The organism is Endozoicomonas sp. G2_2, assembly GCF_017744135.1.
Taxonomy (GTDB): Bacteria; Pseudomonadota; Gammaproteobacteria; order Nevskiales; family Salinisphaeraceae; genus Salinisphaera.
The window spans coordinates 1-115343 of sequence record NZ_JAGHQU010000004.1 but is presented as its reverse complement, the minus strand read 5'-3'; the positions used below and the strand labels follow the sequence as shown (position 1 = coordinate 115343).

Annotated in this window: 103 protein-coding genes and 1 tRNA gene (1 of these 104 running past the window's edge); 73 read left to right on the top strand and 31 right to left on the bottom strand. The window is 62.9% G+C overall.

Annotated elements, in window-relative coordinates; translation table 11 throughout:
- The 3 genes in view from J7355_RS06285 to J7355_RS06275 are tightly spaced (at most 36 nt apart) and all read right to left on the bottom strand, a layout consistent with a single transcriptional unit that may run on beyond the window.
- Positions 1-437: the 5' portion of a DHA2 family efflux MFS transporter permease subunit gene (locus J7355_RS06285; protein WP_209060978.1), read on the bottom strand. Its footprint begins 1033 nt before the window's first position; only the first 437 of its 1470 coding nucleotides appear in the window; its start codon is at positions 435-437; the stop codon falls past the left edge of the window.
- Entirely contained in the window at positions 415-1050 is a 636-nt protein-coding gene (locus tag J7355_RS06280) for a hypothetical protein (RefSeq protein WP_209060973.1), read from the bottom strand. Before J7355_RS06280 ends, J7355_RS06285 begins: the two co-directional genes overlap by 23 nt.
- Before the next feature lie 36 nt (positions 1051-1086).
- Positions 1087-3465, bottom strand: a complete 2379-nt coding sequence (locus J7355_RS06275) for a penicillin-binding protein 1A (RefSeq protein WP_247739812.1) — start codon at positions 3463-3465, stop codon at positions 1087-1089.
- A 290-nt stretch (positions 3466-3755) separates the two neighbouring features.
- Here J7355_RS06275 and pilM point away from each other — a divergent pair, with 290 nt between their 5' ends.
- The 18 genes from pilM to J7355_RS06185 all read left to right on the top strand — a co-directional run bounded on the left by pilM (position 3756) and on the right by J7355_RS06185 (position 24643).
- Positions 3756-4835 carry a type IV pilus assembly protein PilM gene (gene pilM, locus J7355_RS06270; RefSeq protein ID WP_209060971.1) on the top strand — a complete coding sequence of 360 codons (1080 nt, stop codon included), beginning with the start codon at positions 3756-3758 and terminating at the stop codon, positions 4833-4835.
- Positions 4832-5446: a PilN domain-containing protein gene (locus J7355_RS06265; RefSeq protein ID WP_209060967.1), complete on the top strand. Its 615-nt coding sequence runs from the start codon at positions 4832-4834 to the stop codon at positions 5444-5446. Before pilM ends, J7355_RS06265 begins: the two co-directional genes overlap by 4 nt.
- Entirely contained in the window at positions 5443-6084 is a 642-nt protein-coding gene (locus J7355_RS06260; protein WP_209060965.1) for a type 4a pilus biogenesis protein PilO, read from the top strand. Before J7355_RS06265 ends, J7355_RS06260 begins: the two co-directional genes overlap by 4 nt.
- Positions 6081-6590, top strand: a complete 510-nt coding sequence (locus J7355_RS06255; protein WP_209060963.1) for a pilus assembly protein PilP — start codon at positions 6081-6083, stop codon at positions 6588-6590. Before J7355_RS06260 ends, J7355_RS06255 begins: the two co-directional genes overlap by 4 nt.
- A 14-nt stretch (positions 6591-6604) precedes the next feature.
- Positions 6605-8728, top strand: a complete 2124-nt coding sequence (locus J7355_RS06250; RefSeq protein ID WP_209060961.1) for a type IV pilus secretin PilQ — start codon at positions 6605-6607, stop codon at positions 8726-8728.
- Positions 8729-8788: 60 nt separating this feature from the next.
- Complete coding sequence (locus J7355_RS06245; RefSeq protein ID WP_209060959.1) at positions 8789-10489, top strand: Ig-like domain-containing protein; 1701 nt, start codon at positions 8789-8791, stop codon at positions 10487-10489.
- A 34-nt stretch (positions 10490-10523) separates the two neighbouring features.
- Positions 10524-11054, top strand: coding sequence for a shikimate kinase AroK (aroK, locus tag J7355_RS06240; RefSeq protein WP_209060958.1), 531 nt, complete (start codon positions 10524-10526; stop codon positions 11052-11054).
- Complete coding sequence (locus tag J7355_RS06235; protein WP_209060957.1) at positions 11051-11575, top strand: RDD family protein; 525 nt, start codon at positions 11051-11053, stop codon at positions 11573-11575. The genes aroK and J7355_RS06235 overlap by 4 nt, the downstream gene beginning before the upstream one ends.
- On the top strand, positions 11572-12675 hold the full coding sequence (gene aroB, locus J7355_RS06230) for a 3-dehydroquinate synthase (RefSeq protein WP_209060956.1): 1104 nt from the start codon (positions 11572-11574) through the stop codon (positions 12673-12675). The genes J7355_RS06235 and aroB overlap by 4 nt, the downstream gene beginning before the upstream one ends.
- A gap of 255 nt (positions 12676-12930) precedes the next feature.
- Entirely contained in the window at positions 12931-17388 is a 4458-nt protein-coding gene (gene gltB / locus J7355_RS06225) for a glutamate synthase large subunit (RefSeq protein WP_247739810.1), read from the top strand.
- An 84-nt stretch (positions 17389-17472) separates the two neighbouring features.
- Positions 17473-18909, top strand: coding sequence for an FAD-dependent oxidoreductase (locus J7355_RS06220; RefSeq protein ID WP_209060954.1), 1437 nt, complete (start codon positions 17473-17475; stop codon positions 18907-18909).
- A 72-nt stretch (positions 18910-18981) separates the two neighbouring features.
- Positions 18982-19701 carry an orotidine-5'-phosphate decarboxylase gene (gene pyrF / locus J7355_RS06215; RefSeq protein WP_209060952.1) on the top strand — a complete coding sequence of 240 codons (720 nt, stop codon included), beginning with the start codon at positions 18982-18984 and terminating at the stop codon, positions 19699-19701.
- Positions 19702-19941: 240 nt separating this feature from the next.
- Positions 19942-20988, top strand: a complete 1047-nt coding sequence (hemE, locus tag J7355_RS06210) for a uroporphyrinogen decarboxylase (protein ID WP_209060950.1) — start codon at positions 19942-19944, stop codon at positions 20986-20988.
- A 165-nt stretch (positions 20989-21153) separates the two neighbouring features.
- The gene (locus tag J7355_RS06205) at positions 21154-22089 is read left to right on the top strand and encodes an acyltransferase (RefSeq protein WP_209060949.1); all 936 of its coding nucleotides are present in this window, start codon (positions 21154-21156) and stop codon (positions 22087-22089) included.
- Positions 22086-22838 (top strand): SDR family NAD(P)-dependent oxidoreductase, encoded by a 753-nt coding sequence (locus J7355_RS06200; RefSeq protein ID WP_209060947.1) that lies wholly within the window; start codon positions 22086-22088, stop codon positions 22836-22838. The genes J7355_RS06205 and J7355_RS06200 overlap by 4 nt, the downstream gene beginning before the upstream one ends.
- A 3-nt stretch (positions 22839-22841) precedes the next feature.
- The gene (locus J7355_RS06195) at positions 22842-23033 is read left to right on the top strand and encodes a hypothetical protein (protein WP_209060946.1); all 192 of its coding nucleotides are present in this window, start codon (positions 22842-22844) and stop codon (positions 23031-23033) included.
- 150 nt (positions 23034-23183) lie between these two features.
- Positions 23184-24041, top strand: coding sequence for a cytochrome c oxidase assembly protein (locus J7355_RS06190; RefSeq protein WP_209060945.1), 858 nt, complete (start codon positions 23184-23186; stop codon positions 24039-24041).
- Complete coding sequence (locus tag J7355_RS06185; protein WP_209060944.1) at positions 24038-24643, top strand: SCO family protein; 606 nt, start codon at positions 24038-24040, stop codon at positions 24641-24643. Before J7355_RS06190 ends, J7355_RS06185 begins: the two co-directional genes overlap by 4 nt.
- Before the next feature lie 248 nt (positions 24644-24891).
- Here J7355_RS06185 and J7355_RS06180 read toward each other — a convergent pair whose 3' ends face one another.
- From J7355_RS06180 to J7355_RS06165, 4 genes are read right to left on the bottom strand one after another with little or no spacing between them, the layout of a single operon-like run.
- Positions 24892-26235: an MFS transporter gene (locus J7355_RS06180; RefSeq protein WP_209060943.1), complete on the bottom strand. Its 1344-nt coding sequence runs from the start codon at positions 26233-26235 to the stop codon at positions 24892-24894.
- Between the two features lie 39 nt (positions 26236-26274).
- Positions 26275-27510, bottom strand: a complete 1236-nt coding sequence (locus J7355_RS06175) for a cyclopropane-fatty-acyl-phospholipid synthase family protein (RefSeq protein ID WP_209060941.1) — start codon at positions 27508-27510, stop codon at positions 26275-26277.
- On the bottom strand, positions 27500-28285 hold the full coding sequence (locus J7355_RS06170) for a DUF1365 domain-containing protein (protein WP_209060936.1): 786 nt from the start codon (positions 28283-28285) through the stop codon (positions 27500-27502). Before J7355_RS06170 ends, J7355_RS06175 begins: the two co-directional genes overlap by 11 nt.
- Positions 28278-29543 carry an FAD-dependent oxidoreductase gene (locus J7355_RS06165; RefSeq protein ID WP_209060933.1) on the bottom strand — a complete coding sequence of 422 codons (1266 nt, stop codon included), beginning with the start codon at positions 29541-29543 and terminating at the stop codon, positions 28278-28280. Before J7355_RS06165 ends, J7355_RS06170 begins: the two co-directional genes overlap by 8 nt.
- 249 nt (positions 29544-29792) lie before the next feature.
- Here J7355_RS06165 and J7355_RS06160 point away from each other — a divergent pair, with 249 nt between their 5' ends.
- From J7355_RS06160 to J7355_RS06150, 3 genes are all read left to right on the top strand, one after another.
- Positions 29793-30764 carry a malate dehydrogenase gene (locus tag J7355_RS06160; RefSeq protein ID WP_209060926.1) on the top strand — a complete coding sequence of 324 codons (972 nt, stop codon included), beginning with the start codon at positions 29793-29795 and terminating at the stop codon, positions 30762-30764.
- 109 nt (positions 30765-30873) lie between these two features.
- Positions 30874-32661, top strand: coding sequence for an asparagine synthase-related protein (locus tag J7355_RS06155; RefSeq protein ID WP_209060924.1), 1788 nt, complete (start codon positions 30874-30876; stop codon positions 32659-32661).
- 72 nt (positions 32662-32733) lie between these two features.
- Positions 32734-33612, top strand: coding sequence for an FkbM family methyltransferase (locus tag J7355_RS06150; protein WP_209060922.1), 879 nt, complete (start codon positions 32734-32736; stop codon positions 33610-33612).
- 19 nt (positions 33613-33631) lie between these two features.
- Here J7355_RS06150 and J7355_RS18010 read toward each other — a convergent pair whose 3' ends face one another.
- From J7355_RS18010 to glpK, 4 genes are all read right to left on the bottom strand, one after another.
- Positions 33632-34810 carry a glycosyltransferase family 4 protein gene (locus J7355_RS18010; protein WP_209060921.1) on the bottom strand — a complete coding sequence of 393 codons (1179 nt, stop codon included), beginning with the start codon at positions 34808-34810 and terminating at the stop codon, positions 33632-33634.
- An 85-nt stretch (positions 34811-34895) separates the two neighbouring features.
- Complete coding sequence (locus J7355_RS06140) at positions 34896-35723, bottom strand: hypothetical protein (protein ID WP_209060920.1); 828 nt, start codon at positions 35721-35723, stop codon at positions 34896-34898.
- Positions 35720-36622, bottom strand: a complete 903-nt coding sequence (locus J7355_RS06135) for a hypothetical protein (RefSeq protein WP_209060919.1) — start codon at positions 36620-36622, stop codon at positions 35720-35722. Before J7355_RS06135 ends, J7355_RS06140 begins: the two co-directional genes overlap by 4 nt.
- Positions 36623-36838: 216 nt before the next feature.
- Positions 36839-38326 (bottom strand): glycerol kinase GlpK, encoded by a 1488-nt coding sequence (gene glpK, locus J7355_RS06130; RefSeq protein ID WP_209060918.1) that lies wholly within the window; start codon positions 38324-38326, stop codon positions 36839-36841.
- A gap of 63 nt (positions 38327-38389) precedes the next feature.
- Here glpK and J7355_RS06125 point away from each other — a divergent pair, with 63 nt between their 5' ends.
- Both J7355_RS06125 and J7355_RS06120 read left to right on the top strand, forming a co-directional pair.
- Positions 38390-39340 carry an alpha/beta hydrolase gene (locus J7355_RS06125; RefSeq protein ID WP_209060916.1) on the top strand — a complete coding sequence of 317 codons (951 nt, stop codon included), beginning with the start codon at positions 38390-38392 and terminating at the stop codon, positions 39338-39340.
- 27 nt (positions 39341-39367) lie between these two features.
- Positions 39368-40198: a DUF547 domain-containing protein gene (locus J7355_RS06120; protein WP_209060915.1), complete on the top strand. Its 831-nt coding sequence runs from the start codon at positions 39368-39370 to the stop codon at positions 40196-40198.
- A 42-nt stretch (positions 40199-40240) separates the two neighbouring features.
- Here J7355_RS06120 and J7355_RS06115 read toward each other — a convergent pair whose 3' ends face one another.
- The 3 genes from J7355_RS06115 to arsS all read right to left on the bottom strand — a co-directional run bounded on the left by J7355_RS06115 (position 40241) and on the right by arsS (position 42722).
- Positions 40241-41005 carry an anti-sigma factor gene (locus J7355_RS06115; protein ID WP_209060913.1) on the bottom strand — a complete coding sequence of 255 codons (765 nt, stop codon included), beginning with the start codon at positions 41003-41005 and terminating at the stop codon, positions 40241-40243.
- Entirely contained in the window at positions 41005-41568 is a 564-nt protein-coding gene (locus tag J7355_RS06110) for a sigma-70 family RNA polymerase sigma factor (RefSeq protein ID WP_209060909.1), read from the bottom strand. Before J7355_RS06110 ends, J7355_RS06115 begins: the two co-directional genes overlap by 1 nt.
- A 194-nt stretch (positions 41569-41762) precedes the next feature.
- A complete protein-coding gene (gene arsS, locus J7355_RS06105) occupies positions 41763-42722 on the bottom strand; it encodes an arsenosugar biosynthesis radical SAM (seleno)protein ArsS (RefSeq protein WP_209060907.1) in 960 nt (319 codons plus the stop codon).
- 106 nt (positions 42723-42828) lie between these two features.
- Here arsS and hemB point away from each other — a divergent pair, with 106 nt between their 5' ends.
- The 11 genes from hemB (at position 42829) to J7355_RS06045 (ending at position 54472) form a co-directional block, all read left to right on the top strand.
- The gene (gene hemB, locus J7355_RS06100; RefSeq protein WP_209060905.1) at positions 42829-43830 is read left to right on the top strand and encodes a porphobilinogen synthase; all 1002 of its coding nucleotides are present in this window, start codon (positions 42829-42831) and stop codon (positions 43828-43830) included.
- 117 nt (positions 43831-43947) lie between these two features.
- Positions 43948-44616, top strand: a complete 669-nt coding sequence (locus J7355_RS06095; RefSeq protein ID WP_209060903.1) for a lipopolysaccharide kinase InaA family protein — start codon at positions 43948-43950, stop codon at positions 44614-44616.
- Positions 44603-45340, top strand: coding sequence for a class I SAM-dependent methyltransferase (locus J7355_RS06090; RefSeq protein WP_209060901.1), 738 nt, complete (start codon positions 44603-44605; stop codon positions 45338-45340). Before J7355_RS06095 ends, J7355_RS06090 begins: the two co-directional genes overlap by 14 nt.
- 126 nt (positions 45341-45466) lie before the next feature.
- The gene (pseB, locus tag J7355_RS06085) at positions 45467-46468 is read left to right on the top strand and encodes a UDP-N-acetylglucosamine 4,6-dehydratase (inverting) (RefSeq protein ID WP_209060899.1); all 1002 of its coding nucleotides are present in this window, start codon (positions 45467-45469) and stop codon (positions 46466-46468) included.
- Complete coding sequence (gene pseC, locus J7355_RS06080; protein WP_209060898.1) at positions 46468-47619, top strand: UDP-4-amino-4,6-dideoxy-N-acetyl-beta-L-altrosamine transaminase; 1152 nt, start codon at positions 46468-46470, stop codon at positions 47617-47619. The genes pseB and pseC overlap by 1 nt, the downstream gene beginning before the upstream one ends.
- Positions 47616-48323: a pseudaminic acid cytidylyltransferase gene (pseF, locus tag J7355_RS06075; RefSeq protein WP_209060897.1), complete on the top strand. Its 708-nt coding sequence runs from the start codon at positions 47616-47618 to the stop codon at positions 48321-48323. The genes pseC and pseF overlap by 4 nt, the downstream gene beginning before the upstream one ends.
- Complete coding sequence (gene pseG / locus J7355_RS06070; RefSeq protein ID WP_280637576.1) at positions 48320-49432, top strand: UDP-2,4-diacetamido-2,4,6-trideoxy-beta-L-altropyranose hydrolase; 1113 nt, start codon at positions 48320-48322, stop codon at positions 49430-49432. The genes pseF and pseG overlap by 4 nt, the downstream gene beginning before the upstream one ends.
- Before the next feature lie 446 nt (positions 49433-49878).
- Positions 49879-50682, top strand: a complete 804-nt coding sequence (locus J7355_RS06060; RefSeq protein WP_209061256.1) for a hypothetical protein — start codon at positions 49879-49881, stop codon at positions 50680-50682.
- A 3-nt stretch (positions 50683-50685) separates the two neighbouring features.
- On the top strand, positions 50686-51732 hold the full coding sequence (gene pseI, locus J7355_RS06055; RefSeq protein ID WP_209060889.1) for a pseudaminic acid synthase: 1047 nt from the start codon (positions 50686-50688) through the stop codon (positions 51730-51732).
- On the top strand, positions 51725-52396 hold the full coding sequence (locus J7355_RS06050) for a PIG-L deacetylase family protein (protein ID WP_209060888.1): 672 nt from the start codon (positions 51725-51727) through the stop codon (positions 52394-52396). Before pseI ends, J7355_RS06050 begins: the two co-directional genes overlap by 8 nt.
- A 702-nt stretch (positions 52397-53098) precedes the next feature.
- Positions 53099-54472, top strand: coding sequence for a hypothetical protein (locus tag J7355_RS06045; RefSeq protein WP_209060887.1), 1374 nt, complete (start codon positions 53099-53101; stop codon positions 54470-54472).
- 18 nt (positions 54473-54490) lie between these two features.
- On the opposite strand, the gene J7355_RS06040 is transcribed toward J7355_RS06045, so the two are convergent.
- Genes J7355_RS06040 through J7355_RS06030 form a run of 3 tightly spaced genes read right to left on the bottom strand, consistent with a single transcriptional unit; the run spans position 54491 to position 58052 of the window.
- Positions 54491-55627: a glycosyltransferase family 4 protein gene (locus J7355_RS06040; RefSeq protein WP_209060886.1), complete on the bottom strand. Its 1137-nt coding sequence runs from the start codon at positions 55625-55627 to the stop codon at positions 54491-54493.
- Entirely contained in the window at positions 55624-56865 is a 1242-nt protein-coding gene (locus J7355_RS18005; RefSeq protein WP_209060884.1) for a glycosyltransferase, read from the bottom strand. Before J7355_RS18005 ends, J7355_RS06040 begins: the two co-directional genes overlap by 4 nt.
- The gene (locus J7355_RS06030; RefSeq protein WP_209060883.1) at positions 56862-58052 is read right to left on the bottom strand and encodes a glycosyltransferase; all 1191 of its coding nucleotides are present in this window, start codon (positions 58050-58052) and stop codon (positions 56862-56864) included. Before J7355_RS06030 ends, J7355_RS18005 begins: the two co-directional genes overlap by 4 nt.
- Before the next feature lie 302 nt (positions 58053-58354).
- Here J7355_RS06030 and waaF point away from each other — a divergent pair, with 302 nt between their 5' ends.
- The 5 genes from waaF (at position 58355) to J7355_RS06005 (ending at position 62185) form a co-directional block, all read left to right on the top strand.
- Positions 58355-59452, top strand: coding sequence for a lipopolysaccharide heptosyltransferase II (gene waaF, locus J7355_RS06025; protein WP_209060881.1), 1098 nt, complete (start codon positions 58355-58357; stop codon positions 59450-59452).
- Positions 59449-60288, top strand: coding sequence for a shikimate dehydrogenase (gene aroE / locus J7355_RS06020; protein WP_209060880.1), 840 nt, complete (start codon positions 59449-59451; stop codon positions 60286-60288). The genes waaF and aroE overlap by 4 nt, the downstream gene beginning before the upstream one ends.
- A gap of 19 nt (positions 60289-60307) precedes the next feature.
- Entirely contained in the window at positions 60308-60802 is a 495-nt protein-coding gene (mntR, locus tag J7355_RS06015; protein WP_209060877.1) for a manganese-binding transcriptional regulator MntR, read from the top strand.
- Between the two features lie 96 nt (positions 60803-60898).
- Positions 60899-61507 carry a deoxyribonuclease V gene (gene nfi / locus J7355_RS06010; RefSeq protein ID WP_209061241.1) on the top strand — a complete coding sequence of 203 codons (609 nt, stop codon included), beginning with the start codon at positions 60899-60901 and terminating at the stop codon, positions 61505-61507.
- 108 nt (positions 61508-61615) lie between these two features.
- Positions 61616-62185, top strand: coding sequence for a hypothetical protein (locus tag J7355_RS06005; RefSeq protein WP_209060875.1), 570 nt, complete (start codon positions 61616-61618; stop codon positions 62183-62185).
- 446 nt (positions 62186-62631) lie between these two features.
- Here the strand turns inward: J7355_RS06005 and J7355_RS06000 are convergent, their stop codons facing one another.
- The 6 genes from J7355_RS06000 to hisI form a co-directional block, all read right to left on the bottom strand.
- Positions 62632-63504 (bottom strand): hypothetical protein, encoded by an 873-nt coding sequence (locus tag J7355_RS06000; RefSeq protein ID WP_209060870.1) that lies wholly within the window; start codon positions 63502-63504, stop codon positions 62632-62634.
- A gap of 81 nt (positions 63505-63585) precedes the next feature.
- Complete coding sequence (tatC, locus tag J7355_RS05995; protein WP_209060868.1) at positions 63586-64362, bottom strand: twin-arginine translocase subunit TatC; 777 nt, start codon at positions 64360-64362, stop codon at positions 63586-63588.
- Positions 64359-64748, bottom strand: a complete 390-nt coding sequence (gene tatB, locus J7355_RS05990) for a Sec-independent protein translocase protein TatB (protein ID WP_209060866.1) — start codon at positions 64746-64748, stop codon at positions 64359-64361. The genes tatC and tatB overlap by 4 nt, the downstream gene beginning before the upstream one ends.
- A 16-nt stretch (positions 64749-64764) precedes the next feature.
- On the bottom strand, positions 64765-65073 hold the full coding sequence (gene tatA / locus J7355_RS05985; RefSeq protein WP_209060865.1) for a twin-arginine translocase TatA/TatE family subunit: 309 nt from the start codon (positions 65071-65073) through the stop codon (positions 64765-64767).
- Positions 65074-65102: 29 nt separating this feature from the next.
- Positions 65103-65444 carry a phosphoribosyl-ATP diphosphatase gene (locus J7355_RS05980; protein ID WP_209060863.1) on the bottom strand — a complete coding sequence of 114 codons (342 nt, stop codon included), beginning with the start codon at positions 65442-65444 and terminating at the stop codon, positions 65103-65105.
- Positions 65437-65868 (bottom strand): phosphoribosyl-AMP cyclohydrolase, encoded by a 432-nt coding sequence (gene hisI / locus J7355_RS05975; RefSeq protein ID WP_209060861.1) that lies wholly within the window; start codon positions 65866-65868, stop codon positions 65437-65439. The genes J7355_RS05980 and hisI overlap by 8 nt, the downstream gene beginning before the upstream one ends.
- A gap of 110 nt (positions 65869-65978) precedes the next feature.
- Between hisI and trkA the strand changes: the two genes are divergently transcribed.
- The 10 genes from trkA to J7355_RS05925 all read left to right on the top strand — a co-directional run bounded on the left by trkA (position 65979) and on the right by J7355_RS05925 (position 74686).
- Positions 65979-67358 carry a Trk system potassium transporter TrkA gene (gene trkA / locus J7355_RS05970; protein ID WP_209060857.1) on the top strand — a complete coding sequence of 460 codons (1380 nt, stop codon included), beginning with the start codon at positions 65979-65981 and terminating at the stop codon, positions 67356-67358.
- A gap of 15 nt (positions 67359-67373) precedes the next feature.
- Positions 67374-68843: a TrkH family potassium uptake protein gene (locus J7355_RS05965; RefSeq protein WP_209060856.1), complete on the top strand. Its 1470-nt coding sequence runs from the start codon at positions 67374-67376 to the stop codon at positions 68841-68843.
- A gap of 51 nt (positions 68844-68894) precedes the next feature.
- Positions 68895-69221, top strand: coding sequence for a tetratricopeptide repeat protein (locus tag J7355_RS05960; RefSeq protein WP_209060854.1), 327 nt, complete (start codon positions 68895-68897; stop codon positions 69219-69221).
- Positions 69221-70192: a homoserine kinase gene (locus J7355_RS05955; protein ID WP_209060852.1), complete on the top strand. Its 972-nt coding sequence runs from the start codon at positions 69221-69223 to the stop codon at positions 70190-70192. The genes J7355_RS05960 and J7355_RS05955 overlap by 1 nt, the downstream gene beginning before the upstream one ends.
- Entirely contained in the window at positions 70189-70626 is a 438-nt protein-coding gene (dtd, locus tag J7355_RS05950; protein ID WP_209060850.1) for a D-aminoacyl-tRNA deacylase, read from the top strand. Before J7355_RS05955 ends, dtd begins: the two co-directional genes overlap by 4 nt.
- Positions 70627-70713: 87 nt before the next feature.
- Entirely contained in the window at positions 70714-71307 is a 594-nt protein-coding gene (hisB, locus tag J7355_RS05945) for an imidazoleglycerol-phosphate dehydratase HisB (protein WP_209060848.1), read from the top strand.
- A gap of 54 nt (positions 71308-71361) precedes the next feature.
- Positions 71362-72006 carry an imidazole glycerol phosphate synthase subunit HisH gene (gene hisH, locus J7355_RS05940; RefSeq protein WP_209060845.1) on the top strand — a complete coding sequence of 215 codons (645 nt, stop codon included), beginning with the start codon at positions 71362-71364 and terminating at the stop codon, positions 72004-72006.
- A gap of 64 nt (positions 72007-72070) precedes the next feature.
- Entirely contained in the window at positions 72071-72814 is a 744-nt protein-coding gene (hisA, locus tag J7355_RS05935; protein ID WP_209060840.1) for a 1-(5-phosphoribosyl)-5-[(5-phosphoribosylamino)methylideneamino]imidazole-4-carboxamide isomerase, read from the top strand.
- 279 nt (positions 72815-73093) lie between these two features.
- Positions 73094-73879 carry an imidazole glycerol phosphate synthase subunit HisF gene (gene hisF / locus J7355_RS05930; RefSeq protein ID WP_209060838.1) on the top strand — a complete coding sequence of 262 codons (786 nt, stop codon included), beginning with the start codon at positions 73094-73096 and terminating at the stop codon, positions 73877-73879.
- A gap of 96 nt (positions 73880-73975) precedes the next feature.
- Entirely contained in the window at positions 73976-74686 is a 711-nt protein-coding gene (locus J7355_RS05925; protein ID WP_209060836.1) for an SIMPL domain-containing protein, read from the top strand.
- A 57-nt stretch (positions 74687-74743) separates the two neighbouring features.
- On the opposite strand, the gene J7355_RS05920 is transcribed toward J7355_RS05925, so the two are convergent.
- From J7355_RS05920 to def, 4 genes are all read right to left on the bottom strand, one after another.
- Positions 74744-75310, bottom strand: a complete 567-nt coding sequence (locus J7355_RS05920; RefSeq protein ID WP_209060834.1) for a type 1 glutamine amidotransferase domain-containing protein — start codon at positions 75308-75310, stop codon at positions 74744-74746.
- Positions 75311-75405: 95 nt separating this feature from the next.
- A complete protein-coding gene (gene rsmB / locus J7355_RS05915; RefSeq protein ID WP_209060832.1) occupies positions 75406-76731 on the bottom strand; it encodes a 16S rRNA (cytosine(967)-C(5))-methyltransferase RsmB in 1326 nt (441 codons plus the stop codon).
- Entirely contained in the window at positions 76724-77662 is a 939-nt protein-coding gene (gene fmt, locus J7355_RS05910) for a methionyl-tRNA formyltransferase (RefSeq protein WP_209060830.1), read from the bottom strand. The genes rsmB and fmt overlap by 8 nt, the downstream gene beginning before the upstream one ends.
- A gap of 26 nt (positions 77663-77688) precedes the next feature.
- On the bottom strand, positions 77689-78210 hold the full coding sequence (gene def / locus J7355_RS05905) for a peptide deformylase (protein ID WP_209060828.1): 522 nt from the start codon (positions 78208-78210) through the stop codon (positions 77689-77691).
- A gap of 138 nt (positions 78211-78348) precedes the next feature.
- Between def and J7355_RS05900 the strand changes: the two genes are divergently transcribed.
- From J7355_RS05900 to J7355_RS05860, 9 genes are all read left to right on the top strand, one after another.
- The gene (locus tag J7355_RS05900) at positions 78349-79476 is read left to right on the top strand and encodes a LysM peptidoglycan-binding domain-containing protein (protein WP_209060826.1); all 1128 of its coding nucleotides are present in this window, start codon (positions 78349-78351) and stop codon (positions 79474-79476) included.
- Positions 79477-79486: 10 nt separating this feature from the next.
- Positions 79487-80608, top strand: coding sequence for a DNA-processing protein DprA (gene dprA, locus J7355_RS05895; protein ID WP_209060825.1), 1122 nt, complete (start codon positions 79487-79489; stop codon positions 80606-80608).
- A gap of 51 nt (positions 80609-80659) precedes the next feature.
- Positions 80660-81130, top strand: coding sequence for a DUF494 domain-containing protein (locus tag J7355_RS05890; RefSeq protein ID WP_209060823.1), 471 nt, complete (start codon positions 80660-80662; stop codon positions 81128-81130).
- A gap of 147 nt (positions 81131-81277) precedes the next feature.
- The gene (locus J7355_RS05885) at positions 81278-83785 is read left to right on the top strand and encodes a DNA topoisomerase I (RefSeq protein WP_209060822.1); all 2508 of its coding nucleotides are present in this window, start codon (positions 81278-81280) and stop codon (positions 83783-83785) included.
- A 67-nt stretch (positions 83786-83852) separates the two neighbouring features.
- A complete protein-coding gene (locus J7355_RS05880; RefSeq protein ID WP_209060819.1) occupies positions 83853-84437 on the top strand; it encodes an L-threonylcarbamoyladenylate synthase in 585 nt (194 codons plus the stop codon).
- 7 nt (positions 84438-84444) lie between these two features.
- Positions 84445-85386, top strand: coding sequence for an oxygen-dependent coproporphyrinogen oxidase (hemF, locus tag J7355_RS05875; RefSeq protein ID WP_209060818.1), 942 nt, complete (start codon positions 84445-84447; stop codon positions 85384-85386).
- A complete protein-coding gene (locus J7355_RS05870; protein WP_247739809.1) occupies positions 85386-86351 on the top strand; it encodes a hydrogen peroxide-inducible genes activator in 966 nt (321 codons plus the stop codon). The genes hemF and J7355_RS05870 overlap by 1 nt, the downstream gene beginning before the upstream one ends.
- Before the next feature lie 46 nt (positions 86352-86397).
- A complete protein-coding gene (locus J7355_RS18000; RefSeq protein WP_209060817.1) occupies positions 86398-88347 on the top strand; it encodes a transglycosylase SLT domain-containing protein in 1950 nt (649 codons plus the stop codon).
- Positions 88348-88356: 9 nt separating this feature from the next.
- Positions 88357-89580, top strand: a complete 1224-nt coding sequence (locus tag J7355_RS05860; RefSeq protein ID WP_209060816.1) for a multifunctional CCA addition/repair protein — start codon at positions 88357-88359, stop codon at positions 89578-89580.
- 10 nt (positions 89581-89590) lie between these two features.
- On the opposite strand, the gene J7355_RS05855 is transcribed toward J7355_RS05860, so the two are convergent.
- From J7355_RS05855 to folB, 3 genes are all read right to left on the bottom strand, one after another.
- A complete protein-coding gene (locus J7355_RS05855; protein ID WP_209060814.1) occupies positions 89591-90397 on the bottom strand; it encodes an undecaprenyl-diphosphate phosphatase in 807 nt (268 codons plus the stop codon).
- A gap of 184 nt (positions 90398-90581) precedes the next feature.
- Entirely contained in the window at positions 90582-91085 is a 504-nt protein-coding gene (gene folK / locus J7355_RS05850) for a 2-amino-4-hydroxy-6-hydroxymethyldihydropteridine diphosphokinase (RefSeq protein WP_209060812.1), read from the bottom strand.
- The gene (gene folB / locus J7355_RS05845; protein WP_209060811.1) at positions 91082-91438 is read right to left on the bottom strand and encodes a dihydroneopterin aldolase; all 357 of its coding nucleotides are present in this window, start codon (positions 91436-91438) and stop codon (positions 91082-91084) included. The genes folK and folB overlap by 4 nt, the downstream gene beginning before the upstream one ends.
- A gap of 173 nt (positions 91439-91611) precedes the next feature.
- Here folB and J7355_RS05840 point away from each other — a divergent pair, with 173 nt between their 5' ends.
- On the top strand, positions 91612-92526 hold the full coding sequence (locus J7355_RS05840) for an AEC family transporter (RefSeq protein ID WP_209060809.1): 915 nt from the start codon (positions 91612-91614) through the stop codon (positions 92524-92526).
- On the opposite strand, the gene tsaD is transcribed toward J7355_RS05840, so the two are convergent.
- Entirely contained in the window at positions 92523-93566 is a 1044-nt protein-coding gene (tsaD, locus tag J7355_RS05835; protein WP_348523002.1) for a tRNA (adenosine(37)-N6)-threonylcarbamoyltransferase complex transferase subunit TsaD, read from the bottom strand. The two genes, J7355_RS05840 and tsaD, sit on opposite strands and share 4 nt — an antisense overlap.
- Before the next feature lie 107 nt (positions 93567-93673).
- On the opposite strand from tsaD, the gene rpsU reads away from it, so the two are divergent.
- The 14 genes from rpsU to J7355_RS05765 all read left to right on the top strand — a co-directional run bounded on the left by rpsU (position 93674) and on the right by J7355_RS05765 (position 114745).
- Positions 93674-93889, top strand: coding sequence for a 30S ribosomal protein S21 (gene rpsU / locus J7355_RS05830; protein WP_006915178.1), 216 nt, complete (start codon positions 93674-93676; stop codon positions 93887-93889).
- Between the two features lie 88 nt (positions 93890-93977).
- Positions 93978-94421 carry a GatB/YqeY domain-containing protein gene (locus J7355_RS05825; RefSeq protein WP_209060805.1) on the top strand — a complete coding sequence of 148 codons (444 nt, stop codon included), beginning with the start codon at positions 93978-93980 and terminating at the stop codon, positions 94419-94421.
- A gap of 152 nt (positions 94422-94573) precedes the next feature.
- Complete coding sequence (dnaG, locus tag J7355_RS05820) at positions 94574-96337, top strand: DNA primase (RefSeq protein WP_209060804.1); 1764 nt, start codon at positions 94574-94576, stop codon at positions 96335-96337.
- Positions 96338-96451: 114 nt separating this feature from the next.
- Entirely contained in the window at positions 96452-98254 is a 1803-nt protein-coding gene (rpoD, locus tag J7355_RS05815) for an RNA polymerase sigma factor RpoD (protein ID WP_209060802.1), read from the top strand.
- A 210-nt stretch (positions 98255-98464) separates the two neighbouring features.
- The gene (locus J7355_RS05810; RefSeq protein ID WP_209060800.1) at positions 98465-99154 is read left to right on the top strand and encodes a methylamine utilization protein; all 690 of its coding nucleotides are present in this window, start codon (positions 98465-98467) and stop codon (positions 99152-99154) included.
- Positions 99151-101481, top strand: coding sequence for an EAL domain-containing protein (locus J7355_RS05805; protein WP_209060798.1), 2331 nt, complete (start codon positions 99151-99153; stop codon positions 101479-101481). Before J7355_RS05810 ends, J7355_RS05805 begins: the two co-directional genes overlap by 4 nt.
- Positions 101478-102329: a DUF3034 family protein gene (locus J7355_RS05800; protein WP_209060796.1), complete on the top strand. Its 852-nt coding sequence runs from the start codon at positions 101478-101480 to the stop codon at positions 102327-102329. The genes J7355_RS05805 and J7355_RS05800 overlap by 4 nt, the downstream gene beginning before the upstream one ends.
- Positions 102330-102389: 60 nt before the next feature.
- Positions 102390-102893, top strand: a complete 504-nt coding sequence (locus J7355_RS05795; RefSeq protein ID WP_209060794.1) for a group 1 truncated hemoglobin — start codon at positions 102390-102392, stop codon at positions 102891-102893.
- A tRNA-Ile gene (locus tag J7355_RS05790) sits at positions 102884-102960 on the top strand. Before J7355_RS05795 ends, J7355_RS05790 begins: the two co-directional genes overlap by 10 nt.
- Before the next feature lie 86 nt (positions 102961-103046).
- Positions 103047-104084 carry a site-specific integrase gene (locus tag J7355_RS05785; protein ID WP_123591452.1) on the top strand — a complete coding sequence of 346 codons (1038 nt, stop codon included), beginning with the start codon at positions 103047-103049 and terminating at the stop codon, positions 104082-104084.
- 94 nt (positions 104085-104178) lie between these two features.
- Positions 104179-107121 (top strand): SNF2-related protein, encoded by a 2943-nt coding sequence (locus J7355_RS05780; protein WP_123591453.1) that lies wholly within the window; start codon positions 104179-104181, stop codon positions 107119-107121.
- Positions 107122-107166: 45 nt separating this feature from the next.
- Positions 107167-110283, top strand: a complete 3117-nt coding sequence (locus J7355_RS05775; RefSeq protein WP_123591454.1) for a DNA methyltransferase — start codon at positions 107167-107169, stop codon at positions 110281-110283.
- Positions 110283-111395 carry a virulence RhuM family protein gene (locus J7355_RS05770; protein ID WP_209060792.1) on the top strand — a complete coding sequence of 371 codons (1113 nt, stop codon included), beginning with the start codon at positions 110283-110285 and terminating at the stop codon, positions 111393-111395. The genes J7355_RS05775 and J7355_RS05770 overlap by 1 nt, the downstream gene beginning before the upstream one ends.
- Entirely contained in the window at positions 111392-114745 is a 3354-nt protein-coding gene (locus J7355_RS05765; protein WP_221177930.1) for a DEAD/DEAH box helicase family protein, read from the top strand. Before J7355_RS05770 ends, J7355_RS05765 begins: the two co-directional genes overlap by 4 nt.
- Positions 114746-115343: the final 598 nt, after the last annotated feature.

The window sequence follows — 115343 nt, the reverse complement described above, 5'->3', positions numbered from 1 at the left end:
AGACCGAGCGCCTTGCCCCGCTCGCGGTCGTCGAAGACCTGGAAGATGAGCACCAGCGCCAGCGGCTGAACCATGCCGGCGGTCGCGCCCTGCAGCACCCGCGCCGCGATCATCACGCCGCTGTTCGGGCTGGCCGCTGCCAGCAGGCTGGCGGCAAGAAACGCCCAGAGCGAATACTCGAAGGTGCGCCGCTGGCCGATACGCTCCATCACCCGCGCGCTGGCGAGCATGGTCGCGGTCATCGCGGCGAGAAAGCCGGTGGACAACCACTGGGCCGCGATCTGCCCCATGCCGAAATCGGCCATGATCGGCGGAATCGCGACGTTGACCACGGTCGCGTTGAGTACGACCGCCACGGTGCCCATGAGCACCGTGAGCGTCACCGGCCACTTGCGCGGTTTATCGGCGCCAGCGTCAGAGGCTGGCGAGTCGCTCATTGAGGTCTTCTTCGGCCATCAAGCGTTCGACCTGTGCGGCCGTGGCGCGCGTCATGGGCCGGCCGTCGACCAGGCTGCGTGGCGCTTCGCGGATTTCGGTCGTGCCGAAAAGCGTCGCCTCGAATGCGTGATCGCCGGCGACGAAACGAAAGGCCGGATAAAACCGATGCTCGTCGCGCCCGACGCGATAGCGCCGTTCGACGATTTCGTAGGGAATACCCTGTCCCTGCAGAAAGAAATCGAAGGCTTCGGACTGCTCCGCGAACACATGCAGCTGAATATCGGAATTGGCATCCGCCAGGCCCGACACCACGTCGCCGACCAGCCGCGGCTTGAAATCCGCGAACAACGCCATCGCTTTCAGCGCCGCTTCGCGCATGGCGCGCAGCTGCGCGGGCTGCTCGTGACCGGCGAACAGGCGCTGATGCTCGGCAAGCGCGGCCTCGATCTCGCTGTTTTTGGGCAGGATGCTGTTGCGCACGTCGATACCCAAGTGCTGGGCCGCTTTCTGCTTGGCGATCCTGAAATCGCGAATGCCCTGCTCGGCCATCAGACGCGCCGCGAGTTGCGCCATGTGCTGACGCTGGGCCGCCTGTTTACGTGCGCTCGCCATGCCAAGACCTCATCTGAAGCGTCTCCCGAAAGACGATTAGAACAGTTGCTCGACCTCGTTCGACGGCGCGTTTTCGCCGGATCGCCGCGCCTCTTCGAGCGACGGCACATTGTCGGGACGGAAGCTTTCGGCGATGCCGTCCCCGTTCAAGGCCCGCTGCCCGGTCTTGGGGTCGATGCTGACGGTCACCAGATCGGCCGGTCGCGGCGGAATGGCCTCGGGCGTGCCGTCGAGCGCGACGCGCATGAAGTCGATCCACATCGGCAACGCGGCATGGCCGCCGGTTTCGCTGTTGCCCATCGGCGTGAGCTTGTCGAAGCCCACCCAGCTGATACCCACGAGATCGGCATTGAAACCGACGAACCAGGCGTCGATCTGATCGTTCGTGGTACCCGTCTTGCCGGACAGGTCGTTGCGCCCGAGCGTGGTGGCCCGGCGACCGGTGCCGCGCTTGATCACGTCGCGCATCATGTCGCCCACCAGCCAGGCGTTGTCGGCATCGATCACGCGTTCCGCCAGGCGCGATGCATCCTGTGCCCCACCGGTTGCCCGCAGCGCCGGGCAATTGCTCGTGCTCGCGCAGGCCACCTTGGGCTCGGCCTCGAAACGTACTTCGCCGCGGCCATCCTCGATCTTGGCGATGTAGTACGGCTTGACCTGAAAACCGTCGTTGGCGAACACGGCATAGGCCTGCGCCATCTGCAGCGGCGAGAACGATGCGCTGCCCAGCGCCATCGACAGATTGCGCGGGATCTGATCTTCGGGCAGGCCGAACTTGGCAATATGATCGACCGCGTTATTGATGCCGATACTGCGCAGCAGTCGGATCGAAACCAGATTGCGCGAATGAACCAGGCCTTCGCGCAGCCGGGTCGGGCCATAGATGCGCCCGCTGTAGTTCCGCGGCCGCCAGGCGTCGCTGAGGTCCGGGCTGTCGTAGACCACCGGCGCATCGTTGATCAGTGACGCCGGCGTGAAGCCATTGGCCAGCGCCGCGGAGTAGAGAAACGGCTTGAACGAGGAACCGGGCTGGCGCTGGGCCTGCACTGCGCGGTTGTATTTCGACAACGAGAAATCGAAGCCGCCCGCCAGCGCCTCGATCCCGCCGGTGTGGGGGTCGAGCGCCACCATCGCGCCCTGCACATCGGGAATCGAAGCCAGTGTCCACGCCTTGGCCTTGTCCTTGCTGCCGGTATAGGCCAGCCGGACCACATCACCGCGCGACACCAGCTTGCTGGCGGGATCATTGCCGCCCAACCACGGCATCTGACCCGCATCGAGCGAGATTTCACCGTAGCGTTCGGTCATGAGCGTGGCGCTGCGGCGCACCACGTTCGTCACCACCGCCGGCACCAGGCCGCCGGCGACCCGCATTTCCTCCAGCGCGGCCTTGAGCGCCTTGGCGTCGTCCACGGTGGCGCCGTCGAGGGTGTCCTCCGGACCATGCCAGGCATGGCGCTCGTCGTAGGCGAGTAGTGCGCGACGCAACGCGCGGTTGGCGCCGCGCTGGCGTTCGCTATCGATGGTGGTCGTGACATAAAAGCCCGACGTGTACGCCGCGTCGCCGAATCGCGCGACCATGTCCTGGCGCACCATTTCGGCCACATAGTCGGCTTCGTAGCGGTCGTCGGCAACCTTGGCGGTCGCGGTCACCGGCGCTGCGGTGGCTTCTTCGTAGGCGGCATCGTCGATCTCGCCAAGCGCATGCATGCGCGACAGCACGTAGTTGCGGCGCTCGGTCGCCCGTTCCGGGTTGGCCATCGGGTTGTAGCGCGACGGCGCCTTGGGCAGGCCGGCGATCATCGCCATCTGCGCGAGCGTGAGCTCGTCGAGCGGCTTGTGATAATAGACTTCGGAAGCCGCGCCGACGCCATACGAGCGATTACCCAGATAGATCTTGTTCAGATAGATCTCGAGGATCTGCTCCTTGGTCAGCTTGGACTCCAGCCGCAGCGCGAGAATGATCTCCTTGATCTTGCGCACGTAAGTGCGATCACGCGTGAGATACAGGTTGCGCGCGAGCTGCATGGTGATGGTGCTGCCGCCCTGGGTCTTGCGGCCGGTCGTGGCCAGCACCCACGCGGCACGCGCGATGCCCTGGTAATCCACCCCCGGGTGTTCGAAGAAGCGATCGTCCTCGGCGGCCACGAAGGCCTGCACCAGCTGCGGCGGTATCTCGTCGTAGGTGCGCGGCAGCCGCCGCTCGAGGCCGAACTCGCCGATGATCTTGCGATCCGCGGTATACACCCGAAGCGGCTCGTTGAGCTCCGGATCGCCGATGTCGCCTGCGCTGGGCAGCTGCGGCCCGAAATAGAGATAGACGCCACCGACGACGCATACGGCGAGGGTGGCGGCGGACAGCAGTCCGGCGAGCAGGAACACAACAATACGCAGGGCGCGAGGCATCGCTTTCATCAGGAATCCGCGGCTCGCGGGCCGCTGGCCGGAAAAACTGCGGTCATGATACCGGCGGAAACTTTTTTTTGCCCGCAGGCATTGTGGATTCCAAGACTTCTGCCGATAAACATTAGACGCGCGGATTCAAATGCTTAAACGGCACAACAGCATTGCCTAGTAACGCGCCAGGAGTATAGTTGTACCCGGTATTTCGCGCCGCGGTCCGCACGATGGGCTGGGGGAACGGTACACGGGGGTGTATCGCAAGCCCGGACGGCGGCGAGAGATAGCCGATCAGGGGGAGTCGGATGGGGCTATTCGAGCAATTCTTTAAGTCGAGAACTCGGCCATTTCTGGGCGTGGACATCAGCTCCACGCGTATCAAGCTGCTCGAACTCGATGGCAAGCCCGGCGCCTATCGTGTGCTCAGCTATGCCAGCGAGGCACTGCCCGCCGAGGCGGTTGCCGACGATCAGGTCATCAACCCGGAAGCGGTGGCGGCCACCATGAGCCGCGCGCTGGAACGCGCCGGCACGCGCACCCGTGACGCTGCGATCGCGGTGTCGGGCCCCACGGTGATCAGCAAGATCATCGACATGCCCGCCGACCTGTCCGACGAGGACATGGAGCAGCAGATCGGCTTCGACGCGGAACAGTACATCCCGCACGCCATCGAGGAGGTCAACCTCGATTTTCAGGCGCTCGAGAGAGACCCCAACAACCCCGACGTCAACCGCGTGCTGCTGGTCGCCTGCCGCCGCGAAAACATCGAGACGCGTGTCGGCGCGCTCGAGATGGCCGGCGTCACCGTGCGCACGGTCGATGTCGAGGAATACGCACTACAGAACGCCTCCACCCTGCTCGTCGAACAGACACCGGCCCTGGCCGGCGACGTCAGCGTCGCGGTGTTCGACATCGGCGCGCATCAGACGCGTCTGAGCGTCCAGCACAGCGGCCGGCACGTCTATTCACGCGAACTGTCGTTTGGCGGCCATGCGCTGGCCAGCCGGCTGATCGACCGCCACGATCTCAAGGACGCGGATCAGCTGCGCGCGCGTCTGCGCACGGGCGAGCTGGACGGCGCCGCGATTGCCGGCGATGTCACCGACTTTGCCGAACGCCTGGCCGGGCAGATCGATCGCGCCCTGCAGTTCTATATTTCTGCCGCCTCGCGTGATGAGGAGGTCAACCAGGTGGTGCTGGTCGGCGGTGCGACGCTGTACCCCGGGCTCGAAGCCGCCATCAGCCGCCATCTGTCGCGGCCGGTGAGTATCGGCAATCCGCTGGCCGGCATGCTCGCCAGCAGCCGGGCACGGCGCAACCACGTGGATCAGGAAGCGCCGGCGCTGATGGTGGCCGCCGGCCTGGCGTTGAGGTCGATTCGATGAGCACGTTGATCCGCATCAATCTGCTGGACTGGCGCGCCGCCGCTCGCGAACGCAAGCGCAAGCGCTTTCTCACGCTGCTGGTGCTCGCCGCGCTGGCCAGCGTCGTCGTGGTCGGCGTCATTCCGATGCTCTACTACAACCACCTGATCGATGTGCAGGAGTCGCGCAACCGTTATCTCGAAAGCCAGATCGCGATCGCCGATCGGCAACTGGTCGAGATCCGGGCCCTGCAGAAGACCCGCGAGAGCCTGATCACGCGCATGCGCATCATCGAGGAATTGCAGCAATCGCGCTCGGGCATCGTTCACTATTTCGATCAGCTGGTGGATACGCTGCCCAACGGCGTCTATCTGTCGTCGCTCGTGCAGAAGGGCAATACCACCACGCTCGACGGTGTCGCCGAATCGAATGCCCGTGTTTCCGATTACATGGTCAATCTTGACGACGCCGCCTGGTTCGCCGACCCGCGCCTGATCGTGATCAAGTCGAGCGAGAACGGGCCGCAGCGCTTCGCGGACTTCACGCTCACGGTCAAGGGCGACAGCCCCAATGCCAAGCCGGCGGACGATCAATCCGGTCCCGCCAACAACCCGACGGCGCCGCGCTCATGAGAAGTCTCAGAGAATATATCGAGGAGCTGCGTAGCCTCGATCAGAACAACATCGGCAGCTGGCCCACCTGGGCCTACGGCTTCGCGATCCTGCTGGTCTCGGCGACCATTATCGGTATCGGCACCTGGTATTTCGTGCTGCCCAAGCAGGACGCCTTGGAGCGTGTCGCCCGCAAGGAGCCGGAACTCAAGCAGACCTTCGAAAGCAAGCAGCGACTGGTCGCGAACCTCGATGCCTATCGCACGCAGCTCGAGGCGATGGAACTGCAGTTCGGCGCCCTGCTCCAGCAACTGCCGAGCAAGACCGAGGTGCCCAGCCTGCTCAACGACATCTCGCAGACCCGCATTGCCAGCGGTCTCGAAGAAGAGCTGTTCAAGCCGCGCCCGGAGAATCCGCAGGATTTCTATGCCGTGCTGCCAAACGATCTGATCGTGACCGGCACCTATCACGAACTCGGCCGGTTCGTCTCCGGCGTGGCGGCCCTGTCGCGGATCGTCACCATCCAGGATATCCAGATCGAGCCGATCAACGAAGGCGAGGATAGCGGCGAACTGCGCATGAGCATGACCGCCAACACCTATCGCTATCTCGAGGACGCAGGCGCCACGGCGTCGGGCAGCGGGAGCCAGAAGCGATGAGGCGTATCAAGCAAGCCACGATCGCGAGCCTTTGCCTGCTCGCAGCCGGCTGCGGCGCGGACAACAGCGATCTCCCGGATTTCGTTGCACAGGTCAAGGCACGCCCAGCCGCGCCCATCGAACCGATCCCCGAGATCGCGCCTTATACGCCTTACACCTATCGCGCCGACGATCGCCGCGCGCCCTTCACGCCCACAGCGCCGCGCCGCGACGTGAGCAGCAACAGCGATCTCGCGCCTGATCCGGATCGCGCCCGCGAACCGCTCGAGGCCTTCCCGCTCGACTCGCTTCGGCTGGTGGGCACGATTACGCGTTCGGGGGTGACCTACGCCCTCATCCAGGCGCCCGACGGCGTCATCCATCGCCTGAGACCCGGCAACCATATCGGCCAGAACTACGGTCGGATCGACGGCATTTCCGAAAACGGTGTCCTTTTGACCGAAATCGTGCCGGACGGACTCGGCGGCTATATCCGCCGGCCGGCCACGATCGCCCCCACGCGGTGAATGAGAAGCAGACTATGAGCAGACCGATTGCACGCATTTCCTCGTTCAAGCGCCGGGCCTGTCCGCGCTGGCTGGTCCTTGCCCTGCTGCTTGTCGGCACGTCGACGGCCCATGCCGCGACCAATACGCTGACCGCGGTCGACGCCACCGCGGCAAGCAACAGCGAAATCAATATTCGCCTGACGCTCGCGGGCGCCGCGCCCGTGCCGTCGGTGTTTACGGTCAACGAGCCGGCCCGGCTGTCGATCGACCTGCCCGGGACCGATCTGGCGGTCGCCGAACGCTATCGCCGGATCGACGAGGGGCCGGTCCAGGCCATTGCGCTCGCCGCAGGCGAGGATCGCACCCGGGTTGTGGTCGAACTCGACACCATGACCGACTATCGGATCAACCGTCAGGGCAACGAGATCACGATCGGCATCGGCGGCGGCATGAGCGCACCGGCGACGCCGCAAACGCCGGTGACCCAGGCTTCAGTGCGCCCGTCGACGCCGGTCCGGCCCATGACCGACACCGATTACCAGGCGCAGGCGGCCTCCGTTCGTGGGCCCCAGGTGCGCGATATCGATTTCCGTCGTGGCGAAAATGGCGCCGGCCGCATCGAGATCGTTCTCGACGGCGTCAACTCCGCCGTGGACGTCAGCGAACGCGATGGCCAGGTCATCGCCAATCTGCCCGGCGTCGCCCTCCCAGACGCGCTCGAACGCCGCCTGGACGTGCTCGACTTCGCCACACCGGTCAAGACCATCGACGCGCTGGCCCGCGACGGCGGCACGCGACTGGTCGTCACCTCGGTATCCGGCGCCGATTTCGAACAGATCGCCTACCAGACCGGCGACCGGTTCTATATCGAGCTCCAACCGCTGACGGCCTCGGAAAAGGCCGACCGGGAAGAAGAAAAACCCCGCTATACCGGCGAGCGCATCTCGCTGTCGTTCCAGAACATCGACGTACGCGCCGTGCTGCAGATCATCGCCGATGTGGCCGACGTCAACATGGTCGTCTCCGACAGCGTCACCGGCAACATGGCGCTGCGCCTGGAAGATGTCCCCTGGGATCAGGCCCTGGACATTATCATGCAGTCCAAGGGCCTGGGCATGCGCCGCGAGAACAACGTGATCACGGTTGCGCCGCTGGCCGAAATCGCGGCCCGCGAACAGGCCGAACTGGCCGCCCAGCAAGCCACCACGAATCTCGCGCCGCTGCGCTCCGAGATCGTCCAGATCAACTATGCCCGTGCCGGCGAGCTCGCCGCCCTGCTGCGCAGCACTACCGGCGAGCTTTCGCTGCTGTCCGAGCGCGGCCAGGTTACGGTCGACGAACGCACCAACAGCCTGCTCATCAACGAAACCCGTGAAAAACTCGACGAGATTCGACGGGTGATCAACCGGCTCGACATCCCGGTACGCCAGGTGCTGATCGAATCACGGATCGTGGTAGCGAACCGCGAGTTCCAGCGCGACCTAGGAGTGACTCAGGACTTGAACGATACAGGAGCTTTCGAGTCGCCCACTGACGGTAATTATATCGCCGATTCGGGATACTCCATTGGGCTCCCTGCTCCGAATCCGACTAGCGCAATATCAACATCTATTATTGGCGATACGTTCAACCTCACTCTCGCGCTGTCGGCAATGGAATCCGAGAATCGCGGCGAAATTATATCGGCACCGCGGGTAATCACGGCTAACGCCAAGGAAGCCAAGATTGAGCAAGGCGTGGAAATCCCTTACCTCGAAGCCGCCTCCAGTGGCGCGGCGACGGTGGAGTTCAAGGAAGCGGTACTCGGCCTTACAGTGACGCCGCAGATCACGCCCGACGAGCGCGTCATCATGGATCTCTACGTCACCCAGGATACCCAGGGCGACACAATCAACGTGCAAGGCGGTGGCAGCGTTCCTTCGATCAACACCCGAAGCCTGACGACGCAAGTGCTTGTAGACAATGGCGAAACGGTTGTACTCGGCGGTATATACGAGCAGGAAAACCGCGACATCTCAAATCGTGTACCGATCCTTGGCGAAATCCCGCTTGTGGGCATCCTGTTCCGCGGCACCCAGCGTCAGCGCGACAAACGCGAACTGCTGCTGTTCGTCACGCCGAAGATTCTCAAGGAAACCCTGTCGCTTCAGCGCTAAGCGCACGCGACCAAGGCACTTCACTATAAAGTTGAAAAAAGAAAGTTGGAGACTGAACTGATGACTGCACACACCCTACGCAATCTATTGCTTGCCATCGCGATTGCCACGCTCCTGGTCGCCTGCGGCGGCTCTACTTCGGGTGGCGACGATGACGACGGGTCGACCGGGAGCGGTGGCGGCGGTGGCAACTCTGGCGGTGACGATACGCCAGCCCAAACCTCAATCCGCTTCGGCGCATTCGACAATGGCGTTTTTCAAGAGGGTCAGATCAGCGCCAACCCAACTGAACTCGAAGCCGGCCAGAGTTCCTCGTTGCAGGTCGCTCTAGTGAATGCTGATGGCGCCCCCATTACTGACAGCGCCGATATTCGTTTTACATCACAGTGCATTAGTGACGGCACGTCCGAGGTTGACCCGGCCGTTCAGACCGTAACGGATGGCCGCGCGATGGTCACCTACACAGCCCGCGGCTGCGACGGCATCGATACGATCACCTCAGTAGCGGTTGTAGGCGATACCACTTTCCAAGCCAATATCTCGGTTCAAACGGAAGCAGCGCCGGCAGGCGCACTGACCTTTGATTCAGCCAGCGAGACCCAAATCGGAATCCAGGGATCGGGCGGCCCGCTGCCTGAACAATCAAATCTAGTCTTCAAGGCGACTAACGCGAGTGGCGGGCCGGCCCCAAATCAGTTGGTCAATTTTTCTCTTAACACTACGACCGGCGGCATCACACTAAGCAACACGCAAGATACGACCGACGGGAATGGCCTGGCCTCCACTACCGTTACCTCTGGTTCAGTGGCAACTACAGTCCGCGTTACCGCCCAAGCCACGAGCAGTTCGGGTGCGTCTTTAAATGCACAATCGAGTCAACTCGCCATAACTACCGGCGTGCCCGACAATGGCAGCATGACCATTGCGGCGGAGACGCTCAACCTCGAAGGGTACGACTTCGCAGGTGAACAAACGCAAATCACGGCATTCCTCGCCGACCGCTTTAATAATCCTGCACCGGACGGTACGGCAGTAAGCTTCACCTCAGAAGGCGGCTCGATAGAGGGCACATGTCTCACAGATAATGGTCAATGCTCAGTCACGTTCACGTCCCAGAACCCTCGTCCCTCCGATGGCCGCGCCACCATACTTGCAACCGCCACCGGCGAAGAAGACTTCACGGACAGCAATGGTAACGGGCGATTTGATGGCGGCGAGACCTTTGTCGATCTCGTAGAGGCATTTCGTGACGATAACGAGAACGGCACGCGTGACAACAACGAACTGTTCATCGACTTCAACGACGATGGCCAGTACAGCATGGGTAACAACGCCTTCGACGGCGTACTTTGTCAGCCAAGCGATTGTCCGGGGGCTGCATCGCTCAACGTGCGTGACGACCTTGTAATCGTGCTATCCGGCTCTACATTGAGCTTCGACGTCAGCCCAGCGCCGATCAATCTGGACTCGGGTCTGGTCGCGGTTACCGTTCGAATTGAGGATGGACGCGGCCAAGTGCCTCCAAGTGGCACGACGATCGAGGCAGAGGTAACGCAAGGGTCGCTCGTTGGCGAAGACAGCTTCGTACAGCCAAGCACGAACGGTCCGGTGCAGGCCGGCGGGAGCTCAGGGGTATATACTTTCCGGATCGAACCCGGCGACGATGCGGGTAATGGCCTGCTTCTGCTGACCGCGACCACACCGCGCGGCCAGATCAGCAGGCGCAGCGTTTCGATTCAACAGAGCAGCACCGCGCCTTAATACGGGCCGCTGTTTTTACTCATTTCGGGACTCTATGGCAGCCAATCCAAACATTTATCTCGTTGGCCCGATGGGGGCTGGTAAAACCACGATCGGTCGGCGCATTGCCGAGATCAAGGGGATGTCCTTCGTCGATTCCGACCATGAGGTCGAGAAGCGAACGGGCGTGGATATTTCCTTCATCTTCGACATGGAAGGTGAGGAAGGCTTTCGCAAGCGCGAGCGGGAGATGATTGCCGAGCTCAGCGAACAGCCCAATACCGTGATGGCTACCGGCGGTGGCGCGGTGCTGGATGAATCCACCCGCGATCTGCTTTCGGCCCGCGGCGTGGTGGTCTACCTGGAAACGTCGCTGGAACAGCAGCTGGCGCGTACGCGCAAGGCCAGCAACAGGCCCCTGCTTGAGGGCAGCGAGGACGTGGAAGCCACGCTCGCAGCGCTGATGGAAGAGCGTGATCCGTTGTACCGGTCGATCGCGGACATCGTGGTTGCGACCGGCGAACAGCAGGCACGTCGACTGGCCCGTGAAATCGTCGAACAGCTCGAGGCTATCGGCACGGCGTGACCCAGCGTGGCGAAAGCCCGGGCCTGGTCTACGCCGGCTTCTGGATTCGCGTATGGGCCACGATCATCGATTCGGTGCTCGTGATGCTCGTGGTGCTGCCGCTGCTACGCATGATCTATGGCCCCGCGGTGCTTGACCCCGCCGGACCCGTGATCATGGGGCCAGCGCATGTAGTAATCAGCTACGTGTTGCCGGCCTTCGCGGTGATCGCGTTCTGGATGTATCGCGAGGCCACACCCGGAAAAATGGCAATTCGCGCGCGCATCGTCGATGCGCGCACCGGCGCCCACCCACGCACGCGCCAGCTTGTCATTCGCTATCTGGCCTACTTCGCGGCTTCGTTACCGCTGGGTATCGGCCTGCTGTGGGTCGCATTCGACCGACGCAAGCAGGGTTGGCACGACAAGATCGCGAGCACGGTTGTGGTGCGTGAAGACAGCGGCGCATCACGCGCGCGTTTTGACGAAAACGCCTCATCGCCACCTTCACACACCACCAACGACGGACGCTGGCAGGCATGAGCACCCTTTCCTCCGAAAACGCGGCCCTGCGGGTCGAGCTCGGCGCGCGCAGTTACGATATCGAGATCGCGCCAGGCCTGGTCGGGGACCCGGCCGCCTACCGAGGCGCGATACGCGGCGAGCGCGTGCTCGTGGTTACGAACGAAACCGTGGGGCCTCTCTACGCCGGGCTGGTCGAAACGGCACTCGCGACCTCACACCGGGTGGACATACTCACGCTTGCCGACGGCGAGCAATACAAGACGCTGGCCACGCTCGAAAAAATCTATGACCGGCTGCTGGAAGGCGGCTACGGGCGCGATGCCACCATCGTCGCCCTGGGTGGCGGCGTGATCGGCGATATCGCCGGCTTTGCCGCCGCAAGCTATCAGCGGGGTATCGATTTCGTTCAGGTTCCGACGACACTGCTGGCGCAGGTGGACTCGTCCGTGGGCGGCAAGACCGGCGTGAACCATGCGCTGGGCAAGAACATGATCGGCGCATTTCACCAGCCGACCCGCGTGCTTGCCGACGTCGACGTGCTCAATTCATTGCCGGCCCGCGAGTTCGCCGCCGGCATGGCCGAAGTCATCAAGTACGGGCTGATCCGCGACACGCCCTTCTTCGACTGGCTCGAAGCCCACATGGCGGCGATCAATGCGCGCGAACCGGAACGGCTCGTGGAAGTCATACGTCGCTCCTGCGCCAACAAGGCCGAGGTCGTGGCCGCAGATGAACGCGAGGCGGGCCAGCGTGCCCTGCTCAACCTGGGCCACACCTACGGCCACGCCCTGGAGGCCGAACTCGGCTACGGTCGATGGCTGCATGGCGAGGCGGTCGCGGCCGGCATGTGCATGGCCGCCGACACGGCCTGTCGACTGGGCTGGCTCAACGACAGCCAGTGTGCCCGGATCGAACGGGTGATCGCGGCAGCCGGGCTGCCGGTCGCGCCCCCACCCGAACTCGAGGCCAGCCGCATCCGGGCCCTCATGGCGCGCGACAAGAAGGTCGAAGCCGGCGCCCTGCGGCTTGTTCTGATGCGCGATATCGGCCATGCCGTGGTCACGAGCGAGTACGGCGACGCGCTCGACGCAACGCTGCAACGCTATTGCGCGGGCTGAGGCGAACGAACGCGGGCAGGTGGCGCGAATCCTGCAGGTCGATTGATTGCGTTCGGGCCGCCTTTTATACTTCAAGTGAATATTGGTACGCCCCCGGCGTCCGATCCGGTCGCCCGCATCACGGCGACCCACTGCACCGTATAGTGTGACCATCCCGGCGGCACCGACCGCGGCACACGATTCCGATACGGCATTCGGCATAGGGAATCGCCCCCGAACGCGCCGAATCTGACCCGAGGCGAGGACAAAAAGACAATGCATCAGTTGAAAGGCGGACTCTATTCTCCGGAGTTCGAGAAAGACTCCTGCGGCTTTGGCCTGATCGCCAATATGGACAACCAGCCGAGCCACTGGCTGGTAGAGACCACGATCGGCGCGCTCGAGCGGCTGACCCATCGTGGTGCTGTCGCCGCCGACGGCAAGACCGGCGACGGCTGCGGCATTCTCATGAAAAAGCCGGACGCCTTCCTGCGTCTGGTCGCGGACGAAGCCGGTATTTCGCTGGCCGACCACTACGCCAGCGGCATCGTGTTCCTGAACCCGGATGCAGACCTGCGCGCCGCGTCGAAAGCCGAGCTCGCCCGACAGCTGGAAGCCGAGGGCCTGGAGATCGCCGGCTGGCGCGAGGTGCCCATCGACGCCGAGAACGCCTGCGGCAAGGAAGCCATCAACACCCTGCCCTGGCTCGAACAGATCTTCGTCAACGCGCCCGACGGTATGGACGACGCGCTGTTCGAATCCAAGCTGGTGTTCTCGCGGCGCCGAGCCGAAAACGCCCTGCCCGACGACGAGGTTTTCTACGTGCCTTCGCTGTCGGCGCACGTGCTCTCGTACAAGGGCATGGTCATGCCCAGCTACCTGCCGGTGTTCTACAAGGATCTGGCCGACGCGCGTCTGGAAACATCGCTCTGTGTCTTCCACCAGCGTTTTTCCACCAACACGCTGCCGCAATGGCGCCTGGCCCAGCCGTTTCGTTATCTCGCCCACAACGGCGAGATCAACACCGTCACCGGCAACCGCAACTGGTCGACGGCGCGGGCGAACAAGTTTGCCTCCGACAAGCTGCCCGATCTCGAATCCATCCTGCCGCTGGTTTCGACCACGGGCTCGGATTCGCAGAGCCTCGACAACATGCTCGAGGTCCTGCTGGCCGGCGGCATGGACATCTTCTACGCCATGCGGCTGCTGATGCCGCCCGCCTGGCAGAACGTCGATTACATGAGCGCCGACCTGCGCGCGTTCTACGAGTACAACTCCATGCATATGGAGCCGTGGGACGGCCCCGCGGGCATCGTACTCACCGACGGCCGCTATGCGGCCTGCTGCCTGGACCGCAACGGCCTGCGCCCGGCGCGCTACGTGATCACCAAGGATCGCCACATCACGCTGGCCTCCGAAATCGGTGTCTGGGACTACGACCCGGCCGACGTCGTTGCCAAGGGCCGGCTCAAGCCCGGCGACATGATCGCGGTGGACACCGAAAACGGTGAACTGATCAAGCCGCAGGAGATCGACCAGCGCCTGGCCAGCCGCGCGCCCTACAAGCAGTGGCTGAAAAAGAACGCGCGCATGCTCGAATCGCGCCTGGCCGACACCCGCGACGAAGCGTGGATGGAGCGCGATCAGGTCAAGACCTACGAAAAGCTGTTCCACGTCTCCTTCGAGGAGCGCGATCAGGTACTGCGCCCGCTTGCCGAGGCCGGCCAGGAAGCCACCGGCTCCATGGGCGACGACACGCCTTTCCCGGTGCTGTCGCGCGTGGACCGCGTGATCTACGATTATTTCCGGCAGAAGTTCGCACAGGTCACCAACCCGCCGATCGACTCGCTGCGCGAGCGCATCGTCATGTCGCTGGAGACCTGCTTCGGCCGCGAACGCAACGTATTCGACGAGAACGAAGAGCGTGCCAAGCGGCTGGTCGTCGACTCCCCCGTGCTGTCCACGGGCAAGTACCGTCGATTGCTGTCCATCGACGATCCGGACTACGCGCATACGATCATCGACCTGAACTACGACGCCGGCACCGCCCTCGGCGACGCCATTCAGGCGATCTGCGATCAGGCTGTGGCCGCAGTCAAGAACGGCACTACCGTGCTCGTGCTTTCCGATCGCGACATCGAACAGGGCAAGCTGCCGATCCAGGCACTGCTGGCTACCGGCGCCGTGCATCACCGGCTCACCCGCGAAAATCTGCGCTGTGATGCCAATCTGGTGATCGATACGGCGAGCGCGCGAGACGCGCACCACTTCGCGTGCCTGATCGGCTACGGCGCGAGCGCGATCCATCCCTATCTGGCCTACGAAAGCCTCAACGATCTGGTTCGCTGTGGTCAGGTCGACGGCCGCAATCCCGACGAGCTCTGCGCGACCTACCGCAAGGGCATCAACAAGGGGCTGTACAAGATCATGTCCAAGATGGGCATTTCCACGGTCACCAGCTACCGCGGCGCCCAGCTGTTCGAAATCGTCGGTCTCGACAGGGAAGTCACCGATACCTGCTTTACCGGCACCGTGAGCCGCATCGCCGGCGCCGGCTTCGCGCACCTGCAGTCCGACGTAGCGCGCCTGGCCCAGAACGCCTGGAACCCGCGCGTCGCCATCAATCAGGGCGGCCTGCTCAAGTTCGTGCACGGCCAGGAATACCACTGCTACAACCCGGACGTAATCGCCACGCTGCACGAGGCCGTGAGCACCGGTGAGTACGCCAAGTACCGCGAGTACGCCGATATCGTCCAGGGCCGGCCGGTTTCCGTGCTGCGCGACCTGTTCAAGCTGCGCGACGATATCGAGCCGATCGATATCGACGAGGTCGAGGACATCAAGGACATCACGCCGCGTTTCGACTCGGCCGGCATGTCCCTCGGCGCGCTGTCGCCGGAAGCGCACGAATCGCTGGCTACCGGCATGAATCGCATGGGCGGTCGGTCGAATTCCGGCGAAGGTGGCGAGGATGCCGCCCGCTTCGGCACCGAAAAGATGTCGAAGATCAAGCAGGTGGCATCGGGTCGTTTCGGCGTGACACCGCATTACCTGGTCAATGCCGAAGTGCTGCAGATCAAGATCGCCCAGGGCGCGAAGCCCGGCGAAGGCGGCCAGCTGCCCGGCCACAAGGTCAACGAGATGATCGCGCGGCTGCGCTATTCCAAGCCGGGCGTGGCGCTTATCTCGCCGCCACCGCATCACGACATCTACTCGATCGAAGACCTGGCACAGCTGATCTTCGACCTCAAGCAGGTCAATCCGCAGGCGCTTGTCTCGGTGAAGCTGGTATCGGGCCCTGGCGTGGGCACGATCGCCGCCGGTGTGGCCAAGGCCTATGCCGATCTCATCACCATATCCGGCTACGACGGCGGCACGGGCGCAAGCCCGCTGACCTCGGTGCGCTATGCCGGCACGCCGTGGGAGCTTGGTCTGTCGGAGACCCAGCAGACACTGCGCGCCAACGAACTGCGCGAAAAGGTCCGGGTGCAGACCGACGGCGGCCTGAAGACCGGTCTCGACGTGATCAAGGCCGCGATCCTGGGCGCCGAATCCTTCGGTTTCGGTACCGGGCCGATGGTCGCGCTCGGCTGCAAGTACCTGCGGGTCTGCCACCTCAACAACTGTGCGACGGGTGTGGCTACGCAGAACGAAGTACTGCGCGAGCGTCATTACATCGGCATCCCCGAGATGGTGCAGAACTTCTTCCACTTCATCGCACAGGAAACGCGCGAGCTGATGGCACAGATCGGCGTGCGCTCGCTGGGTGAGCTCATCGGCCGTACCGACCTGCTCGAAATCCTGCCGGGTGAGACCACCAAGCAGCAGGGCCTGGATCTCGAGCCGATCCTGTCCAAGGGCGGTCTCGCGGACGATGTCCCGACGCACTGCCTGGATCCGCACAACGAGCCGTTCGACAAGGGCGAGCTCGCCGAGCAGATGGTGGCAGACGCGCTCGACGCCATCGAAAACAAGGCCGGCGGCACGTTCGAGTACGAAGTGCACAACAACAACCGTTCGCTCGGCGCCCGTCTGTCGGGTGAAATCGCCCGTCGCCACGGCAATCTCGACATGGAAGACGCGCCGATCACGCTCAAGCTCACCGGCACCGCCGGCCAGAGCTTCGGCGTATTCAACGCCGGTGGTCTGCACCTCTATCTCGAGGGCGATGCCAACGACTATGTCGGCAAGGGCATGGCCGGCGGCCGGATCGTCATCCGTCCGCCGCGCACTGCCGGGTATGTGGCCCGCGAAGCCGCGATCATCGGCAACACCTGCCTGTACGGTGCGACCGGCGGCACGCTGTATGCTGCGGGGATGGCCGGCGAGCGCTTCGGCGTACGCAACTCCGGCGCCAACGCGGTCGTCGAGGGCATCGGCGATCACGGCTGCGAGTACATGACCGGCGGCTGTGTCGTCGTGCTCGGCCATACGGGCGTGAACTTCGGCGCCGGCATGACCGGCGGCCTGGCCTATGTGCTGGATGAAAAGCGTGAGTTCGTCGACCGCTACAACCACGAGCTGATCGATATCCATCGCATGGTCTCCGAAAACATGGAAGCCCATCGCCACTATCTGCGCGAGATGATCGAGGCCTATGTAGCCGAGACCGACAGCGCCTGGGGCAAGGAGATCCTCGAGGACTTCCGCGACTACATCGGCCAGTTCTGGCTGGTCAAGCCCAAGGCCGAGAGCGTGGAAACGATTCTGGATACGCTCAATCGCGCGGCCTGATCGCGCGAATCAGAAGGGGGCCGCGCGGCGCCGGACGACAATCGCCCGGCGCCGCGCGGGCTGCGTAACGACTAAAGGTTAGCAATGGCAAAGAATCATTTGCAGTTTCTCGACACGCCGCGCCAGGACCCGAAGAAGGTCGAGGTGCCGGTCCGGATTCATGAATTCGCCGAGATCTATGGTCAGTTCGACAAGGAAACCGCCAGCCAGCAGGCCGGGCGCTGTATTTCCTGCGGCAATCCGTACTGCGAATGGAAATGCCCGGTCCACAACTACATTCCGAACTGGCTGAAGCTGGTCAACGAGGGCAACCTGTTCGAGGCGGCCGAGCTGTCGCACGCCACCAACACCCTGCCCGAAATCTGTGGCCGTATCTGCCCGCAGGACCGTCTGTGCGAAGGCGCCTGCACGATGAACGACGGCTTCGGCGCGATCACCATCGGCTCGGTCGAGAAATACATCACCGACGAGGCCTTCAAGCAGGGCTGGCGTCCGGATGTATCCAACGTGGTCTGGACCGACAAGAAGGTCGCGGTCATCGGCGCCGGCCCGGCCGGCCTGGGCGCTGCCGACATTCTCGTGCGCAGTGGCGTTAAAGCCGTCGTGTTCGACAAGTATCCGCGTATCGGCGGCCTGCTGACCTTCGGCATCCCGCCGTTCAAACTCGAAAAGGACGTGGTCGAAACCCGTCGCGAGGTCATGGAAGGCATGGGCGTCGAATTCCGCCTCGGCTGCGAGGTCGGCAAGGACGTCCAGATCGAAGACCTCATGGAAGAATACGATGCCGTGTTTCTGGGCATGGGCACCTATACCTACATGAAGGGCGGTTTCCCCGGCGAGGATCTCGACGGCGTACATGAAGCGCTGCCGTTTCTCGTGGCCAACATCAACCGTGAACTCGGCCTGGAGAAAAGCCCGCGCGACTTCATCGACATGAAAGGCGAACGCGTGGTCGTCCTCGGCGGCGGCGATACCGCCATGGACTGCAACCGCACCTCGATTCGCCAGGGCGCCAAAAAAGTGGTCTGCGCGTACCGGCGCGACGAAGAGAACATGCCCGGCTCCGCGCGCGAGTTTCAGAACGCGCGCGAGGAAGGCGTCGAGTTCATGTTCAACCGCCAGCCGGTGGAAATCGTCGGCGATACCAAGGTCGAGGGCATCAAGGTCGTCACGACCAAGCTGGGCGCGCCCGACGAGCGCGGCCGCCGACGTCCGGAGCCGGTACCGGGCACGGAGGAAGTCATCGAGGCCGATCGGGTGATCATCGCCTTCGGCTTCCGCCCGAATCCGCAGCCCTGGTTCGACACCCATAGCGTCGATATCGACGACGGCGGCCGCGTGATCGCCCCCGAGAAGGGGCGCTTCAAGCACCAGACCACGAACCCGAAGATCTTTGCCGGCGGCGACATGGTGCGCGGCTCGGATCTCGTGGTCACCGCCGTGTTCGAGGGCCGCGAAGCCGCCAAGGGCATTCTCGACTACCTGCAGGTCGGTGTTGGCGAATCCGGCAACGCCGCCTGATCACCGTCTCCTGCGCGGCGCGCCGGCCGGCCCGGCGTGCCGCGGGTACCGATTACCGACCGGAGCACGTACGTGTCCGCCATCCCCGATAACGACCGCCTGATCTTCGCGCTCGACGTGCCCGACGCCGACGACGCGCGGGCGCTGGTGGAGACCCTCGGCGACGCCGTGACGTTCTACAAAGTCGGGCTCGAACTGGCGATGGCCCCCGGCTACTTCGAACTCGTCGACTGGCTCAAGGCGCGCGGCAAGAAAGTCTTCGTCGACGTCAAACTCTTCGACGTCCCGGCCACGGTCGCGGCTGCCGTGCGGCGCTTGTGCGCGCGCGATATCGATTTCATCACCGTGCACGGCAATCAACAGGTCATGGAAGCCGCGGCCGCCGCGCGCAGCGGCGCATCGCGCATTCTGGCCGTCACCGCTCTTACGAGCCTCGACCAGGGCGATCTCGACGACATGGGCTTTGCCTGCGATATCGAATCGCTGGTGCTGTCGCGCGCAAAACGGGCGCTGCAAGCCGGCTGTGACGGCGTGATCTCGTCGGGCATGGAAGTCGCCAACCTGCGCGCCCACGCACCGGACAAGCTGATCGCGATCACCCCCGGTATCCGCCCCGTCGCCAACGACGAGCGCCCGCCGGATGACCAGAAACGGGTGATGACCCCGGCCGCGGCGATCGCCGCCGGCGCGGATTATCTCGTGGTCGGCCGCCCGATCCGCGATGCGGCCGATCCGCGTGAAGTCGCACTCGCAATCCAGAACGAAATCGCCGAGGCGATCGCTGCACGCTGAATCGCCCTTGAGGCTTTTATCTGCCCTGGCCGGTCTCGCGCAAAGACACCAAGGCGCGAAGAGGCCAACCCTTGAGGTACGGCTTCATCTCGGCGGCTTGGCGTCTTTGCGTGAGCAATCCCCGGCCGTCGATGCCGTCGCACCCAGGGTCGCTATCGCCGTGGTCCGCCGAGCCGTTAAACTGCGCGCAATTCTTTTCACGGATGCCGCGATATCGCGGCGTCTCGGCACGAGTGCGTTATGTCTCACGATCGCCTGCTCCGCGCGCTAAGACGCGAACCCGTCGACGTCACCCCCGTCTGGCTCATGCGCCAGGCCGGGCGCTATCTGCCCGAGTACCGCAAGCTGCGTGAACAGGCCGGCAGTTTTCTCGACCTGTGCCAGAACCCCGAACTGGCCTGTGAGGTCACGCTGCAGCCCCTGCGCCGCTTCGAACTCGACGGCGCGATTCTGTTCTCCGACATCCTCACCATTCCGGAAGCGATGGGCCTCGGCCTGCACTTCGTGCCCGGCGAGGGCCCGAATTTTCATCATCCGGTGCGCACGCCGGACGACATCGCGAAGCTCACGATGCCGGACATGGAAGACAGCCTCGGCTACGTGCCGGCCGCGGTACGCCTTATCCGCCGCGAACTCGACGGCAAGACGCCGCTGATCGGCTTTGCCGGCAGCCCGTGGACACTGGCGACGTATATGGTCGAGGGCGGCCCGTCCAAGACCTATCAGCACATCAAGACGCTGATGTATAACGCGCCCGACGCGCTGCATCAGCTCATGTACCTGCTGGCCCGCTCGGTCGCGGCCTATCTGAATGCCCAGATCGCGGCCGGCGCGCAGGCGGTGCAGATCTTCGACACCTGGGGTGGCGTACTCACCCCTTCGGCCTATCGCGCGTTCTCGCTCACCTACATGCAGCGTATCGTCGAGCAGCTCGAACCGGCACCGGATGGCAGCACTGTCCCGGTGATCCTGTTCACCAAGGGCGGCGGTCCGTGGCTGGAATCCATGGCGGCCACCGGCTGTCATGCGCTCGGTCTGGACTGGACGATCGACATCGACGAGGCCCGCGAGCGGGTCGGCGACCGCGTCGCGCTCCAGGGCAATCTCGACCCGGCCATGCTGTACGCGCGGCCGGACGTCATCCGCGACAACGTGGGCGACGTGTTGCGACGCTTCGGGAATCACCCGGGCCACGTGTTCAATCTCGGCCACGGCGTAACGCCGCAGGTGAACCCGGATCACGTCGCCGCGCTCGTGGACGCCGTCCACGAACTCTCGGCGCGCTGACAAGAGAACGCCGCCGGCGGCCAGTCGCCTGGGTGACGCCGCCTGCGCGGCGTGCGCGGTCGGCGGTTCCGGTGCTATCGCGTGCCCGGATGCGGCTTGGCCTTGTCACCGGCAACCGTTACATTGCGCGCATCCACTTGCCGGGCGGGGTACGCACCGATTTCCATGAAACGCGCGCTAGAAAATATTCGCGGGGCCATCGCCATTCTGGGCATGGTTCTGGTGACCCTGATCGGGTTCATCCCGCTGCTACCGGCCTGCCTCGCCAAGCTGCTCTCGCCATGGCCGGCGGTTCGCAAGCCCGCGACGCGTGCCGTGCTCTGGGTCGCCGTCTGGTGGGCGCGCGGCATCAACGCGGTGATCCTGGGCATGGGTCGCTCGCGCGTAACGTACGACCAGCAGGTTCCCGACGACCCCAACGGGCGCTATGTGGTGATCGCCAATCACCAGTGTTGGGCCGACGTGATGCTGCTCTGCCACGTGATCGAGCCACAGCTGCCCTTCCCGCGCTATTTCATCAAGGAGCAGCTGCGCTGGCTGCCGGTGGTGGGCCTGGCCTGCTGGGCGCTCGACTTTCCGTTCATGAAGCGCCATAGCCGCGCGGAAATTGAAAAGAACCCAGCCCTGCGCACCCAGGATATGGAAACCGTGCGCCGCTCCTGCGCGGTGTTTCGCGACCAGCCGGTATCGGTCGTCAACTTCGCGGAAGGCACCCGCTCCACCGCCGCCAAGCGCAAGGCCGCGAACTCGCCCTATCGCGCGCTGCTGCCGCCCAAGGCCGGCGGCACCGCGTTCACGCTCAACGCCATGCACGACGTGCTCGACGGCGTGCTCGACATGACCTTTGCCTATGTGAATCAGCCCGAACCGACCTTCTGGGACGTGCTGTGCGGCCGGGTGCCGGAGATCGTGATCCGGGTGCGCAAACTCGACGTACCGCGCGATCTGCTGACCGGCGACTACATGGGCGATGCCGACTACCGGGCACGGTTCAAGCGCTGGCTCGAACAGCGCTGGGCGGAGAAGGATGTCGAGGTCACGGCACTTCAGGACCCGAGCCGCTCGGCGACTCGTTTCTCCGAGACCGAGGACACGCGATGAGTGCGAAACGCATCGTCTGGATCACCGGCGCCAGTTCCGGCATCGGCGCGGCCCTGGCCGAAGAAATGGCACGCCACGGCTGGCAGGTCGCCGCCAGCGGCCGCGATCAGGAGCGGCTGGAGGCCGTCTGTGCCCGCATGCCTGCGGCCATTCATGCGTTTCCCCTCGATGTGACGGACGCTGCGAAGTGCGAGGCCACGGCCGCGGACATCGTCGCGCGGCTGGGGCCGATCGATCTCGCCGTCTTCAATGCCGGCGTGGGCAGCAATTTCTCGGTCGATCGCTACGATGCGAACGACGTGTTCGACCGCATGCGGGTGAACTACGGCGGCGCGGTCAACGGCATCGGTGCAGTGTTGCCGGCCATGCTCGCGCGCGGTAGCGGCCATATCGCGCTGACCGCCAGCGTGGCGGGTTTTCGTGGCCTGCCGGGTGGCGGCCCCTACTCGGCTTCCAAGGCCGCGATGATCGCCCTGGCAGAAAGCCTCAAGCTCGACCTTACCGGGCGCGGCGTCGATGTGAGCGTGATCACGCCCGGTTTCGTGCGCACACCGCTAACCGAGAAGAACCGCTTTCCCATGCCCTTCATCATCGATGTGGACGAGGCCGCCCGCCGCACGCGCCTCGGCCTGGAAGCACGGCGTTTCGAGATCACGTTTCCGCGTCGGCTGTCCTATTTCCTCAAGCTGCTGCAACGGCTACCGTATGCGCTGTACTTTCCGATCATCCGCCGTATCGCGGGGCTGTAGCGCATGAACACCATCGTCTGGGTCATCATCGTCATCGCGCTCGTTGTGGCGGGCCTGGGCCTGCTGCAATGGGTACGCCGTCAGATTGCAGCCAGCCGCGAGGACCTCAAGCACGTCGATCGCAGCAAGCTGCGCGACCTCGACGAGGACGCCTGGGCCGAGGAAGAGCGCGAAAAGGACGACTGGAAGCGCTGATCACTGCGCGGCGTCCCGCGCCGTTCCATGACATCCCGCGCGCCCTGCGGCACGTATCAACGGCCGCGAGCCAATTAGCCGCCCGCACGACAGACATGTCGCGTTCGCACCGCCAGAAACCGACGGCTCACCGAGTGACGCCATTGCCGCATGACTGACGAGATCATCCGCTGGATCACGCCCTGGGAGCCACAGCCCTGGCTGATCGCTGTATTCGCCCTGGTCGCGGCCTGCTACCTGCGCGGTCTCGTGCGTCGCCGCCGGGCACGCGATGCCCTGCCCGCGCTGGCGTTCCTTCTCGGCCTGGTGTCGATGTATGTCGTCATGCAGACGCATGTCGACTACTACGCGCAATACATGTTCTTCATCCACCGTGCGCAGCATCTGATCCTGCATCATCTCGGCCCGTTCCTGATCGCCCTGTCGATGCCGACCGCGATCCTCGCAGCGGGCGCGCCCGCCTGGTTGAACCGCGGCATGCGCGGGCTCGGGGCGCTGCCGCCGATCAGCTGGAGCTATCGTTTCATCCAGCACCCGGTGATCAGCGCGGTGCTTTTCGTAGGCCTGATCTATTTCTGGCTCACGCCGTCGATCCATTTCACCGCCATGCTGTCCGCACGCGACTACTGGCTGATGAACCTGTCCATGGCTGTCGATGGCCTGCTGTTCTGGTGGTTCATGCTCGATCCGCGTCCGCCGGGCACCACCCGCACCACCTATTCCACCGGCCTGCGCATCATCGTGCTCTGGGCGGTCATGCCGCCACAGATCGCGCTCGGCGCCTATATCGCGCTCGCGCCGGATACCGTCTACGACGTCTACGCTGTCTGCGGGCGCGCGTTTCCGATCTCGCCTATCGTCGACCAGCAGCTCGGCGGCCTGATCACATGGATCCCCGCGGCGATGATGAGCGTTGTCGCCACCCTCATTCTGCTGCGCTTCGGCTTCGTGCACGACCGCAGTCCGGCCGTCGCCGCCGGCACGTCCACCAAGGAGTCTCCGACATGACCGCCCGATCCTTTCAGCGCCACGCGATCGCGGGCCTGCTGTGCGCCGTTCTGATGCTTGCCGGCTGTGGCGGCGAACCGGAATACACCGCGCACGACATCGCGGGCGTGATGCCCGATCTCGCCTTCGAGCTCACCGACGACCAGGGCGAGACGGTGACCGAGGCCGACTACGACGGCCGGCTCAAGCTGCTGTTCTTCGGCTACACCAATTGCCCGGATATCTGCCCGGCGACCATGTCGCGTATCCGCGCCGCGCTTGGCGGTCTGGATGACGACGTGCGCGACGACGTGGACGTGCTGTTTTTGAGTGTGGACCCCGAACGCGATACGCCGAAGCGCCTGGAACAGTACACATCGAGCTTTGGCGACGCGTTCGTCGGCCTGACCGGCAATCAGGACCAGCTCAAGACGCTGACCAAGCGCTACCGCGTGACCTACGGCTACGGCGAGCCGAACGACAACGGCTTTTATCTGGTTTCACACAGCAGCGCGATCTTCGTATTCGGGCCGGAGGGCCGCTCGCGGCTGCTCGTGAACCAGACCGAGACGGTGGATGAACTCACCGCCGATCTGAAAAAGCTGCTGGCGAGTCTCGAATAGCCGAAGGCGGCAGTTCGATCACGTCGCGATATCAATCAACGTGAGGCGCGATTTCGGCTGATGCGACCAGGCCCTGTTTTGCCTCACGCAAAGGCGCGAAGACGCAAAGTGACAGAGGGCACGCTTCGATCACTCACCTGCATCATTCTTGGCGCCTTGGCGGCTTTGCGTGAAACCATTCCATCTGTCGCCGTGAGTCGCGTGGCGATGACCGGCCACTGACCCACGCGCGCGGTCACGAGAGGTGATCAGGCGCTCGCCGAAGCGGCGCCACGTTCCCGGCCGATGCTGTCTTGCAGCTCGGCATGGCGACGCCGATCGAGCGGGAAATTCCACATCAACGCGACCACGCCCAGCTTGATGACCACCGGCAACAGACCGTAGAGCACGGCGAGTGTCCACAGCGCGGTGGCATCGTTGTCCTGCGCGGCATCGAAGCCGGCCAGCCATAGCACCGGGTAGGCGATGCCGAGCGCGATCGCGAACGCCAGCTTGGTGGCCATGCCCCAGAGGCCGAAGTACAGCCCGGCGCGGCCGTCACCGCCGGCGGCGGTGTCCTCGTCGATCACGTCGGCCTGGATGGATGCCGCGATCGCCTGATCGACGCCGAGGCAGGTGCCGCCGAGCACGCAGATGATCCCGTAGCCGATATAGCTGCCCTCACCCAGCGTGAGCGTGAAGACGAACACGAAGCTCACCCAGAGCATCGACGCACACCAGAGCCGGTGCTTGCTCCAGTTGCGCCCGATACGCAACCAGAGCGGCAGGCCGGCCACCGCAGACAGGAAATAGATAGCCAGAAAGATCCCGCCGGTGACTTCGCTGCCGCCGAGAATGGCGGTGACGAAGAACAGGAACAGCGCTGCCGGCAGACCGTTGGCCGCACCATTGAACAGGTAGGCGATCAGCAGCCGCCGGAACGGTGCGTTGAGCGCCAGCAGCTGCGCGCTCTCACGCCAGCGAATACGCGAGGCGTTCTCGCCGGCCGGCTCGGCCACGCGCCAAAGAAACAGCGCGGTGGCGATCGGCAGCGCCACCACAAGAAACACCGCGATCGCCGCAAGACCCGCCCCGGCGCCGCCAGCCAGCCGTTGGGTGAGCGCGGGCAGCATGATGGCGATGAGCGTGCCGAGCACGAAGAAGCCCTCGCGCCAGGCGGTGATGCGCGATCGCTCGTCGTAATCGCTCGACAACTCCGCACCCAGGGTCGTGTACGGCAGGTAGATCAGCGTCCAGCCGAGATAGGCGAGAATGCTCCAGACGAGCAGATAGGCCGCGCCGGCATTGTCCGGCGGCATGAACAGAAACCACGCGGCCAGCATGAGCAGTGGCGTGCCGGCCGCGATCCAGGGTCGGCGCCGGCCAAAGCGTGTCTGCAACCGGTCCGAGGCGCTGCCGATGATGGGATCGGACACCACGTCGAACAGGCGCGCGACGAAGATCAGAATGCCGACGATGCCGGTGTTCAGGCCTGGCATCTGTGAATAGAACGGCGGCAGATAGACTACAAGCGGCAGGCCGAGCGCGGCCAACGGCAAACCGAGAATGCCGTAGGCACCCAGCCGGTCCAGCGCCATGCGCGGGCCGCTCATGCCGCCGTCACATGCTGTCGTTCGCCGAACCGGTGCCGGTCAATCACGTTCGAGCGCAATCTGCATGAGATCGATATTCCCGGAGGTGAACCCCGCCGCACAATAGGCGAGATAATAGCGCCACATGCGAAAGAACGGCTCGCCGCGTTCGGCGACGATCGCTTCACGCGCTTCGCAGACCGCGTCATCCCAGCGCATGAGGGTGCGTGCGTAGTCCTTGCCGTAGAAATCGGCCTCGCGGGGGACCAGCCCCTGTGCCGCGGCCTTCGCCCGGAAAATCTCGGGCGAAGCCAGCATGCCGCCGGGGAAGACATATTCCTGGATGAAGTCGACGTTGGCGCGGTAATAGTCGAAGCGTTCGTCCTCGATCGTGATCGCCTGAATGGCGGCCCGACCGCCGGGCTTGAGCGCATCGCGAATGGCTTTGAAGTAGGTCGGCCAATAGGCTTCGCCGACGGCCTCGTACATCTCGATCGATACCACGTGGTCGTAGGTGTCGGTGACGTCGCGATAGTCGCGCAGTTCGAACTGCACGCGGTCGGCGAGACCCGCTTCGCGTGTTTTCGCCTCGGCAAAGCGCAGTTGCTCGGTCGACAGCGTCAGGCCGGTGACATGGCAGCCGCCCTGCTCGGCCGCATAGCGGGCGAACCCACCCCAGCCACAGCCGATCTCGAGAATATGATCGCCGGGCTTGGCGTTCAGCCGCGCGAGCAGCCGCGCATACTTGCGCCGCTGCGCGTCGGCCAGCGGCTCGTCGGGGCGGGCGAAAATCGCGCTGGAGTAGGTCCAGGTCTCGTCCAGCCACTGAGCGTAGAAATCGTTGCCCAGGTCGTAGTGGTACGCGATGTTGCGCCGCGAACCTGCCCTGGAGTTACGCCGCAGCCGATGGCGCACCGCGCTGATCAGGGTATAGAGATGCTGCAGGCGCGAGAAATCCGGCTCGAGCGCGTCCTCGTTGAGATGCAGCAGGTAGATGAGCGTGGCGAGGTCGTCGGTATCCCATTCGCCGGCCATATAGCCTTCCGCGAAACCGATCGAACCGGCCTTGAACAGGCGCGTGACCATCGCGGGCGTGCGGATACGCAGCGCCGCGGACGGCCCCGGCCGCTCGCCCGCGAAGATCGCCAGCGAATCGTTGGGCAGCGTGACTTCCAGACGGCCGGTATGCAGGCGATCCAGCCGCTTGACGACCTGCCGTTCGCGCCAGTTGGTCGGCTCGCCGGCTTGGCGGGTGGCGCCCGCCGTCCGGTTCAGTGCCGTGAATTCATGAGACATTCGGTTTGTTCTGGGTCGGTTTGCGGTGGAATACGGCGCCGCGCAGCCAGAGCTTGAGCGCCTGCCAATGGATCGCCGCCGTCACTTTCATCGTCATGAACGGTACGCGCGAAACCGCGAGAAAGATGTTGGCCGTGGTCAGCGCCCGCCGCTCGCCCGTGAGCGTGGTCGCGATTCGAAGCCGCCGCGCCTCGTCGGCCTCGGCCTTCTGGAACAGCCGGATGCCAACACCGAGGCGCGCGGCCGGCTCGGCGAAGTGGAAACGATAGGCCCCACTGCGATCGATGAACGGCGAGACGTGAAACGCCTTGGCCTTGTGCTGCGCCGCGCCCCAAGCCAGGCGCGCGCCGTGCTCGTGCAGCACGTAAAAATGATGCTCGCCAAAAGTGTTGTGAACCTCCACAACGATCGCCCGCAGCCCGCCATCGGCGTGTCGGCAATAGAACACGCTGATCGGGTGAAAGCCGTAGCCGAAAACGCGCGGCATGGTCAAAAGCTGGACGCGCCCGCCGTCAAGATCGACCCCATGCCGGTCGAGCAGCCCGTCGAGCCACGTCCGCAGACTTTGGTCGGCACGATGCGCGCCGTGATCCGCATCGTTGAACGACAGCACGTTGAAGCGATTGCGCGAGATCAGCGCAGACATCGCGCATGCGTCGTCGATCGCATCGATATCGAGCAGCAGATAAAAGCTGCGATAGGCGAACCGATAGCGCGGCCGGCCGGGCCGCCGGTGCATGACCCGGCACCGGTAGAGCGCGGCCGGGCTAGCCATCGCCACCGCTCCAAGGGACGGTCGCGCCCAGCGCCCGCGCCACGCGCACGCCCGAAGCCAGACCGTCCTCGTGAAAGCCGTAGGCCGTCCATGCACCACAGAACCAGGCACGATTCACGCCCTGAATCTCGTCGAGCCGTTTCTGTGCGGCGATCGCGTCGCCGTCGAAGACCGGATGATCGTATTCGATCTCGCGAATCACGTGCTGCGGGTCGGGCTCGGTCAACGGGTTGAGGCTGACGATGTACTGACGCTCGCCGGGGATCGACTGCAGGCGATTCATCCAGTAACTCACCGCCACGCGCTGGTCGTCGACGGCATCGCGATCGGCCAGGTAATTCCAGGACGCCCACACGCCCCGCCGCCGCGGCATCAGCGCCACGTCGCTATGCAGGATCGCGCGATTGGGCTGGAAGCCGAACGCGCTCAGCAGAGCACGCTCGCGCGTGCTTGCATCCGCGAGAATCCGGCGGGTCTGGTCGGCATGGCAGGCGAAGATGACGCTGTCGAAAGTCTCGGTCTCGCCCGAGCGCAGCGTGACGTGCGCGCCCGCATCGTCGCGGCGCACCCGCGCCACCGGGCAGGCCAGGCGCAGCCCCGCCCCCAGTCGACGCGCAATCGCCTGCACATAGCGCTGGCTGCCGCCGACGATAGTCTTCCACTGCGGCCGGTTGCTGAGTTCCAGCAGGCCGTGGTTGTTGAAGAAATGCATGAATGCGCCGACCGGAAAATCGCGCATGTTGGCGGTCGGCGTGGACCAGATCGCGGCGGCCATGGGCAGCAGATAGCGCGCAGCGAAGGCATCGCTGTAATCGTTTCGGTCGAGAAACTCGCCCAGCGACATCGAGGGCAGCGCGTCGGTGGCGATCAGCTGCCGCGCCTGACGATTGAAGCGCACGATATCCGCAATCATCCGCCAATGCCTGGGATCGAATGCACGACTTTTCTGCGCGAACAGTGTACGCCAGCTGTCGCCCGCCCATTCGACCGCACCCTGGCCTATGGACACAGCGAACGACATGTCGCTGTCGCGCGTGGGCACATCGAGAGCGGCCAGCAATCCTTCGAAATTCGGGTAGTTACGGTCGTTCAGAACGATGAAGCCGGTATCGACGGGCTGATCGCCCGCCATCACCGTATTGGCGTGCCCGCCGGCGCGGTTGGCCGCCTCGAACACCGTGACCTCGGCCACGCCGTCCAGCAGCCAGGCCGCACCCAGTCCGGCAATCCCGCTGCCCACGATCGCGATTCGCTGCATGTCATCCCTTCAAGCGCGCGCGCAAGCCAACGCCGTGATTACGGCGCCCGTGGCTGCACGGATGCTTTTTTACCCATTTTGGCGTTTCGGCTATGCTTTGCGGCGACTTTCGACAGGGTGTCGCCACTCACGGCCCAGCCGCGTTGCGACGGTCAGTCTAACGAAATTCGGCACGACCGCCCGCGCGAAGCGCCCGGGTCCGGCTTCAACATCCGTTCATCGTCAGAACATTTCCTCCAAGGAGCAGCCATGAAAGAACCCGTACGCGTAGCTATCACCGGCGGCGCCGGCAACATCAGCTATTCGCTTATCTTCCGTATCGCCGCCGGCGACATGCTGGGCCCGGACCAGCCGGTGATCCTGCAGCTGCTCGAGATTCCGCCGGCCATGGATGCGCTCAAGGGCGTGATCATGGAAATCAACGACTGCGCCTTCCCGCTGGTGCACGGCGTTTCCGGCACCGACAAGCCGGAGGAAGCGTTCAAGGACGCGGATATCGCCCTGCTGGTCGGCTCCAAGCCGCGCGGCAAGGGCATGGAACGCTCGGACCTGCTCAAGGCCAACGGCGACATCTTCTCGGTCCAGGGCAAGGCGCTCAACGACAACGCCTCGAAGGACGTCAAGGTGCTCGTGGTCGGCAACCCGGCCAACACCAACGCGCTGATCGCCGCAGCCAACGCGCCGGACCTGGACAACAAGCAGTTCACCGCCATGATGCGTCTGGACCATAACCGCGCCCTGTCGCAGCTGGCCCAGAAGACCGACAGCCAGGTCACCGACATCGACAAGATGATCGTCTGGGGCAACCACAGCGCGACCCAGTACCCGGATATCAGCCAGGCCACCGTGAACGGCAAGGCCGCGCTCGATCTGGTCGATCGCGACTGGTACGAAAACGACTTCATCCCCACCGTGCAGAAGCGCGGCGCAGCGATCATCGAAGCCCGCGGCGCCTCCAGCGCTGCCTCTGCCGCCTCCGCCGCCATCGATCACGTACGCGACTGGGTGATGGGCTCTGACGGCATCGTCTCCATGGGCATCCCGTCCGACGGCAGCTACGGCGTCGCCGAAGGCATCATGTTTTCCTATCCGGTCATCTGCAAGAACGGCCAGTACGAAATCGTCCAGGATCTCGAGATCGACGAATTCAGCCGCGGCCGCATGAAGACCACCGAGGACGAACTGCGCAGCGAGCGCGAGGCAGTCTCCGAGTTGCTGTGAGACTAAAGCCGTCGCCTCGATCGAGAGCGGCGGCGTCTCTTTCGAACGGGTCACTACGTTTTAAGGACCTCGACTTCCTATTCGTCAGAGAGCGAGCGAAAATCGCCACATGCCCGAATTCGCAAGCACACTGGACAGCGGAACCGCTCTCATGGAATCCGCTGACTGGTGTTATCTCGCCCCCGGCGCTGGCGCGGAAGACATCGCCGCAAAGGTCCGCGAGTTCTATGCCCCTTTCTTCGAACCTGCGATCGAGATCGTCAGCGGGACGTGGGGGCGTATCGTGCTCACGAGCGTTGTGGCCCGCTCGTTCCGATACTGGCGCGACGAACAGTTCCTATTATTCTGGGCCGGCACGCTTGAGCACCTGACCGACCCACAACGGTTATGCGCTGCCGTGACAGGTATGCTGGATGACGACCAGGTGCTGGCGAACCTGTCCGGCCAATTTGCCGGTGTCGCCATCCATACGCCGACCGGCCGCTACGGCGTATTCTCCGATCACTTGAGTACCATTCCCGTGTTCTGCGGCCCTTCCGTGGCCGGGGCACAGGTATGCGCGACGCATGCCGATCTGGCGGCACGGCTGAGCACGCCGGCAGCTACGATTGATGACGTAAGCTTGGTCGAGCTACTGGTAAAGCGCCGGCCGACTTTCCCATACACGCTCTATCGCGATGTCGAACAACTCGGCCCCGGCACCGTGGCCTACAGAACGACACCGCAGCAGAACATAGAGACACGTCGCTATTGGCGGTTGCCCAGCCGCTCCGGAACCCAGGAAACCGGCGATACCGCCATCGCCCTGCGTGAACGCTTCGTCGATGTAGTGGGTCGCCGGCTCGCGTCAGCACAACGAGTCGGCATCCTGCTTAGTGGCGGGGCCGATTCCCGTATGGTTCTCGCGGCCACGCCTGGCCCTGTCGAAAAGCATTGCTTTACCTTCGGCGAAGGCTCGAATATCGAGTCCGAAACGGCCGAGCGTATCGCCCGCTCTCAAGGCGTGCCCTGGCACTTCTGTCAACGCTCGCCTACGCATTACCTGGACCAGATCGAACCGGTCACCCGGCTGATCGGATACCAGTACGAGGCCCTGCAGCCACATACCTTCGGCATTGCCCAGCGGCATGGCTTTGCCGATTACGACTGGATCGCCGGCGGCTGGTTTGCAGATACTTATCTGCGTGCGTGGTATATGCCGAAACAGCATGCGCCGCTGGGCAAGTACGGACAGCCGCGTCGGCCGGAAGCAGACCCGGTAAGCGAGTTCTGGGCAGAGTTCACCGCGCCAGAATACCTCGCTCCCGAATATCGCCAGGCATTGGCCGAGCGCTGGGCGGAACATTTCCGTTGGATCGAAAGCGAGTTCGACGATAACCATGCGGAATGGGCGCAGATCTGGCCTGTCACGCAGCACCCCCACCTTGCCGGCCACCATGGCTCCCGCCGCATGTATCGGGCGTTCGAACCCTTTATGGACCATCAGCTACTGGCGATAGCGGCTCAAGCCCCCGCCCGCGCCCGTATCGACGGCAGCCTGTTTCGGCAGATGGCGCGGCCACTGCTCAAGCCGACCCGCGGCATACCGCACGCGGACGGCTCGATCCCCTATCACGGGCCTTGGGTCAACGTTCCGGTAAAGTTTGCGATGCGCAAGATACGTCGTGTCCAGCGCAAGCGCCGTAGCGATAGTGGCACACCCTCGGGCTCCTGGCCTTCGTGGCCGAGCCTCGTGGGTTCGCAGTCCATGGCCGATGCACTGGCTCGCCACCGGGCCTGCATGGATCGCCTGACGCCGTTATTCGACCCGTCGATCGAGACACCGCTCGAAGCACTCGGTACGAAGGAACGCTTTCGTCTACTCCAACTCGCGGTTCTGCAGAAGCATCTGAACTAACGCGTGCCGTTCGGTGCGATGCTACGATTTCGACGCCATATGCGCCTGTGCCTGCCAATGACTCTACTCTTCATGCGTTTTCTGCGTCGCCTGCCCCCGGGTATGCGCCGGATCGTACTCAAGCGCGTCGACGGTGAGGGGCTCGACCGCAGCCTCGCGAAACACGGCGAGATCGCCTACCGGCACGAAGGGCGTCTGGTTCATGTCGACCTTCGTGACCGGGTCGGTCGCCAGATGGTCAAGCATGGCTTCACCGAACAGCCATTCATCGCGCTGGTCAGACGGCACTTCACCGATGCGCAGGGCTGCTTTCTGGATATCGGGGCGAATCTGGGCAACTACGCGCTGACGCTCGCACCCTACTTCGCGAAGACGCTGGCTTTCGAGCCCAATCCTCCGGTATTCGCCAGGTTGCAGCGTAATGTCGAAGCCAACCCGAAGCTGCGCATAGAAGCGTTCAATATCGGCCTGTCTTCGACTTCAGGAACGCGGGCCTTCTTTCCCAATACCCAAGGTAATTCCGGCGCGTCGGGCTTTGAAACCAGACGAGAAGGGATCGAGCCGCTGAAGCTTGAAACCCTGACCGGCGACGAATTCGTCGAGAATCTGGAACAGCGTATCGCCGCGATCAAGATCGATGTCGAGGGGCACGAGTTCGAAGTCATCCGCGGGCTGAGCAGAACGATTGCCCGGGATGAGCCGGTTATCTTCATGGAATGGCTCGGCGAGACCATGGAGGCCAAAGGCGGCTTCGAAACGCTGCATGACCTGCTTCCCGGCTACACTTTTCTCGCCCCCGCCGCTCTCAGCAACGACGGCCGGCTCAAGACCGCTGCACCAAAGCACAGGCTGACCGAGCTCACGCCTCTCGTTGCGCCGTACCGACGCAAGTACAACATGATCTACTGCGTACCGGACAAGCAGGTCGGGAAACTCGCCTTGCGACGCTGATACAAGCCGACCGGGCTTTTTAGCCGGAGCTTACCCGTCCTTCCCGGTTGAAGCGGGTTACGGCATCCATGACCGCGTCCGCGTGACGCGAATAATCAAAGCGACTCCGGGCTTCTTCAACGGCCTGGCGACTCATGCGCTCGTAGCGTACTGGATCGTCGAATAGCCGTTCGATCTCGACCGCGGCTTTCTCGGGATCGACGATATGCGGCTCGCGAATGTTGTCGCTCGCCGGATCGTAGACATAATCGGGCAGCTTGTCGGTCTTGCCACCAAGGTTCCGATAGACGGAAAGATCCAGCGTGGGCTGAAGAACGATACCGGAGCTGCCGTGCGTGACGACTTCGGGCAAACCGTCGACGTTGCTCGTGATCACCGGGCAGCCGTGAACCATCGCCTCGACATTGACTGCGCCGAAAGGCTCCCGCAGCGCCAGATGCAGAAGACAGTGGACCGAAGCATAGAAGGCGCTCATATCCCGTACCAGTCCGTGCAGAACGACGTGATCCTGAACGCCCAGCCTGTCGATCAGTTGCTCGATGACCGACTGGTCGTTGCCGGTCCCGGCAACGTGAAGCTCGGCGTCCAGACCTCGGCGTTGGAGTGCGGCGATCGCATGTACCGCTAGCACCACGCCCTTTATCGATTCCAGTCTTGCTGCCACACCGATCCGGATTGGTTCATCCGACGGAAACACCCGCGCCATCGACGCGGCGGGGACGATGTTCGGGCGCAAGGCATTGAGGCACAGGGCGATGTCTCCCTGAAAATTCCATCGAAGCTGGAGCATGCGCCGCGAGGCGTGCGAATTCGATAACGCACACCTGACTTCCGAGAGCAGGCGTCGCTTTTCAGCCTCCTCGCCGGGAAGCCAAGATGAGCCGCGATCCCAGTAGATACAGCGCCCACCGCCCACCGCTCGCACGGCGCGCCAGTTTTCGCCCATGCGGTTCCAGAGCAAGGCAACGTCCGGTCGCGCTGCCCGGGCGATACGGCGTTGGTGGGCGACCCGGGCTGCGGGTAGCCAGCTGGGTATTTTGAACCGGGCGGTACGCTTTTCGAATGCCACCGATACCGCATCGCCCGTGATGTCCTCCACCAGATGGGGATGGACCCGCCTACTGCATGCGATGACCGCATGCTCGACATCGTAGTGGCGACGCGTGTAGTGGATGAATTGGGCGAACTGGTGCTCCACACCGCCCACCGTGCCGAGACTTACATAGTGCAGTATCCGCATGGCGCGTTGGCCTTATCTCGTCGTTGCGGTATCGAAAAGCGGGCTAATCGAAGGAGGATGGCATGCGGGTAACGCCGAGCTGGTTCGCCATATAGTGCTCCAGCTGCGGGCGTGCATATTCTCGGATGATGCCGTTGGTGATATGTACGATGCACGCCACCTGCTGGTCGTTGTCCACGATATGGCGCAGAAACATGAAACCTTCCTGCGGCAGGTGTGCAGGCCCATCGTCACCGGCGACCGCATATAGACACGCCTGGTCGGACCCCCAGCGCCCGGTACGAACCATGCCGTACCAACGCCTGATGATCGGCATGCCTTTTTCCATGTTCACGAGCACGACCCCGCCATGGAAAGCCCCTGGGCACGGCTTGACGTCCGAATAGCAGAGCACCGGCGCACGCTCGAGTTCGGGCTTCATGCGTCGGTACCAGGCATGGATCGACGAGGTGATTACCAGATCCGAATCCAGATAGAGATAGACCGGCTCATCCACATACTCCATCAATACCTGCTTGCAGCTCTTGGCAATCAGACGGTGTCGGGTGGGCGGCACCGCGACGATGACGACGTTATCAAGTGCCTCGAACAACTCGGGCAGATCGGTGATCACGTAGACAGGACCGCTGTATTCGCCTCTACCGCGCAGCGAAGCGATCATGCTCAAGCACCAGTCCGCATATTTGTGGCCCATGGCCACTGCACCGATCGCAAGCTCCGGGCAGGCAGGATCGGGACGTACCTGCGCCGCGCGCTTCCCATAGCCCCGCCCCCACCGCAGCCGCGAGCGCCACAGCAGATCGCGGCGGCGGTGCCGCAGGCGCCGGGACAGCGGGCGCTCGTCGCCCGGGTTCTCAGTTGCTGCGCTCATTGCTCTTTCGCCTGAGCCGTAGTGCCAGGCTGGGACGGTTCTCGACCAAAGCTCTCCGGAATACGTTCCAGACCCGCGACATGAGAAAGATAGGCTTTGATCTCGTCCGCCGAATAGCGCCGCATCAGGCCATTGGTGACGTGGATGAACGTTCCCGGCGGCGTCATTGCACGGTGTTCGCTCGGATCGAAATTCGCGCGATCGGGTCCGAGGATCTGATGCAGATAGATCAGTTCCTCGTCCTCGAACCGTGCCACGTCGTCCTCCGTGATAATGGAGTGCATGGACCATTGGTCCAGCTGATAGCGGCCGGTTCGGATCAGACGCAGCCAGCGGTCGAAGAATGGACGCACCCGCGCGCGATCCATCAGCATAAGACCGGCATGATAGGCACCAGCCACCGGCATGTTCCCCGTGTAGAGGACCAGTGGCTTCAGCGCGAGCTTCGGACGCGCTCGCTGGTACCACTCGAACAGCGGTTTACCGATGATGATGTCCGCATCGATATAAAGCAGCGTCTTTTCGCCGACCCAATCAAGTATCAGCTGCTTGCAGCTCTTGGTGACCAGCCTGTAGCGCGTGTATGGCACCACAATCGTCTGGACATTGTCGAGACCCTCGAACGGCTTCGGGTTTTCAGTAACGACATAGACCGGGCCGTGATAATTGCCGCGCTTGCGCAGCGAGTCGATCATACTCAGACACCAGTCGTGGTACTTGGGCAGGATCGCGATCGCATAGACGGCCAAACCTGGAAAATCCTTGTCCTCACGCCCCGGTGCATCGGGTAACCGGGCCTCATCCTTCAAACGCCGGCGCCACGTCCAGTCGCGGCGCCGGTGACGAAGCCGTTGACTTATTGTGCGATTCGGTTTCAACGGCGTGGGTTTTTCGGCCATGGTTTATTACTGAACGAATTCCGGACGACAGTTTAACAAGAGCACTGCGTTGGCTGCGGCCGCGTACAGCTATTGGATTTGGGAGGTGCCGCAGCTGGTACTTCCGCCGCTCTTCCCCTTTCGCTCGCCTATGGACTGCAATTACCGGCAGCGACGGTTCTTGGCGAGAAGAACACACCCCACATAGCCTACTAAGCGAGACAGGTTAAAGCGAGGCTATTCGCCGCACCGCACCCGCTCTACCGCCTCGCGCCAACCCTCATAGAGCGCATCCACTTCGCCTGCCGATTTCTTGACCTCGAAATGCCGTTCCGAACGCCAGAGATCGCCGATCGCGTCGAGCGAATCGTACAGGCCGACCTGCAAGCCCGCCAGATAGGCGGCGCCTAGCGCGGTGGTTTCTATGACCTCGGGCCGTTCGACCGGGGTCTGCAGAATATCGGCGAGACAGCTGCAGACGAGGTCGTTTGCGACCATGCCGCCGTCGACACGCAGCTCCCGTGGCGGCGATGCATCGTCGCCGATGGCATTGACCAGATCGCGGGTCTGGTAGCAGGTAGATTCGAGTGCGGCGCGTACGATCTGCTCGATACCGGTGTCGCGCGTGAGGCCCAGAATCGCGCCCCGCGCTTCCGGGTCCCAGTAGGGGGCGCCCAGGCCCGTGAACGCCGGCACGAGATAAACGCCGCCCGTATGCTCGACCGACGACGCCAGCGCCTGAGTCTGCTCGACCTTCTCGAACATGTGCAGGGCGTCGCGCAGCCATTGAATGGCCGCGCCAGCGACGAATATCGAGCCCTCCAATGCATACGTGGTTCGGCCGTCGATGCGATAGGCGACCGTGGTAAGCAGGCGGTGCCGCGATACCACGGCCTCCTCGCCCACGTTGAGCATTAGAAAACAGCCCGTGCCGTACGTTGACTTGCACATGCCGGGCTCGAAACACGCCTGGCCCACCAGTGCGCCCTGCTGGTCACCGACCAGCGCCGCGATCGGGATTTCCGCGCCCAGCGCGTCAACGGTGCTGTGACCGAAATCGCTCGCCGTATCGCGCACCTCGGGCAGCAGTGCGCGCGGGATGTCGAAGAACGCCAGAAGCTCGTCATCCCAGGCCTGCTCTCGGATGTTGAACAGCAGAGTTCGCGACGCATTAGTGGCGTCCGTGGCATGAACCGCGCCACCGGTCAGATGCCATAGCAACCAGCTGTCGATCGTGCCGAAAGCCAGTTCACCGGCCTGCGCCCTGTCGCGCGCGCCGTCGACGTGGTCCAGCAGCCAGGCGATCTTGGTCGCCGAGAAGTACGGGTCGAACAACAGCCCGGTCTTTTCCTGCAGCCACGCTTCGGTCTTTTCGTCTGCGAGTTGGCGGCACCGCTCGGCGGTTCGCCGATCCTGCCAGACGATCGCGCGGTGAATGGGCTCGCCCGTTTCGCGATCCCAGACCACCGTGGTCTCGCGTTGATTGGTGATGCCACAAGCTGCGATGTCGCTCGGTGCCAGGCCCGCGTCGCTGATCGCCTCGCGCGAGACGGTCAGCACATCGGACAGAATCTGCTGCGCGTCGTGTTCGACCCAGGCTTCGTCCGGGAAATACTGTTTGAACTCTCGCTGGGCGCGACCACGGATGTGCCCTTGCGCATCGAAAACAATCGCACGGCTACTGGTCGTGCCCTGGTCGATGGCGAGCAGATGATTCGGGCGCATTGGCGGCTCACTCGTTTTGTGGAAGGATGCAGCTTCCGTGGTGTCTGCCTTGAAGGTCAACCGGTGACATACGAATCGCAGCAGGTCAGTGCCGAGGGCGGCACCCGGCTGGTGGCGTATCGCTGGCCCGCGAGCGTTCGTGCCCGGGCGTCACTAGTCATCGTCCACGGCATGGCCGAGCATGCACGACGCTACGCGCGCTTCGCCCAGAAACTGGCCCGGCGCGGCATCGATGTCCACGGTTTCGATCTGCGCGGGCACGGCGCGACGACGCGTTCCGTCGACCACGGGTTTCTCGGCGACCGGACCACCTGGGACACGCTGGTGGACGATGTTCAGCGCATCCGCCGGCGGGCGCGCGAGAACAGCGGTGGCGCGCCGGTATTCCTGTTCGGCCACAGCCTGGGATCTTTCCTGGCGATGAGCGTACTCCAGCAGCATGGCCACGAGTACGCGGGAGCGATTCTCAGCGGCGTCGACAAACCCGGGCGGCTGCAAACGCGGCTCGCGGCGCTGCTCGCCCGTATCGAAATCGCACGCATGGATACGACAGGCGCCAGCGATCTGCTCCAACGCCTGAGTGTCGGGGCCTACGACCGACGCCTCAAGCGCCGTCTCGGCGACGACCGGCCCAACGGCTGGCTGTCGAGCGATGCCGCGGCCGTGACGGCCTATGAATCCGATCCGGACTGCGGCTTCGCGCTGCGGGCCGGCGCCTGGCATACGGTGCTTCGCGGCATCACCCGCAGCCAGGGTGCCCATGCGCGTCGTCGCATTCCGGTCGATCTGCCACTGCTGGTGATCGCCGGCGGCGACGACCCGATGGGCCAGTTCGGCCGCGGCCCGGAACGCCTGGCCCGCGCACTGGAAGGCGACGGTCAGCGCGACCTGCAACTGCGCGTTTACGAAGGCCGTCGGCACGAGTTGCTGCACGACAGCGCGGCCGATACGGTAACCGACGATATCCGAAACTGGATCGACGCCCGGCTTGGCCAACAGCTCGCCGCAGGCTGATCGACGCCGTATTTTCAAGGAGTCCGTATGCGCTTGTACGCACTGGCGCTGGTCGCGCTCAGTCTGGTCGTGTCGGCCACCACGACCCTCGCAGCGCCCAAGGCCGAGCTCTGGCCGCGTTGGGAGACGCACGACGCCGAATCGACCGCGACCATCGATCACGGCCGCTATGACGCGTTTCTGCAGAAGTACGTGGCCCCGCACGAACACGGCCCCAACGGCGTGCGCTACGCGCAGGTCAGCGACGCTGATCGCGCATCGCTGGGCGACTACCTGGAAGCGATGCAGCAGATCGATATCGCCCGGTACAGCCGCCCGGTGCAGCGCGCGTACTGGATCAATCTCTACAACGCGAAGACACTCGCGCTGGTGGTCGACAACTATCCGGTCGACTCGATCCGCGACATCGGCGGCGGCATCTTCACTTCCGGCCCGTGGAAGAAAAAGCTGCTGCAGGTCGAAGGCGAAAAGCTGAGCCTCAACGATATCGAGCACCGCATCCTGCGGCCCATCTGGCACGACGGATTGACGCACTACGGCGTGAACTGTGCCTCGATCAGTTGCCCGAGCCTGCGCGCCAAGGCATACACCGCCGACAACCTGTACGCCGCGCTACGCGCGAATGCGCGGGATTACGTGAACAGCGGCGAAGGCGTATCGATCGACGACGACGAAGTCACCGTCTCGAAGCTCTACGACTGGTACGCGGCAGACTTCGGCAACAGCACGCGATCCATAGTCAGCCACCTGCGCCAGTATGCGAACCCGGGCCTGTCTGCTCGGCTCGACATGCTCAGCCGGATCGATCAATACGCCTACGACTGGGCGCTCAACGACGAGGCCGATCTGTCGGAGTAAGCGCTGCCGCGAGTCGCGGCGCGATCGCCGCTTCTGGCGGATTCAGCCGGTTCGGCGAGCGATCGGCGACGTCCACATGAGTTTGCCGCTGGGCGCACTCGCCTGACTGGCCGAGCCTGCGTCCTCCATGAACACCATGAGTTGCGCGGGCTGATCCATGGATCGGGCCACATCGTCCGGCATGGTCATCTCGTGATCGCCATGCGTATGCGGCCATTTACCGAGGAGCACGGGCGCGCCGTTCTCGGGCTTGAACCACAGGCGCAGTACCTTGCCTTCCGGCACGTCGTAGTCGCCCATGGCGACCACTTTCATCTTGTGGCCGTTCTTCGGCGCGGTGACCAGCCAACTCATACCGGTTGGCTCGTCATAGACGACGCTGGCATAAGCGGGCTGCGGCGCTTCTGCCGGCGACGCCTCGCGTTCGGTCGAGCCCGTAAACAGCATCGCCGCCATGACCAGAGCGGCTACCGATGCCACCAGCGCCACACCGCGCCAGATCGGCCCGGCGCTGTCGTTCGCTGCGGGCTGGCCCGGCGGCGCGACGCCCGCCTCGGCGGTGTCGCGATCGGGCGCCCGCAGGCCCAGTTGTCGGGTCACACCGTCCCACACGGCTGCCGGCGGCTCCACTGGCGCGGGCGCAAGGCCGAGCGCCCCAAGGCGCTGCTCCCAATAGGCCAGTTCGGCGCGTGCCTCGGCGTCGTGCATGAGCAGCGTTTCGAAGCGGCTGCGCTCACGCGCGTCCAGCGTACCGAGCACATACTCGGCGGCCTGGAGAATGCGTTGTTCCTGTTCGGACTCGGACATCACGCGCGCTCCGCCAGGCATTCGCGCAGACGCATGAGTCCGCGGCGAATCCAGCTCTTGACGGTACCCAAGGGTGCATCCAGGCGCTCGGCAAGCTCCTGGTGCGTGAGTCCTTCATAGTAGGCGAGCAGCACGCTATCGCGCTGCTGTGGTTGTAGCGTTTTCAAGCAGACTCTGATCGCGTCGAGCGATTGCTGGTTTTCGTTTTCTTCAAGCGGCGACAAGGCCTGCTCATCCTCGAGCAGTGTTGCCATCATGTCCGGCTCCTCCGGCATGGCCACTTCCGGGCGCTTGCGCCTGAGCACATCCAGCGCGCGGTAGCGGGCAATCGACAACAGCCATGTCAACGGCGCTCCCCTTTCCGGCGCGTAGGTGTCGGCTTTCTGCCATACGCGCACATAAGCATCCTGAAGCGCGTCCTGTGCGCGCTCCGGGTTACGCAGGATACGCAGCAACAACGCATAGAGTTGCGAAGACGTGGCGGCATAGAGCCGCTGGAATGCCTGTTCGTCGCCTCGCGCGGTCGCGGAAAGCCACTCGGCAAGCTGTTCTCTCTCGGCCATGGGCTATACGCCTGCCGTCGCAGACGGGCACGGCGCGACGCCGCAGTACCGGGCTGATGCCGGCCGCGCGTCGAGACGACGTTCTAGGACGCTGGCACTACTCATGCGTGGACTCGCTATCCGTTTATCGGGGGTAGTTTGGCGACAAATCCGGCCCGACTCAATTGCGAGGCGGGCGAGGAACGCGGCCGGGGTCAGTTCAAGGCGCCGCCACAGCTGCTGCCCTGCCCGGCGGTGCAGCCGTAGCAGTGGTCGCCGATGGCAATCGCGCGACGGGCGAAATCGGCGTCGATCAGCTCGCTCAGATGCACGGCATCGCCGCCGCCAAGCGGCATGTCGAGCATCTGGTTGAAATCGCAGTCATAGACATAGCCCTGCCAGCCGACGCTGATCAAGCCGCGGCACATGACGCTGGCCACGTTCTCGCTGCGGTGGGCATCGCGCAGCAGCGCCATGTATTCGCCCATGCGCTTTTCGCGCAGCAGCATGTGGGCATAGCGTTTGATGGGCATGTTCGCGATCGTGAACAGATTGTCGAAAGCGATACCGAACTTGTCGTCCAGAAAACGCTTGTAGTCGCTTTCGAGGGTGTCCTGTGGCGGCGGCAACGTTGGCGAGACCGGGTTATAGACCAGGTTCAGCGCCAGACCGCTGCCCGGCTGCCCATAGCCTACGTCGTTTAGTTTCTGCAGCGCGGCGATGCTCGCATCGAACACGCCCTTGCCGCGCTGCGTGTCCACGTTGTCCGCTGTGTAGCACGGCAGGGAGGCAATCACCTCGACCTCGTGATCGGCGAGGAAACGGGGCACCCACGCGTAACCCGGCTCTTCGATGATGGTCGGGTTGCAGCGATCCATCAGATGCACGCCCAGGCGCTTGGCCTCGGCCATGAACTCACGAAAATGCGGATGCATTTCCGGCGAGCCGCCGGTGACGTCGAGGTTGCGAATCCCCTGCGCCTGTATGAACTCGAGGGCGGTGTCCATGGTCTCGCGCCCCATCAACTCCGTACGCTTGGGACCGGCTTCCACGTGGCAGTGCGTACAGGCCAGATTGCACAAATAGCCCAGATTCATCTGCAGCGTGTGCAGCGCATCGCGACGTATGGGTGGGAAATCCGTGGCCGGGACGGTGGTTGCTGTTGTCGTGCGCATGACGATCGCCTCGCGCTTGATTCGGTTGCACACGATCTTAGCAGGAGTTGAAAGCGCGGCGATCGGCACGCACGTAGAATGCACCGACCCAACAGGATTTCATGCCATGCCGTACAGCTTTCCCGGTCATTACCCGGCCACGCGCCTGCGCCGCGGTCGCGCTCACGCGTTCTCGCGTCGGCTTGCGCGGGAAACGCGTCTGTCGGTCGACGATCTCATCTATCCCGTTTTCGTGACCGAAGGCGAGCCGGTCAACGTCACCGCGATGCCGGGCGTACAGCGCCACCCGTTGGACGGCCTGATGCGCGAGATCACCGACGTCGCCGCGCTGGGCATACCGGCGGTGGTGCTGTTTCCGGTCATCGATCCGGACAAGAAAACGCCGGACGCCGAAGAAGCCGCCAATCCGGACGGCCTCATTCCGAAGGCGGTACGCGCGATCAAGCAAGAGTTCCCGGAGCTGGGCGTCATGACCGACGTCGCACTCGACCCCTACACCAGCCATGGTCAGGATGGCGTGATCGACGGCGACGGCTATGTCCTCAACGACCCGACCGTAGACATCCTTGTGCGCCAGACGCTGGCCCATGCCGATGCCGGCGTGGATATCGTCTCGCCCTCCGACATGATGGACGGCCGCATCCAGGCGATGCGCGCCGCGCTCGAGGCCAACGGGCACGTCAACACGATCATCATGTCCTATGCGGCCAAGTTCGCGTCGAGCCTTTACAACCCGTTTCGTGAAGCACTCGGCTCCGCCGGCAACCTGGGCAAGGCCGACAAGCGCACCTATCAGGTCGACCCCGGCAACACCGACGAGGCGCTGCGCGAGGTCGCGCTCGATCTGAAGGAAGGCGCCGACATGGTCATGGTCAAGCCCGGGATGCCGTATCTGGATATCATCCACCGGGTAAAGGAAACCTTCGGCGTGCCGACCTTCGCCTATCATGTCTCCGGCGAATACGCGATGCTCAAGGCCGCCATCGAAAACGGCTGGCTCGACGAGCGCACCGCCGTGCTCGAATGTCTGGGCAGCTTCAAACGCGCAGGCTGCGACGGGATACTGACCTATTTCGCCAAGGATGCGGCGCGGTGGCTAGCAGAATAAACACGATGGTGCATTGCCGGTGATCATCGTCTTTCTGTCGTGACGGAGGCAGCGCCGCCAGACTGGTCGACGCGCTGGCAGCATGTCCCGAGCGGCCCCCTGGCAGGCCGCTGGCGAATGCACGCGCGCCAGGGGTTCGATCCCGGTGCGATAGGCAACGACTGGCATTTGCTGCGCGACGGACCGCACTCGCGAATCCTGGAGCACCGACAGGCACCGGCTGCCGTCGTCAAGTTGATCGAGCCGCGCAGCAAGCCGCGCGACTGGCTACGAAAATACGGCCTTTCGCAGGCGCGCAGGGAACATGTCGGCAGCACCATTCTCGCCGAACTCGGGCTGCCTACCCCCGAAATCTACGGCTGGGGCGTGACGCTGGCCCCGACGGCTCGCTACGAATCGATTCTGTTCATGGAGCAATTGCAAAATTTCACCTCCGGTCTCGCCGTGATCCGCCAGGAACGCGATGCCGTACGGCGTCGGCAGTTCCTTGAGCTGGTCGCCGCAGGCGTGGCCAAGATCTATGGCAACGGCTATCTGCATAAGGACTGCCATTTCGAGAACGTATGTTGGCTCGACCACGGCCCTTTGGTCTGGATAGATAACGACGTGCGCCGCAGCCGCGACCTGTCGGCGTCACGAACCGGACTGACAAAAACCCTCCGTCTGCTCAAGAACACCGCCCGGAACGACTTGAGCAATACGGAATGGCAAGGTTTCCGCCAGCATCTTTATGGCAAACTCGCGACCCAGCCATTAGGAGTTCGTCTCGCCGATGAAATTCGCTGAAGCCGCCGCAGCCCTCAAGGGCATCCCGCATATTTCCCGCCATAGCGCGCAGATCCTCTACGATTTCATCCTGACGGCGCGGCCTGCGAACTGTCTCGAGCTCGGCTTTGCCCACGGGGCAAGTAGCGGCTATATCTGTGCCGCGCTCGACGAACTCGGCAGCGGCCGCCTCACAAGCGTCGATATCGAGGCAAGCCGCAATTTCGAGCCCACCATCGAAGAGACGCTTTCCCGAATGCAGTTGGCTCAGTATGCGGACGTGCGGCGCGAAAAGAACTCCTACAACTGGTTTCTCAAGAAGCAGGTCGAAGCGCAGACCCGGGACGGGCACTGCACCCCCTACTACGACTTCGTCTTCATTGATGGCAGCAAGAACTGGACGATCGACGGCCTTGCATTCTTTCTGGCCGATAAGCTGCTGCGCGAAGGCGGGTGGATACTGTTCGATGACTACGAATGGCGCTACGCCGACGCCGTCGAACGCGGCAAGCATGCAACCGACGGGGTAAGCATTCGCGAACTCTCCGAAGATCAGGTCGATGAGCCCAACGTCAAGGCGATCTTCGAACTGCTGGTGGCCCAGCATCCGAATTATTCGAATTGCCAAGTGCAGGACCGATCCTGGGCCTGGGCTCAGAAAGTCGCCGGCCCCAAAGAGATCGTCCATACGCGCAAATCGCGACTCGCGAGCCGCCTGGGTCGCTGGAAAGCATCACTGGGCTAGTCCCGTTTCCCGATTGGCAGACCGCTTGCCATACGGCAGAACGTCTGGGCCGCTGAAAAGTTGGTCGCCACGCGCGGGAGTCCATAGACTATCGCGCTTAAAGCCACACCCTGGGCGAATCTCTAGATGTTCAACGACAAGTCGATCCTGATTACCGGCGGCACCGGATCATTCGGCAAGAAATACGTCAGCACCCTGCTTGATCGCTACCGTCCTCGCCGCCTGGTCATCTATTCGCGCGATGAACTCAAGCAGTACGAGATGCAGCAGGCCTTCAACCAGCCCTGTATGCGTTACTTCATAGGCGACGTACGCGACAAGGACCGGCTCAACCAGGCGATGCATGGTATCGATTACGTCATACACGCAGCCGCTCTTAAACAGGTACCCGCCGCCGAATACAACCCCACCGAGTGCATACGCACCAATATCCATGGCGCGGAAAACGTCATTCACGCCGCGCTCGCAAACGACGTGGAGCGGGTCATCGCCCTGTCGACCGACAAGGCCGCCAATCCAATCAATCTCTATGGCGCGACAAAGCTTGCTTCGGACAAGCTGTTCGTCGCCGCCAACAACATGGCGGGTGGGCATCCGACCCGCTTTTCCGTAGTCCGCTACGGCAACGTCGTTGGCTCACGCGGCTCGGTCGTGCCCTTCTTCCGCAAGCAGATTGCCGACGGCACCAACGCGCTACCGATCACCGACGACCGCATGACACGTTTCTGGATCACCCTCCAAGATGGTGTCAATTTCGTGCTCAAGAATTTCGAGCGCATGCACGGAGGCGAGATCTTCGTACCGAAAATCCCTTCCGTGCGCATCACGGATGTAGCGCGGGCCATGGCGCCGGACGTGCCCCAGCACTGCATCGGTATTCGCCCGGGCGAGAAACTTCACGAAGTCATGTGCCCAGCCGATGATTCGCATCTGACATTGGCTTTCGACGATCACTACGTCATTCAGCCGACCATCACCTTCACTTCCGGCCCTAACGATTTCTCGACCAATGCCCTTGGCGAACGGGGCCGGCCAGTCGATCAGGGCTTCGAGTACAACTCCGGCACGAACGAACACTTTCTCGACGATAACGAAATCCGCGAGTTCAATATTCGGGCGGGGGCCTGATGATTCCCTACGGTCGTCAAGATATTACCCCCGCCGATATCGATGCCGTCGTCGCCGTCCTGGAATCCGATTTTCTGACCCAGGGCCCGCAGGTTCCGCTTTTCGAACAGACTGTGGCCGATTACACCGGCGCCGCGCACGCCGTTGCCACCAACAGCGCCACCTCCGCCCTGCATCTGGCCTGCCGGGCACTGGGCGTCGGCCCCGGCGATATCGTCTGGACGACACCGATCACTTTCGTCGCCTCGGCCAACTGCGCGCGATACTGTGGCGCTGCGGTGGATTTTGTCGATATCGACCCCGAGACGTTCAATTTGAGCGCCACGGAACTCGAGGCCAAGCTGAAACGGGCCGAAATCACTGGAGGCATGCCCAAAGTGGTCGTCGCGGTCCACTTGTGCGGTCAGCCGTGTGACCTTCGCGCGATTCACGCACTCTCCAAGCGCTATGGGTTCGCCGTGATCGAGGACGCCTCGCATGCAATCGGCGCCCGCTACGAAGGCCGGCCGGTCGGCGACGGCCGCTACAGCGACATCACCGTATTCAGCTTTCACCCGGTCAAGATCGTGACCAGCGCCGAGGGCGGAATGGCGGTTACCCAGAACGAACAGTTGGCCGAGGCGATGCGGCTGTTGCGCAGCCACGGTGTCACCCGCGACGAAGCCCGCATGAGCCGGCCCGGCGAAGGCGGCTGGTACTACGAACAGATCGATCTCGGCTACAACTACCGCATGACCGAGTTGCAGGCTGCGCTCGGCATCAGCCAAATGCAGCGCCTGAACGACTATCTCGAGCAACGGCATGCCGTCGCACACCGCTATGACAAAGGCCTATCCACGCTTGCGCTGTGTACGCCGGCCAGAGCAGAGAACAGCTATTCGGCGCTGCATCTTTACGTCATCCGTATTCCCGACGGCGCAGTTCGACGCCGCACGGTATTCGATGGGCTGCGCGCCGCAGATATCGGTGTGAACGTGCACTATATCCCGGTTCATCTGCAGCCCTACTATCGCGACCTGGGCTTTCGGGAAGGCGATTTCCCACATGCCGAGAACTACTACGCCCAAGCCATCAGCCTGCCGATGTTTCCGACGCTGACGCATACGGACCAGAACCGGGTGATTGATACGTTACACACGCTCCTAGCATGAAGGCCGTCGCTATAATCCCCGCACGCGGCGGAAGCAAGCGCATTCCGCGCAAGAACATTCGCGACTTCTGCGGCCGGCCAATCATCGCCTGGTCGATACAAGCGGCGCTCGAAAGCGGCTGCTTCGAGCGGGTGATCGTATCCACCGACGACGAAGAGATTGCGGCCGTCGCGCGTCGTTGCGGCGCAGAGACACCTTTCTTGCGCCCTGCTGCACTGGCCGATGATTACGCAGGCACCGTGCCGGTCATCGCTCATGCCATCGAATGGTTGCAAATACACGGAGACGCACCCGAAGCGGTTTGTTGCCTCTATGCAACAGCGCCACTCGTGCAGCCCGAGGATATTCGTCGGGGGCGAAAGGCGCTTGAATCGGAAAGCGTGGACTACACGTTTTCGGTGACCAGCTATGCCTTTCCCATCCAACGCGCGTTACGCATTACCGACAACGGTCGGGCTAAGATGTTCTACCCCGAACATGTCGACACGCGCTCCCAAGATCTAGAAGAAGCGTGGCACGATGCGGGGCAGTTCTACTGGGGCCGAAGCAGTTCGTGGGTCTCCGCCAAACCGATACTGACCACCGATGCGATTCCTATCCGCCTGCCCCGCGAGCGGGTGCAGGATATCGATACACCGGAAGACTGGCAACGCGCTCAGTGGTTATTAAAAGCTATGCAAGTCAAAGAATCAGACGGCGAATGACGGCTACGAGAACTATCGTCTTTCGCGCAGATTCTTCTGTGCAAATCGGCACTGGGCACGTCATGCGTTGCCTAACCTTGGCCGATGCATTGAACGCCCGGGGTCACTCATGCCATTTCATTTGCCGTGAACATACCGGCAATCTGATTGAGCGGATCCGTAGCCAAGGATGTGCTGTACACGCCTTGCCCGACCTCAGCGGGCACACTGTCGACAACGGAGACGGCGCGGCACACGCCAACTGGCTTGGCGCACCGTGGCGCACGGACGCTCAAAAAACCAGAGAAATTCTGAGCACGCTAGACCCGGCATGGCTAATAGTTGACCACTATGCGCTCGCCGCACGGTGGGAAAATAGCGTTCGATCTGAGGTTGGTCGCTTGCTTGTGATTGACGACCTCGCAGACCGTGCTCATGATGCGAACATTCTTCTGGATCAGAATCTCGGGCGCGATGCTCAAGATTACGCTGGAATTGTACCCAGCCACTGTGAGCTTTTAATAGGGCCGAGTTACGCTTTGCTCCGCCCCGAATTTGCGCAACTACGTGAGGACAGCTACCAGAGACGTCCCTCGCGGCGCCTAGCAAGGTTGCTAGTGTCCATGGGCGGCGTTGATAAGGACGACGCTACCGGCAAGGTCTTGGACGTCCTGCGACACTGCGTGCTTCCCCCCAACACGCAAATTGACGTAGTGATGGGTCGCAATGCGCCTTGGTTGGAAAAAGTCTTGCTACAGGCCAACGCTATGCCTTGGCCTACGCGGGTACGAGTCGATACTCCAGATATGGCTAGGTACATGGCCGAGGCCGACCTCGCGATCGGGGCCGCTGGAAGTACTGCTTGGGAACGCTGCAGTGCAGGCTTGCCTTCACTCATTGTGCTTGTGGCGGAAAATCAGCGGGAAGGCGCATGTGCTCTAGAAAATTCCGGAGCAGCTTCTGTGGTAGGCGGGATTGCGGACATCACGTTGAAGCTTCCACAAATGTTAGAAAAATTGACAGCGCCTGAAACCTTATCGGCGATGAGTAAGGCATCAAGTTCGATCACCGATGGCCTAGGAACTGCTCGGGTAGTCGAGTCGATGTACAGGCACAAGCATGCAGACTAGCTACTTGCGGCCCATGCGGACGAGCGACCTGGAAAGCGTACTCGGATGGCGTAACCATCCGGACGTACGACGTTATATGTACACACAGCACGAGATTAGCCTAGATGAACATCGAAAGTGGTTTAGTCGCGCAAGCCAATCAGATGAAACACACTTGCTTATTTTCGAACACGCGAACATACCGTCCGCGTTCGTTAATGTAACGCAACTAAGGAAAAGCCCTGTAGCTGAGTGGAGTTTCCATCTAGCTCCCCATGCGGCGAGAGGGGTCGGAGCCCGACTTGGTATTGCCACGCTCGACTATAGTTTTATCGAGTTGCAATTGCACAAGCTTTGCGGTGAGGCCCTAGGGTTTAATGAACGCTCGATACGTTTTCACTCGCGATTAGGCTTCCGCCAAGAGGGTCTTCTGAAAGATCAATACTTCGACGGCTCTAACTACTACGATGTCGTTTGTTTTGGGATACTTAGTTCCGAGTGGTCAAAGCGGCGTGAAGAGCTTGCCTAATTTTTCTCATAGCCACTCAAGTACTTTGCTCGATAATATGCACGCTCCGGATAAGAATAGCTATATTGTTGCGAGCAACAAGGTTTGGCATCGCCCAATTTTCAATAAATTGAAGAAGGACGACTTAGGGTTTTGGTACTGGGTAAGCGATCCCGACGAACTTAGAAACACATTCCGAGAGGTATTACCTCGCTACATATTCTTCCTACATTGGGGATGGTACGTACCAGAAGAGCTTTGGAAGAACGTCGAGTGCGTTTGTTTTCACATGACCGATTTGCCTTACGGTCGTGGAGGCAGTCCTTTACAAAACTTGATCAAGGCGGGGCACGCAACCACTAAGCTTAGTGCGCTGCGCATGGTCGACGAAATGGACGCCGGTCCCGTTTATACGAAGGTAGATTTATCCTTAGCTGGACGGGCCGAGGATATCTACCGAAGGGCGGGCGAATTAAGCTTCCGAATAATTCACTGGCTCGTTGCCAATGAGCCGGAGCCCGTCCCTCAGCAAGGAACCGTAGTGACTTTCAAACGGCGCGAACCTGCCCAGAGCAGACTTCCGGAGGGGCCGACCGCGGAAGCCCTTTACGACCATATCCGGATGCTGGACGCGCCAACCTATCCTCATGCTTTCATTGACCGTGGCGAATTCCGTTATGAATTCACAGACGCCGAACTATGTGACGGAGAATTGAGCGCAAAAGTCATCATTCGTCCGATGCCCAAAAAGGAAGAGAAGTAGGCCATGAATTACGCTATCCGCGGCCGAAAAATCGGTCCAGATCACCCGCCCTACATCATCGCCGAGCTTTCTGCGAACCATAACGGCGACTTGGACCGTGCACTCAAAACGATTGATGCAGCGAAGCGTTGTGGTGCGGATGCAGTAAAGCTTCAAACCTATACTGCCGACACGATGACGATAGAAAGTGATCGGCCTGAGTTCTTAATCAAAGGCGGCCCTTGGGATGGATATCGACTCTACGATCTGTACCAGTGGGCCCAAACGCCCTTTGAATGGCATGAGGCAATGATCGAACATGCCAGAAAACTTGACATTACGGTCTTTTCGACTCCTTTCGACGAGACTGCAGTAGATTTGCTAGAAACCCTCAATACACCTGCGTATAAAATCGCCTCATTCGAAGTTACCGACTTACCGCTGATCCGGTATGCCGCAGGCAAAGGCAAACCCTTAATCATTTCATCAGGGATGGCTAGCGAAGCCGAATTGGAAGAAGCAGTTTTTAGCGCGCGCGATGCCGGCTGTAAAGACCTTGTATTACTGCACTGCATTAGCAGCTATCCCGCCCCCATGGAACAAGCTAACTTGCGACAGATCAACGAGCTTGCAAAGCGGTTCGGTACGCTAACGGGCCTTTCGGATCACACACTGGGTACGACCGCGTCGGTCGCAGCGGTTGCCTTAGGCGCTTGCATCATTGAAAAGCATTTCACTCTACGCCGCGCGGATAAGGGGCCAGACAGCGACTTCTCTCTTGAGCCTCACGAGTTAGAACGCTTATGTCGAGACAGCTATGACGCTTGGGCTGCGTTGGGCAAGGCTGGTTTTAACCGGCAACCGGCAGAGAAGAGAAACGAATTATTCCGGCGTTCGGTATATTTCGTGCGAGACGTGGAAAAAGGCGCAAAGGTCAAAGCGAGCGATATCAGGCGGATTCGGCCAAGCCTCGGCTTGGCACCAAAATATTATGAGCAGCTCATAGGGAAAAGGCTTAATACCAATGTGACGCGCGGCACCCCTACAAGTTGGCAACTATTTGATGAGTAAAACGGTTCTGGTCGTTGCTGCGCATACAGATGACGAAGCTCTCGGTTGCGGTGGCACACTCGCGCGCCATGTAGCGGAGGGAGACACCGTACATACGATATTTGTAGCCGACGGCGTATCGTCACGGCCCGGTGGAGATGACGATGCTCTAGACCAGCGCCAACGAGCAGCTAGAAAAGCGCAAGATATACTTGGCGTTCATTACACCACCTACTTGGAAATGCCCGATAACCGCCTGGACGATTTGCCGTTATTGGAGATCGTCCAGCCTTTGGAGGAGTTGATTTTTCGCATAGCACCCGAAACAATCTATACGCACCATTTCGGGGATCTGAACGTAGATCACCGTAAAGTGCATGAGGCCGTCATGACAGCTTGCCGGCCGCTACCGGCTAGGACTGTCAAAAACATACTCACATACGAAGTAATGTCTAGTACGGAATGGCGCAGCCCCGACCAAACACCTTTTCACCCAAACATATATGTCGATATTTCGAATTATTTTGAAGTAAAAAAACGAGCCCTAGAGGCTTATGAGCTCGAAATGCGGCCTAGCCCGCATTCTCGAAGTCTGAACCATATCTTCCATCTCGCGAAGCACCGCGGTCACTGCGTCGGCATTGATATGGCAGAGGCGTTTATGGCCGTTCGACTTATCAGGTGAGAGGGTATAAGCGAGTAATTAGATCATTTTACACTCGAACATTAATTCGGATACGCATAAAATTATTATCCCATGATTTATTTACTCAGCCAAATCTCACAGACTTGGGAATCGCCCTTTATCACAGCACTGCGCATCGAAAGGGATATGAAACGTAAAGCTTCAGCCATAGGAGCACTGAATGCGTTACACACGTGGTCGAGACCGGGCCGAGGCTGACTGATATCGCTCGCGGCCATGCCTACGACTCGCCATCCAATTCAGAGAAACCAAACCTCGCCGCTTCCTCGATCAGAGGTTTCAACTAGTCATGTTAGAGACGCAGGCAGGTTGACGGTCACTAGACTAGGCGAATTACTAGGCCGGCTTCTTTGGGCTCGCAGAGTTAGCTCGTCTTTGCAAACGCGCAAATACTCAACTCGTTAGCGCGTTTATAAGTGACATTCGAGACGAAATAATCCGTCGAGCGTGCATGGGGCTTGCCATCGTTCCGCAAAAATTGATTGATAAAATTCGAAAACTGGCTAAGCGTCCCGTACAGCTCGTGAATTGCCGCCCTATTTCTAGACAGTCCCGATGAAAAAAGTCCTATTATGGTGGCCGATGGCGCCACATGGCTTGATTACTGAGCTACGGGGCGCCGGCTACGAAGTAGTCGGCATCATCGAGCAAAAATCGGATCAGGTGCCAATGTTCCGGGTTATGGACCTGTTCGACTTGGGCTCGTACACGGAATACCGGTACAAGCCATGGTATCGCTCGCTCTTTACCGATTGCTTCGCCCATTACTACAAGAACATCAGCCGGGTTAGCGTTGCCCAGAGCCCGAAACATGCTTTTTTCCGCAAGCCGAACTACTTCGAGCCGAGCTACTACGCCTACGACGAAGTCGCCAATCGATTCTTCCTGCATGCAAGCCGGCTGGATCAACTACTGCAGCATACCGGCGCCGAAGCCGTATGGTTCTCTCGCGCACCGCATCTGGGGCTGGACAATCTCATGCTCGAGATTGCGCAGCGCAAAGGGCTGCAAACGCTGGTGTTCCAGCAGACGATAATTCCGGACAAGTTCTTTTACGGCCGCGCGACGGCCGAGCTTTTCGCACATGCCCGGCGTTGTGCACTCGCGTTCGAACGCTATCGCGTAAGCGATGAACGTGACCTCGACCTGTTCTACATGAAGGCACGCCGCGACCCCGACCGGGAACGCAAATACAAGCTGTTTCGTTCGATCCGCAAACGGCGGTTCCGGTTCACTGCGGCCTGGCGGCTGCATGCCTTCCTGCTCGCACACAATCGGCGGCTACTGGCCGCGCTGTTCTATTATCTGTTCCACCGCTCGCGCAAGAAATTGCTCGACCAGATGAGGAATCGGGAGCGGGCCCGCGAATTCGGTCGCAACGCCTCCGATCAGCTGACTTTAGCGACGCTGCCGTCGCGGTTAGTCTATTTTCCGCTGCATCTTGAACCCGAGGCCACAACCTCGGAGTTCGGCGGCGCCTACAAGGATCAGATCAACGCCATCGAAGCCATGAGCGCGGCGCTGCCCGAAGATTGGGTACTCGTGCTCAAGGAAAACCCCAAGCAGACGTTCTTCTATCGCAGCCCGGAGTTTCATGCCCGGATCGAGGCCAATCCGCGTATCCAGTGGGCAGCACCGACCGAAGACAGCCTTGCGCTGATCGAACGCTGCCAGTTCGTGGCGACAATTACCGGTACCGCCGGCTACGAAGCGATCGTACGCGGCAAGCCGGTCGTGCACTTCGGCGATGCCTGGTATGCATCGGTGAGCGGCGCGTTTGATTTCGCCTCCATGCCGCGGCCCGAGCAGGTCGCTGCATTCACTATCGAGCGCAGCCAGCTGAGGCGTGATCTGGAAAACCTGTTGAGCCATGCGGCAGACGGTGTGATCTATTCGCAGTTCCAGGCCGTCAGCAAGCTCAGCCCCGCACAGAGCGTGCAAACCGCGGTGCGCTCGCTGACGGCTATCGACCGGCTCCTTCACGGCACCGAACCCACGGGCAAGGTCGGCATGACCCCCGCACAAAATCAGGGCATCGCGGCCGGTGCCAGCTGAGCAGTGGCGGCTCGGCGTTCACGCTTCCAGGCCGGCGCGCCTGTAGACGGCGAGCGTCTGCTCGAAGTTATATGCCTCGGTGTTCGCGCGCGCGGCCTCCCAGCCCGCTTCGGCGACCGCCTGTCGTGTACCGGCATGCTCGATGAGTTCGCTCATCTGCGCCGTCAACGCTTCGACGGTCGGGGTAGCGGGAAGGCGGGCACGCATTTCCTTCGCCAGTAACTCGGCAGCTCCCACGCGTTGACTGGTTACCACGGCAATGCCACAGGCCATGGCTTCCTGAACGCTCTGGCCGAATTCTTCGACACGCGCAGGATGAACACAGATATCCAACGCGTGGAAATACCGCTGCGGCTCGCGGGTGTGGGAGACGAAACGCATACGATCTGCAATACCCAAAGCGCGTGCGCGCTCAGCGAACACGTCGGTACCGGCCTGCTTGCCGAGCACCAGCAACAGCGTCTTTTCGCGCGTTGGCGTTTCCAGAGAGGCGTAAGCTTCGAGCAACAGGTCGAGGCCGCGCTTGCGATAGTCGCCCGAGGTGACCAGCCCGAGCAGCACCTGGTCGCTGCAGCCGAGCTCCTCACGCACGGCCTGTCGATAACGCGCGCGATCGCCGCGATCGAACTGCGCCGGGCGGAACCCGGGATAAATCACCGGCAGGCGATCGCGCTCGATACCGTAGCGCGACATCAGATCGGCCTGCATCAGCCGTGAATTGCAGATGCATTGGTTGAAATCGCCCCGCGCGAACATTCGGTCATGAATCTCCGCCAGCCCGCCACGCGGATCGAGCGGCTCGCCGTGCACGATCTCGTGCGTCAGATGGAGGCAGTTGTGCATCGACAGCACATGCTGGCGATAGTGGTGCCCATGACCGGCTACGAAATCGTAGCGGTTGTGATCGATCACGCGTTGGGCACGAGCCGCAAACCATCGCCATTTGTACCGGCCGAGCAGCGGCACGCGTGCGATACGCACAGCTCGCCCCATATCAGCGGTGACACCGCCCTTGTGCACCTTTTCGCCGATCAGATCGACGGCATGACCGAGAGCGCGGAAATGGCGCGCGTGGTCGGCAATGGTGTTGTTGGTACCGCCGATATCGCCGATCCCGCGGAAGACGATCGCAATACGCTGGCCGGCGCGCGTCATGCCGCCGGTTCCCCGTTCAGGCGACCTGTGTTCACGAACGCCTCGATCGAAGCCAGGGCATCGCGCACATGGGCATCGAACACGAATCGTTGCTCCACGGCCGCAATGCCGGCAGCGCTCATGGCCGCATAGCGGCCGGGCGCTTCGATGATCGCGCAAACCACGCGCGCAAGGCGGGCTGGATCGACCAGTCGCGGCGTATCGATCACGTCCCGCTCCGGATCGTAAACGAACGGCGGCAGATCGGTCGTACTGCCGCCCAGTTCGAGGTAGTCCTCCAGTGGCACGGTCGGTGCGATACAGGCGCCGGTTACGCCATCGTCGATTACCTCGACCAATCCATCGACGGCCGCGACCACGGATGGCACGCCATAAGCGCCTGCCTCGATCGCGATCTGACCGAACGGCTCACGCAAGGCCGGATGCACCAACAGATCGATACCGGCATAGAAACCCGGCATATCGGCTACGAGGCCTTCGAAGATGACGTATTCAGCCACGCCCAAGCCATGCGCCAGCCGTTGCAGACGGTCCATCTCCGGTCCGTCACCGGCAATCCGCAGGCATGTTTCGACGCCGTCCCGGCGCAAGCGCGCCAACGCTTGGATCGCGATCGCCACCCCCTTGATCGGCAACAGCCGGGCGACCATACCCAGCGTCACCGGCCGGTCGTCGGGCAGTTGGCGAACAGGCACAGGCGCAAGCGGCAGCAGCGAAGGACGCAGAGCATTCAAGACCACGCGTGTCTGGCCCCGATAGTTCCAGCGCAGTTCTAGCATCCGGCGTGCCGCATGGCTATTGCAGATGACCGCCTGCACTTCATCAAGAAACCGGCGCTTCGCCGGACTATCGCCGGCGAACCAGCTGGCTCCGCGCTCCCAGTAAACCGTGCGTTCGACACCGGCTGCAGCGATCGTATCGAGACTGTCGCGCAGTCGATTCCAGACAACGACAGCGTCGGGCCGCTGCCGCGCCAGCAGGCGCTGCTGATGATGCCGGCGAAGCGTGGCGGGCCATTTGGGAAGCTTGAACGCCCCGGCATACTTTTCGAACGTAACCGGCGCCCGGGCCTCGGTAAGCCGCTCACGAATGAGCGGGTGCACCTGGCGGCCACATGCAACCACCGTATGATCCGTGCGGCGCTGCACGCGCGCTGCACGTACGAATTCGACGAACTGCTGTTCGACACCGCCCGCGCCGTCGAGACTCACATAGTGGGTCAGGCGATCGAGACTCACGCCGCGCGCTCAAACGTCCCACGTTCGTGGTATTCACCGAGAAACTGCATTGCGCGATCGACCTGGCGGTTGAACTCGAACTGTGAGCCCGCTCGTTCGATACCGGCATGACTCATACGCGCATAGCGTTCCGCGTCCTGAACGATCGACTCTATGGCGTCTGCGAAAGCCTCGGGCTCGCAGATGGCCGGTGTTTGTAGGCAATCGGCTTGAGGGCCATAAACGGCGCTCGGCAAACCCTCCGAAACACCGCCCAGCTCCTGATAGCGAGCCAGGTCTTCTTGCGGCGCAACGCATAGGCCCGTGTGCCCATCTGCGACCACCTCGGGTAACCCGTCGACCGCGGTACAGACGACAGGGCAGCCGAATGACCCAGCCTGGGCGGCGGTTACCGGCAGGGGCTCGTGGATCGACGGATTCAGCAGGATGTCGATATCAGAGTAGAACAGTGCCATGTCCTCCACCGTACCGAGAAAATGCACCGCAGACTCGATACCGAGGGCGCGGGCCTGCTCCTCGAGCGCCGGCTTGAGCGGGCCATCTCCGGCAATCGACAAGGTGGCATCGATATGCCGAGCCTTGAGCGCGGCTAACGTGTGCAAGGCAACGCTAGGCGCTCGCGCCGGGATCAGCGCGCCGACCAGACCGATATGCAAGGGCCGGTCGTGGGGCAGATATTTGAAGTCGCGCGGTTGGTGGCTCACACGAACGCCGTCGTGACATACGCGAACGCGGCCTTCATAACCCCACTTCAGTTCAAGCATGCGCTTTGCTGCATGGGTATTGCACAACACGGCGGGCAGGTGTTCGAGCACTGCCCGGGTCGCATGTTCGTTCGACGAATGCCAAGCTGATCCGTGTTCCCAATGCAGACAGCGGCGCGGGCCTAGCGCATCCACCACCCGCGCCTGGGATTCCAGCCCGTGCCAAAGCAGCGCAACGTCCGGGGTCATGTGCCGCCCCAGCCAACGGTAGCGCGCTCGTCGCACCGGCGCGGGTTGATTGCCGATACGCAGGCCGAGCAGCCGATCTTCATAGCGCCAGTCGTCGAAGTTCGGCAACAGCCGCCGGTGTCGACGGTGAACGCGCCCGCCGCATACAACGACTGACTGGCGCGCGCCGTGACGGCGCGCGGCGCGCTCCGCAAAGGCAGCGAATTGGCGTTCGAGGCCTCCCCATTCTTCCAAGCTGACATAGTGGGTCAGGCGCAAAGGGGTAGCAGCCGAACTCGAGTCCATAGGTCTCTTCTATCCGTGTTCCAAGGCGACTCGATAGCGCGAGCGCGAACCATCCATACCGATCCGAATCTACGGTTCGGCGCGTTTGTGTCGCGAATGGTACCTTTCTGCGCGGCAGCACGGCAGACATAACCCATTCCCGGCCGAAACTCGGCGCTTGTTCGGCTCTGCCAAGGGAACTCGTGTGATTGGCCAAGACCGTGCGCGCATATGGAACCACCTTGAAAGGGAAAGCCTTCTGGGCTGAACGCATGCCAGCACGTCCAAATATTCTCGTCGTCGGCCCCAGCTGGATCGGCGACATGGTCATGGCGCAGAGCCTGTTCATGCTGCTGCGTGCACGTTTGCCGCGAGCGCGTATCGACGTGCTCGCACCGAAAGCCACGGGCCAGTTGACCGCGCGTATGCCCGAGGTGGACAGCGCGATCGACATGCCGATCGGCCATCGCGAATTCGCGCTCGGCAAGCGACGGCGCACGGCGGCCATGCTGCGCGAGCGTGACTACGACCAGGCGATAGTCCTCCAGCGCAGCGCCAAGGCCGCGCTCGTGCCCTGGCTTGCGGGCATTCCGCAGCGCACGGGGTATCTGGGCGAGATGCGCTACGGGTTGATCAACGACGTACGTACGCTCGACAAAACACGCTATCCGCGCAAGGTCGAGCATTACGCCCTGCTGGGCCTTGCACACGAAGGCCATGTTCTCGGTGAGCTGGCATTGCCGAAACTCACGGTCGATGTCGACCGCCGCGACGCGCTGGTGGTCGAGTACCGCCTGGACACGACACGCCCCGCGATCGGCTTTGCCCCCGGCGCCGCTTACGGCGGTGCCAAGCAATGGCCGGCAACGCATTTTGCCCGCCTGGCTGCGGAACTCGACCAACGCGGCATCGCGACCTGGATATTCGGCAGCGCCGCGGATCGGGCGCTCGCGGAGCATCTGGCAGCGGCCGCGCCGCGCCACGGCATCAATCTATGCGAACGCACCTCGCTGATGGATATCGCCGATATCGCGTCGCTCACGAACGCTTTTGTGGGCAACGACACGGGCGTGATGCATCTGGCGGCGGCCACCGCACCACGGGTGCTGGCCATCTATGGCTCCACCCATCCCGACTATGCACCGCCGCTTGCGCCCGCCGAGGCACGCTTCTGGCTCGGCCTGGCCTGCGCGCCCTGCCGCGAACGCCAGTGCCCCCTGGGGCACAACGCCTGCATGCGCGATATTCCGGTCGCGGACGTGCTGCACGCCTGCCTCGACCCCGAAGTACGTGCGCTGCCGTCGCTGCACCACGCCAGCGGATCGGCCGCGCCGATTCAGCCCACGCCGTCCAAACAGACTTCGCCATGACCACAGCATGCGACCGCTACGCGGTGATCGGCCACCCGGTCGAGCACAGCCGTTCGCCCGCCATTCACGCGGCCTTCGCCGATCAGACCGGCGAACACCTCACCTACGATCGACTGCAGGCCGCGCCCGATGCCTTCGTGACCACTGTCGATCGCTTTTTCGCCGCGGGCGGTTGCGGACTCAACGTTACGCTGCCCTTCAAGGCCGAGGCGGCCGCCTACGCGGATACATTGAGCGCACGCGCTGCCCGCGCGGGGGCGGTGAATACCCTGGCGCGGCGTGACGACGGCACCATCGTCGGCGACAACACCGACGGCATCGGCCTGCTCCGGGATTTGCGCGATAACCTGGCCGATGTCGCCGATGCGCGAATACTCGTGCTCGGCGCGGGCGGGGCGGTACGCGGGGTGGTCCCGGTGCTGCTCGAGGCGCAGCCGGCCGCGCTGTGCGTCGCCAACCGCACCGCCGAGAAGGCCGAACGTATCGCCGAAGACTTCGCGGACCTGGGGCCGGTGTCCGGCCACGACCTGACCCGCCTCAGCGCCGGCTGGGATATCGTGATCAACGCCATTTCAGCGGGTCTCACCGGCGAAATGCCGGACATACCGGCAACCGTGCTGGATAACGCGACGGCGGCCTACGACATGATCTATGCCGATGCGCCCACGCCTTTTCTGCGCTGGGCCCGCGATCACGGGGTCGAGCGCAGACGGGACGGTTTCGGCATGCTCGTCGAACAGGCCGCCGAGTCCTTCAATGTCTGGCGCGGCGTATACCCGCGCACCGCAGAAGTGATCGCCGCGCTGCGCCCCGGCGGCGAACGGTACCGGCCATAACCGTTATAATCGCGTTGTGATGAACGCAAACGACCCGGTTCAGCATCTCGACCACGTCCTGCGCGGCGACACCTCGGGCGAACTTCTCGACCCGAAGGTCCACGCGCGTCAGTACAGCCATGTGCGCAAGGCGCACGAAACCGAGCTCGTCGAGGACTATGTCGAACTCATCGCCGACCTGATCGATGCCAAGGGCGAAGCCCGCGCGGTCGAGCTCGCGCAACGCATGGGCGTGACCCAGGCCACGGTCGGCAAGATGATCCGCCGCATGACCGACGCCGGGCTCGTTACCAGCGAGCCCTACCGCTCGATCTTTCTAACCGACTACGGCAAGCAGGTCGCTGCCGAATCGCGAGATCGTCATATCGTCGTACTGCGTTTTCTGCGCGCGCTGGGCGTCTCCGAAGCCACCGCGCGCAAGGACGCCGAGGGTGTCGAGCACCACGTCAGCGCCGAAACCATCGACATCATGCGCGATTTCGTGGAACGCCACGGCGAAGCCGCCGATAGCTAACGCGTGCATTGTGCAGCGCATGTCCGGACGGCCGTACGTGACGGCCGGCCCGTCGTCACCCATGACTGGCCCCGGCAAGCACCTGCCTGCCGCGCCATCCAGCAGGCCCTCATCGACCACGTGAACACCCGCGACGATCTGCCCGCGGTGCATACACTGGGTGGCGTCGATATCGGCTTCGAGGATCAGGGCCGCACCACGCGTGCGGCCGTCGCGGTACTCGACGCACAAAGCCTGGCGGTAATCGAAACGACCCTGGCACGGGTGCCGACGCGCATGCCCTATATTCCGGGTTTGCTGTCGTTTCGCGAGATTCCGGGCGCCATGGCGGCACTCGAGCAGCTCACTCGCCTGCCCGATCTGCTGCTGGTCGACGGCCACGGCATCGCCCATCCGCGCCGACTCGGCGTGGCCACGCATCTCGGGCTGGTAACCGGCCTGCCCACGATCGGTGTGGCCAAAAAACGGCTGACCGGCACGCACGACGCCGTGCCGGACGTGCGCGGCGCCTGGGTGCCGTTGCGCGACGGTCACGACACGATTGGCGCCGTGCTGCGCTCGCGCGTGGCCGTTAAGCCGATCTTCATCTCGCCGGGGCATCGTGTGGGCCTGGAAAGCGCCCTCGGCTGGACGCTCAAGGCGCTGACCCGTTATCGGCTACCCGAGACCACGCGTGTCGCCGACAAGCTCGCTTCGGACCGCTGAGCGTACTTTTTTGCGGATTTTCGCAATTTTTGAGCGCATTCTGCGGCACTGATAGGCTTACGCACGGTCTCAGACAGTCCCTACGACATTCGCACAACGGATAAACCTATGATCAAACGCGCAACCACCATCATGGCCCTGGCGCTGGCAGCGCTGACGTTCGGCGGCATGCCGGGCATCGCGACGGCGCAGGACGGCGCTTCCGCCGATCAGCAGAAAGCCCAGCAGCTGATGCAGGAGTATCGCCAGAAGGCGTCGAAGCTCCAGCAGATCCACAAGGAAACCATCCAGTCGAATCCGGAACTGGCCCAGCAGCAGCAGGACTTCGAAGAGCAGGTTCGCTCCGCGGTCGAGGACCAGGGTTACGACGTGGAAAAAGGCCAGCAGCGCGTCCAGGAAATGGCGCAGCAGCTGCAGTCGGGTGACCTGAGCGATTCCGAGCGCAAGGCCGTGATGAAGGATTTCCAGGCCGAGCGCCAGCAAATGGTCCAGGCCCGCGACGCGGCCCTGCAGAAGCCGGAGATCAAGTCTGCCGGTGAAGAGCTTCAGCAGGACACGCTTGCTGCGATGAAGAAGCAGGATGCGCAGACCGACCAGCTGCTCAAGGACATGGACAAGCTGCGCGGTGAACTGCGCGCCAACATGCCCGCCGGCGCCATGCAGGGCAACAACGGCTAAGCCGTCGCTCTGAAAGCGCTTGAAAAGCCCGGCCCTCGCGCCGGGCTTTTTTGTGCCTGCGAGATGCGAAAGCGTCATTGGGCGGGCGTCTAATCGCGTCGTATCCGCCAGGCCACGATCACTCGCTCCTCAAGTGCGGGCCCATGCCCCGCACGCGCATGCAAATTGCCGCATGCAAATTGCGTAGCCAGACCGCGGCGCGTTGCGCGGCGCTTACGCACCACGGGTTGTGTCCATGTCGTTCGGGCCCACGACCGGCTCATCGCCACACCGGCCTGGAGATCGATCCTGTGGCTTCGCGATCTCGGGACGTGCGGCACGCGGCCCGATGGCCACCGCCAAGGCTCGATGTACGCCGCGCAAGCCGCCCTTCCGCGCACAAAAAACCCCTGCACCGCTGCGCGGTGCAGGGGTCGGCCCAAACGGGGCTCCGATCGTTTGATCGATCAGTTGGCGTCGATGCGGGCGTCTGCATCCGCGCCACCGCTCACGCCCGCGCCGTAGTCGCCCGACTGACGCAGCGTGCCGTTCGACCCGGCCGCGCCCTCGATACGCGAGCGCGACTCGCCGTAGGCATCGCCCGCCTTGCCGCGGGCACGCTCCTGCATGGCGGCTGCCTTGTCGCGCGCCTGATCGCGCTGGGTTGCCGCTTCGCCACGAGCCTGGCCGACACCATCGCGAGCGCGATCCTGCATCTGCTGGGCGCTGTTCTGGGCGCGCTCACGCTGGATGGTCGCCTCGCTTTGCGTCTTGGCGTTCACGTTCGCGCCCGCGTTGGCGTTGGCACGGGTCTGCGCGCTAGCACCGCCAACTGCGCCGGTCACGCCATTGACGGCGCCCGAGACCGCTTCACCGGAACGCGACTGTGTACGGCGAACTGCATCGCCGGCGTTTTCTTTCAGCTTGCGGGTGCCATCGCGCATGATGGTGTAGGTTTCGCCGCCGGATACCGCCGGACCGATGCTACCGGAGCCCGAACTCTGGGCCTGCATGCCGGCCCGGAACTGCTCGCGCGTGATGCCCTGCGGCGTACCCTGCTCGGCGCGATCCTCGATCGTATTGCTGGTGTCGAGCGACTCGTAGAGCTTGGAAACGGTCTCGCTGGCAGACGCTTCGGCGCGGCTGAGCACGCCATCGCCGTTGCGATCCAGCGCGCTGAACTGCGTGTCCGCGGCCGCGCCGGCATTCACCTGCGCCTTGTTGCCGGCCGCGTTCGCGCCGGCGTTGACGCCGACGCCCGCCGAGGTATTGCCCTGGGCGGCAAAGCCGGCGCTCGTGACCATCGCGAGGCCGAGTGCAATCGCTGTCTTCTTCATCATGACGTTTGTTCCGATACAACGTGAAAACGTGGGCCTACCCTAGCCCGCGGCACTGAATCGGTACTTAACGCCTGGGGCGAATCAGCCGTCGCGCGACTGCTCGTCCTGTTGCGCCTCGACTTCGCGCATGCCCGGCACGAACAATCGCGCCATCCAGATCCCGATCTCGTAGAGCAGATAGACCGGCACCGCGAGCAGCGTCTGCGAAATGACGTCCGGCGGCGTCAGCAGCATGCCCACGGCAAAGGCGCCAACCACGACATAGGCGCGATAGCTGGCCAGCTGACGGGGCGTGACGAACCCGGCCCATACGATAAGGAATATGGCGACCGGCAGTTCGAAGGCGATGCCGAACGCCATGAACATGCCAAGCACGAAATCCAGATAGGCCGAGATATCGGTCATCACGGCAACGCCTGTGGGCGCGACCGAGATAAAGAAGCCGAACACCACCGGAAACACGGCGTAGTAGGCGAACGCCATGCCGAGATAGAACAGCCCGGTGCTGGAAATCAGCAGCGGTGTGACCAGCCGCCGTTCCTGGGCATAGAGCCCCGGGGCAACGAACATCCAGACCTGATAGAGCGTCCACGGCAGCGACAATGCCACGGCCAGCAGCATGGACAGCTTGAACGGCGCCAGAAACGGTGCCGCCACGCCGGTCGCGATCAGGCTGTTGCCCTCCGGCATGTGGGTGAGCAGCGGCCCGGAAAGAAACGTGAACAGATCACGCGCAAAATAGGCCAACGGCAGAAAGACCACCAGAATGCCGATGACGATGCGCAGCAGCCGCGTGCGCAGTTCCAGCAGGTGGGCGATCAGCGGTTGTTCCTCGGCGTCGAACTCGTGCGAACTCATGCGCTGCGATCGTTGCTGTCGGTATCGCCAGATTCGGGGCGCGCGGCGTCGGCCACCGGGTTGGCGGACGATTGTGTCGCGCCGTCGCCCGTGGCCTTGTCCTTGATGCCGGACTTGGGCGTCTCCGGCGCGAGCGGTTCACGAATCGAGGACACCGTGCTTCGGGTGTCGGACTCGATCTGCTCGCGCGTGCGCCGCACCTGCGAACGGATATCGTCGACGTTGACCTCGCGCTCGAGTTCGCTGGTCAACCCGCGCACATAACCTTTCGCGCGCCCGACCCAGGTGCCGAGGGTGCGCGCGACCACGGGCAGGCGCTCGGGACCGAGCACGATCAGACCGATCACCGCGATGACGGTCAGTTCCCAGAAACCGATATCGAACATGGCGGGTCAGTACGTATCAGTCGCGTTTTTCTTCTTCGACTTCGTTCTTCTTCGCGTTGCGCTGCTCGGCTTCCTCGACCGGCCCGGTGTTCGGCTTCGTCTTGCCGAGTTCGTCGACCAGCTGCGGATCCTCGGGGCGCTTGCGTGCATCCTGGGTCGTCGTGTCCTTTTCGTCCTCGGCCTCGCTGTCCTTCATCGCCCCGCGGAAATCCTTGAGCGCGGAGCCCAGATCACCGCCGAGATTGCGCAGCCGCTTGGTGCCGAAGATCAGCACCACGATGACCAGAAGAATGAGGAGCTGCCAAATGCTGATACCACCAATCATGATTACCTCGTACTACTCAGTGGGCCGGCTCATTCGGCCGGCGTGTCCCCGTGACCGCGGGCGGCCTTTTCCTCGATGCCGGAAACGCCGAAACGTCGTGCCAGCTCGGCCTGCACCGCAGACGCGTCCAGGCCGCGAGACTGCAGAAGCACCATGGTGTGGAACCACAGATCGGCCACTTCGTGGATCAGATGCGCGTCGTCGTCCTCGGCGGCGGCTTCAACGACCTCGGCCGCCTCTTCCGCGATCTTGCCGGAAATCGCGGCCGTGCCGCCGGCATACAGCGACGCGGTGTAGCTTTTTGCCGGGTCGGCTGCCCGGCGCTTTGCAAGCGCGGCGTCCAGGCGCCCGAGAATATCGGAATTACTCATGCAGACCATACATGTCCTTGGGGTCCACGATGACCGGGTCGCGGGTCACCCAGCGGCCGTTCTCATAGACCTGGAAGAAACAGGACTCGCGTCCGGTATGACAGGCCACGCCGCCGACCTGTTCGACACGCAGCAACACGGCATCGTTATCGCAGTCCAGACAGACTTCGACGATGCGCTGCACGTTCCCCGACGACTCGCCCTTGCGCCAGAGCTTGCCACGCGAACGTGACCAGTAGGTTGCAAACCCGCTGTCGAGCGTGGCGACGAGCGCGTCGCGATTCATCCACGCCAGCGTGAGCACGCGCTGGGTGTCGACAGACTGGGTGATGGCAGGCACGAGCCCCTGCTCGTTCCAGGCCACGCGCTCGAGCCATTCGGGCTGCGCCTGGCCGTCGGACGTTGTGTTTTCGTCGGTGTTCACGATGTCGATCGCTTTGGCGGAATGCCGCCATCCTACGCGCTTGCGTGGCGCAAACACAGGCCGTAAGTCACTGTTGCAAGTCGGTGGTGCGCGTTCTACTGTTGCCGCGCATGAAGATCATCATTTTGGGGGCGGGCGAAGTCGGCGCCACGCTGGCGGAGAATCTGGCCCACGAGGCCAACGACGTCACCGTCGTCGACACCGACGAAGCCCTGCTGCGGCCGCTACAGGATCGGCTCGATATCCGCGCCGTGCACGGCTATGCCGCGCATCCCGACATCCTGCGCAGCGCGGGCGCGAACGACGCCGACATGATCATCGCGGTTACCGCCACTGATGAAGTGAACATGGTGGCCTGCCAAATCGCGTACACGCTGTTCCATACGCCGACCAAGATCGCGCGTATCCGCGCGTCCGAATATCTGCTCGAAAACCGCCTGTTCCACCAAGACGCGATCCCGATCGACATGAGCATCAGCCCGGAACAGCTGGTCACGGACTACATCAAGCGCCTGGTGCAGTATCCCGGCGCCCTACAGGTGGTCGATTTCGCTCAGGGCCGGGTGCAGGTGGTGGGCGTGAAGGCCTATTACGGCGGCCCGCTCGTCGGTAAGGAATTGCGCGCGTTGCGCGAGCATCTGCCACAGGCGGACACACGCGTCGTGGCCATCTACCGGCGCGGCAAGCCGATGATTCCGGAAGGCGATACCGTGATCGAGGCCGACGACGAGGTCTTCTTCGTCGCCGCCCGGCGCAATATCAAGAAGGTGATCAGCGAGTTGCGCAAGATCGACCGGCCGGTCAAGCGCATCATGATCGCCGGCGGCGGCAACATCGGCCTGCGGCTGGCACTCGCGCTGGAAAACCACTGCCAGGTCAAGATCATCGAAAACAATCCGGCACGGGCGAGCTGGCTGTCGGAAAAGGTCAACCGGGCGATCGTGCTCAAGGGCGATGCCGCCAACGAGTCGCTGCTCGTCGAGGAAAACATCGAGTCGGTCGATGTGTTCTGCGCGATCACCAACGATGACGAGGCGAATATCCTTTCGGCGATGCTGGCCAAGCGCCTGGGCGCGCGCAAGGCGATGTCGCTGATCAATCGGCTGGCCTATGTGGATCTGATCGAATCCTCCGGCACCCAGATCGATATCGCGATCTCGCCCAAGCAGTCGACCATCTCGGCGCTGCTGGCGCATGTGCGCCGTGGCGACGTGGTGCGCGTGCACACCCTGCGCCGTGGTGCCGCCGAGGCCATCGAGGCGATCGCCCACGGCGAACGCGACAATTCGCGCGTGGTCGGCCGGCGTATCGACGAGATCAAGCTGCCCCCGGGCACCACCATCGGCGCCATCGCGCGTGGCGAAGAGGTGCTGATCGCCCATCACGACACGATCATCGAGTCGGGTGACCACGTGATGCTGTTCATCATCGAAAAGAAACACACTGCCGACGTGGAAAAGCTGTTCCAGGTCGGCGTGTCCTACGTCTAGCGCGACGCCGGGCGCATGGATCTGTCGCTGAACTACTATTTCGCGGTCGTGCAGCGGGTGCTCGGCCTGCTGCTGATGATCTTCTCGACCAGCATGCTGGTGCCCATGATCATGGGCCTGGCGTACGGCGACGGCGAAGCGGACGCCTTCGTCATCGGCTTCATCATCACCCTGTTCACTGGCCTGGTCGCCTGGCTGCCGGTGCGCCATGTGCGCCGCGAACTCAAGATCCGCGACGGCTTCCTTGTCGTGGTGCTGTTCTGGCTGGTGCTAAGCCTGTTCGGTGCCGTCCCCCTGTATCTGGCCGAACGGCCGGATATCGGCGTTACCGACGCCGTTTTCGAGGCCGTTTCCGGGCTGACCACGACCGGGGCGACCGTACTCGTGGGGCTCGACACCCTGCCCCATTCGGTTCTGTTCTGGCGCCAGCTGCTGCACTGGATGGGCGGTATGGGCATCATCGTGCTGGCCGTGGCGGTGCTGCCCATGCTCGGGGTCGGCGGCATGCAGCTCTATCGCGCGGAGACGCCGGGCCCGATCAAGGATTCCAAGCTCACGCCCCGTATCCGTGAGACCGCCAAGGCGCTGTGGTATCTGTACCTGTCGCTGACGGCAGTCTGCGCGCTCGTGTTCTGGCTGGCCGGCATGACCGTGTTCGACGCCGTCAGCCACGGCTTTTCCGCGATCGCGACCGGCGGTTTCTCCAACCACGATCTGTCGCTGGGCCACCACGACGACCCCATCATCGAGATGGCCGCGATCGTCGCCATGATCGTGGGTTCGATCAGCTTCGGCATGCATTTCGCCGTCTGGCGCAGCGCCAACCCGCTGACCTACTGGCGCGATTCGGAAACCCGCACGTTCCTGCTGATGGTCGTCGGCGCGACCACGCTGGGCGCGCTCGTGCTGCTGATCGCCGGTACCTACGTGTCGTTGCCGAACGCGCTGATCAAGGCCATGTTCCAGGTGGTCTCGATCGGCACGACGACGGGCTTCACCACGACAGACTACTCGCTCTGGCCGAGTTTCCTGCCGATGTTCCTGCTGCTGGGCAGCTTCGTGGGCGGCTGCGCGGGCTCGACGACGGGCGGCATGAAAGTGGTGCGTTTCATCCTGCTGGCCAAGCAGGGCACCCGTGAGATCAGCCGGCTGGTGCACCCGAACGCCGAGATTCCGATCAAGATGGGCGGCAAGGTCATTCCCGATCGCGTGATTCAGGCGGTGTGGGGCTTCTTCGCGGTCTATATCACGGTGTTCGTCGTGATGTTTTTGATTCTGTTGTCCACCGGCCTCAACGAACTCACCGCATTCTCGGCGGTGGCGGCCTCGATCAACAATCTGGGCCCGGGCCTCGGCGAGGTATCGTCGAACATGGCCGGCCTGCCGGCGGTCGCGAAATGGGTGCTGTGCATGGCGATGCTGCTCGGCCGCCTCGAGATTTTCACCCTGCTCGTGATTCTGACCCCGGCGTTCTGGCGTCGCTAGCCAAGCGGCATCTTCCGTCGGCGCTGATATCGGTACACTGTACGCATGCCGATGAAAGACCAACTCGAGAAGCTGCTCGAAGCGGGCGAAGACAACGCACTGCTGCGTTTTTCGCTGGGTGAACTGCTGTTCAAGGACGGCGACCACGCCCGGGCGGCCGAGCATTTGGCCGAGGCCGTGGCCCACGATCCGGACTATTCCGCTGCCTGGAAGCTCTATGGCAAGGCGCTGGTCGAAAACGGCGACCTGATCGCGGGTATCGACGTGCTCGAGCACGGCATAACGGTGGCCGAGGCGCGTGGCGACAATCAGGCGGTACGCGAGATGCAGGTTTTCGCCAAGCGCGCCCGCAAGCGGCTCGACGAACAGGACGCCTGATGTCGGTCTATACCCGCGTCACCGAAAACGATCTGCGCACGCTGCTGGCCGAATACTCGATCGGCGAGCTGGAAGATTTTCGCGGCATCTCGGCCGGCATCACCAACACCAACTACTTCGTCGATACCACGACCGGACGCTGGGTGCTGACCCTTTTCGAGCAGATGGACGACGGCTCGCTACCGTTTTTCATGCAGCTCATGGATCATCTGGCCGGCCACGGCGTGCCCGGCGCGCATCCGGTCGCGCGTAACGACGGCGGCTTTCTCAGCGATGTGCGCGACCGCCCCGCGGCACTCGTCTACCGGCTCGCCGGGGCCAGTATCACCGCCCCCGGGGCACGCCATTGCGGCTCGCTGGGTGGCGTCGTCGCCGAAATGCATCGCGCGGTGCGTTCCTTCGGAGAGAGTCAGCGCAACCCGCGGGATCTCGCCTGGATCGCCCAGGCGCGCGAACGCCTCGTCGACCATCTCGACGCGGAAACCGCCGACCTGCTCGACGACGAGATCGCCTATCAACGCGACTGCGCCCACACGGTGTACGCGGGCCTGCCCGAGGCCGTGATTCATGCCGACATGTTTCGCGACAACGTCCTGTTCGACGACGAGCGCGTATCCGGCGTCATCGACTTCTACTACGCCTGCCACGACTACCTGTTATTCGACCTGGCGGTGATCTGCAACGACTGGGCCTTCGATGAGTCCGGTACCTATGTGCCCGAACGCTGGCAGGCGTTCGCCGCCGCCTATCATCGGCGTCGCGCGCTGACGGCCGGCGAACATGCGGCGTGGCCTGCCATGCTGCGCGCCGCCGCGCTGCGTTTCTGGGCGTCGCGGCTCATCGACTACCATTTTCCGATGGACGGCGACGTTACCCATATTCACGACCCGCGCCCGTTCGAGCGTCTTTTGCGTGCCCATCGCCAGGCGGCGCCTGCGCTTGGCGACGCATTGCCCGCGCGCGAGACGTGATTGCGCTCATCCAGCGCGTGACCGAAGCCGCGGTCGCGATCGACGGCGACACCGTGGCCGCCATCGGCCCCGGCATGCTCGCGCTCGTTGCGGCAGAACCCGCCGACGACGCGCAACGCGCGGCCCGTCTGGCCGAACGGGTGCTCTCGTATCGCATCTTCGCCGACGACAAGGCGCGCATGAACCACAGCGCCTGCGATGCAGAACGCGCGGTGCTCGCGGTGCCGCAATTCACGCTCGCCGCCGACACACGGCGGGGCAACCGGCCCGGATTCTCCACCGCCTGCCCGCCCGATCGCGCCCGAGGCCTGTTCGACGACTTCATGGCGGCGCTGCGATCCCGTCACGGCATCGTCGAACAGGGCGTGTTCGGCGCCGACATGCAGGTATCGCTCGTCAACGATGGCCCGGTGACGTTCTGGCTGCAGGCCTGAGTACGCACGCCGCGTGCGCATTCGCGTTGCCCGGGCAATGGGCGTATTATCGCGCCTTCCGGGGTGATCCAACGCTTTGAATAGGCCATGACCGCGCGCCGCGCCACGATCGCACGTCAAACCAATGAAACCGACATCTCGGTCACACTCGACCTAGATGGCAATGCCGTGTTCAACGCCGATACCGGCGTCGGTTTCTTCGACCACATGCTGCATCAGATCAGCCGTCACGGGCTCGTCGATCTCGACGTCTGCGCCAAGGGCGATCTGCATATCGACGACCACCACACGGTGGAGGATGTCGGCATCTGCATCGGTCAGGCGCTGCGCGAAGCGCTCGGCGACAAGCGGGGCATCACCCGCTACGGCCACGCCTACGTGCCGCTCGATGAAGCGCTCGCGCGTGTGGTGATCGACCTGTCGGGGCGGCCCGGGCTGTTCTTCGACGCGACCTTCACCCGCGACAAGATCGGCACCTTCGATGTCGAGCTCGTGCGTGAGTTCTTTCAGGGGCTGGCGAGCGCGGCCGCGATCACGCTGCATATGGATGCCCTCAAGGGTGACAACGCCCACCATGTGGCCGAGACGCTGTTCAAGGCCTTCGGCCGTGCGCTGCGCGTGGCCGTGTCGGCCGACAGCCGCACCGGGGATGCCACACCGTCCACCAAGGGCAGCCTCTAGGCGCCCGCGGCGGGCGCGCATCGACCTCCTTCCTTTTCTTTCGAAGTCAATCTTATGGCAACCGTCGGCATCATCGACTACGGGATGGGCAATCTGCACTCGATTGCCAAGGCGCTGCGCTATGTGGCGTCCGACGAGCAGATCGAGGTCAGCTTCGATCCGGACGCGCTGTCGCGCATGGATCGGCTGGTGCTACCCGGCGTCGGCGCGATCGGCCATTGCATGGAAGAACTGCACCGTCTCGAGCTCGACGACATGATCCGCGAGCAGCTCGGCAAGAAGCCGCTCATGGGCGTTTGCCTGGGCATCGAGGCGCTCATGGGGCACTCCGAGGAATCCGGCGGCGTGGAATGCCTGGGCGCCTTTCCGGGCGACACCGTGCACTTCGCCGCCCCGGATGCCCAGCCCGACGGCGTGCGCCGCAAGATTCCGCACATGGGCTGGAACCAGGTCCGCCAGGAACGCCATCATCCGCTCTGGAAGGATATCGCGCCGGCCAGCTGGTTCTATTTCGTGCACAGCTACTACGTGGTGCCCAGCGACGAGCGTCATATCGCCGGCACCACCGACTATGGCGTACGTTTCGCGTCCGTGATCCTGCGGCCGAACGTATTCGCCGTGCAGTTTCATCCGGAAAAGAGCCAGTCGGCAGGCCTTCAGCTGCTGGCGAATTTTCTCGAATGGGACGGTTCCGCCTGAATCGATGTCCCAGCGATCGATCTTAGCTTCGACCCCATCCAAGCCGTAGACGAGGATTACCGGCGTGCTACTCATACCTGCGATTGATATCAAGAACGGCCAGTGCGTACGCCTGCGCCAGGGCCGCATGGACGACGTCACCATCTTCGACGGGGACCCGGTGGCCGTGGCCCGGCGCTGGCTCGACGAGGGCGCGGATCGCATCCACGTCGTCGACCTCGACGGCGCCAAGGCCGGCTACCCGGTCAACGATCGGGTGATCGGCGAAATCGTGTCGGCCTGCGGCAACGTGCCGGTCCAGGTGGGTGGCGGCATTCGCGACGAAGCCGCGATCGAGACCTATCTCGAACGCGGCGTCGAGTACGTCATCCTCGGCACGCGCGCGGTATCCGAGCCGCATTTCGTGGCCGATGCCGGGGTGGAATTTCCCCGCCATATCATCGTCGGCCTCGACGCGCGCGACGGCATGGTGGCCACCGACGGCTGGTCCAAATTGTCCAACAACACGGTCGCCGAGATGGCGCAGCAGTTCGAGGCGGACGGGGTGGTTGCGATCATCCATACCGACATCAGCCGCGACGGCATGATGCAGGGCGTTAACGTCGAAGCCAGCCGCGCGCTGGCCGCCGAGCTCACGATTCCGGTCATCGCGTCCGGCGGCGTGACCCGCCTCGACGATATCGAAGCCCTGCTGGGCGCCGAGGAAGACGGCGTCACCGGTGCCGTCATCGGGCGTGCCCTCTATGAAGGCACGATCGATCTCGCCGAGGCGCGCAAACTCGTCAACGACCGTAGCAGGAACCCCTGATTCAGTCATACGCAGTCGCGCCGGAGTCTTTTGCGCGCGGCTGGCAAGGAGTGAGGAGCGCAGTTTGCTCATTGCAAATAAACGACGAATGACGCAGTCCAGACGCGCGCAAAAGCCCGGCCTTTTGCCTTCAAGGCAAAAGGTTTGGCCCAAGCCGTTCGCCAGCGGCGTTGCCCGGCTCGACCGTGGAGCCTGCCACGGCACATCGCCGGGCGCCTTGCCGGCGAACGGCTTGGGACGCAAACGCGATCCGCGTATGACTGAATCAGGGGTTCCAAAATGACCCTGGCCAAGCGCATCATCCCCTGCCTCGACATCGACAAGGGTCGCGTCGTCAAGGGCGTCAAGTTCCTCGAGATCAAGGACGCCGGGGACCCGGTCGAGATCGCGCGCCGCTACGATCAACAGGGCGCGGACGAACTGGTGTTTCTCGACATCACTGCCAGCCATGAGGATCGCGGCACGCTCATGGACGTGGTCGAGCGCGTGGCCGGCGAGGTGTTCATTCCGCTGACCGTGGGCGGCGGTGTGCGCACCCTGCCCGACGTGCGTCGCCTGTTGTCGGCCGGCGCCGACAAGGTGTCGATCAACACCGCCGCGATCTCGGATCCGAACTTCGTCTACGAGGCGGCCTATCGCTACGGCTCGCAGTGCATCGTGGTCGCGCTCGATGCCAAGAACGTGGCCAAGAAGCACGAACCGCCGCGCTGGGAGATCTTCACCCACGGCGGGCGCAAGTCCACGGGTATCGACGCCATCGAATGGGCCCAGAAGCTGGTTTCGCTGGGCGCCGGCGAAGTGTTGCTCACGAGCATGGACAAGGACGGCACCAAGTCCGGCTTCGATCTCAAGCTCACGCGCGCGATTTCCGACGCGGTCGACGTGCCCGTGATCGCTTCCGGCGGCGTCGGCAGTCTCGAAGACCTGCACGACGGCCTCGAGATCGGCACTGCCGACGCGGTGCTGGCGGCGTCGATCTTCCATTTCGGCACCTACACGATCCAGCAGGCCAAGGGCTTTCTCGCCGAACGCGGCGTGGTCGTGCGCGACCCGATCTACCGCTAGCCGGCCCGTGCCCGAGACGGTGCGCGGGCGCGCACCGAGCCGATCCGATATGCTTGGGCAGGCGCCGCTGAAGATTCGGCGCGGAGAGTTACGGGCATGAAGAACAACGTCTTCGCCGCCGCCATTCTCGGCGTGTGTCTGGCCATCGGGCTGGTCATCGGCGGCAGCTATCTCAAGAGCGCGGCGATCCAGTGGAAATCCGCCGATCGCTCGGTAACGGTCAAGGGGCTGGCCGAACGCGAGGTTCGCGCGACGCTCGCCCTGTGGCCGCTGCATTTCACCGTGACCGGCGACGCGCTCGGCGAGGTACAGGAGCGGGTCAATCGCCAGGCCGATATCATTCGCGCGTTTTTAACCGACGCCGGCTTCAAGACCGATGCGATCACCCTGACCTCGCCCGAAGTCACCGATCGCTACGCCAACAGCTACGGCAACCAGCGCCCGCCGACCCGCTATTCCGCCGAGGCCACGATGCTTGTGCGCAGCACGGCGATCGACGCGGTGAAGCAGGCCATGCCGCGCGTGGGTGAACTCATCAGCCAGGGCGTGGTGCTGTCGCCCAACTACAACTACCGCACCGAGTTCCTGTTCACCGAACTCGAAGACATCAAACCCGCGATGATCGCGGCGGCGACCGCCGACGCGCGCAAGGCCGCCAAGCAGTTCGCCCAGGATTCGGGCAGCCGTGTGGGCGCGATTCGCTCGGCCTCGCAGGGCTATTTCTCGATCTCGGATCTCGACAGCTATACGCCAGACGTCAAGCGCATACGCGTGGTCACGACCATCGACTACGCGCTGGAAGATTAGCGCGCACAAAAAAGCCCGGCCGCAGCCGGGCTTTTCATCGTCACGCGCGCGCCGCGACTAGGTGGTCTGTTCTTCGTGCTTGCCCTCGGCGATCTCCTCGATCATTTTTGCGCAGAAGGCATCCAGATCGTCCGGCGTGCGGCTGGTGACGAGCGCCTCGTCACAAACGACTTCGCGATCCACCCAGGTCGCACCCGCGTTTTTCAGGTCGGTCTGTACCGACGGGAAGGAGGTCAGCGTGCGGCCGTCGACCACGCCGGCTTCGATCAGCACCCAGGGCGCATGACAGATCGCGCCGACCGGCTTGTGCTGGGCAAAGAAGTCACGCACGAACTGCACGGCCGTATCGTTGGTGCGCAGCGTGTCCGGATTGGCCAGCCCGCCCGGCAGGACCAGGGCGTTGTAGTCGCCCGCCGAGACCTGATCGACGGTCTTGTCGACCGGTTTCGGGTCGCCCTTCGGTTCGCCGCCGCTCTCGCCCTGGATCTTGCCGGCGTCCAGCGAGATCAGTTCGACCTCGGCGCCGGCCGCCTTGATCTCGTCCCAGGGCTGCGTCAGCTCCGAATACTCGAAACCGTTGGTGGCCAGAAATGCGACCTTCTTGCCTTTGAGTTCGTCGCTCATCACAACTCCAATTGGTTGAGGAATCACTACCCGACCTATCCTGCGGTTGTGCGCAACCGTTTCAACTCCGTAATGCTACGTAAGACCGTGACGCGTCAGGCGCTGGCGCGCTCCAGAACCGCGTAATAGAAGCCGTCGAAACCGTGCATGCCGGGCGCGATACGCCGCCCCCGCCGCTCGGCAAAGCCCCAGTGCGCATCGATCGGCACCTCGCGGGCGTCGTCGGTACGCGCGAGAAACGCGTCGACGATATCCACACCTTCCGCGCGCAGGATCGAACAGGTCGCATAGACGAGCCGCCCACCCGGTGCGAGCGTGCGCCAGAGTGCGTCGAGCATGGCGCGCTGGCGTTCGGCGGCAGTCGCGATGTCTTTGGGCCGGCGCAGCCACTTGATATCGGGGTGGCGGCGGATCACACCGGTACCGCTGCATGGGGCATCTAGCAGGATCCGATCGAACCCTCGACCATCCCACCAGCGATCGGGTTCGGCGGCATCGGCGGTCTGGACCCGGGCGCGACAGCCGACACGCGCGAGCGTCTGCTCGAGCGTCTGCAGGCGGTCGGCATCGATATCCAGCGCCAGCAGGTCGATATCCGTGCGTTCGAGCAGATGCGCGCTCTTGTTGCCGGGCGCAGCGCAGGCATCGAGGACCCGGTGGCCGTCCCGCGCGCCCAGCAACACGGCGGCCAGCTGGGCCGCGCCGTCCTGAATCGAGACACGGCCGTCCGCGAAACCGGGCAGGTCCCGCGCAGCGACGGGTTCGTCCAGCGTCAGCACGCTGTCGCAGATGCGGGCCGCTTCGCACCGCAGACCGGCCGCTTCCAGGGCACGCATCGCCACAAGACGATCGCCGTGGCGCGCATTTGCCCGCAGATGCATGGGCGCCGGCCGGTTGCCGCCCTCGAGAACGCCGGTCCACTGGCTGCCCCAGTCCGCCTGAATCCGTTCGACCAGCCAGTCGGGGTAGCTGTGACGCACGCCCGGCGCGCTGTCCTCGCTCGCCTTGCCGGCATCGCGTTGATGCCCGCGCAGAATGGCGTTGACCATGCCGCGCGCCTTGCCCAGCTTGAGCGATGCGCTCGCCGCCACCGTTGCATGCACGGCCGCGTGCGGCGGCACCCGCATGGCTTCGAGCTGATACAGGCCGACCAACAGCAACGCGCGCAGCAACGGCTGCGGCTTGCGCGATAACCGCGGCGCCAGCAACGCATCCAGGCGGCGATAGTCGCGCAGCACCCCGTAGGCCATGGCCGAGACCAGACCCCGATCGCTGGGAGAAAGATCGACGGATTGGTCGGCCAGAGCCGCGTCCAGACTGCGCCCATCGTCCATGACGGCCGCCACGGCGCGGGCGGCGCCTGCGCGCGCGGCGGCGCCCTCGGTATGCGCGCTGTCGGGCGTGCGGCGGCGCCTACTCAAAACGACAGCCAACCCAGTCGCGGCCATTGACCGCGGCAGCCGCATCCATGCGTTTCTTGCCCGGTAACTGCAACGTCTGCACACGCAGGGTGCCGGCGCCCGTCGCGATATCGATCCCCTTCGCACTCGCTGCGACCACGGTTCCGGGCGCCACGTCGTGATTGCGTGCCGGCCCCGCCGTCGCCTGCCAGAAACGCACCGGCTGGCCGTCAAGCCGCGCATGGGCGACCGGCCACGGCACGAAGGCCCGCACGGCTCGCGCGATCTCGTCGGCGCGCAGGCGCCAGTCGATCGCCGCCTCGCCCTTGTCCAGGCGCCGCGCGTAGCAGGCCTGCGTGTCGTCCTGGGGCTCGGCGGTGATGCCCTCGGGCAAACGGCCGAGCACTTGCGACAGCTCGCGCGCGCCCAGATCGGCCAGCGTGTCGTGCAACGTCCCCGCGGTGGTGTCCTCGTCGATCGGCACAGCGCGGCGCACGATCATGGGCCCGGTATCCAGACCGGCGGCCATCTGCATGAGCGTGACACCGGTCTCGCGGTCACCGGCCAGAATGGCGCGGGCGATCGGCGCCGCGCCACGCCAACGTGGCAGCAGCGAGGCATGCACGTTGATACAACCGTACTGCGGCAGCGCGAGCACTTTCTTCGGCAACAGCAGCCCGTAGGCGACAACCACGATCACATCGGGCTCGAGCGCGGCAAGTTCGGAAAACGCCGCCGCGTTCCGGAGCGATTCGGGCTGCTGCACGGCCACGCCGAGTTCGAGCGCGCGCTGCTTGACCGGCGAAGCCGCCAGCTTGCGCCCGCGCCCCGCGGGGCGGTCCGGCTGGGTGAGCACGCCGGTCAGGCGATGCCCGCTGGCCGCGATCGCGTTCAGACAGGGCACGGCGAATTCCGGCGTACCGGCGAATACGATGTTCATCGGTGCGCTCATGGCAACTCACGGATGGCAGGCACGAACTACTCGTCGTTCGCGGCCGGCGCATTCTGGCGCGCGGCCTTGGCAAGCTTGCGGCGGATGCGCTCGCGCTTGAGCCGCGACAGCTGGTCGATATAGAGGCCGCCGTCGAGGTGGGCGAGCTCGTGCTGTACGCATTGCGCGAGCAACCCTTCAGCGTCCATCTCGTACCGTTCGCCGTTGCGATCCTGCGCTGCGAAGCGCAGCCGCGCATAGCGTTTCACCTTGTCGTAGTGCTCGGGCACGGACAGACAGCCCTCGTCGACGGTCTCCAGATCGGCCTGCCAGAGAATTTCCGGGTTGCACATGACGATGCGCTCGTCGCGCGCCTCGGAGCAGTCCATCACCGCCACGCGGCGCGTGTCGCCCACCTGGGTGGCGGCCAGGCCGACGCCCGGCGCGTCGTACATGGTCTCGAACATGTCATCGATGAAAGTCGACAGCGTCTCGTCGAAAACGGTCACCGGCTGCGTGTTTTCGCGTAGCCGCGGATCGGGGAAATGCAAAATTTCGAGAATCGCCATATTCTGTCGGTGGTCAGCGTTGCAAATGGGGGCCGGCCATCAAGAAAATGCTTTCGATGGCCGATAACAGAGCACGCGGCAAGGCCCGTACCGGCGGTATTTATTGGGGGCGCGTCCTGGATGCGAGAGTATAACGATTTGAAACTGGCCATGAAGCTGGCGGGCGCGGGCTTCGCGCTCGCGGCAGGCGTTCTGGCCACCGGCTGCGCAAGTCAGCCACCCACCACAACCGAGACGCCCGCCGAACCGGCGCCCGCACAGCCGCTGCCCGAACGCAGCGCTCCCGTCGCCCGCGAAACCGCGATCGCCAGCCAGATCCGCGCCGATGCGCCGCTGCGCTACGTGGTCAAGAAAGGCGACACGCTCTGGGACATCTCCGGCTACTACCTGCGTGATCCGTGGTACTGGCCGCAGCTCTGGTACGCGAACCCGGACATCGAGAACCCGCATCTCATCTATCCGGGCGACGTGCTCATTCTCACCCGCGGGCCCGACGGCGCGTACCAGCTACGGCGCGCCGGCACGGAGCGCCTGTCGCCCCGGGTACGCGAACGCTCGCTCGACTCGATCGCAACGATTCCGCTCGACGCGATTCGTGCCTTCATCACCGGGCCGCGGCTGGTCAGCCAGGATGAACTGATGGACGCGCCCTACGTGGTGTCGTTCATCGACGAACATCTGGTCGGCGGCAAGGGCACTGTCAGCTATGTCCGGCACGTCGATGCCAGCGGCCACAGCGCACAGAACTACAGCCTCGTGCGCGATGCCGGCCCCTACAAGGACCCGGAGACCGGCGAGATTCTGGGCCAGCAGGCCGTGCCCGTTGGCGAGATCCGCATCAACGCCTTCGATGCGATCTCCACCGGCGTGATCACCAAGAGCTACCGCGAAGCGCTGGTCGGCGATCGCCTGCTGCCGCTGGAAAACGAGGATCTCGTCCACGATTTCTATCCGCACGCCCCGGATCGCGCGATCGAAGGCCGCATCATTTCGGTGTACGACGGCGTCTCAGCAATCGGCCAGTATCAGGTGGTCACGCTCAGCGTCGGCAGTACGGACGGTATCGAACGCGGGCATGTGCTCGATATCTACGAGGCCGGGCGTGTCGTGCTCGACCCGGTGGAGGGCGGTCAGGTGCGCCTGCCGGAACTCAAGTCCGGACAACTGCTTGTTTTCAAGACCGACGAGCACGTGAGCTTCGCGGTGATCATGCGCGCGCGCCGCGCAGTGCATATCGAGGATTTCGTGCGTACACCACAACGCTGAACCGGCTGTCGTGAGCGAACGGGACTGGCTGCGTCTGGCCTGCACGCCCGGTATCGGCGCGGCGCTGGGCGCCCGACTGATCGAACACCATGGCACGCCGGAACGCGTGCTCGCGGCCGGCGACGCCCGCTGGCGCGAGCTCGGCGTGCCGGCGCCGGCGCGCGCCGCGTTGGCGGAGCCCGACAGCGCCCGTACCGAAGAAACCGAACGCTGGCTCGCCGAGCCCGATCATCACTTCATCACCCGAACGCATCCGCACTACCCGGACGCGCTGGCCGAACTGTCGCCGGCGCCGTCCTGGCTCTACGGGCTGGGCGACACGGAACTGCTGACCTACCCGGCCATCGCCATCGTCGGCAGTCGCAACCCGACGCCCGCCGGTCTGGAGGCTGCACGCGAGTTCGGCGCGGCGCTGGCTCGCGCCGGGCTGGTGATCGCCTCCGGACTGGCGCGCGGTATCGACGCGGCGGCGCACGAAGGCGCGCTGGCGGCCGACGGCATGACCATCGCGGTCTGCGGCACCGGCCTGGACCGGGTCTATCCGGCCATGCACAAGAATCTGGCCGAGCGCATTGCGGCCAGCGGGCTGCTGCTTTCCGAGTTCGCGCTCGGCACCCAGCCAACGCGCGGCAACTTCCCGCGTCGCAATCGCATCATCGCCGGGCTGTGCACCGCCACGCTCGTGGTCGAGGCCGCGCGCGCCTCGGGCTCGTTGATCACCGCGCGCATGGCCAGCCAGGCCGGGCGCGACGTGTTCGCCCTGCCCGGTTCGATTCACAATCCGCTGGCGCGCGGCTGTCATCAGCTCATCCGCGACGGCGCAAAACTGGTCGAGACGACCGAACACATCCTCGAGGACATCGCCGGCGTTCTCGACGGCTATCGGCTGCACCGCGCCGACGACGACGTGCCGGATAAAAACCAGCCCGGGCCGCAGGATAGCGACGCCGAAGCCGACGATCACGCCACCCTGCTCGCTGCGCTCGGCCACGCCCCGGCCCGGGTCGACGAGCTCGTGGCCCGCACCGGCTGGTCGGCGGATGCGGTATCATCCACGCTGCTCATCCTGGAACTGCAAGGCCGTGTGCTTGCCGGGCCCGGCGGCGCTTACACCCGCGCCAGCGGCGCCTGATCGCAGGCCATGACCGATCGATAACGGTTCATACACGACGGATCTGCGCCGATGAACGAAAACCTGCTCGACGTGCTGCTCTATCTGTTCGAGAACTTCTCGCTTGCGGATGCCGAACACATGTCCAGCGTGCGCGACGATCTCGGCGATGCCGGTTTCTTTCCGGACGAGATCGACGACGCGTTTGCCTGGATCCGGGCGACCGACCCGGACGGGCAATCCATGGCCGACACGCCCAGCGACGACGCCATCCGCGTCTACGCCGAGCGCGAGATGCACGTACTCGACGCCGAGTGCCGCGGTTATCTGGCCCAGTTGCAGCAGGCCGGCGTGCTCAGCGCGACCGCCCGCGAGATCGTGATCGACCGCATGATGGCGCTCGCGGAAGACGCCTTCGAGGGCGCCGAGATCGAGCAGCTCAAGTGGGTGGTGATGATGGTGCTGTCCTCCAGCGGCCAGGACCAGGCCTATGCCCGCATGGAAGCCATGATTCACGCCGAATCGCCGGGCGCCAGCCACTAGCGCGAGCGGCCTCGCGCGAGGTGACACGCTGCGTCACTTCGCGGCGCCGGGAGTTGACGCTGAACGGTCGCGCATGCTTCAAAGGCTGTGCTAGTGTGCTGCGCCCTGCGCCCGAGTGCAGGCCCATTCTTCAAATAGCGTGTATCGATGAGTCGCAATCTCGTCATCGTGGAATCGCCGGCCAAGGCCCGGACGATCGAGAAATATCTCGGCAAGGACTACGAGGTTCTGGCCTCGTACGGCCATGTGCGCGACCTGGTGCCCAAGGAAGGCGCGGTCGATACCGAGCACGATTTCGCGATGCGCTACGACGTGATCGATCGCAACGCGAAGCACGTCGACAAGATTGCCCGCAGCCTGAAGAAATCGGACGCCCTGCTGCTCGCCACTGACCCCGATCGCGAAGGCGAGGCGATTGCCTGGCATCTGCTGGAGTTGCTGCGCGAGCGCGGATTGCTCGAAGACAAGGAAGTCGCGCGCGTGGTCTTCCACGAGATCACCAAGAAGGCCGTCGGCTCGGCTGTGGCCAGCCCGCGCGAGATTTCCAGCGATCTCGTCAATGCCCAGCAAGCCCGTCGGGCGCTGGATTATCTGGTCGGCTTCAATCTGTCGCCGCTGCTCTGGCGCAAGGTTCAGCGCGGTTTGTCCGCCGGCCGCGTACAGAGCCCGGCCCTGCGTCTGATCTGCGAACGCGACGCCGAGATCGAGGCCTTCGTTCCCGAGGAATACTGGAAGATCGAGGCCCGCGCCGAGAAGGACGCCCAGGCATTCGGCGCGCGTCTGCACCAGCTCGACGGCGAGAAGGTCGAGCAGTTCACCGTCAACAACCAGGGCAGCGCCGACGCGGCCTTCGAAAAACTCACGCAGGCGGCCCAGGGCCAGCTGCGCGTCGCCAAGGTCGACCGCAAGCAACGCAAGAGAAATCCGGCGCCGCCGTTCACGACGTCCACGCTGCAGCAGGAGGCCGCGCGCAAGCTCGGCTTCACCGCCAAGCGCACCATGCGCACGGCCCAGAGCCTGTATGAAGGTGTCTCCATCGACGGCGGCGAGGCCACCGGTCTGATCACCTATATGCGGACCGACTCGGTGAGTCTGGCCGCGGACGCCGTCAGCGAACTGCGCTCGATGATCGGCAAGCGCTACGGCGACAAGAACCTGCCGGACGCGCCTCGCAGCTTCAAGACCAAGTCCAAGAACGCGCAGGAGGCCCATGAGGCCATCCGACCGACCGAAAGCGCGCGTATTCCGGACGAGATCAAGTCCAACCTCACCAGCGATCAGGCGCGGCTCTACGAGCTGATCTGGCAGCGCACCGTCGCCAGCCAGATGGTGCATGCGCTGTTCGATACGGTGTCTGCAGACCTGGCCACCAGCGGCGACGACCGCCACCTGTTCCGCGCCTCGGGGCGTACCCTGCGCGAGCCGGGTTTCCTGTCGGTTTATAAGGAAGGCAAGGACGACGACAAGGGCGACGACGACGCCGACAAGCGCCTGCCGCATCTCGAGGAAGGCGAGCTGATCAAGCTGGCCGAAATCGTGCCGACCCAGCACTTCACCGAGCCGCCGCCGCGCTTCACGGAAGCCGCGCTGGTGAAAACCCTCGAGGAATACGATATCGGCCGGCCGTCGACCTATGCCTCGATCATTTCCACGCTCCAGGATCGCGAGTATGTGGAGATGGACGGCAAGGCCTTCATGCCGACGCCGCTGGGCAAGATCGTCAACAAGTTCCTGACCGACCACTTCACCCGCTATGTGGACTACGAGTTCACCGCCAACCTCGAAGACCGTCTCGACGCGGTCTCGCGCGGCGAGGAGAAGTGGCAGCCACTACTCAAGGAATTCTGGGATCGCTTCTCCGAACAGATCGATGCCAAGCAGGATCTCTCTAGAGAGGAAGTCGCCCAGGCCCGCGAACTCGGCACCGATCCGAAATCCGGCAAGCCGGTGATCGTGCGTATCGGCCGTTTCGGCCCATTCGTGCAGATCGGCTCCAAGGACGACGAGGAAAAACCCAAATTCGCCGGCCTGCGCAAGGGCCAGGACATGGACAAGATCACGCTCGACGAGGCGCTGTATCTGTTCAACCTGCCGCGCGATCTGGGCGAAACGCCCGAGGGCGAGGAGATCCAGGTCAACATCGGGCGTTTCGGCCCCTATGTGCGCTACGGCAAGAAATTCGCCTCGCTCAAGGAGGACGACCCCTACACCATCTCCAAGGAGCGCGCGCTCGAGGTCATCGCCGACAAGAAGGAAGCCGACGCCAAGAAGCTGATCAAGCACTTCGAGGCCGAAGGCATCAAGGTGCAGCACGGCCCCTTCGGCCCGTACATCACCGACGGCAAGAAGAACGCCAGCGTGCCCAAGGATCAGGAGCCGGCGGACCTGACGCTCGAACAGTGTCAGGACATCATCGCCAAGGCGCCCGAGAAGAAAAAGCGCGGCCGCAAGGGCGCGGCCAAGAAGACGGCCGACAAGGCGCCGGCGAAGTCGGCCGCCAAGAGTCCGGCCGCAAAGAAAAACGGCGCGGCGAAGACCACCAAGGCCAAGACCGCGACCAAGGCGAAGCCCAAGAAGACGACGGCCGCGAAAAAGCCGGCCGCCAAGACAGGCACCAAATCCGGCGACGCCGCGTCGGGCAAGTCGCAGTCCTGATCGACCCAATGAACATCGGGCCCGCCATCGTGCGAATGATGGCACGGCGTGACGCGGAACCCTGCGCATGAATGCACACACGTCCAATGGTTCGGCGCGTGCGAGCGCCCATCGTTTGCGCCGGGCGGCGCGCGTGCTGGCCGCCGGCGGCCTCGTGGCCCACGCCACCGAAGGCGTCTGGGGCCTGGCCTGCGATCCGCTCGATCCGCAAGCGGTACTGCGCCTGCTCGCACTCAAGCGGCGCGACGTCGCGCGCGGGCTGATCGTGATCGGCGCAGACACCGAACAGCTCGCGCCCTTCGTGGCCCGTGACGCCGCCTCGGCCTGGGATCGCGCCACCCAGAGCTGGCCGGGACCGGCGACCTGGCTACTGCCGGCCGCGCCGGGCACGCCCTGGTGGCTCACGGGCAGCCACGACAGCATCGCCCTGCGCCAGACCGCTCATGCCGACAGCGCCGCACTTTGCCGCGCCTTTAGCGGCGCTTTGGTTTCGACCAGCGCCAACCGCAGCGCCCACCCGCCAGTGCGCAGCACTTGGCAGGCCCGCGCACGCCTGGGCCGCGGTGTCGATTTCATTCTCGGCGGCGTGCCGGATACGCCGGGCCAGCCGAGCACCATCCGAGACGCGGCCGACGGCCGCGTGCTGCGTTAAGACTCACATGACGGCCGCCGCAACCGATCCCGACCGCGTCATCGCCTGGTTTCGCGAACTTCAGGACCACATCTGCGAACGTCTCGGCGCTTTCGAGCCCGCGCAGGATTTTCATATCGATGCCTGGCAACGCCCGGCCGGCGGCGGCGGCGACACCCGCGTGCTCGCCAACGGCGAGACCTTCGAGCGCGCCGGAGTGAATTTCTCGCGCGTGACCGGCGACAACCTGCCGGCTTCGGCCTCGGCGCGACGCCCGGAGCTGGCCGGGCGCTCGTTCATCGCCAGCGGTGTGTCGGTGGTGGCGCACCCGCGTAACCCCTATGCGCCGACCGCCCACGCCAACGTGCGTTTCTTCGTGGCCGAGAAAGACGGCGAACCGCCGGTCTGGTGGTTCGGCGGCGGCTTCGACCTGACGCCCTATTACCCGTTCGAAGCCGATGCCGTGGCCTGGCACGAGGCGGCGCGCGACGCCTGCGCGCCGTTCGGCGACGATCTGTATCCGCGCTTCAAGCAGTGGTGCGACGACTATTTCTATCTGCCGCACCGCGAGGAAACCCGCGGCATCGGCGGCCTGTTCTTCGACGATTTCGACGAACTCGGCTTCGAGGACAGCTTTGCGTTCATCCGCAGCGTGGGCCAGGCCTTCATCGACGCCTACGCGCCGATCGTCGAACGGCGCCGCGCGCACGACCACGGTAAGCGCGAACGCGATTTCCAGCTCTACCGGCGCGGGCGCTATGTGGAGTTCAACCTGGTTTATGACCGCGGCACCCTGTTCGGGCTGCAATCGCGCGGGCGGACCGAGTCCATCCTGATGTCGATGCCGCCGCTCGCCTCGTGGCAGTATGGCTATACGCCTGCTCCGGACAGCCCGGAAGCCACGCTCTACGCAGACTATCTGCGACCGCGCGACTGGCTCGGCTGCGCTGACGAACAAGACCGGCCTTGATGCATATCACGCTCACCGAACTGCGCTATCTGGTCGCGCTCGACAAGGAACGCCATTTCGGCCGCGCGGCCAAGCGCGCCTTCGTCAGCCAGCCGACGCTTTCGGTGGCGGTCAAGAAACTCGAAGGCGAGCTCGGCGTGACCGTGTTCGAACGCAACCGCGGCGAAGCCCGGGTCACACCGATCGGCCGCCGTATCATCGAACAGGCCTATCGGGTGCTCGGCGAAGTCAGCACGCTCGAATCGGTAGCCGAACAGGGCCGCGACGAACTCGCCGGGCCGCTGCGCCTGGGCGTGATCTACACCGTCGGCCCCTATCTGCTGCCGCACCTGATCCCGGCGCTTCGCGAAGCCACGCCGGACATGCCGCTGATCATCGAAGAGAACTTCACCGGCACGCTCACCCAGCAGCTGCGCAATAACGAGCTGGATGCGGTGATCGTGGCCATGCCCTACGACGTCGCCGGTCTGTCCACCTGGTCGCTCTACGACGAGTCGTTTGTGGTCGTCATGCCCCAGCATCACCCCTGGACCGCGCGTGACACCATCGACGCGAACGATCTGGCCGACGAGGATCTGCTCCTGCTCGGGCCGGGCCACTGCTTTCGCGATCAGGTGCTGGCGCTGTGCGAGGACTGCCGGGATCGCGAGCGCGAGCGCCAGCCACAGGCCGGCTCAAGCCTGGAGACCATACGCCACATGGTCGCCAGCGGCCTCGGCGTGACCGTGTTGCCGCGTTCGTCGATACCCGGGCTATCCGAAGAATCGCGCCTGTTGGAAACACGGCCGTTCGCGGGCGAATCACCGACCCGGCGCATTGCGGTGGCCTGGCGCAAGAGCTTTCCGCGCCCGCGCGCGATCAATAGCCTGCGCAACGCCATCATGCAGTGCGACCCCAGCGGCGTGACGCTGCTGCCCGACGAAAAGGCCGCCAACATCGACGAAGAGGCCTTCGTCGAGTTCTGAACGCCCCGGCCTTTGCGGCTCGCCCCGTGCGTTACACTCCCTCGCTGTGAACCGCTTCAACGCCACGATCGCCATGCGCCTGTTCCTGACGGCCGGACTTCTGCTGTTTGCCGGCACGAGCCTCGCCGCGACGACCGCCCAGCGCGATGCTTTTCGCGATGCGCTGGCCGCCGCGCAACAGGGGCGGCTCGACAGCCAGCCCGGCCTGCGCACGCAATTGCAGGGCTATCCGCTCTACGACTATCTCACCGCAGCCGAGCTGCGCTACCGACTGGATACCAATGCGGCCCCTGCCTTGGACAGCCGTATCCAGACGTTCGTGAACAACCACCCGGACCTGCCGCCGGCCGAAAGCCTGCGCCGCAACTGGCTGCCGAGTCTGGCGCGGCGCAACCGCTGGTCGCTGCTGCTCGAGAACACGCGTGACAGCGACGGCAGCACCGCCACCTGTCGCGCCGTCAACGCCCGAATCAAGCTCGGCCAGGCGCCGACCGACGCCGCGCTCGAGCTCTGGCGCGTCGGCCGCAGCCAACCCGATGCCTGCGACCCGGTCTTTGCCTGGCTCGAACAGCGCGGCCTGCGCGGGCCCGAGGAGATCCTGCGGCGCGCCCGCCTGGCCGTGCTCGAAGGCCAGTTCGGTCTCACGCGCTATCTCGGCCGCAAGCTGCCGGACAATCTCGCCGCCCGTACCGACCAATGGCTCGGTGTCGCGGAAATCCCGTCGAACCTGGCCTACAGCCAGCCGGGCCTCGACGGCGATATCACCGTGTTCGCGTTTAAACGCCTGGCTCTGCGCGATCTCGATAAAGCCGCCGACCTGCTTAGTCCGCTGGCCGAGCGGCTCGATCTCGACGCCACCCAGCGACACGAGATGAAACGCTATGTGGCGCTGCTCTACGCCCAGGAGCACAAGCCGCAGGCGCTGGTGTGGTTCGCGCGCATGGACCACAGCCGCATGACCGACGACGACCACGCGCTCGGCTGGGAGATCCGCGCCGCGATCTACCAGCAGCGCTGGCCGCTGGTCGTCGACGCGATCACCGATCTGCCGCCCGCGCTCGCCGACGAAGAAGAATGGCGCTACTGGCATGCCCGTGCGCTGGAAGAGATGGGGCGTACGCAACAGGCGCGCACGATTTATGCGCCGCTGGCCGGCGAACGCTCCTACCACGGTTATCTGGCCGCCGACGCGCTGGACCAAGACTACAACCTCAACGAGCGCCCGCTGACTGTGCAGGCTGCGGCGCGTGCGCGTGTCGAAGCCCGGCCTGCCCTGGAACGCGCGCGTGAATTGCGCGCGCTCGGCATGGATCACCAGGCCGGGCTGGAGTGGAACGCCGTTATCGACGATCTCGACCAGGCGGCACTCGCGCAGGCCGCGCGCATCGCGCATGAATGGGGCTGGCATTCGCGCGCGATCATCACCCTGGCGAAATCGGATTACTGGGACGATCTGGATATTCGCTATCCGACCCCCTACGACGCCGCCGTGCGCCAGTTTGCCGACGACAACGGGCTCGATCCGGCCTATGTGTTCGCCATCATGCGCACCGAATCGCTGTTCCAGCCGGAAATTCGCTCCTCGGCCGGCGCAGTGGGCCTGATGCAGCTGCTACCCGGCACGGCGCGTCTGGTCGCGCGCCGCATGGACGCCGCGCGTCCGTCGAGCAGCGCGCTGACGATCCCCGAAATCAACATCCAGCTCGGTTCCGGTTATCTTGCCCAGATGCTTGAACGCTGGGACGGCAATATCGCGATGGCAAGCGCCAGCTACAACGCTGGCCCCGGGCGTATCGAACGGTGGCTGCCGCGGCAGACCATGGACCCGACTATCTGGATCGCCAATATTCCGTACACGGAAACCCGCAACTACGTGCAGCGGGCCATGTCGCACATGACGGTATTCCAGTCGCGCCTGCACGAGCAGATCGTGCCCTTGAACGAGCGTATCGACGCCGTGCAGCCGCGCTACGGCGACGAAACCGCCAGCCGCTAGGCCGCGCACATGGAGCGATATCTGGTCGGCGGTGCGCTGCGCGACGAATGGCTTGGATTGAGCGTTTCCGACCGGGACTGGGTCGTCGTCGGCGCCAGTCCCGAAGACATGGTGGCGCGCGGCTACCAGCCGGTCGGCCGCGATTTTCCGGTCTTTCTCGACCCGGACACCCACGAGGAACACGCGCTGGCGCGCACCGAGCGCAAGAGCGGGCGTGGCTACCACGGGTTCGTATTCCATACCGGCCCCGACGTGCGGCTCGAGGACGACCTCACCCGCCGCGACCTCACGATCAACGCCATCGCGCGGGCCGAAAACGGAACGATCGTCGACCCCTGCGGCGGCCGCGCCGATATCGAAGCCCGCGTTTTGCGCCACGTATCGCCCGCTTTCGTCGAGGACCCGGTGCGTTTGCTGCGCCTGGCGCGCTACTACGCTCGCTTCGCCCCGCTGGGTTTTCGCGTCGCCGACGAAACCATGGCGCTGCTGCGCGAGATGGTGGCCAGCGGCGAGGTCGATCATCTCGTGCCCGAGCGCGTCTGGGCGGAAACCGAACGCGCGCTCATGCACGACGAGCCACAGCTGTTCTTCTATCTACTGCGCGAATGCGGCGCGCTTTCGCGGCTGTTTCCCGAACTCGATGCGCTGTTCGGCGTGATCCAGCCGATACGCCACCACCCGGAAATCGATAGCGGCGTGCACACGCTGCTTGTGCTCGGCCAGGCCGCAGCCGCCGGCGCGCCGCTGGCGGCGCGCTATGCCGCACTCTGCCACGACTACGGCAAGGCACTGACGCCGGCACATGTGCTGCCCGGCCATCGCGGCCATGAAGCCGCCGGCGTACCGCGGGCAGAAACTTGCAGTGCCCGACTCGGCGTACCCAAGGCCTTGCGCGAGGCCGCCGCGCTCGTCGCACGCTGGCATACGCACGTGCATCGCATGCATGAACTGCGGCCGGCGACCATGCTGGAGCTATTCGAAAGCATCGACGCGTTCCGTCGTCCGGAACGGCTGGACGTGTTGATCGCGGTCTGCGAGGCGGACGTGCGCGGCCGGCTCGGCTTCGAGCGACGCAGCTACGATCAGCCGCGGATCGCGCGCGCCGCGTTTGCCGCGGCCAACGCCATCAGCGCCCGACCGATCGCCGAATCCGGTTTACGCGGCCCGGAGATCGGCAAGGCCCTTCACGATCAGCGCGTGGCCGCGATCGCAAACGCGATCGGGCGCCGTTAGTCGGATTTAGTCAGCCAGACCAGCCGAAGATCGCGAACAGCAGGATGCCGAGGACCACGCGGTAGACCACGAACGGCATCATGCCCACGGACTGGAGCATGCGCAGAAAATAGTGGATCGCGGCGAACGCGCTCAATCCGGCGAGCAGCGCCGCCAGGGCCATCGCCCCCCATGCCTCCTCGACCGGGCTCTGCAGCAGCAGCATCGTCTCGAAGACGATCGCGGCAGTCGTGATCGGAATGGCCAGATAGAACGCCACGCGCGCCGCCGCCTGGCGGTTCAGCCCGAAGGCCCGCCCGCCGAGGATGGTCATGCCCGAGCGCGAGGCGCCGGGGATGAGTGCGACCGCCTGGGCGAAACCGATCGCGAGATAAGCCCGCCAACCGAGCTGCTCGGGCTCGCGGGTGCAGGGCGCCCGCATGTCCACCCAGCCCAGCAGCAGGCCGAAGACGATGCTCGTGGTGGCGATGATGCCCGGCACGCGCAGCATCGACTCCCCCAGCAGACCGATGATCACACCGAACACGATCGCCGGCACGGTTGCCAGCACCAGCCCCCACGCCATCGCAACTTCCGCATCGCGGCGGCCCGTCGTCATGGATTGCATCCAGGCCTGCCAGAGGTTCGCCACATCGGTACGGAAATACGCCAGTACCGCGACCAGCGTGCCCAGATGCATGGCCAAGTCGAAACCGAGCCCCTGATCCGGCCAGCCCAGAAAATGCGGTACCAGAATAAGGTGCGCGGAACTCGAAATCGGCAGGAACTCGGTGATGCCCTGCACCACGGCGAGCACCACCATCTGATACCACTCCATAGACCTATCCGGACAGGATTCTGAATTGCGGACATTTTTCAGCTGCGCCGCAGGCCGGCGCGATGGGGCCGCACTATAGCGTGGCACCCGGCATTTGTCCGAAACGACTCACGTGCGAAACGTTCGATGCTGCACGCGATCCGTGGCATTGCCGTGACGGCGCCGCCGCCCGGCCAGGCACGGACTACAGCGCCAGCGGCGCCTCGGCGTCGAGCGTAACGGCCTCGAGCCGCAGGCCTGCGGTACCGAATTCGCCCCAGAGCTCGCGGTAGGTGCGCCCCAGCGCCGGGTGGATGGCCGCGGGCGCCAGTTCCGACAGCGGCCGCAGTACGAAGGGGTATTCGAGTATGTCCGCGCGTGGCAGCTGCAGGGTGGCGTCATCCTGTGTGCGATCGCCGAAAAGCAGCAGATCGATATCCATCGTGCGCGAGGTCCGGCGCACCGCGCGGTCACGTCCGCAGGCCGCTTCGATATCGCGCAGCTGCGTGTGCACGCGATCGAGATCGAATTCGGTTTCGAAGGCCGCCACCAGATTCAGAAAATCCGCGCCCTCGAAACCCACCGGCGGGCAGCGATAGATCGGCGAGCATCTGAGCGTGCCGAAGCTGCGCTCCAGCAACTCGAGCGCCAGCCGTACATGGGCATGGGGCGATACGTTGCTCCCGATGCCGATATAAACCTCGGTCATACCTCGCGTTGCCGCGTGATCCGCACCCCGACACCGCTGGCCTGCGGCAGGGCACCGGGTTTGTTCACCCGGATCCCCACCTCGGGCACATCGAAATCTGCCAGCAACAGGCGGGCAACTTCCTCGGCCAGGGTTTCGACGAGCTTGAACTGCGACGCGGCCACGAAGTCCCGCACGCGATCAGCGACGGCCTTGTAGTCCAGGGTCTGGGCAACGTCGTCATCGGCGGCCGCATCGCGGGTCGAAAATCCGATGTCGAGATCGATGTAGACCCGCTGGGGCGTGGCGCGCTCCCAGTCGTAGACCCCGATGATCGTGTCGACCCCCAGCTGCTGAATGAATATCGTGTCCAAGTCGCCTCCCTTGTAACGACTCGCAGGCCGCCCGATACGGGTGGCCGGATCTGCGGTGCTGATTACGCGCAGCTTAGCACTGACGCCATACGTTCCGGGCGTCACCGCCCGGGTCGCTCCAGCTACGAACACGCATGCGATACTGACGCACCGCGTTACCCAGCCCGCGTTCGATGCCGATCGTCCAGTCCGCGCTTGCCCCGCTGTTCCTGCTGATCGCGCTGGGCGCATGGCTCGGCTGGCGCGCATATCCCGGTGGCGATTTCTGGCCGCGTGCCGAGCGACTGATCTACACGCTGCTGTTTCCTGCCTTGCTGATCGCGACACTGGCTACGGCGGATGTCGCGCGTGTGACGGTCCTGCCGCTGGCCGCCGTCGTGCTCGCACCGCTTCTGGTGATGGCCGGCCTGCTGTGGGCGGCGCGGCGGCGTCTTGCCCTGGGCGCCCCCGCTTTCACGTCTGTTTTTCAGGGCGCGCTGCGCTTCAACACCTATGTGGCCCTTGCCGGTGCCGCCGCGCTGCACGGCGATGCGGGGCTGACGATTGCTGCCGTGGCGATAGCGCTCATGGTGCCCACGATCAACGTGCTGTGCGTGCTGTGCTTCGTCGCCGCCGGCACGCTGGGCCACGCTAGCATCGGCCGCAGCCTGCGCGAACTGCTGCGCAACCCGCTGATCGTGGGCTGCGCGATCGGCATCACCCTCAACCTGAGCGGTATCGGCCTGCCCGGCGTTGCCGAACCGACCCTGCGTCTGCTGGGCCGGGCCGCCCTGCCGCTGGGCCTGATCACTGTCGGCACCGCGCTGCGGCCGGCCGCAGTCTTGCGCGCGGGCCGCGCGTTCTGGCTGGCGACGCTCGTCAAACTGATGCTGCTCCCGGCGCTGGCGCTCGTGCTGGCGTTGCTCGTTGGCCTCGACACACAGACCACGCACGTCGCGCTGCTGTTCACGGCCGTGCCCACGGCCACCTCGGCCTATATTCTGTCGCGCCAGCTCGGCGGGGACAGCGAACTCATGGCGGCCATAATCACTGGCCAGACCGTGCTCGCCATGCTCACGCTGATTTTCTGGCTGGGGGTGGCGGTCTAGGCCGGCGCCTCGATCGCGTCAGCCGGCGGCTTCAGGCTGTCCAGCGGCCAGCGCGCGGCGGCGTCCGCCGGCGCGATACCGGGGCGCATCTCGCGGGCGCGCAAACTGCCGACCAGCGCGATCATGGCCGCATTGTCGGTACAGAATTCGCCACGCGGGAAATGAGTGGAAAAGCCGTCGCGCGCGGCGCGCTCGGACAGCGCCTCGCGCAGGCGCGCGTTGGCGCCGACCCCGCCGGCGACGACAAGCCGCGAAGCCTTGCAGGCCGCTAGCGCTCGCGCGCATTTCGCGACCAGCGTGTCGACCACGGCCTGCTCGAAGCTCGCGGCGATGTCGGCGCGCGCGGATTGTGTATCCGGCGCGGCCTTGACCGCCAGCATGACCGCGGTCTTGAGCCCGGAGAAAGAAAAATCCAGGCCCGGCCGCTTGAGCATGGGCCGCGGAAACGCGTGCGCATCGCGACGCCCGTGCGCGGCAAGCGCCGCGAGTGCCGGCCCGCCGGGATAACCGAGCCCCAGCATCTTTGCGCATTTGTCGAAGGCTTCGCCGACGGCGTCGTCCAGGCTTTGTCCGAGCAGGCGATAACGCCCGACACCGTCGACCTTGACCAGAAGCGTGTGGCCGCCGGATACCAGCAGAGCCACGAACGGGAACGCCGGGGGATCATCCTCGAGCATGGGCGACAGCAGATGCCCTTCCATGTGATGCACACCCAGCACCGGCAGGTTGCGGCTCATCCCCAGCCCGGCCGCCACCGAGGCACCAACCAGCAGCGCGCCGACGAGACCCGGGCCGCGCGTGTACGCGATACCGGTCAATTCGGGGTGGCCGGACTCGGCCAGAACACGCTCGATCAGCGGCAGCGTCTTGCGGATATGATCACGCGACGCCAGCTCCGGCACCACCCCGCCGTAATCGGCGTGCAGGGCCACCTGGCTGTGCAACGCATGGGCCAGCAGGCCGCGCTCGCTGTCGTAGATCGCGGCCGCGCTTTCGTCGCAGGAGCTCTCGATTCCGAGGATGACGTTTTTTCTTTGCAAAAGGGGTCGGCAGGGATTAGACTTCATCGCCTTATTCTAGCCGTCGGGTCTCGGATATGCCCATGGCTGGATGGACACAACTGCATTTTCCGGAGAGTGATTGCTCAATGCCTAGCGTACGCGTCAAAGAAAACGAACCGTTCGAAGTTGCACTGCGTCGCTTCAAACGCAGCTGCGAAAAAGCGGGCGTTGTCACCGAAGTACGCCGTCGCGAGTTTTTTGAGAAGCCCTGCCAGACCCGCAAGCGCAAGCGCGCCGCGGCCGTCAAGCGGCATGCCAAGAAGCTCCAGCGCGAGCAGCAGCGCTTCACGCGCCAGTACTGATCGCGGACTTCAGACCGACGTATGAAACAGCGGCTCCAAGGCCGCTGTTTTTCTTTGTCAGGCAGAATTCTTCGACAGGAGTACGCGCGTGAGCCTCAAAGCACAGCTTCAGGATGACATGAAATCCGCCATGCGGACGCGCGACAAGGAACGCCTTGCCGTGATTCGCATGCTCATGGCCGCGGTCAAGCAGCGCGAAGTCGACGAGCGCAGCGAGCTTTCCGACGCCGACGTGCTGGCGGTGGTCGAGAAGATGGTCAAGCAACGCCGGGACGCCGAGCAGCAGTACCGCGACGCCGACCGCCCGGAACTGGCCGACGCCGAAGCCGCCGAGATCGCGGTACTCGAACACTACCTGCCCGCCCAGCTCAGCGAGGCCGAAATCGATCAGGCGATCGAAAAGGCCATCGTCGAGAGCGAGGCCAGCTCCATGCGCGACATGGGCAAGGTCATGGGCGTGCTCAAGCCACGCCTCCAGGGCCAGGCCGACATGGCCGTGGTCAGCCAGCGGCTCAAGACACGGCTGCAATAACCTCGCTGCGTGGGCGCTTGCCTGCGACATGTCGATCGGGGAAGCTCGTGATCTGCGCTGAACCGGTCCTTGCAGGCAGGCCGGCCAGGCCGCCGCGCGATGTCCTGCAAACGCGGCTTCGCTACGCCGCGCTATCGGGAGGTTGAATCGCAATGGCGCGCATACCCCAGGATTTCATCGACCAGTTGCTCGATCGCACGGATATCGTGTCGTTGATCGACGCGCGCGTGTCGCTCAAGAAATCCGGGCACGAGTTCGCCGCCTGCTGCCCGTTTCACGACGAGAAGACGCCCTCGTTCACGGTATCGCCGACCAAGCAGTTCTATCACTGCTTCGGCTGTGGGGCACACGGCACGGCGATCAGCTTCCTGATGGAATACGATCGCCTAGAATTCCGCGATGCCGTCGAAGTACTGGCCCAGAACGCCGGCCTCGAACTGCCGAAAGACGCCCAGGACAGCGCACCGGCCGGGCCGCCGCGCGATCCGCTGTTCGATGCCATGGCGTTCGCCGACCGTTTTTACCAGTCGGCGCTGCGCCGCAGTCCGGCGGTTATCGACTATCTCAAGCAACGTGGCGTAACCGGCGCCATGGCCAAGCAGTACGGCCTCGGCCACGCGCCCGACAGCTGGGACGGCCTCACGCGAAAATTGCGCGACCGGCCGGCGGCCGAACGTGCCGGGTTGCTGATCGAGCGCGACAGCGGCGGTTACTTCGATCGCTTTCGCAACCGGCTGATGTTTCCGATCCGCGATACCCGCGGACGCACGATTGCCTTCGGCGGACGCACGCTGGGCGACGACAAGGCGAAATATCTGAATTCGCCCGAAACGCCGCTGTTCCACAAATCCGATCACATGTACGGGCTGTTCGAGGCGCGACAGGCGCTGCGCGACCTACCGCGCCTGCTGGTGGTCGAGGGGTATATGGATGTGATCGCCCTTGCCCAGCACGGGTTTCCCAATGCGGTGGCCACGCTGGGCACGGCCACCACCGAATCGCATCTGACCACGCTGTTTCGGCATACCCAGGAAGTGGTTTTCTGTTTCGACGGCGACGCGGCCGGCGTGCGCGCCGCGCGCAAGGCGCTAGATCAAAGTCTGCCGGTCATGCGCGGCGCACGGCGCGTGCGGTTTCTGTTCGTGCCCGACGGCGAAGACCCCGATTCCATGGTGCGCGGCGAAGACGGCTCGGAACGCTTTCAAGCGGCGATCGACGCGGCCCGCCCGGCCTCGGCCGTGCTCATCGACGCACTGACCGATGGCGTCAGCCTCGACTCACCGGATGGCCGCGCCACGCTGATCGAAAAAGCGCGGCCCTACGTCAATGCGCTGCCCCCGGAAGCCTTTCGCACCGAACTGATCGGCGAACTGGCCCAGCTCGCGCGTCTGCCTGCCGACGACCTGCGCGCCATGTATGCCAGCGCGCCTTCAAAGAGTACGGCGCCGGTCGATAAAGCTACGAGAGAACAAAAGACTAGAGTGACGCCGGTGAGCCGAGCGATGAGTCTGCTGTTTGCCGATCCCGCGCTGGCCCGCCACGTGTCGGACCCTGCGGTACTGCGCGAAAGCGACAGCCCGGGGGCCACGATTCTCGCGCAGGCGATTGAGTTTTTCGCGAGCACCCCAAATGTATCGGTATCGCAGTGGCTGGAGCGCTATCGCGAACACCGGTTCTTCGACCGGTTGCAGGAACTGGCCGCGACCACGCCGCCCGGCGACGATGACAGCCGCGCGCGCGAATTCGATGAAGCGATCGCGCATCTCGGCGCCAAGACTGCGTCGCAGACCACGCTGAGACAGCGCTACGACGCGCTGGTCGCCGCGCAGGCCCGTGGCCCGCTGGACGCCACCGCCGCGCAGGAACTGAAGGAATTGCACCACAAACTCAGGAGTGTTCGTCGCAATTCGGCCTGACCAACACGAACCCGACAAGCCGTTCGAGTCGCTCTCGGTAGTTCGAATTGTTACCATGGCCGGTTATCGCAGCGTTCGCCACGTCCCACGAGCCCAACATACGCAGCAGAGCACATGAGCAAAGACAAGAAATCTCAGCTTCGGCTATTGATTGCCCACGGCAAGCAGAAAGGTTATCTGACCTACGCCGAGGTCAACGACACGCTGCCTGACGATATCGTCGATCCGGAGCAGATCGAAGATATCGTCAACATGATCAGCGACATGGGCATCACTGTCCATGAGCAGGCACCGGACGACGACAGCCTGCTGCTCTCCGAGAATACCGTCAACGAGGACGATGACGACGACGCGGAAGAAGCCGCGGCCACGCTGGCCGCGCTGGATCCGCAGTTCGGTCGCACCACCGATCCGGTGCGCATGTACATGCGCGAGATGGGCACGGTCGAGCTGCTCGACCGTCAGGGCGAAATCCGGATCGCCAAGCGTATCGAGGAAGGCCTGGCGGAGATGATGTTCGCCCTGGCCTACTTTCCGGCCACCACGGGGCGCCTGCTCGAACTCTGGAGCCAGGTCGAGGCCGGCGACAAGCGCCTGACGGACGTGTTGGTGGGCTTCGTGGACCCGGACACCGGCGACCCCATCGTCAACGAGGACGAGTCCGCCGAGGACGAGGACGAAGAAGGCTCTGCACCGGGCAATGACGGGCCCGACCCCGAAGAGGCCAAGGCCCAGTTCAAGAAGCTCAAGACGCTGCACAATGGCGCGGTCAAGACGCTGGACAAGCACGGCCGCGAGCATGAAGAGACCGAAGCGGCGCTGAGCAAGCTGGCCACGCATTTCATGCGCTTCAAGCTGGTGCCCAAGACGGCGGACGATCTGACCCTGCAGCTGCGCACCACGATGCTCGACATCCGCAGCATCGAACGCGAGATGCTCCAGATCTGCGTGACCGAGGCCGGCATGCCGCGCCGCGACTTCGTGCGCCAGCTGCCCGACAACCTCACCAGCGAGGTATGGCTCGACAAGCTGATCCGCGCCAAGCGCCGCTACTCGTCCACGATTGCCGGTCGCCGCGAGGATCTCGTGCGGGCCCAGGGCCGCATCCGCGAGATCGAGTCCGAAAACGGCATGAACGTCAATCACATCAAGGAAATCAACCGCAAGATGTCGATTGGCGAGGCCAAGGCCCGCCGTGCCAAGAAGGAAATGGTCGAGGCCAACCTGCGCCTGGTGATTTCGATCGCCAAGAAGTACACCAACCGCGGCCTGCAGTTCCTGGACCTGATCCAGGAAGGCAACATCGGCCTGATGAAGGCGGTCGACAAGTTCGAATATCGTCGCGGCTACAAGTTCTCGACCTATGCCACGTGGTGGATTCGCCAGGCCATCACCCGCTCGATCGCCGATCAGGCACGCACCATCCGTATTCCGGTGCACATGATCGAAACGATCAACAAGCTCAATCGCATCTCGCGCCAGATGCTCCAGGAAATGGGCCGCGAGCCGACGCCGGACGAACTGGCCGAGCGCATGGAGATGCCGGAAGAGAAGGTTCGCAAGGTTCTCAAGATCGCCAAGGAACCGATCTCGATGGAAACCCCGATCGGCGACGACGAGGATTCCCACCTCGGCGATTTCATCGAGGACATCAACGCAGTGGCGCCGGATGACTCCGCTTCGGGCGAATCGCTGCGCGAGGCCACGCACAACACGCTGGCCAGCCTCACGCCCCGCGAAGCCAAGGTGCTGCGCATGCGTTTCGGCATCGACATGAATACCGATCACACCCTCGAGGAAGTCGGCAAGCAGTTCGACGTCACCCGCGAGCGCATCCGTCAGATAGAGGCCAAGGCGCTGCGCAAGCTTCGTCATCCGTCGCGTGCCACGTTCCTCAAGAGCTTCCTCGACGAGTAGCACGCAAGGCCAAACCTTCCCAGAGGTCTCAAGAAAAACCGCGAGCGGCCGTCCTATAGATTTTGGGACGGCCGCATGGCGTATGGCGCACGGCTAATCCGGCGCGTTGACGCGCGCGTACTACGTCATGAGTCCGCGTATCGTGGCCTGGCGCTCGCCCTGGCGGCGACGCCCTACCCGCCCGGGATCGCACCGGAGGGGGAATCGAACGTGTTCGGGACGTTACACCGTCAAACCTGGAACAGCCTGCTCGCCGCGGTAGCGCTCTTGGCTTTGCCGCTGGCCTGCGACATCGCCCAGGCACGGGACGTGCGTATTCAGGTCACCGATCCGCAAGGGCGCGCGCTGGCGAACGCCGCCGTCGCGCTGCGCTGGGACGGCGCCCCGCCGCCACAGGACGACCCGCCGCCCGCAGTCATGAGCCAGCGCGAGATGACGTTCATCCCGCATGTGCTGGCAATTCCGGTCCATACCAGCGTGACTTTTCCGAACTACGACCCCACGCGGCATCACGTCTATTCCTTTTCGCAGGCAAAGACCTTCGATATCAAGCTCTACGTTGGCTTCCCCCAGCGTCCGGAATACTTCGACACGCCGGGCGTGGTATCGATCGGCTGCAATATCCACGATCAGATGCAGGCCTTCATCGTCGTCATGGATGCTCCGCGCATCGCGGTGACCGATAGCGCCGGTCAGGCACTGCTCACGGATGTGCCGGACGTCCCTCGCGAGGTCGAGATCTGGCATGAGTGGCTCAGCCATGGCCAGACGGCTGTGGTTCGGGCGATGCCGGCCGATACTGATTTCATGCATGTGCCGATCGATATTGCACCGCCGCCTGCGCCGGCCCGGCCCGACGGCACGAGCCTGCAGGAACGCTTCAACCGGATCGCCCAGTGACGCTACGGCCGCACACCTTCCGTCATCAGCTGATCATCGCGCTGCTCGGGTTCGTGCTGCTGGCGGAACTGCTGGTCACCATCGCCATTCTGCATCGCACCTACGAACAGCGCGTCAACCAGGCCCGCGACACGCTGCAGGTCGCCGATCGCGTCCTCGACGAGCTCATGGCGCTGCGCGCCGACCAGCTGCTGTCCACGGTCAGCATTCTGGCCTCCGACTACGGCTTCAAATCCGCGATCGCCACCCAGGACGAGCCCACGCAGCGCACCGTGCTGCGCAACTTCGGCAACCGTGCCCAGGCAGATCTGGCCATGCTGGCCGATCCTGCCGGCGGCCTGACCACCCTCGTGCCACGCACCCAGCCGAACGCGAGCGCCCTGCCTTTTCAGGATGTTCTCGAAGGGGCCCGCCGCCTGGGCAGCGCCACCGGTCTGGTGATGGTCGACAAGCGCCCCTACCAGTTCGTGATCGCCCCGGTGAACGCCCCACGTCTGATCGCCTGGATCGGCATGGGTTTCGCTATTAACGCGGACATCGCCCGCAATCTCGCCAGTGTCACCGGCGTGAACGTCGAGTTCATCGTGCGCGAAGGCACACGCGAGCTCTATCGCACCGGCCCGCAGAGCCGCGACACGCCGCCGGACATGCTTCGCAGCGCCGAAGCCTTTCTCGTCGACGAGCATTCCCTGTTCGACTCCGGGGCCACGCGGTTGGACGTCGCCCTGTCGCTGACCCGGGACACGGTATTGTCGCCCTACTACGATCTCGCCAGCAGCCTGAGTCTGGTTTTCGTGATCACGGTGGCAGTGAGCGCGCTCGTGGCCATGGGCCTGGCGCGCCGGCTGAGCCAGCCCGTGCGCGATCTCAGCGAGTTCGCCGAATCGGTCGCGGCCGGCCACTACCACGAGCCGCCGAGCGCGCAGGGCATCGGCGAGCTGGATGTGCTCACCGACGCGCTCAACGACATGCAGCACGCCGTGCGCCAGCGTGAGAATCGTATCCGCCATCAGGCCACGCACGATGCTCTGACCGGGCTTCTCAACCGCAGCGCCGTACGTGACGTGCTGTACCGCCGCATGAATGCCGGAGAGCGGCTCACGCTGGTCCGCGTGGCCATCCACGACTTCTCGCGCATCAACGGGGCACTCGGCTACCGGCTTGGCGACGAAGTCCTCAAGACCGTGGCCGGCCGTATCAAGACGATCTGCAACACCACACACACTCTCGGCCGCATCGAAGGCAATGACTTCCTCGCGCTGGTCGCCGACACCGACGACGACAACGCCTCGCAACGGCTGATCGACGCCCTGCGCAGCCAGGTGGAACAACCCGTCTATCTGCAGAGCACGTCGATTCAGATGCGGCTCGAAATCGGTGTCGTACGCGTGCCGGAGCACGCCGCAGACATCGAAGCCGCCTGGCGGCGCACGGTAATCGCCCGCAACGGGTCTCGCCAGCACCGCTGCGCCACGTTCGTCTACAAGCCGGGCATGGACGAAGCCCACCAGCGCGAACTCGCCATCATTCAGGGGCTCGCGCCGGGAATCGAGCGCGGCGAACTCTCGCTCGTCTATCAGCCGAAAATGGCGTTGGCCAGTGCGGATATTCATCAGGTCGAAGCACTGGCCCGTTGGGTACATCCGGAACTGGGCGCCATCGCGCCGGATGAATTCATTCGTCTCGCGGAGCGTTCCGGCCAGATCCGCCTGGTCACTGAATGGGTGGTCGCGCGAATCGCCGAGGATCTGGCCCGCTGGCAGCGCGAGGGCATGAAGCTCGGCGTGGCGATCAACCTGTCGGCCGACGAGATTGCGCAAACCGCGCTGGACGAAACGCTTGCGCCGGTCTTTGCGGCCGCCGGCGACGGCCAGCTGATTACCCTGGAAGTCACCGAAAGCGCGCTGCTGCGCGAACCGGATACCGCGCTGCAGAACCTGCGCGCACTGCAGTCCCGCGGCGCACGCATATCCGTGGACGATTTCGGCACCGGCTATTCCTCGCTTGCCCAGCTCAAGCAACTCGCGCCCGACGAGCTCAAGATCGACAAGTCCTTCATCAGCCAGCTCGCGGATACGCCGGCCGACCAGTTCATCGTCGACCTCATCATCGACCTCGGCCACAAGCTGGGGCTCGACGTTGTGGCCGAAGGCATCGAAACCGCCTCGGCCTGGCGTTACCTGTCCAACAAGGGCACGGATCTCATGCAGGGCTATTTTCTGGCCCGGCCCATGCCCGCCGCGGAACTCGGCGCCTGGTTCGCCGATCACCAGGCCAACCTCGGCCGCTGGCTCGACCGCGCTGCCGACCGCAAGACACGCGCATGACGGCCGCCCATCGCGTGTCTGCCGGCCTGGTTGTCGTGCTGCTCGTCGGTTGGGCGAGCTATGCCCAGGCCGTCGGCAGCCGTCTCTGGGCCACCGGCGGCGTTACCAACATCAACGGTGCCGCCGGCGGCGGCATCACGACCTGGGCCGTGCTCAACGGTTATGCGAGCGATACCGAATCGACGGTGAACGTGGCCGTTTCCAGTGCACAGGTCGATGACTTCGGCGTCGAGACCGTGAGTATCGGCTTCAACTGGGCGAACCGATTGGCAGTCACTGTCGCTCAGAACCGGCTGTCGGTGCGCCCGCTCGACACGACGATTCGCCAGCAGACCATCGGCCTCAAGCTACGCCTGGCCGGCGAAGCGCTCTATGATCGCTTCGGCCAGTACAGCGCGGGCATGCAGTACACGCACAATGCGGACTTCGGCATCCCGGCGCTGCTCGGCGCCCGCGACTCCGGCGGCATCGATTTCTATCTGGCCGCCAGCAAGGTATTTCTGGCCGCCGTTGCCGACCGAAACGTCATCGTTAACGCCACGCTACGCGCGACACGCGCCAATCAGCTGGGCCTGCTCGGCTTCGGCAGTGCACGCGACGACGATTACGCGCTCGTCGGCGAGTTCAGCGCCGGTGTGTTTCTCGATCGGCGCTGGCTGCTCGGCGCGGAATATCGACAGAAGCCGGACAACCTCGAAGCCGTCGCTGAAGACGACTGGAAAACGCTTTATCTGGTCTATGCGCCTTCGCGTCTGCTGGCGTTCACGCTCGCGTATGTCGACCTCGGCCGCATTGCCGGCTTCGACGATCAGGACGGGTATTTCCTGTCCCTGCAGAGCGGATTCTAGGCGGTGTGTATTCGCGCACTACTCTCAGCATGCACGGGCGGGCGACGCGCGATCCCGGGATTGGTCCTTCTCGTCGGCGTTCTTCTGACAGGCTGCCAGACTACGCCGCGCGGCGCGCCGGACACCCTCTACGTGCAGCTCGGCGAACGCGCCGGCATCGCCCGGCTGACCGAAACCCTGTTGCTCGATATTGCCGCCGACCCACGGCTCGTCGATGACTTTCGTGGCACCGACATCAACCGCCTACACCACATGCTGACCGATTTTCTCTGCGAGAACGTCGGCGGGCCCTGCACCTATACCGGTGACGACATGGCCAATGTCCACCGCGGCCTCGACATCACCAGCACCGAGTTCAATGCCCTGGTCGAAAATCTCGTGCGCGCGATGGAAAAACAGCAACTGTCGACCGGCGTGCAGAATCGCCTGCTCGCCCGCTTGGCGCCGATGCGCCACGACATCGTCAACGCCCCGCAGCCACCCTCGCCGGAGCTAAGGGCGCTTATCCTTGGCGACCTTGAGCTATCCCGCTATAGTGCACCCCGCGTCGATCAGGGCCTGTAGCTCAGTTGGTTAGAGCAGGGGACTCATAATCCCTTGGTCGCAGGTTCGAGTCCTGCCGGGCCCACCATCAAATCAGCAAGTTACGAACACGCTTTGCGTCTCGACATGCCCAGAGGTACATTATAGGTACACTTTCGGTGCAGCAGGCGTGCAATGGCGACCCTCACTAAGACCGAAGCTGGCCGCTGGAAGGCCGTCATCCGACGCCAAGGCTGGCCGACCAGCTCAAAGACCTGGCGGACTAAACGCGACGCCGAGGATTGGGCACGGCGCACCGAAGACGAGATGGCACGCGGCATCTATCAGAACCGCGCCCCCGCCGAACGGATGACCCTGAGCGGAGCTATCGATCGCTACCTGAGCGACGTCACGCCCACCAAAAAAGAAAGCACCCAGAAAGCCGAGCAAGCCAAGGCACGGAAGCTGCGTGCCGCTCTCGGCCAATACAGCCTCGTCGCAATAGCGCCCGATGTAGTCGCCGGCTACCGGGATGAACAGCTAGCCGACGGTAAATCCCGCGATACCGTCCGGCTGCAGCTCGCCCTGCTCTCTCATATCTTCGAGATCGCCATCAAAGAATGGCGCGTCGGTATCTGGGCCAATCCCTGTCGCGCTGTACGCACGCCTAAGCCCGGCAAAGCCAGGGATCGCAGATTGTCACACGATGAAGCTGAAAAGCTCCTCAGGGCGGCCGAGGGCCAGTCCAACCCGATGCTAGGCCTGATGATCCGTCTGGCATTGGCCACAGCCATGCGAGTTGGCGAGATTCAACGTCTACGCCGGCGCGACGTCGACCTGAAACGTCGCACCGCCCTGCTCCGCGACACAAAGAACAACCAGTCCCGCACCGTGCCGCTGTCCACCGAAGCCGCGCAAGTGCTTCGCGTCGCGCTAGATAGCCCCGTTCGGCCGATCGATTGTGATCTGGCCTTCTTCGGCGAACCTGGGCGTGACGGTATTCGCAGAGGATTCCAATACGGGCCAGGCTGGAAGCGAGCGACACGAGACGCCGGCATTACCGATCTACGCTTCCACGATCTACGACACGAAGCAGTCAGCCGCCTCGTCGAGTTGGGTCTAGGAGATCAGGAAGTCGCAGCAATAAGCGGCCACAAAAGCATGCAGATGCTACGGCGGTATACGCATCTAAGGGCCGAGGATTTAGTGCGGCGGCTGGATGCTCTTGGATGACAATTACCCGATCAGGGCACTCAGTAATACCTATTCGTGCAAGAAGACATCACAGCCAATGCCTGACGCGGAATAACAAGACAGCTGAGCTGCCATGAAAAATACGATTACCGCATACCACGCCAAGTATTACGCCCACGAACTCACAGCCAGAAACTCCCTGGAAGGCGTCGATCGCCTATCACAGTCTCTATTTGATGCGAGCGTAGATCTAAACCCCCATCAAATCGAAGCCGCCCTCTTCTCATTGCGAAACCCATTACAGCAAGGGGTATTGCTTGCTGATGAAGTCGGACTAGGCAAGACCATCGAAGCAGCGTTGGTCATATGCCAGCTATGGGCCGAGCGCCGCCGTAAGCTGCTCGTGATCGCACCAGCCAGCCTACGAAAGCAATGGGCGCAGGAGCTTCTGGAAAAATTTGCTGTGCCCGGCACGGTCCTGGACACAATCGCCCTGCGCAAGCAATCGGCCGGTAGCGAACAAGAGACCTTGCAGCGCCTGGCAGGCAAATCAGTGATCATCGTCTCCTACCAGTTTGCAGCGCGACTGGAGGCCGAGCTTCGCAGCATCCCTTGGGATCTTGTCGTCATTGATGAAGCGCACAAGCTGCGCAACGCTCATCGCAAGAGCAACCGCACCGGACAGGCGCTCCGCAGAGCATTGGAAGGCCGTAAAAAACTATTGCTGACCGCAACACCGCTCCAGAACTCACTCATGGAGTTGTACGGGCTTTCGACTCTGATCGACGAACACCTGTTCGGCGACGAAAAAGCTTTTCGCAAGCAATACATCAACAATCCTGACGGGCTCCAAGAGCTACGCGGGAGACTGGCAGGCTTTACCCAGCGCACGCTGCGCAAGGACGTACTGGAGTATATCCAGTACACCGAGCGCAGAGCACTCACTCAGCCGTTCAACCCCACCGACGCCGAGCAAGCGATCTACGAGCGGGTGTCCGCTTTTTTGCTGCGCGAAGAATCTTTCGCATTGCCCAAGCGCCAACGTCATCTGACGGGCCTGATTCTTCGCAAGCTGCTTGCCTCGAGCGCCCCGGCTATTGTCGGCACTCTATTAACCATCCAAGCACGCTTAGAGCAGCTACTGGCGGATGACACGGTTGCCGAGGACGTGAACCTGCTTGAGCAATGGATAGCAGAAGACGACCTTGAAACTGACTATCTCGAAGAGCTGGAACTGGCCGAAAACGGTGACGCCAAAGAACCCAGCCAAAATGCGCTAACCGCAAGTCATAAGGCACCGCTCAGCCCCCAACAAAAAAAGCGAGCGATCTGCGAGGAAGTCGATGAGCTGAATAGCATCATCGCACTGGCCCAGAGCCTCCAGACCGACACCAAGGCGCAATCCTTGCTCACGGCATTGCAGCTCGGCTTTGCCAACATGGCCAATCTAGGCGCGCCTCGTAAGACGATCATCTTTACCGAATCCAAGCGTACTCAACACTATCTGTACGAATTTCTGGCTGCCAACGGTTATGACGGCCAGCTGGCAATGTTCAGCGGCACCAACAATCACCCAGACACCACCGCCATTTATCAGCAATGGCGGACCGAACACCACGGTACAGACCGGGCAACCGGATCCCCCCAGGTTGATCGGCGCACGGCCCTGATCGACCACTTTCGCAAAGACGACGGCACGGGCGCCGACATCATGATCGCCACCGAAGCCGCCGCGGAAGGCATCAACCTGCAATTTTGTGCGCTGTTGATCAACTACGACCTGCCCTGGAACCCCCAGCGCGTTGAACAACGTATCGGCCGCTGCCACCGCTACGGGCAACGCTTCGACGTGGTGGTGATCAACTTCCTCAACACACGCAACCAAGCCGATCAGCGCGTACTGGAGCTACTGTCGGAAAAGCTGCATCTATTCTCTGGCGTTTTCGGGGCCTCGGATGAAGTCCTGGGGCGCATTGAGAGTGGCATCGACTTTGAAAAGCGCATCCTCTCTATTTACGAAACCTGCCGACACCCCGACGACATAGAACAGGCATTCAACGCCCTTCAGGCCGACCTGGAAGACGCGATCAATGATCGAATAAAGGACACGCAAAGCCAGTTGCTGGAAAACTTCGACGAAGAAGTCCACGACCGGCTCAAGTTGCGGCTGGATGAAGCCGAAGCACGCCTCGATAAACTGGGCCGCTGGTTCTGGGGCGTCACACGCTACGCATTGGACGAACAAGCACGCTTCGACGACGCCTCATACGCCTTTGGCCTCCAGCAATCACCGCCAGGTATTAGCCCACCCGTCGCTCCGGGCCGCTATCAACTCATTCGTGGCGCGGCCCAGCCCGACATGCTCGCCCACGCGTACCGGCTAAGCCACCCACTGGGCGAATGGGCGGTGGAAACTGGCTTGGGGGTCTCGACACCCACCGCATTCATTACCTTCGATTACAGTGCCCACGCCAGCAAAATCAGCGTAGTTGAGAGCCTCGGGGGTCAATCCGGCTGGTTACGCCTGGATCGCCTCCAGGTCACCGCATTTGAGACCACTGATACCCTGCTATTTTCTGGACTTACTGATGCTGGCCGGACACTAGATCAGGATGTTTGTGAAAAACTGATGGCCATAGGGGCCCAAGGTCGACCCAAACCATCGAAAGGCACACCCCCAGCTCAGCTGATCGCGGACAGCGAACGACACGTCGCCGCGGCCATCGCCCAGATTCTCGAAGCCAACCATCGCTTGTTCAACGAAGAACGCGACAAGCTCGAGAAATGGGCAGACGACAAACTACTGGCCGCCGAAGAAGCACTGAAGAACACCAAGGCACGGATTACTCAGCTCAAGCGTGATGCGCGTAAAGCCGCCACGCTGCAGGAGCAGTCAGATATACAGCGGGAAACGGCCGCACTCGAAAAGCAGAAACGCCGTCAGCGGCAAGACATCTTTGCCGTGGAAGACGAAATCATCGAGCAGCGCGACCAACTGATCGATTCCCTTCAGCGACGCCTGCACGAAAAAACCGAGACCGACACCCTATTCACCCTGCGCTGGCAGGTTGTATGACACCCACGCAAATAACGCAGCCGAACGATCTACAAGGTTTGAATCATGAGCGCAGCACAAAACGCTAAATTTCAGGAACTCGTCGCCAAGCTGCGTGAGATTTTCCAGATCGACCGTCCCGAGCTGGACTTCGGCATCTACCGCATCCTCAATGCACGAGCCGACGAGATCAATGAGTACCTGGAACAGCGCCTGCCTGAAAAAGTAGAAGCAGCACTGAACAGCGGCAGCGAAGCCCAGCGTGAACAGGTGGCCCGCGAGCTGAAAGAAAAGGAAGAACAATACGCCGCCGATGGACTGGACCCGAACAACGTGCCCAAAGTGCTGGAGCTGCGTGAGAAGCTAGCCGATTACGGCACAGGCGCTTCAAAGCACGAAAACGCCGTGTACTCACACTTGCTGACTTTTTTCTCGCGCTATTACGATAAGGGTGACTTCATCAGTCAGCGTCGCTACAAGGGCGACACCTACGCTATCCCCTACGCTGGGGAAGAAGTCATGCTCCACTGGGCCAACAAGGACCAGTACTACACGAAAAGCGGCGAAAATTTCGCGAACTACAGTTTCAATCTGGACGATGGCCGCACCGTGCACTTTCGCTTAGTCGCGGCGGACACCGCTAAGGACAACCGCAAAGACAACGACAAGGAACGCCGTTTCGCCCTGGTTGAACCAAAGACGCTGGCTCGCACTGACGAACATGGCGACGAATACGAAGAGGATTTGATCCCGGTTGAAGAAGTAAACGGAGCTAATGGAAAAGACCTAATCATCCGCTTCGAGTATGCGCCCCAGCCCAAGGGCACGAAGCAGGAAGCGTTGGTCAGCCAGGGCGTGGATGCAGTATTAGCCGACCAACAAGTTAAATCCCACTGGCCGGACCTAGCCAAACGCGCACCCACAGAGGATAAACCGCATCGCACCTTGCTGGAAAAATATCTGACGGACTACACGACTAAGAATACAGCTGACTACTTTATCCACAAGGATCTTGGAGGCTTCCTAGGCCGAGAGCTGGACTTTTATATCAAAAACGAAGTCATGCACTTGGACGATGTCCAGAACGCCGGCGCCTTTTCCGACATCGAAAAGAACCTTCGCATGATCCAATGCTTAAGATCGATTGCGTTAGAGCTAATCGACTTTCTCGCGCAACTGGAAAATTTCCAGAAAAGGCTTTGGTTGAAAAAGAAATTTGTAGTGTCCAGCCATTACTGCATCACGTTAGACCGAGTGCCGGAGGAGCTTTACCCCGAGATCGTTGCGAACGAGCTGCAGTGGGAGCAGTGGAAGCGGCTCAAAGTTTGTGGCGCCGAAACTCCTACAACGGTCGAGGCGATGAAGTCCGGGCTTTCTAAGATGGTAGATACCAGTCTATTCGGAAGCGATTTCAAATATAAGCTTCTCGCGAGCATCGACGATATCGATACCACTTTGGACGGAGTAGTAGTACACAGCGATAATTTTCAAGCGCTGAATTTATTCAAAGAACGTTATAAGGCACGCATCGACTTCACGTACATAGATCCTCCGTATAACACTGTCCACTCAAAGATCGCCTACAAAAATCAGTTTGAGCACTCCAGCTGGCTAGCTCTGATCTCGAACACAATTCCGCTCGCGCGGCAATTATTCGGAGACTTGTACTCATTCGGATTCGCGATAGATGATTACGAGTTCGGCAATGCACTTGCGTGCTTACGCGATCATTTTTCTGATTCTGATGTGTCAACTATCGTCGTCAATCATCACCCGCAAGGCTCCGGGGGGCGGCTCTCCCGAACTCATGAATACTACATCGTCGCATCGCCAGCTAATGGCCCCTCGCACTTGGGGTTTCCCAAAAAAGACGAGATTGAAGAACGCAGTTTTATGCGCAGCGGGACTGCGGACAACAATTATCGCGCGCCCCGTGGTGGAGGGGTTGGTCGTTGGCGCAGCTTTTATGCGCTGTTAGTTGACCCTGGTACGCGAAAGGTCGTAGGAACAGAGCCACCTCCTCCTCTTGATACGGAGTATCCAACGGGGAGAACACCAGAAGGATTGGAGCGGATTTATCCGATCAACTCGAGTGGTGAAGAACGTGTCTGGCGCTCATCCCGCGAGACGGGCAAAGAACGTGTAGAGAACGGCGAAATATTTCTAACTGATCGAGGAGCTATCAAGCAGATAATCGATCATCGAGACAAGCGTGAAACACTTTTCAGCAACTGGATTGGAGCGGACTACAACGCCGGCACTAACGGAACTGCGATCTTGGACAACCTAGGGCTCGGTGATGTGTTCGACTATCCAAAGTCTGTGAAAACACTTGAACAAGCTTTTTGGATGCAGTCTTTTGGAAAAAGCAACTTCACAGTGCTCGATTACTTTGCCGGCTCAGGGACGACTGGTCACGCTACACTTTCTTTGAACCGAAAAGATGGAATGGATCGGAAGTATGTGCTCGTCGAGCAAGGAGAATACTTCGACACTGCGCTCAAACCAAGACTACAGAAGATTGTTTTCTCCGCTGAATGGGCTAGCGGCGAGCCAACCACCCCAGAAACTGGAATCTCTCACTGCTTCAAGATCCTAGAACTGGAAAGCTACGAAGACACCCTGAACAACCTGCAGCTGCGGCGTGACGCCAAGCAGCATCAGACTCTCGGACTGCTGGACCAACAAGCAAAAGATGACTACCGGCTGCATTACATGCTGAATGTTGAAAGCCAGGGTTCGCTGCTGTCGGTCGAAGATTTCAAAAAACCCTTCGATTACGGCATGAATATCGCTACAGATTCCGCCGGAGCCTGTGAACCTACCCAGGTCGACTTGGTGGAGACGTTCAATTATCTGGTCGGCCTGCGAGTCAAACAAATTGAGGCCCAGCCAGACCGAGGCTTTGTGACCGTGACGGGCACATTGCCCAGTGACGAAAGCTGCTTGGTGCTTTGGCGCGACTGCGAACTATTGGATTACGAAGGCGTTAGCGGCCTGTGCGAAAAGCTTGCTATTAACCCCTCTGATAACGAGTTCGACGTGGTCTATATCAACGGCGACCACAATATCCCCACCAAGCTGACTCAGACGGCCGAGAATGGCGGCGCAACCCGTGAGCTCAAGCTGCGCCAGATCGAGCCCGAGTTCCTGGAACGCATGTTCTCTGTGGAGGATCTGTAATGGCAGACCGTGGGGAAGCATCGCCGCCGGAACCTGACATGGCCGGCGAGCTGGTGATTTATTCGGATAAGGATGGCCGCCTACGCGTTGAGGCCCGCCTTCATGACGAAAGCCTCTGGCTAACCCAGAAGCAGATGGCTGAGCTGTTTGGCGTCGATGTGCGCACTATCAGCGAACACCTGAAAAACACGTTCCAGGACAATGAACTAGACGAGGCATCAGTTATCCGGAAATTCCGGATAACTGCCACCGACGGCAAGCGCTACCTGACCGGCTTTTACCATCTGGACGCCATCATATCCGTGGGCTATCGGGTGAATTCGGTACGCGCCACCCAGTTTCGTCAATGGGCCACGCAAGTGCTGCGTGAATACATCGTCAAGGGCTTTGCCATGGACGATGAGCGCCTGAAGAACCCGCCTGTGGCGGGCTCCGCCGTGCCAGATTACTTCGACGAGATGCTCGATCGAATTCGCGACATTCGTGCCAGCGAACGGCGGATGTACCTACGGGTGCGCGAGATATTCGCGCTGGCGGCGGATTATCAGCCATCGCTGAGGGAAACCACGCGCTTCTTCCAAACCATTCAGAACAAGCTGCACTTTGCCGTTACCGGCATGACGGCACCGGAGATCATCACCAGCCGCATCAATCACCTGTTGCCCCACGCCGGGCTCACGAGTTGGACGCACGAGGACGTGCGCAAACAGGATGTCACGGTGGCCAAGAACTACCTGAATGAAGATGAAGTTCGCGAGCTGAACCGCATCATCACCATGTGGCTGGACTTTGCCGAAGATCAGGCCGAGCGTCGCAAGCAGGTCTTCATGGCGGACTGGAAGCAGAAGCTGGACGATTTTCTGCGCTTCAACGACCGCCAGGTTCTGCCTGACGCAGGTAAACGCTCCCGCAAACAAGCCGACGCTATCGCCCACGCCGAGTTCGAGAAGTTCGCTGCCCTTCGTCGCGAAGAGAAAGAAACGCTGGGGGCCATCGAGAATATTCGAGAACTAGAGTCTGCTGCTCGACAGCTCGAAACAAAGCCCGGAAAGCGCAATGTCCGATCGACCAAGGCCAGCAAGAAGAACAGGACGAATGGGGATTCGGAGTGAGTAAGAAGACGCCCAAACGCAGCTTCCACCAGGAACTCGTCCTCAACCGCTGGATGCTGAGGTTTTTCAACACCGACAAGCTGGCGAGCTTGAAACAACGCTTGGGTGAAGACCGGCACGAGGGCATCGACGACGACGGGCAGAGCAAGTTTTTCTACGAGCTGATGCACGGGCTGTTTAACCCCAACCTGGTAGCCGAAGCAGACCTGCGCCGCTATGACCTGAGCATTGTTCGTCACTGGCAAGCTATCACCGCCGAGCGCAATAAGCTGGAAGGCCACGAGTTGCAGATGAAGTACTTCCAGTACTTGTCGTTGCTGTTCACCGAGATTTATCTGGACTGGTATTTCAACAAGCGCCAGGCCTTGCTCGACGGCTTGAATGAGGAGATGGCTCGCTACCGGGAAGAACAAGGCGCTGAACCTTTCCGGGCTTTTTTATCCGAGGATCTGAACAAGGTCGCGTTCTGGAACGCCACCGGCAGCGGCAAGACGCTGCTGCTGCACGTGAATATCAAACAGTATTTGCACTATTTTCAGACCGAGCACTCGAACAGCTATCCGGACAAGATCATTCTGCTGACCCCGAACGAAGGGTTGTCGCGGCAGCATCTGGACGAGTTGAAGCGGTCGAGAATTACGGCCCAGGCCTTTAACAAAAACCAAACAATGCGCTTCCCTGGCACGGTCGATGTGATCGACATCAACAAGCTGGGCGATGCCACGGGCGACAAAACAGTTGCCGTCGAAGCGTTCGAAGGCAATAACCTGGTCCTGGTGGACGAAGGTCACCGTGGCACGGGCAAAGATGCCATGGCTTGGATGCGTCGCCGGAGCGCGCTGGTTCAGGGTGGCTTCGCCTTTGAGTATTCAGCCACTTTCGGGCAGGCCGTAGCCAAAGGCTATACCGTAGAAACGGCTGAGCAGGAGATCCAGAAAAAACGCGCCAAGATGCTATTCGGCACTACGAGCTTCAAGAAGCTGGACGAAGACGAATTGGCACAGCTGACACTGACCGGCGAGGAAAAGCGCCTCGCCCGTGTCACGGCCACCCGCGAGATCTACGCCAAGTGCATTCTTTTCGATTACTCGTACAAGTTCTTCTACGAAGACGGCTATGGCAAAGAGTCGCTGATTCTCAACATGAAAGAAGAGGCCTACGAGCAGGCTGATAATGCAGCCAAATATTTCACCGGCTGCCTGCTGGCCTTCTATCAGCAGCTTTGGTTGTGGAGCACCCACCGAGAAAAGCTAAGCGAATTCAATCTAGAAAAGCCGCTGTGGGTGTTCGTGGGCAACACGGTGGCCGGCGAAGACTCGGATGTCTTGGTAGTGCTCCGCTTCTTAGCAAACTTTCTCAACGACGACGCCAGAATCAAGACTTGGCTCGCCGATCTAATCGCTGATCGAGCTCTGATCCTGGATGTCAACGACAATAACATTTTCAAAGGCCGCTTTACGCCTTTAATGAGCTTTGTCGGCAAAGTCGATGCCCTCTATACCGACATCCTGCAGCGCGTGTTCAATGCGCCTGCCCGACAGCGGCTAAAGCTGGTCAATATCAGGACAAGCAAAGGCGAGTTGGCGCTACGCGTTGGCGATGCCGAACCCTTCGGGCTCATCAACATCGGCGATGACAGCAAGTTTTTCAGCCTGGCGGAGAACATAGAAGCGTTCGACAGCGAACGCGACGATTTTGGCGGCGCCCTTTTTGGAACGCTGAACAATAAAGACAGCCAGCTCAACGTGCTGATTGGTTCTCGCAAATTTACCGAAGGATGGAGCAGCTGGCGCGTCTCTACCATGGGCTTGTTGAACATGGGCCAAGGCGAAGGCTCGCAGATTATTCAGCTGTTTGGCCGCGGCGTGCGCCTGAAAGGCCAGAGCTTTTCGCTCAAGCGCACAACGCCACAAGAGCGGCCCAAGGGCGTCCACCTGGAAAAGTTGGAAACGCTCAATGTCTTTGGGGTGCGCGCTAGCTATATGGCCGCTTTCAAGGATTACCTGCGCGAAGAAGGGATCACACCTAGCGACGAAGTGTGGGAGCTGGACTTTAAAACGCGGGCCAACCTCCCTGCCAGCAAACTCAAGACGCTGACGCTGAAAGATGGTTATAAGGACAATCAGAAACAGGGGTTCAAGCGCACGCACTTTCCCTGGCTGTACGAGATCCCCGCCGAGTTCGAGGACAAGATCAAACCGCCTCACGTGGCGCTGGACCTCTATCCTCGGGTAGAGGCGCTTAGCACCGAACGCAGCAAAACCAAGGGCAAAAGCGGCCACGCAACGCCAGAAGCCCGAAACAAAGGCAAGCTGGATACGCAGCTCTTTTCGCTATTCGATTGGGACCGCATTTATTTGGCGCTGCAGGAGTACAAGATCCAACGTAGCTGGAGCAATCTACGCCTCGACCGGCAGAAGCTGATCGGTTTTTGCTCCGGCTCCACCGACTGGTACACCCTCTTCATCCCGGCGGCTGAGTTGGATGTCCGTAGCTTCGGCGACATTCGAAAGCAAGAAGATATCCTGATTCGACTGCTGATCGACTATACCGATCGGTTTTACAACGCCCTGAAGAAAGGCTATGAAGGCCAATTTTACGATATTGCTCATATCGATGAAGATCACGGATCGATGCTCAAGCTGTACCAGTTTGAGGTCGACAACACCGACGACGGGCTGGAGTACCTGAAAAATCTGGAACTACTCAAGCAGCTGGTAGCGGACCGCAAGATAGGCGAGGCAAGCCAATGGAATGCGCCGCACATGGTGACAATTAGCTTCGACAGCCATCTTTACTACCCACTACTGGCTCTAGAAGATAAAGATGCTGTTCCTCTGAGAATGCGGCCGTTGGCTTTCGACGCACCCAGCGAGTGGGAATTTGTGCGCGACCTGGAAGCTTTCTACAAGTCTCCCGAAGGCAAAGCGGCCATTGGCGGTCGAAGCCTTTACCTACTGCGCAATGCCGATAACGAGAAAAAAGGCCTTGGCTTCGCTTTGGCTGGCAACTTTTATCCAGACTTCCTGCTGTGGCTGGTGGACGACGATACGGGTCAGCAGTGGCTGACGTTTGTGGATCCCAAGGGGCTTCGCAACCTGGATCTTTCGCATCCCAAGCTCGGGCTTTATAAAGAAGTGAAAACGCTCGAGGCAGCACTAGCCAGCCAGGCCAAGCCGGGAGACTCGGCGTTGATATTGAACGCTTTCGTGCTGTCGCCGACAAAGTTTGCTGATCTACTCAATGTCGGCGACTCCGCTCAGAAAACGGACCTGGAAGACCGGCATGTGCTGTTCATGCAAGACGGCAGGAGCAGCTATTTAGGGAAGATGCTCAACAGAATCGGCTAAGCGGTCACACGCGGACCGCTATCTCCTAGAAGGGAATGGCGGTCCTGTGGCCGCGCCTGCTGTTCAACCCCAGCCAACTCACCATTGGCATGCATAAGACTTTATTATGCAGCCACATATCGCACGCTATATCCGTATCCGCGGGCTGACATGAGCTGCACACGGCCGTAACTGTAAGCCCTTCTTCATCGGCTTTGCTCTGAGCTGTGGCCAAAGGAGCGAAACACGGCCGAGCGCAAGGATAAAGGCTCTTCTAAAGTCTTGCGGGCGCGCATACTCCGCACCGAATTGGTTCTGTAGGCTCTGCCACGAGATCGTGGTCGGCCTATGCAAACGGTATACGCGGTCGGTCGCCCACGCGTAAAGGTCGATTGAGAGCGGCGATCTCAATGCCCGAAGTGTTGCGAAGTCCAGCGGTACAGAGCGCTCGATGACTTCATCGAAAAACGGCTGAGACAGCTCAATCCAATAGCGACCATCCCCCACTATTGAGTAGCAGGCCGATCTGGAGTCCAATCACCCGAAGTCTGGAGATTGGACATGAAGAAGCGTTACACCGAAGAGCAGATCATCGGTTTTCTGAAGGAGGCCGAGGCCG

Coding starts and splice junctions, on each gene's coding strand:
- J7355_RS06280 (WP_209060973.1), bottom strand. CDS start 1,050: ATGGCGAGCGCACGTAAACAGGCGGCCCAGCGTCAGCACATGGCGCAA.
- J7355_RS06275 (WP_247739812.1), bottom strand. CDS start 3,465: ATGAAAGCGATGCCTCGCGCCCTGCGTATTGTTGTGTTCCTGCTCGCC.
- pilM (WP_209060971.1), top strand. CDS start 3,756: ATGGGGCTATTCGAGCAATTCTTTAAGTCGAGAACTCGGCCATTTCTG.
- J7355_RS06265 (WP_209060967.1), top strand. CDS start 4,832: ATGAGCACGTTGATCCGCATCAATCTGCTGGACTGGCGCGCCGCCGCT.
- J7355_RS06260 (WP_209060965.1), top strand. CDS start 5,443: ATGAGAAGTCTCAGAGAATATATCGAGGAGCTGCGTAGCCTCGATCAG.
- J7355_RS06255 (WP_209060963.1), top strand. CDS start 6,081: ATGAGGCGTATCAAGCAAGCCACGATCGCGAGCCTTTGCCTGCTCGCA.
- J7355_RS06250 (WP_209060961.1), top strand. CDS start 6,605: ATGAGCAGACCGATTGCACGCATTTCCTCGTTCAAGCGCCGGGCCTGT.
- J7355_RS06245 (WP_209060959.1), top strand. CDS start 8,789: ATGACTGCACACACCCTACGCAATCTATTGCTTGCCATCGCGATTGCC.
- aroK (WP_209060958.1), top strand. CDS start 10,524: ATGGCAGCCAATCCAAACATTTATCTCGTTGGCCCGATGGGGGCTGGT.
- aroB (WP_209060956.1), top strand. CDS start 11,572: ATGAGCACCCTTTCCTCCGAAAACGCGGCCCTGCGGGTCGAGCTCGGC.
- gltB (WP_247739810.1), top strand. CDS start 12,931: ATGCATCAGTTGAAAGGCGGACTCTATTCTCCGGAGTTCGAGAAAGAC.
- J7355_RS06220 (WP_209060954.1), top strand. CDS start 17,473: ATGGCAAAGAATCATTTGCAGTTTCTCGACACGCCGCGCCAGGACCCG.
- hemE (WP_209060950.1), top strand. CDS start 19,942: ATGTCTCACGATCGCCTGCTCCGCGCGCTAAGACGCGAACCCGTCGAC.
- J7355_RS06205 (WP_209060949.1), top strand. CDS start 21,154: ATGAAACGCGCGCTAGAAAATATTCGCGGGGCCATCGCCATTCTGGGC.
- J7355_RS06200 (WP_209060947.1), top strand. CDS start 22,086: ATGAGTGCGAAACGCATCGTCTGGATCACCGGCGCCAGTTCCGGCATC.
- J7355_RS06195 (WP_209060946.1), top strand. CDS start 22,842: ATGAACACCATCGTCTGGGTCATCATCGTCATCGCGCTCGTTGTGGCG.
- J7355_RS06190 (WP_209060945.1), top strand. CDS start 23,184: ATGACTGACGAGATCATCCGCTGGATCACGCCCTGGGAGCCACAGCCC.
- J7355_RS06185 (WP_209060944.1), top strand. CDS start 24,038: ATGACCGCCCGATCCTTTCAGCGCCACGCGATCGCGGGCCTGCTGTGC.
- J7355_RS06180 (WP_209060943.1), bottom strand. CDS start 26,235: ATGAGCGGCCCGCGCATGGCGCTGGACCGGCTGGGTGCCTACGGCATT.
- J7355_RS06175 (WP_209060941.1), bottom strand. CDS start 27,510: ATGTCTCATGAATTCACGGCACTGAACCGGACGGCGGGCGCCACCCGC.
- J7355_RS06170 (WP_209060936.1), bottom strand. CDS start 28,285: ATGGCTAGCCCGGCCGCGCTCTACCGGTGCCGGGTCATGCACCGGCGG.
- J7355_RS06165 (WP_209060933.1), bottom strand. CDS start 29,543: ATGCAGCGAATCGCGATCGTGGGCAGCGGGATTGCCGGACTGGGTGCG.
- J7355_RS06160 (WP_209060926.1), top strand. CDS start 29,793: ATGAAAGAACCCGTACGCGTAGCTATCACCGGCGGCGCCGGCAACATC.
- J7355_RS06155 (WP_209060924.1), top strand. CDS start 30,874: ATGCCCGAATTCGCAAGCACACTGGACAGCGGAACCGCTCTCATGGAA.
- J7355_RS06150 (WP_209060922.1), top strand. CDS start 32,734: ATGCGTTTTCTGCGTCGCCTGCCCCCGGGTATGCGCCGGATCGTACTC.
- J7355_RS06140 (WP_209060920.1), bottom strand. CDS start 35,723: ATGAGCGCAGCAACTGAGAACCCGGGCGACGAGCGCCCGCTGTCCCGG.
- J7355_RS06135 (WP_209060919.1), bottom strand. CDS start 36,622: ATGGCCGAAAAACCCACGCCGTTGAAACCGAATCGCACAATAAGTCAA.
- glpK (WP_209060918.1), bottom strand. CDS start 38,326: ATGCGCCCGAATCATCTGCTCGCCATCGACCAGGGCACGACCAGTAGC.
- J7355_RS06120 (WP_209060915.1), top strand. CDS start 39,368: ATGCGCTTGTACGCACTGGCGCTGGTCGCGCTCAGTCTGGTCGTGTCG.
- J7355_RS06115 (WP_209060913.1), bottom strand. CDS start 41,005: ATGTCCGAGTCCGAACAGGAACAACGCATTCTCCAGGCCGCCGAGTAT.
- J7355_RS06110 (WP_209060909.1), bottom strand. CDS start 41,568: ATGGCCGAGAGAGAACAGCTTGCCGAGTGGCTTTCCGCGACCGCGCGA.
- arsS (WP_209060907.1), bottom strand. CDS start 42,722: ATGCGCACGACAACAGCAACCACCGTCCCGGCCACGGATTTCCCACCC.
- hemB (WP_209060905.1), top strand. CDS start 42,829: ATGCCGTACAGCTTTCCCGGTCATTACCCGGCCACGCGCCTGCGCCGC.
- J7355_RS06095 (WP_209060903.1), top strand. CDS start 43,948: ATGCACGCGCGCCAGGGGTTCGATCCCGGTGCGATAGGCAACGACTGG.
- J7355_RS06090 (WP_209060901.1), top strand. CDS start 44,603: ATGAAATTCGCTGAAGCCGCCGCAGCCCTCAAGGGCATCCCGCATATT.
- pseB (WP_209060899.1), top strand. CDS start 45,467: ATGTTCAACGACAAGTCGATCCTGATTACCGGCGGCACCGGATCATTC.
- pseC (WP_209060898.1), top strand. CDS start 46,468: ATGATTCCCTACGGTCGTCAAGATATTACCCCCGCCGATATCGATGCC.
- pseF (WP_209060897.1), top strand. CDS start 47,616: ATGAAGGCCGTCGCTATAATCCCCGCACGCGGCGGAAGCAAGCGCATT.
- pseG (WP_280637576.1), top strand. CDS start 48,320: ATGACGGCTACGAGAACTATCGTCTTTCGCGCAGATTCTTCTGTGCAA.
- J7355_RS06060 (WP_209061256.1), top strand. CDS start 49,879: ATGTCGTTTGTTTTGGGATACTTAGTTCCGAGTGGTCAAAGCGGCGTG.
- pseI (WP_209060889.1), top strand. CDS start 50,686: ATGAATTACGCTATCCGCGGCCGAAAAATCGGTCCAGATCACCCGCCC.
- J7355_RS06050 (WP_209060888.1), top strand. CDS start 51,725: ATGAGTAAAACGGTTCTGGTCGTTGCTGCGCATACAGATGACGAAGCT.
- J7355_RS06045 (WP_209060887.1), top strand. CDS start 53,099: ATGGACCTGTTCGACTTGGGCTCGTACACGGAATACCGGTACAAGCCA.
- J7355_RS06040 (WP_209060886.1), bottom strand. CDS start 55,627: ATGACGCGCGCCGGCCAGCGTATTGCGATCGTCTTCCGCGGGATCGGC.
- waaF (WP_209060881.1), top strand. CDS start 58,355: ATGCCAGCACGTCCAAATATTCTCGTCGTCGGCCCCAGCTGGATCGGC.
- aroE (WP_209060880.1), top strand. CDS start 59,449: ATGACCACAGCATGCGACCGCTACGCGGTGATCGGCCACCCGGTCGAG.
- mntR (WP_209060877.1), top strand. CDS start 60,308: ATGAACGCAAACGACCCGGTTCAGCATCTCGACCACGTCCTGCGCGGC.
- J7355_RS06005 (WP_209060875.1), top strand. CDS start 61,616: ATGATCAAACGCGCAACCACCATCATGGCCCTGGCGCTGGCAGCGCTG.
- J7355_RS06000 (WP_209060870.1), bottom strand. CDS start 63,504: ATGATGAAGAAGACAGCGATTGCACTCGGCCTCGCGATGGTCACGAGC.
- tatC (WP_209060868.1), bottom strand. CDS start 64,362: ATGAGTTCGCACGAGTTCGACGCCGAGGAACAACCGCTGATCGCCCAC.
- tatB (WP_209060866.1), bottom strand. CDS start 64,748: ATGTTCGATATCGGTTTCTGGGAACTGACCGTCATCGCGGTGATCGGT.
- tatA (WP_209060865.1), bottom strand. CDS start 65,073: ATGATTGGTGGTATCAGCATTTGGCAGCTCCTCATTCTTCTGGTCATC.
- J7355_RS05980 (WP_209060863.1), bottom strand. CDS start 65,444: ATGAGTAATTCCGATATTCTCGGGCGCCTGGACGCCGCGCTTGCAAAG.
- trkA (WP_209060857.1), top strand. CDS start 65,979: ATGAAGATCATCATTTTGGGGGCGGGCGAAGTCGGCGCCACGCTGGCG.
- J7355_RS05965 (WP_209060856.1), top strand. CDS start 67,374: ATGGATCTGTCGCTGAACTACTATTTCGCGGTCGTGCAGCGGGTGCTC.
- J7355_RS05960 (WP_209060854.1), top strand. CDS start 68,895: ATGAAAGACCAACTCGAGAAGCTGCTCGAAGCGGGCGAAGACAACGCA.
- J7355_RS05955 (WP_209060852.1), top strand. CDS start 69,221: ATGTCGGTCTATACCCGCGTCACCGAAAACGATCTGCGCACGCTGCTG.
- hisB (WP_209060848.1), top strand. CDS start 70,714: ATGACCGCGCGCCGCGCCACGATCGCACGTCAAACCAATGAAACCGAC.
- hisH (WP_209060845.1), top strand. CDS start 71,362: ATGGCAACCGTCGGCATCATCGACTACGGGATGGGCAATCTGCACTCG.
- hisF (WP_209060838.1), top strand. CDS start 73,094: ATGACCCTGGCCAAGCGCATCATCCCCTGCCTCGACATCGACAAGGGT.
- J7355_RS05925 (WP_209060836.1), top strand. CDS start 73,976: ATGAAGAACAACGTCTTCGCCGCCGCCATTCTCGGCGTGTGTCTGGCC.
- J7355_RS05920 (WP_209060834.1), bottom strand. CDS start 75,310: ATGAGCGACGAACTCAAAGGCAAGAAGGTCGCATTTCTGGCCACCAAC.
- fmt (WP_209060830.1), bottom strand. CDS start 77,662: ATGAGCGCACCGATGAACATCGTATTCGCCGGTACGCCGGAATTCGCC.
- def (WP_209060828.1), bottom strand. CDS start 78,210: ATGGCGATTCTCGAAATTTTGCATTTCCCCGATCCGCGGCTACGCGAA.
- J7355_RS05890 (WP_209060823.1), top strand. CDS start 80,660: ATGAACGAAAACCTGCTCGACGTGCTGCTCTATCTGTTCGAGAACTTC.
- J7355_RS05885 (WP_209060822.1), top strand. CDS start 81,278: ATGAGTCGCAATCTCGTCATCGTGGAATCGCCGGCCAAGGCCCGGACG.
- J7355_RS05880 (WP_209060819.1), top strand. CDS start 83,853: ATGAATGCACACACGTCCAATGGTTCGGCGCGTGCGAGCGCCCATCGT.
- hemF (WP_209060818.1), top strand. CDS start 84,445: ATGACGGCCGCCGCAACCGATCCCGACCGCGTCATCGCCTGGTTTCGC.
- J7355_RS05870 (WP_247739809.1), top strand. CDS start 85,386: ATGCATATCACGCTCACCGAACTGCGCTATCTGGTCGCGCTCGACAAG.
- J7355_RS05860 (WP_209060816.1), top strand. CDS start 88,357: ATGGAGCGATATCTGGTCGGCGGTGCGCTGCGCGACGAATGGCTTGGA.
- J7355_RS05855 (WP_209060814.1), bottom strand. CDS start 90,397: ATGGAGTGGTATCAGATGGTGGTGCTCGCCGTGGTGCAGGGCATCACC.
- folK (WP_209060812.1), bottom strand. CDS start 91,085: ATGACCGAGGTTTATATCGGCATCGGGAGCAACGTATCGCCCCATGCC.
- J7355_RS05840 (WP_209060809.1), top strand. CDS start 91,612: ATGCCGATCGTCCAGTCCGCGCTTGCCCCGCTGTTCCTGCTGATCGCG.
- rpsU (WP_006915178.1), top strand. CDS start 93,674: ATGCCTAGCGTACGCGTCAAAGAAAACGAACCGTTCGAAGTTGCACTG.
- dnaG (WP_209060804.1), top strand. CDS start 94,574: ATGGCGCGCATACCCCAGGATTTCATCGACCAGTTGCTCGATCGCACG.
- rpoD (WP_209060802.1), top strand. CDS start 96,452: ATGAGCAAAGACAAGAAATCTCAGCTTCGGCTATTGATTGCCCACGGC.
- J7355_RS05800 (WP_209060796.1), top strand. CDS start 101,478: ATGACGGCCGCCCATCGCGTGTCTGCCGGCCTGGTTGTCGTGCTGCTC.
- J7355_RS05785 (WP_123591452.1), top strand. CDS start 103,047: ATGGCGACCCTCACTAAGACCGAAGCTGGCCGCTGGAAGGCCGTCATC.
- J7355_RS05780 (WP_123591453.1), top strand. CDS start 104,179: ATGAAAAATACGATTACCGCATACCACGCCAAGTATTACGCCCACGAA.
- J7355_RS05775 (WP_123591454.1), top strand. CDS start 107,167: ATGAGCGCAGCACAAAACGCTAAATTTCAGGAACTCGTCGCCAAGCTG.
- J7355_RS05770 (WP_209060792.1), top strand. CDS start 110,283: ATGGCAGACCGTGGGGAAGCATCGCCGCCGGAACCTGACATGGCCGGC.